The following is a 115,343-nucleotide window of genomic DNA, read 5'->3' as shown; positions in this document are numbered from 1 at the left end:
TGAGAATGTATCAGATGTAGAGCTTGTGGTAAATACAATAAAACAACTTGATGCTTACTTGGATTCAGGAGTAACATATATTAGAAGTTTAGGTTGTCCTAAATATGTGGATGTACAACTTAAAAAACTTGTAGATAAAGGGTCTATAGATGGTCCTGGTATAGTTGCTTCAGGTCCAGTTATATGTATGACAGGAGGACATGGATATTACTTTGGGATTGAGAGTGATGGTATAGATGAATGTAGAAAATCAGCTAGAACAGTATTAAAGAATGGAGTAGACTGTGTAAAGATAATGGCAACTGGAGGTGTAACGACTGATGGTGTTGAGCCAGGCTCACCACAATTGACTTTGGAAGAAATGAAGGTTGCTGTAGAGGAGGCTGTAAAAGCAGGAAAAATAACTGCTACGCATGCACAAGGTAGAACTGGTATAAAAAATGCAGTACTTGCAGGAATAACTTCTATAGAACATGGTGTTTATTTAGATGATGAGATAATTGATTTGATGCTAGAAAGAGAAACATACTTAGTTCCAACTGTGGCTGCTCCATATTTTATTCTAAATGCAGGAAAAGAAAGTGGAATAACTGAGGCGACTCTTAGAAAGTGTGAAATTGTCGCTATTCCACATAAAGAATCATTCTTAAAAGCGTATAAAAAAGGAATTAAAATTGCAGTTGGCTCTGATGCAGGAACTTCTTACAATGAACACGGGAAGACATATTATGAAATGAAACTAATGTCAGATTATGGTATGGATAATATGGATGTAATAGTGGCTGCTACAAAAACTGCATCTGAACTTTTAAGAATTGATAAAAATTATGGAACTTTAGAAAAAGGAAAGAAAGCAGATATTATAGTTGTAAATGGAAATCCTATAGATAATATAGATGTATTAGCTGATGTATTAGCAGTATTTAAGCTTGGTAAAAAAGTTAGATAGAAGTCAATATAAAAATAAAAAAGAGCGTCTAAAGTTATTTTTACATAGACACTCTTTTTTATTAACAATAATCAAATATTTTATATTTTAAAAACTATATGCCATTTTATATTTAAATATAGTACTTTAAAATTGTTTTATGCAATATAATCTATAGAATCTACACATACAAAGTATATTCTTGAGTCATTAGAGTTTCCAAGTACTAAAACATCATTTTTCTTACCTAAAACTTCAACACCAGTTAGAACTAAACTACCAGCTACTACAGTAACTTGATTATTTATTTTAGAAGTATAAAGGTTGTCAAGTATACCTTTATTACAACAACAATCATCACAATCACAGTTGCAATTACAATCTTTATATTGTTTTTTATCAAGATAATATCCTAAAGCTGCCACAAAATCATTATAATCTCCAGGTGCAACATTAAAAGCAACAGCTTTAAGAGAACATAATGATGCTAAATCTACAGTTGTTAGTGGATTGATTGTAGCAACTATATAATCAATTATATCATCAAGTATTGAATTTAATATACCTCCTAGGTCTATATTAGCAGGTACTGCTGCCTCTATAAGAGCAACTAATTCAGCTATACCTGGAATAGTGCCAATTGAACTAACTAATCCGCCAAGTGTCAATGGAATTGGTTTAGGATAATATATTTGACCAGATATATCTATTAAATCGCAGTTACAAGCTGAAAATCTTTTAAAAGTAGCATTAAGTCCAGATAGATTATCTTTTGGAGGTAGAGAGTAATCTATACCTACTAAATAAGCACCAACTATAAAGAAATCTGAAATAAAAGCAAACTGATTAAAATTAACAAAAGGTCTTATAGCATCATATCTTAAAAGTTCTAATGCATCTTTCATACTTTTTTTGCAGCAGCAATGTTCAGCTACTTTAGGTTCTTTACATTTGTTTGGATAATTATAGTATCTATCCTCTGTTTGATAATTGTCATAATATCTATCCTCTATTTGATAGTTGTCATAATATCTATCATTTGTATTTATATAACCTTCTTCATATTCTTGAGAAAATCTAAAATTTTCTCTACATTTATTATTTTCCATTAAATGAACTCCTTTTATATTTTAATTTGAATATATAGATGATTAAGTTTATCTATATAGTAATATTATATTTAATATGTAAAAAAATGTTACAAAATATATTATAAAAGAATAAAAGAAGGTAATTTGTCAAATGATAGTATGAATTTCTAGGGATACTCTATTTTAAAACAAAAAACTTTATATAAAAAAGGTTTATATGTTATATTTATATAAATATATCTATAAACAAGAAGGGAGCAATTTAATAAATGATTGAGGTTAATAAATTATGCAAGTCTTTTACAAGGGTCGTAAAAGATGATAAGAATAAAAATTCAATAAGAAAGTTAAAGAAAATAAAAACTAGAAAAGAAGAGTTTCTTGCTGTGAATAATGTTTCTTTTAAAGTTGCAGAAGGAGAGATTGTGGGAATATTAGGTCCAAATGGTGCAGGAAAAACGACTTTGCTTAGAATGTTAGGAGGAATATTAACACCAACATCAGGAGATATACGTGTTTCTGGATATGATTATTCAATAGATAGAAATTCAGCAAAAAAAGAAATAGGATATTTGTCTGGAAACACAAAGTTATATGGAAGACTTTCTCCTAGAGAGCTTCTAACAACTTTTGGAAGCTTATATGAAATGACAAAAGAAGATATAGAAGAATCGATTGAAAATGTTATAAAAATAATGGATATGAGTGAATTTATAGATAATAGAATTGAGAATCTATCAACTGGTCAGACTCAAAGAACGTCTATAGCTCGTTGTTTAATACATTCTCCAAAGGTGTACATTTTTGATGAACCAACATTAGGGCTTGATGTTTTAAGTAGTGCATCTATAATAGACTTTATGAAGAATGAAAAACTAAGAGGTAAAACAGTTCTTTATTCAACTCATTATATGGAAGAAGCAGAAACTTTATGTGATAAGATTTTTATGATTCACAATGGAAAAATAATTGCATCAGGAACACCAAATAGTTTGAAAGAGGAATCTGGAGTAAACAACTTGAGAGACGTATTTATAAAACTTGCTAGAAAGGAGGAAGTTTAGATGAGAAGTAAGATTGTAAAATACATATTTAAAAAAGAAATGTTGGATATATTGAGAGATAAAAAGACATTATTTATGATGATTGTTTTACCACTTCTTTTGTATCCTTTACTTATGCTATTAATGATGCAGGTAATGAATATGTCTGCAAATAGTATGAATAGCAAGGATATTAATATAGCCTTTGATAATAAACCAAATAAAGTATTAGTATCGATGATTGAAGATAATAATTTAGGTAAAGATACTGAAAGCAAAGATAATGTAAATGATAAAGGAAAAATAAGAATACTTGATGTTGATGATTATAAAAAGTCATTAGAAGAAAATAAAATTGATGCTTATATAAAGATAGAAGAAAAACAAGCATCTACAAGTTATAAAATATATATGAATTCTTCTCAAGAAAACTCTTCTAATGCAGTAAAGAGAATAGAAACTGTTTTAGATAAATACAAAAGACTTACTGTAGAAAAAAAATTATCTGATAAAGGTTTAGATGTACAATCTACATTAGAGCCTTTAACATATAGCACTGTAGATGTTGCAAAGACAGAAGAAGTAGCAGGCTATTTTTTAGGACAAATATTGCCATTCATACTGATAATAGGAGTCTTGCTTGGTTCAATATATCCAGCAATAGATGTTATGGCTGGGGAAAAGGAAAGAGGTACATTAGAAACTCTATTTACGCTTCCAATATCAAATTTAGAATTGGTTATGGGAAAATACATGGCTGTTTCTCTTAGTGCAATAGTAACAGCAATTTTAAATATTTTATCTATGGGATTGACTATGGCATTTATTTTAATTAGTGGAGGTCTTAGCAGTCAACTTGGCTTTGGAAATTTCAATTATGGAGATTTAATTTTACCAATTGTAACTACTTTAATCTGTATATGTCTGTTTTCAATGGTAGTAGCAGCAATAAGTATGTGTGTATGTTCACTTGCAAAAAGTTTTAAAGATGCTCAAAACTACATAACTCCTCTTATGTTAATTATTATGATACCATCATACGTCTCTATGATACCAAATATAGTGTTGGATAGGGTAACATCTGTAATACCTGTGGTAAACATATCACTACTTATAAAAAGTGTATTATCTTTTAAAAGTGATTTAAATTTAATAGCTTTAGTTTTGGTATCAAATATAGCTTTTGTTATATTGGCAATCATATTACTATCTAAGATGTTCAATTCAGAGGAAATACTTTTTGGTAATAGTAAGAGTTTTTCTTTTTTAGAGAAAAGATGCAATATAAAAAAAGGCTCTATACCAACTATAAGTGATGGTATTATTTTATACGCAGTGGGATTAGTTCTTTTAATTTATGTTGGTTCTTTAGTACAAATTAAATTTGGTATGGGTGGTATCATAATAACACAATTTATGATAATTTCATTACCATTAATATTTGCATACTATATTAAAGCTGATTTTAAAGAAGTGTTTAGCTTGAGAGTTCCTAAGTTAAAACATATACTTGGCAGTATTGTACTTTGGATTGGTGGATATATTCTTATTATGATTATAACACAACTAATTTTATTCTTGTTTCCTCAAAACATGGAAGTTGCTGAAAGTTTAAACGAAACCCTGTTTATGAAAGATAAGTTTTTATTAAATTTACTAACAATAGCTTTATTGCCAGCTATATGTGAAGAAATATTTTTTAGAGGATTTATATTTTCTTCATTTAGTAAATCAAAAGATAAGAATAAGTCTGTTAAGTTAGCTATAATATGTAGTGGAGTATTATTTGGTATTATGCATATGGATTTTATAAGAATAATTCCAACCTCTATACTGGGTATTATATTTGCATATAGTGTATATAAATCTGGTTCCATATTTGTATCAATGTTATTACATTTTTTAAATAATGGTATAGCAATTGTAGTAAGCCATTATACAACTGGAAATGTAGCCAATCTGTACAAATTTATTGAGGTCGATTTTGCCAATTTAAATATACTTAAATTTGTCTTAATTCTTTTAATAAGTTTTATATTAGTTGCATTGGGAGTAAGAATTTTATATAGAAAATCTTTAAAAAGTTAAATGTAGATTTACTATATATATTAAATATTGATTAGCACTAAAGTATATAAATATATCTTATATATAAAATACTTTAGTGCTATTTTATATATTCTCTTTATCTTTTAATTATATAAACTCTTTATTGTTTCATTTATATAATATTTTCATTATATAAATGAAACAATAAAGAGTTTTAATTTTATAGATTTATAGTTAAAAAATCAATTATGAGGAGATATATTAAAAAATTTAAATTAGATATTTTTTAATTTACTTAGGGATAAAATTTAAAAATTAGTTTGTCGAAATAAATATAGAAAGAAAAAACAGAAAAAATAAAGTATGAATATGTTGCAAATACTATATTTTGGGAAAAAGTAGTCATTTCTTGTAAAATGGATAGTTTATATTTATTTTAAATTTCATGAAATTTTCAGTTACTATAATTATAGAATGTAGTATATTAGTTGTCTTAACTATTGATTTATACATTTCATATCGGTATAATATAAAATAAATTGGATTATTTTGGTATATAATTATTGATAAAAGATACTTATTTTTCTTCAAATTATCTGAAAAATTTTTATTTTTATATTATAATTTTACTATTTTCTTTTCAAAACTATCCATTTTACAAGAAATGGAAACTTTTGGGATATACTTATTTGCTAATGGTTTATAATAAAATAGAGGTGTTTTAATGGGAGGAAATTTTTATGAGGAATTTACAAAAAAAATTAATGTTTTTTTTATTTATATGTATAATTTTACAGATTATACATACAATACCAGTTTATTCTTTAAATGAATTTTATCAAAATAACTCCCTAAGCAACTTTGAATCTATTATGTTTAATAATCAATTTATTAGCAAATATTCATTACAGATAATATGTATTATGACTATGATATGTATAATGCTTGTACTATATATAATATATGATAAATTAAGGTTTAGAATTAAATTGCAAAAGGTAGCTTATACAGATGGTCTTACAGGAGCAAGTACTATGGATAAGTTTGTGATTGATGCTAATAAGATATTATGCAAAAATACTCAAGAGAAATATGCTTTATTGTATATAGATATTGATAAATTTAAATATATAAATGACCTATTTGGATATGAAATTGGAAATGAAATTTTACGTAACTTAACTAAGATTATTAAAAATAATATATTTGAAGATGAGATATTTGCAAGAATATCTGCTGATAATTTTACTATAATTATGAAATACATAGAAGAAAAAGATATAACAAATAGATTGAACATTATATTTGAAGAACTAGATTTATTTAATAATAATCAAGAGGAAAAGTATAAACTGGTTTTGAGTTGTGGAATCTACTTTATACTTTCAGAAGATAGAGATATTAATTCAATTATAGATAGGGCTAATATACCTCATAAAATGGCAAAAGGAGGACATAAAAGTTCCTATGCATTTTATGATAATAAGATTCATGACCAAGAAATAAAAGAAAAAGAGATGGAAAATACGATGTTTTCAAGTTTGGAAAATAAAGAATTTATTGTACATTTGCAACCAAAAATAGAACTTGATACAGGAGAAATACAAGGTTCAGAAGCTCTTGTTCGATGGAAAAGTTCTAATAAAGGTTTAATACCTCCAAATGAATTTATTCCATTTTTCGAGAAAAACGGTTTTGTAATAAACTTAGATTTATATGTACTTGAAGAAATATGTATACAGCTTAGAAAATGGATTGATGCAGGTATAAATCCAGTTACTATTTCGGTTAATGTCTCAAGGATACATTTATATTGCAATAATTTTATAGAAACATATAAAAATATAATTGATAAATATGAAATACCTGCAAAGTATATAGAACTTGAACTTACAGAAAGTATTATATTTGATAATTTTGACATCTTAATTGATATAATGAATAATTTAAAAAAAATAGGATTTTTGATATCTATGGATGATTTTGGTTCAGGGTACTCATCATTAAATATGTTAAAAGAAATTCCTATGGATATTTTGAAGCTTGACCAAAAATTTATTATGGAAACTTATAATAGCAATAGAAGTAAGATAATTGTTACTAAAGTTGTAGAAATGGCAAAAGAATTAGGCATGAAAGTGGTATCAGAGGGTGTTGAGACAGAAGAACAGTTTCAGCTCTTAAAGGAAGTAAAATGTGACATGGCACAGGGATATCTGTTTGGAAAACCAATGCCAATTGAAGAATTTGAAAAATTGATTATGTATAGCTCAATAAAATAGGAATTAATCTATATTATAAAAAATCTAATAAATTATGTTAAAAATGAACTCTAATACAGTGTTCATTTTTTTGTGAGCTTTTTTATATACTTTTTTAGATAGTAAAATTATTTAAGATTAAAAGGAAATAATTATAGCTTTGATTATAGATATATAGTATCCATTTTTATAAAAGCATAGTATGAAAAAAATATACAAAAATATTTTCATAATTTTATTTAAAAGTGATTGACATATAAGTTGTATTATTATATTATTGTATTAAGTTATTAATACAATAATATAAACAAGGAGGTATAAACATGGAATGGGAACTTGATAATAATAAGCCTATATATATACAATTAGTAGAACATTTAAAATTGAAAATAATTTCAGGTGAGATTGAAATAGGATCTAAACTAGAAACAGTAAGAGCACTAGCAGAAGATGCTGAAGTAAATCCAAATACAATGCAAAAAGCTCTAACAGAACTTGAAAGACAAGGATTAGTTTATAGCCAAAGAACTAAAGGAAGATTTGTAACAGATGATAAGGAAAAAATAAAAGCTATGAAAGCGGAAATAGCTAATGTTGAGATAAATACATTAAAAGAGACTTTAGAAAAACTTGGGTATGATAAAGATGAAATGTTAAAACTTATTACAGAAAATTTGAAAGGAGAATTATAAAATGGATAAAAATATAAATAATATTTCTCAAGATAGAATAGTTGAATTTAAAGGTGTAAATAAAAGTTATGGAACTAAAAAGGTTTTGAAAAATGTTGAATTGAATATACCAAAGGGAAAGATAGTGGGATTGTTAGGTCCTAATGGAAGTGGCAAAAGTACAATGATTAAGCTAATAAATGGATTATTACAGCCTGATAATGGTGAAATTGTAATAAATGGAATGAAACCATCAATAGAGACTAAGAAAATAGTATCTTATTTACCAGAAAGAACTTATTTAAATGACTGGATGAAGGTATCAGATTTACTGAAATTTTTCTATGATTTTTATAGTGACTTCGATGTTAGAAGAGCAAATGAGATGATTAAAAGTTTAGATATTGATGTGAATGAAAAACTAAAAACAATGTCTAAAGGAACCAAAGAAAAGGTTCAACTTATCTTAGTTATGTCAAGAAAAGCAAGTATATATATCCTGGATGAACCTATTGGTGGTGTTGACCCAGCTGCAAGGTCATATATACTTAAAACTATATTAAAAAATTATTCTGAAGATAGTACTTTACTAATCGCTACTCACTTAATAAGTGAAATAGAGAATATATGTGATGAAGTAATATTTATATCTAAGGGACAAATAGTATTGCAAGGAGATGTTGAAACAATAAGAGAAGAAAAAGGAAAATCTATAGATGCATTATTTAGGGAGGAATTCAAATGTTAGGTAAATTATTAAAATATGAATTAAAGGCAAGTGGAAGAACATTTATACCATTATATATAGCTATATTGGTAGTAGCTGTATTCAATGGAATATTTATAAACACAGATATATTCCAAATACAGGGAATAGGAATACTGGTATTGATGAGTCTTTTCATGGCATTAGGTGTTTTAACTATTGTAGTTACAATTCAAAGATTCAGAAAAAATCTTTTGGGTGATGAAGGGTATTTAATGTTTACTCTTCCTGTTAGTACTAGTTCACTTATTTTATCTAAATGTATAACAGCACTTATATATGCTGTACTTAGTTTTATAGTTGCAATGTTCACATTTGGAATGCTTATGCTTTTTAGTGCTTCTGGAATACACTTACCTGAATTTTTAGATTTTTTTAATACTGTTTTTACAAAAGGTTCTGAATATTTTTTAGATGTTGTATTATTTTCAGTAACAATGCTTATTTCATATTCATCATTTATTTTGTTATTATATACATCAATTTCAATGGGTCAATTGCCAAGATTTAACAAGCATAGAAATATAGTAGCATTTGTTTCTTTTATAGCTATAAATATAGTAATATCAAGTGTTGGAAATGCTATAGAAAGAATTTTACCACATAAAGATACAAATATGATATACCATTTTTATCAAAGTCCTCATTTTGCACTCGCAATGCTTGGGAGTATTGCAGTTGTAGTAATATTATTTTTCGCTACAAAATATATATTAGATAAAAAATTAAATTTAGAATAGATATTTTTATAGAGAGCCATCTTTTGAGTAATGTTCAAAGATGGCTTTTTATATTTAAGGAGTTAATTTATATATATAACAGGAATGAAACTTTATTTCTAGTTAAATATGTATATATGTAGTATAATGAGACTATATGTTAAAATTTGTAATAAATAGATGTATACTTGATATAATTACTTAGAAAGCATGAATTTTATAGAGTATATCAAGAAAATTTAAAGCTATGTAGATTTGAGGGAGAAAATATGAAAAGTTATACAAAGGCTAAATGGAGTGTTTGGGGCATAATTACATTTTCATTCATTTTAGTCTTATTTTTAAGGATGTCAACTGCTGTTGTTTCAGATAATTTATCAAATGAGTTAGGTTTTAATTCTATACAAATTTCAAATATAGCATCTTTTTGCCTCTATGCATATGCATTTATGCAAATACCAGCAGGAATCTTAATTGATAAATATGGAGCAAGAAAAATTAGTAGTCTTGGAATAATAATGGCAAGTTTAGGTTCTATTTTATTTGGATTGATTCAAAGTATAGAGTTAGCATATATTTCTCGTATAGTTGTAGGTGCAGGGACATCAGTAATATTGCTTTGTATTTTAAAAATTCAGGGTAGATGGTTTAATAAATCAGAATTTGCTTCTGCAACAGCTAAATTTTCATTTGTAGGGAATTTAGGGGGAGTTCTTGCTACTTTTCCACTTGTATTTCTATCTGAATTTGTTGGCTGGAGAAATTCATTTTTATTGATAGGCATAATTGGTGTTGTAATCGGATGTTTTATGTATATTATTGTTAGAGATACTCCAAGAGAATACGGATTCAATATAGATATGGAACCTAATGAAGAGCCAGAGAAGATTGGTATTGTTGATGGAATTAAGTCTGTTATAAAAAATAAATCAACATGGTATAACTCAATGATAATGTTCTCTTTTGTAGGTCTGACAAGTGCATTTACAAGTCTATGGGGAGTGAAATACATAATGGATGTTTATGGGGTTAGTAAGAGTTTTTCTGCATTTATAGTATCATTTTTTACATATGGATTTATATTTGGTTCAATAATTATGGACTTTGTATTTGCTAAAATAAGCTCTAGTAAATTTAATATAATCAAATATGGAGCAATAATAGATTTATTTATATGGATTCTAATTGTAGTTGTATATAAAGTAAAACCACCAATAATGATTTTACCAATAGCATTTTTTATTATGGGATGTATAGTTATGTCTCATTTACAAGTTTTCAATGATGCTAAGTATAAAAATAAAGAAATTTATTCTGGATTGGCAACTAGTGTCATTAATACTTTCGAATTTATAGGTAGTGGTATTATTAATTTAATTATAGCAGTATCTTTGCAAGTAAATTCATATAATGTAGTTGATGGATATAAAAGAGGATTTGTGATATTTATAGTACTCAGTATTATAACTATAATAGCATCTCATATAGGTGTAAAAAATGATAATTCTAAGACTGAATAGAATATTATTATTGATTCAATTTAATGCAATATTTTGTAGATAAAAAAGAATTTATATTTATTACAAGGATATATACCAAGATATAATTGGAATATAAATCTTGTTTACTATGTCGAAATGATATTGTATTATATTAAATAGAAAATAAGAACTTTAAACTATAATATTGGTTCTAAAAATATAAAGTAAGGAGTTTTTTATGGATACGACAAAAATAGATGATATAAGCAAGTTGGATTTAAACAATCTAGATATTAATAAAATGGATATGGGAGGTATAATGGAAAGCTTTTTAGAATGGGCTACTACAAGTGGAGTAAAACTTATAATAGGTATACTTATACTTTCCATTGGATTTAAAATAATAAAGAAATTTGTAAACCATGTAATGTTATTACTTGGAAAAAGGGATATTGATTTAACCCTAAGAAGGTTTTTGAAATCTCTTCTTTTAAGTGTGCTTAAAGTTGCTGTTGTAATCATTGTTTTAGAATATTGGGGAATGAGCTTATCTAGCTTTGCTGCTGTGATAGCATCAGCAGGGGTAGCTATAGGTTTAGCATTACAAGGTAGTTTATCAAATTTTGCTGGAGGATTTATCATACTTTTGATTAGACCTTTTAAAGTAGGAGATTACATAGAAGCAGCAGGTCATGGAGGAACAGTTGAGCAAATAGGACTTTTTTATACACAATTGGTTACTCCAGATAATAAGCAGATACTTATACCTAATGGCTCTGTATCAAATGATAGCCTAACAAACTATTCAGCAAAGAATACTAGACGAGTTGACTTAACTTTTAGTGTAGGATATGAAGATGATATAGTACAGGTGAGAAGAGTATTGAAAGAGATTGTGAATAGCCATAAATTAATAATAAATGAACCAGAATCATTTATAGGAATAGTGGAACATGGAGATAATGCCATTAAATTTGCTGTTAGAGTTTGGTGTAATACAGAAGATTATTGGACAATTTATCTTGATTTATTGGAAGAGGTTAAAGTTAGATTTGATGAAGAAGGAATTACAATTCCTTATCCTAAGATGGATTTAACATTAAGAGAGCTAAAAAGAATTTAATATTATAAAGTCAAGGCACCTTTAGATTTAATCTTTGGGTGCTTATTTTTCATTTTTTTCTTATGAAGGCTGATTTAATATCTATAAGAATCTTATGTTTTGACTTAAAACAATTAACTACTTATATATTATATATAAGAGTTTTTTATATTTTATTAAAAAAATATTTTGTTTTTATACAATTTAATGTCGTTAAATGATTGGAAATAGTTTTTGTTTTCGACAACATATAATATGTGCTTGTTATACAATTTAATTATGAAGTATTAATAAGGGGGGAAATATTGTGAAATCAAAGAAATTATTATCGTTAGGGATAGCTATGTCAATGTTTGTTGCTGGTTGTCCTATATCTGCAAATGCACTTGATAAAATTGATAAAATTCAAGGTGCAGATAAATATGAAACTGCTGGACTTATTGCAGATAGAGAAAACTATACTACTGCAATACTTGTAAATGCAGATAGTACTATGGCTGATGGATTAAGTGCGAGTGGTCTTGCAGGAGCAACAAATGCACCAATTCTTTTAACTAAAAAGAATAATATACCAAGTGCAACTATGAAAAGAGTTGAAAAAGCTAATAAAGTGTACATAATTGGTGGTGAAAGTTCTATTGATAAAGCAACTGAAAACGTTTTGAAAGGTAAGAATATAGAAGTTAAAAGACTTCAAGGTAGTGATAGAATTAAGACAAGTTATAATGTAGCAAAAGAAATAGGAGCTATTAACAAGGTTAGTAAGGTTATATTAACTAATGCTTTTAAAGGTGAACCAGATGCTATGAGTATTGCATCTGTAGCTGTTAGAGATAAAGCACCTATAGTATTAACTGATGGAAAGAGTGTACCATTTAACACTACTGGAACAGAAAGTTATATAATAGGAGGTACTTCATCAATGAGTGATAACTTAGTAAATGATACTAATTCAACTAGATTGGGTGGAGTAGATAGATATGATACTAATAAGAAGATAATAAATAAGTTCTATAATGGAGCAAAAGAGTTTTATATATCTAGTGGAACAGATTTAGTGTATGCACTTGCTGGCTCTACAATAGCTAAAAATACTCCAACAGTTTTAGTTGATGATAATAGCAATAAGGCTGTATTAAAAAGTGCAACTAAAATAACAGCAATAGGAAATCTAAATGATAGTATATTACAGCAGTGTTTAAATGTAACAAAAAATATAGGAAATTCAGATACTGGAAAACAATATACAGTAGAGGATGCTGCTAATGCTGTGAAAAAATTGCTAGGTGTTGATAAACTTTATTATAATGAAAATTATCCAGAAGATGAAGACTTAATATTTTTATTAGATACTAGCTTTGAATATTCAGGAAAACAATTCTACGTATTTGGTTATGTCACAGAGAATTCTGAAGGTGATGTTAGATATTGTGTAGAGAAAAATGATATGAGCAAAGTATATACATACAATGTTAGTGGCATTATGGAAGTATGTAACCCAGCTGACTATGAAAATAGAAAAATGATAACAGAAGATAAAGCAAAAGAATTAGCATTAGCAGAATGTGCTAGAAAGCATAAGGTTAGTGTTAATTTATTAAGAGTAAATACTGCTTATATCGATGATATTAATAATATAAAAGTATATGTTGTAAGAATAGATTCAAAGCCACAACCAAAACAGACTTATGGATGGTATTTCATAGATGTTTATAGTGGATATGCTTATAAAGATATTTGGAATAACATTTAAAAAAGTATTTTTAAAAATAATTACAAATATATTCCTTCTGTAAAAGATAATAAAGCAATAATTAAAAGTATTAATCGAATAATTTTATAATTACAATAAAGCATTCTCATACTGGAGAATGCTTTATTTATACAAACAACATATTTTGTTTTAGTAAATTTATTTTAGTAGATATAAATTTTATAGTCTAAAAACTAGCAAAGTAGGAAGTAAATTTAATATAAAAGGGTAAATAAAGGGTTTAGAGGGCATAATATAGAATAAATTAAGTATTTAAGGAGGTTTTTTTATGTGTAAAAAAACATATTTATTAGTAGTAAGTATACTTGTTGCAGGTTTATTGACTGCATGTAGTGGAAATCCAACTACAGATTCAGGACAGGCACAAGATAATACGAAGAAAGAGACAAATGCGTCAAATAAGGATTTAAAAGATGAAAAAAATAATGAAAATTTGAATGAACAAGATTTTAAAGTACCATACACAGATGCAGTAAGCATATTTAAAGATAAGTATAAAGATGCTGATATAGTAGATTTAAGCCTTGAAAGAGACTTAAATAAATTTGTTTATACTGTTGAAGGTGTAGATGATAATAATGAGTATAAGATGAAAATAGACGCTAATACAAAAGATGTACTACAGGATAAAACAGAAAAATTGGATTCAGAAGATTTAAATGGAGCAGCTAGAAAAGAAAAATTAGACTTAAATGATATAATAACACCTCAAAAAGCTATGGAGATTGCATTAAAAGAACAAAATGGAAGAGTAAAAAAATGGAGTTTAGATAAAGATTTAGATGTTACTTTTTATAAAATAAGAATAGATGAAGATAAAAATGAATATGACATAAAGGTAGATTCTAAAAAGGGAACTATATTGGAGGTAGAAAAAGAAGATTAGAAGCTTTAAATTACTTTTGTAATAATTTCTTTTTTAAATAAAATTTGTTTAAAATATAACAAGCAGGGTATAAAAAGATTAAATAACTATTTTAGGAGGAGTACGGTATGTCATTGAAATCATTAAAAATAAAAGAAAATTTATATTGGGTAGGTTCACTTGACCCTGACTTAAGAGTATTTGACATAATTATGTATACACCTTATGGAACTACTTATAATTCATATGTATTAAAAGGAACAGAAAAAACGGTTTTATTTGAGACAGTTAAAGATAAGCATTTTGACAATTATATTGAACGATTAAATGATTTAAATATAGATTTTGAAAAAATAGACTATATTGTTGTAAGTCATACTGAACCAGACCATGCAGGAAGTGTTGAAAAACTTTTGGATTTAGCTAAGAATGCAAAAGTAGTAGCTTCAGAAACTGCAATTAAATATCTTAATGAAATAGTAAACAAAGATTTTGAGTATATTGCAGTTGCAGATGGAGATACATTATCAATTGGAGACAAGACTTTAGAATTCTTCTCTGTTCCTATGCTTCATTGGCCAGATACTATATACACATATATTAAAGAAGACAAGACTCTTGTAACATGTGATTCATTTGGTAGTCATTATAGTAATGATAAGATAGTAAACACACTTGATGAAGACGAAGAAAAGGATTACTTAGATGCTTTAAGATATTATTATGATTGTATAATGGGACCATTCAAGCCATCTATGGTAACTGCTATAGAAAAGATAAGAGACTTAGATATAGATACTGTATGTCCAGGTCATGGACCAGTATTAACTGAAAATCCTAGAAAAATTATAGACCTTTATTATAACTGGAGTGTAAATGAACAAATAAAATTAGAAAAAGAAGTTACAATTTGTTATGTTTCTGCACATGGATATACAAAGATTATGGCAGAAGCTATAAAAGCATATATTGAACAAAACAGCAATTATAAAGTAAATTTATTTGATGTAATAGAGAATAAACAAGAAGATATTTTAGCAAAGATAGCAGTATCACAAGGTGTATTGTTTGGTACACCAACAATATTAGGAGACGCATTAAAGCCTATATGGGATATTTTAGTATCCTTAAATCCAGTTATTCATGGTGGAAAGGTTGCTTCAGTATTTGGTTCATATGGATGGAGTGGAGAAGGTATAGAAAATGCTATGGAGAGAATAAATCAGCTTAGAATGACAGCTGTAAAACCATTTGCTGTTAACTTTAAACCATCAAATGAAGAGTTAGAAAAATTACATTCTTATACAGGTAAATTCTTGGATAAATTAAATTCTACTTTTGGAAGTAAAAAGAAAACTAAGAAATTTAAATGTGTAATTTGTAATGAAGTATTTGAAGGGGATAGTGCTCCTAGTGTATGTCCTGTATGTGGAGCGAAAGAAGACCAATTTATAGAAGTTGAAGAAGATGAAGTTACTTTTAGAAAAGATACTGATGAATATTTTGTAATAGTAGGAAATGGAGCAGCTGGTTTTTATGCAGCAGATGCTATAAGAAAAAGAAATAAAACTTGTAAGATAACTATGATTTCTAATGAAGATGAATTAACTTACTATAGACCTGCACTTTCTGATGGCATAAATGAAGAGCTTGGTTCAGATTTTTATATGGAAGATAAAGCTTGGTATGACGAAAATAATATAGTAGTAATATTAGGAACAAATGTAGATAAGTTAGATGAAGTAAATAAAACTATTATAGTAAATGATGGTGCCATTAAATTTGATAAACTTGTAATAGCTACAGGAAGTAGAAACTTTATACCACCAATTAAAGGGCATGATTTGGAAAATGTGTTTACTCTTAGAAATATAAAAGATTTATACAGTGTAAAGGAAGCCTTAGAAAAATCTAAGAAAGTTGTGGTAATTGGTGGAGGTCTATTAGGACTTGAAGCTGCATGGGAATTTAGATTAAAAGGATTAGAAGTAGTAGTAGTTGAAGCGATGGATGGTATACTATCAAAACAACTTGATAAAGAAGGTAGTAAAATATTAGAGCAATGTGTAAGAGATACAGGAATAGATGTAAGATTAGGTGTAGCAGTTGATGGTATCGATGGAAATGGAAAAGCACAAAAAGTTATATTCAAAGATGGAGATAGTGTTGAATGTGATATGGTAGTATTTTCTATTGGTGTAAGAGCAAATACACAAATAGTTCAAGATACATCTGTAAAAACTGACAGGGGTATTGTTGTAGATAAGACATTACAGACAACTGTTAAAGATATATATGCTTGTGGAGATGTTGCACAAGTAGAAAATACTAGTTTAGCAATATGGCCATCCTCAGTGGAAATGGGAAAAATAGCAGGTGCAAATGCAAGTGGAGATAATTTGACATTTGAAAGTGATGTGTATCCAGTTTCATTAGATGCAATGAATGTAAAAGTATTTAGTATTGGTAATATACAAAATTTTGATAAAGAAATTTCATCAAAAGATGAAGGAAAGAGAATATACAAAAAATTATTTATTAAAGATGGTTCATTAGTTGGAGCTATACTTATAAATGATTTAAGTTGTACTGTTAAATTGATAAGATTAATATCTGAAAAGGGTGATTTTGAAGATATTATGAAAGCAGATATACTATAGTTTAAATATAAGACCGAAAAAGTCTTAAAATATGACAATTCATATTTTAAGACTTTTTTGTTATAATATATAATAAAATAATCATACCTTAACTGTAAATTTATATAGATTGTTTACTTTTTAATGTTAGATTCCTTTTTTGAGATTGGTATATAATAACAATATAGAGTATATAATAATAGTTAAAGTTAAAAAAGGGGAAAAGCAATATGCAGTATATACAAGAATTACTTGATTTGACTCAAAACTATTGGGTACTAGCTACAATAATTGGTTTGTTAAGTGCATTTATAGAAAGCTTTATACCAGCCCTACCACTTGTTGCCATAGTTACAGCAAATGCTGCAATACAAGGGTTATTTCTTGGATGTTTGTTATCATGGATTGGCTCAGGACTTGGGACAACCTCATTATTTTTATTAATAAGCAGATTTAATGACAGTAAGCTTTTTAATAAGTTGAGAAATAGTAAAACTGAAAGGGCAATAAGTTGGATGGATAAACAGGGATTTAAGTTATTGTTTATAGCATATGCCTGTCCATTTATGCCTGGTTGTTTAGTTACTATTGCATCAGCTTTTGGTAAAAAAGATATAAAAGATTTTGTGCCAGCAATGTTGGCAGGCAAATTTGTAATGTTTATAGTAATAAGTTATGTGGCAAGTGACATAGAAGGATTTATAACAAGTCCTTTAAAGATAGCATCATTTATATTGCTGGTGTTTTTATCATGGAAGATTGGAAATAGAGTCAATAAAAACCTTGAAAATCATAATTATGAATTTCATCATAAAAAACACAATGATGATAGAGATAATAGAAAAATTTAGTTTTCTAAAAAATAAAAAGTATCAAAAAATAATTAACTTACAAAGCATTATTTTAAGATACTTTTTATTTTTTTGTTTATTAGGTACAATATCTTTTAAGAACTATTAAACAAAATATGAGTTGACAAACGTAACTATAGTAAAATATAAAATTGATATCCAATCAAAAAAATAACTATGAAATTTAAGAGCTTAGATATGAATTTTTCTGTTTTTGAGTTAGTTTTTATAGGGAGTAAAGAAATGTTTATGGTAATGGGGTAAAACAGTTCAATACCTTCTTTAGTAATAAGGTCAAGGCACAGGTGAGATAGATATCCTATTATAAATCCACTAGACAAACATGAGAAAACTATATTATTGTGAGTAAAGATTGTTAGAGATTTAAAAAAACTATAAAGAAGCAATAAAGCAATTAGGCTATGGGTAAATCCTCTATGTCTAAACCTGCTTCCAAATAATTTGTATATCAATATAAATTTTTTACTTATATGAGAACCTCGCATATCTATATCTGGAAACAAAGACCCTAAATATGCAAAATAAATATAAACCATAATTAATACTATTTTATATGTAATATCGTATTTGACTAGATATATATTGTTTATAAAGGGGAGTATCAAAAGTGCAAATATATATCCTCCCCTTTCATGTGTTTCTTTTATCATATAAAAATCCTCCTGAATCGTCACTATAAACATAATATTGGTAAATTTAGACTATCTTTTATTCTATTATATAGCAAACATAAGTTTTTTTCAAAAGGATTTTAATATTTAATTAATCTTGAGATTTTAAATTTTTATAGTTTTCTAAAGCTCCATTCCAATTTATTACATTAAACCAGTTGTCAATGTATTCATTTCTTCTATTTTGATATTTTAAATAGTAAGCATGTTCCCAAACATCAAGTCCTATTATAGGAGTTAAGTTTTTACTTATAGGACTATCTTGGTTTGAAGTAGTTATAATGGATAATTTGCCATCCTTAGTAGCTACAAGCCAAGCCCAACCAGAACCGAAAACATCTAAAGAAGCTTTTTTGAATTCTTCTTTAAATTTTTCAAAAGAACCAAAGTCTCTATCGATTGCTTCTTTTAAAGATTCAGAAGGGATAGTTTTTTCAGGAGTCATTATATCAAAAAAGAATTTATGATTGTAAGCACCTCCTGCATTGTTTCTTACTGCTGTAACAATATCTTTAGGCAAAGAGTCTAAATTTTGCAATAATTCACATAAAGAATAATTGTAAAGCTCAGGATATTTTTCAAGAGCAGCATTTAATTTATCAACATAAGCTTGATAGTGTTTATCATGATGCAATTTCATAGTTTCTTTATCTATATAAGGTTCAAGTGCATCATATGCATAAGGTAATGGTTTAACCTTAAATTTATTGTTTTCAGGTGTAAAAGCAAATGAAGTTATACACTGTGAAATTATAAATAAAGACATAATAACTGGTATTAACATTTTTTTCTTCATAAAAATCACCTCCTAATATAGTATTTCTAGAAATAAAAAAAATATGAAAGATTAGCAAATAATTTATAAAAATTTGATAGTAATTTTCTTTTAAATTGAATAAGTTTTAAATCTAAAGACAAAACTATGAGATATAGAACAAGACTAAAAGATAGGAAGGAAATTTGATAGTATGGATGGCAATATTTCAATTTATTATAAAGGAGATATATCTAAAAAAGAAGATATTAAACTTAAAAAAAAAGAGTCTATAAATAATATTAATAATGTAAATCTCGATGGTAGAGAAAAATTTAAAAATGATGAAAAAACTTTTGATTTTGAGAGATTTGATGTAATAGATGTTATTTGTGGGAATAAACCATTTGAAAAGGATGGAAAAGTTATTGTTTTTAATGGAAGTATATATAATTGTCATGAAATAAAAGCAGAATTGATTGAAAAAGGGCATACTTTTACTACTGATGATGATATTGAAATCTTATTGGCATCTTATATAGAGTTTGGTAAGAATTGTGTACATAAGATAAAAGGTATGTTTAGCTTTATAATATATGATAAAGCAAATGAAAGTATATTTGGAGCGAGAGATTTATTTGGAATAAAACCACTTTATTATATAAATAATGAAAAATCAATCATTTTTGCCTCAGAGTATAAATTTATGCTTGAATATATAAAAAATCTAAATATAAATGAAAGAAGTTTGCAAAGCTATTTTTCATTTCAATATGTACTTCCTGAAGATACTATGATACAAGGAATAAGGTTGATACCAGCAGGTCATTTTTTTAGAGTGGAAAATGGAATATTATCTTTAAAAAGATATAACAAACTTGAATTTAGAAGTAGTACAAAATTTTTTTATACTAAGAATCATTTAGGAAATAGAGATATAAGCGAGGAAGATGTAAGAAATGTGATAATGGATTCAGTAAAAAGTCATATGATAGGAAATAGAGCAATTGGAACATTTCTATCTAGTGGTATAGATTCATCTATTATAACTACTTTAGCTTCACAAATTAATCCAAATATAAAATCCTTTTCTGTAGGATTTAATGTTAAAGGATATAGTGAGTTAGAAATAGCAAAGAAAACAGCTGATAAGTTAGGTATAGAAAATATCCAAATTAATATAACACAAGATGAATATATAAAAGCATTACCAAAAATAATTTATTCTTTGGATGACCCTGTAGCAGACCCTTCAGAAGTAGGACTTTATTTTCTAATCAAGGAAGCAGGTAAACATGTTGAAGTAGCATTGTCAGGAGAAGGTGCAGATGAATTATTTGGAGGATATAATATATATAAGGAATATAATAATATGAAATCCATTGTAAATTCACCTACGTATGTTAAAAGTATCTTAGGAAGAGTTTCAGAACTTATGCCTAACATGAAGGGAAAAAATTACTTTTATAGAGCTACAACACCACTAGAAAAAAGATATATAGGAAATGCAAAGATTTTTGAAAATAGTGAAGTAAAAAATTTCTTTTATAAATATAAAGAGAAAAATATATATGAGTACTTGTTATCTAACTTGTATAGAGATGCACAGAAGCATAATTATGATTATATAAGCAAGATGCAACATATAGATATGAATACATGGCTTCAGGGTGATATACTTCAAAAAATGAGTAAAATTTCTATATGTGAGCAACTTGAACTTAGAGCTCCATTTTTATATAAAGATGTATTTGATGTAGCAAAGAACTTGAGGATGGATCAAAAGACAACAAAGAGTAATACAAAAGTTTTACTTAGAGAAGCATTTAAAGATATAGTTCCAGAACATGTTATCCAAAGAAAAAAATTAGGCTTTCCAACACCAATAAGAATTTGGTTAAAAGATTCTTTAGGAGAAGTTGTAAAAGAAACTATTTCTAATTCAAATGTAGATGATTTTATAGATAAAAAATATGCAATAAATCTTTTAGAGGAACATTTTAAAGGACATAAGGATAATTCAAGAAAAATATGGACTATATTCATCTTTTGTATGTGGTATCAAATATTTATGGAAGATAAAAATATTAAATACTAATCTTGTGTTAGATTTTTCTTGTATTGTATTTTAGAAATAGCCAGAACTAAATTTCTGATATATATTATTATCAAAAACTTAGTTCTGGCTATTTTATTAAAAGTTTATCCAGATACATTTATTTTATTATTTCAATAAAATTGTTGGCAAACATTTTAACAAGGTTACTTTCTACTGCTAAATTTAGATTTTGTCCATCATCATAACCAGCAGAAATCAACCCTAGTAAATTTCCAAACATATCTAAAAGTGCTCCACCTGAACTACCACTAGAGATTGGAGCTGTAAATTGTATCATTTGAACTGTTTCAAAATCACGAAAAGCTGAGATAATTCCATCTGAAACTGTATTGAAAAGACCTAAAGGGCTTCCGATTGCAACTATTTTTTGACCTCTTACAGGCTTTTTACTAACATTGATAGGTATTGGTTTACATTTTCTATCAACCTTTATTACAGCTAAATCATAATCTGTATGATACTTTATAATTTGGTAAGATGTATAAACATTATCATCATTTTCAAATCTAACTAAAAATGAGTACCCATCATTAACTACATGAAGATTTGTAAGTATATAACCTTCGCTATTTATTACTACTCCAGAACCACTCTTGAATGGTTTTTCCTCACTATTACACACAACAATCATAACGATAGAAGATGATAACATTGCAAGTTCTTCATAAGAAAGTTCTATTTCTTTATTTTGTATAGGTTTTTTAGATGTATGTTTTGTGTTAATAAAAGTACTTTCAGAGTGAGGTCTATCTGTAGACGTGTAGATTTTATTGGTATCTTCTTTATAGTTTATATTCGAAACAGATTTTTCAAAAGGTATTTCTAATATCTCTGTACTCTTTTTAGAAAGCTCAAATAGAGTAGAAAAATTTGAACATTCAGGATATAAATCAATAATATCTTTACATGGGTTTATATATAAAATATCACATCCAAGTTGTGATAAAAAATATAAGAAAAAAAGTTCTTGTCTCTTAATATTTCCAAAGTACACTATTTTTGGTGAGATATTAGTTTTTGTTTTATTATAAAATAACTTAGGTAGAAAGTATTCTATCCAACACAAAAGTTTAACAGCAAAGTTTTTAACAATAGAAGGTGTTGAATTTGGCATACTTGTATCAAATAAATCTAAGGTATTTTTAAATGCAATTTTTTTAGTCCAATCTAAAGTATCATTTTCTAGCTTGCATGGAAAGTCAATACTATATAAGTTCCAGCTGTTAAATTTGACTTTATCATAAGTATTAAAAACCTTAAGCATATTATCTGTTTGTGATTTGTCAAAACTCATATTTAAATTACTTAATCTAATATAAGGAATTTTTGGATTATTAAAAAAATAATCGTCTATCTTTTTGATTTTTTCTATGTACTTATCAATTGAATCTTCAACACCTATATATCGTGTAAAGTAGACTTCCTTAATGTATGAAGAACTTTTACTTGTATATGGCATACTAGACATAAATTCAATTAGAGGTTCATGTGATTTTTTTATTAAAATCTTTAATGGTTTAATAGTACAAAGCATATTTTTTCTCCTATAAAATAAGATGATATAATCTATTATAAAACAACTTAAAACAATATAGTACAAGAATTTTGTAGTTTCAAAATAAAATATGTACTTGTTCATACAAATGATATATAATTACATATTAAACATAGATTTTACATATTTAATAAAGTATGTAAAATCTATGTAAAAAGTAAGAAATATAAACATTTTTTTAATTATATTTTAAAAATATCAAGTAAGTTTTCTTCACAAATGAATAAAAAATGATATAATATGATTAAAGAAAAAGATAAATAATTAGCAAGATTTGTTTAGCTAAAATTAACAAGGGAGCGATAAATTATGGGTATAACATTATCAAAAGGCCAAAAGGTTGATTTAACTAAAGGAAATCCAGGCCTTAAAAATATTTTAGTTGGTTTAGGATGGGACACTAACAAGTATGATGGTGGATTTGACTTTGATTTAGATACAGCAGCATTTTTAACAGGAGCAAGTGGAAGTGTTACTAATGATGGAGATTTTGTATTTTACAATAATTTAAAACATACATCTGGAGCAGTTGAACATTTAGGTGATAACAGAACTGGTGAAGGTGATGGAGATGATGAACAAATAGTTGTTGATTTATCTAAGATTCCTGGAGAAATAAGCAAGATTTCTTTTACAGTTACAATTCATGATGCAACTGAGAGAAGACAGAATTTTGGACAAGTAAGTAATTCTTATATAAGAATAGTAGATAAAGATACGAATGAAGAGTTAATAAAGTATGAATTAGGAGAAGATTTTAGTATAGAAACTGCTATAGTAGTATCTGAAATATATAAGCATAATGGAGAATGGAAGTTTAATGCACTAGGTTCTGGTTTTGAAGGTGGTCTCGCTGCACTATGTGGAAACTTTGGAATAAACTTATAATTTCAAATATAATAATAAACTAGAGGGGGTATTTTCCATGGCTATAGTATTAAAAAAAGGACAAAAAATTGATTTAACTAAAGGAAATCCAGGTCTTAAAAATATAAAACTTGGACTAGGATGGGATACAAATTCATTTGATAGTGGATATGATTATGATTTGGATGTAAGTGTTTTCATGGTAGGAGAATCACAAAGAGTTGAAAAAGATGAAGATTTTATATTCTATAATAACTTAAAACATACATCAGGAGCAGTTGAACACTTGGGTGACAATAGAACTGGTGAAGGTGATGGAGATGACGAGGAAATACTAGTAAATTTAGATGTAATGCCAAAGCATATTCAAAAGATAGCTGTAACAGTTACAATATATGAAGCTGCCGAAAGAAGACAAAACTTTGGACAAGTAAGTAACTCATATATAAGAGTTTTAAATTCTGAAAATGACGAAGAAATATTAAGATATGACTTGGGTGAAGAATTTAGTATAGAAACTGCAATTACAGTATGTGAGATATATAAGTATAATGGAGAATGGAAGTTTAATGCAGTTGGAGCAGGTTTTGAAGGTGGCTTAGAAGCACTTTGTAGAAATTATGGATTAAATGTTTAATTTGAGTAATATAATATATTAAATATAAATAACCTATACAAAAATGTATAGGTTATATTATATAAAATTTTGTGGAGGTTTAGTATGTCGATTAATTTATCAAAAGGTGATAAAATAGATTTAAAAAAATCGAACCCTGGACTGAGTAATATACTTGTAGGTTTGGGATGGGACCCTGTGCAACAAGCAGGTGGAGGATTTTTTAAATCTCTGTTTGGTGGAGGACAAGCTGATATAGATTGTGATGCATCTGTATTTATGCTTAATCAAGAAGGAAAATTGAGTGGAATAAAAGATTTAATTTATTTTGGAAATCTAAAAAGTGCCTGTAAGTCAGTATTGCATACAGGAGACAATTTAACTGGTGAAGGTACAGGTGATGATGAACAAATTCTAGTTAATTTGGATAAGGTTCCATCAAATATTCACAAATTGTTATTTGTAGTAAACATATACAACTGTGTGGATAGAAAACAACATTTTGGTATGATAGAAAATGCCTATATAAGGGTTGAAGACCAAAATAATAAGAAAGAGATAGCCAAATATAATCTATCTGATAATTATTCTGAAAAAACTACTCTTATAGTAGGAGCTATATATAGAAAAGATGGAAGTTGGCAATTTAAAGCAATAGGTGAAGGAACAAAGGATGCGGGTCTTAAGGAAGTAATGCAAAATTTAGACAGGATTGAGTGTGCATATGGAATTTAATAATGATATCAAATATTATAATGTAGATAAAGAAGAGGTAACAGAAGACTTATCTGTTAACCCTGAAAAAGGTTTATCAGAATCAGAAGTCAAGAAAAGAAGAGAAAAGTATGGTTTAAATGAGTTTACACCAAAAGAAGAAGGAAGCTTTTGGGATGATTTAAAAGACAGTTTAAGTGAACCAATGATAGTTATTTTGATTATTGCAGCAGTAGTAAGTGCAGTAATTGGAGAAACTCATGATGCAATAGGTATAGTAGGAGCTATAGCAATAGGTATAGCAATAGGTATGATTACAGAAGGTCGTTCTAAGAAAGCAGCAGATGCTCTTTCTAAATTGACTGAAAACATAGAAGTTAAAGTATTGAGAGACGGAGAAGTACATCAAATCTCTAAAAGTGAATTGGTACCAGGAGATATAGTATATATCGAAACTGGTGACATGGTACCTGCTGATGGTAGACTTATAGAGACTATAAATCTTAAAGTTAGAGAAGATATGTTAACTGGGGAATCTGATGATGTATCTAAAAAGTGTGATGTAGTAGTTTCTATGGAAGAAATAGAATCTAAAGGAGCATTAGTAGTACAAGAGCCAATACCTGCAAAACAAATAAATATGGTATTTGGTGGTACACTTGTAGCTTATGGTAGAGGAACTCTAGTTGTAACTTCAATTGGAGATAGTAGTGAGATGGGTAAAATAGCTCAAAACTTATCAGATACAGATGAGCAAACTCCACTTCAGATAAAACTTGGAAATTTAGGTGGATTGATAGCTAAAGTTTCTAGTGCAGTAGCAGGATTATTATTTATATTTATGGTTTTCCAAATGGTAAGTAAGAATGTATTAAATGTAGACATGTCTGGAATATTACCATTTTTAGAATCAATAGACCCTGTTAAAACGGCATTTACAGTATGTGTTGCGTTAATAGTTGCAGCAGTACCAGAAGGTCTTCCAACTATGATAAATATGACACTTGCAATAACAATGCAAAAAATGGCCAAAATAAATGCATTAGTTACTAAAAAAGAAGCTTGTGAAACTATAGGTTCTGTTTCTGTAATATGTTCAGATAAAACTGGTACATTAACTGAAAATAGAATGACTGTAGAAGTTGCATATATTGATGGAAGATATATTGAAAGTTCAGAAGAAGAAATAAATAGTTATTTTGAAGAAAACTGTATGATAAACTCTACAGCTGATATAGAACATAACGATGGTGATGTTAAGTATTTGGGAAGTGCTACTGAATGTGCATTACTTTTATACTATAAAAACGTAGACTATAGAAAATTTAGAAAAGATTATAATATAGTAGCTCAAAATCCTTTTACTTCTGACTCAAAAAGGATGACTTCTGTTATGGGTAGAGATAATCATCATGTACTATTATCAAAAGGAGCACCAGAAGTTTTACTTGAGTTATGTTCACATATCCAAAGGGGAAAAGACATAGTTCCAATAACTGAAAATGTGAAACATGAAATTTTAGAAGAAATAAAAAAATTACAAATAAAATCAATGAGAACTTTAGGTTTTGCATATAAAGAAATCTCACAAGCTGAAGAAGAAGCAGCAGTAACTGCTGAAAGTGATGCTATGAATGTTAGTGCAATGGAAAGTAATTTAGTATTCAGTGGTTTTGTTGGTATAAGAGACCCACTTAGAAAAGATGTTATAGAGTCTGTAAATACAGCAAACAAAGCTGGTGTTTCTGTAAAAATGCTTACAGGAGATAATATAAATACAGCAAAAGCTATAGGTGAAGAATTAGGTTTATTAAAAGGAAATATGAGAGCAGTTGAAGCTTCATATATAGATACTTTAGATGATGAAGAATTAAAAGAAGAGATAGAAACTATCTCAATCGTTGCAAGAAGTAAGCCAGATAGTAAAATGAGAATAGTTTCAGCTTTACAAAAGAGTGGAGATGTTGTTGCAGTAACAGGTGACGGTATAAATGATGCTCCAGCACTTTCAAAAGCAGATGTTGGTATAGCAATGGGTATCTCTGGGACAGAGGTGTCTAAAAATGCAGCAGATATAATTTTAACTGATGATAGTTTTAGTACTATTGTAAAAGGTATTAAATGGGGTAGAGGAATTTATGATAACTTCCAAAGATTCGTTCAATTCCAATTAACAGTAAATGTAATTGCCTTTTTAGTGGCTATAATATCTCAGGTAATGGGGCAAGAGATGCCATTTACTACAATACAATTATTATGGGTAAACATAATTATGGATGGTCCACCAGCACTAGCATTAGGTCTAGAGCCTGTTAGAAACCATGTATTAAATAGAAAGCCTGTTGATAGAAAAGCTAATATAATTTCTAAATCAATGGTATATACGATAGTATTAAATGCAATCTATATAACGACAATACTAATGCTACAATCTACATTTAACTTCTTAGGAGTTGATGAAGCTCACAAAGGAACTGTAATGTTTGCATTGTTTGCTTTTAGTGCATTGTTTAATGCATTTAACTGTAGAGAATTTAATGCAGATAGTATTTTTCCAAACTTTACACATAACAAATTAGCATTACAAATAATAGTTTTAACAGGAATTGCGCAAGTAATATTTACTCAGCTATTCCAAGATTTCTTTAACTCTGTAGCTATGGATGTTATGACATGGGGAAAAGTTCTATGTGTAGCAGCAAGTGTAGTTGTAGTTAATGAAGTTGTAAAATGTATAATAAGACTAGTAAAACCAAAAAAGGCCGCTTAAAATAAATTTTTTAAAAAATAACAAACTGACTCAAAATATATATTTTGAGTCAGTTCTAAATAAACATTTAAATTGGGAGGATAATTATGGGCGACTCAAAGGTATTTGAAAAAATATTCTCCAGCCAATCAGACAGAGGAAATTACACTCCTTCAAAAGGATATCTAAGTTATTTTATTTCATACATTGGTTTAGAAGATGAGGTTTTGTACAATCTTGAGATATTTAAGACAAAACAAAATATTGATAGTAAAAAAGATATTGTTTTATTTACTGATGCTATAGCAAATCCTAGTGATTTTGATATTATAAATTATTTTAAAAATGGACTTAAAAAATATAGAAACAGTATGGAAGACATAGATATAAATATTTTAGGGTTCGATGAGATTGATTATAAACTAAAAAAAGCTATAGATAAAGTTTTAAAAGAGGAAGAAAAAGAATTTACTAATGATAGAGTTAAACAAAATTTTATAGTGAAAATAATGGCATGGATAAAAATCTATATCGGTGCTTTAGATATAAATAAAAATGAGGCTCCAAAAGTAATATTTTATGGGGATATAAAAAAGCATGAAGTTTATCTACTCTTAATATTGTATTTGGCAGGCTTTGATGTTTTATATCTTAATCCAAATTCAAAGAGTAATATAGATATTTTAAACATAGAAAAATACAAGGTAGAGTTTGAAGAAGCCAATATAATAGAAGAAAAAGTTACTTTTGAAGAAAGGGTTATCTTAGGAGAAAAAATAGATAAAGGTTCTGTAAAAAAAGCTTTTACTGTGGGAGCAGAAGCATCAAAACGTATAAGCGAAGAGTTATTAAATGATGCAGGATTTATAAAACCTTGGCAGCTTCAAGATAGAAAAATAAAAAATTTACTTTTAAGTTCAACTGTTGATGAAATATCAATATACTGGAATCAGCCATTAAAATTAAGACCAGGATTTAAGTTTAATGATGTTACTGTAGAAGTTCCAAATTTTCTCTCTAAGATTAATGGAATATATAATGACAAAAATGAGTATATTAAGTTTTTAGATTTATTGAGAGATTCGGAAAGTTCAACATTTATTGAATTTAATGGGGATATAGACAAATTTTCGAAAGAGTTTACAAGAGATGCTTTTAGTTTGTCTTTTTTACTGAATTCAAAAGGTGTTATAGATAAAAATTCTGTTTTAAATAATAAAGATTATTCTATTTCAACATTGGCATTAAATCAACAAATTATGATTTTAGAAAAGGTTGAAGAGTTATTAGAAGGAAATATGTTCTTAAATGGTTTAAGTGGAGAGGACAAGATAAAAGGTCTGTTTACAATACTTCATATGGATAAGAAGTTTGTTCATATGATGAATAATTTTGATTATTCTCTTATAAATCCAAAATTGATTATATATATGTACAAGAGTATAGTATTTGATAAAGAAATAGTTTTCCTTATGCTTTTACTAAGTAAAATTGGATTTGATATTATTATATTGTGTCCAGGAGGAGAAAATAATATAGAGAATGTTATAAATAACCAATTGATTGATGTACACAGATTGGATAAAATGGTATATGACCTTAGATTAAATTCACTTGAAGATGATATACCTTTACTTAAAAAAATTTTTGGAAAGAGGAGAAGATTTTAGATGGGGATAAATATAAATAGTTTTTCAAAAGATAAAAATTCTGTAGAGGTTACTGAAAATTTACCTACAGTTGTTGAAGAAGAAAATTTTGATATAATGGAATATACAAATAATAAAAAAAATGAACTGAGAAAGTCTAAGGAAGTTGAGGCATTGACGTCTCTTATAGAAGTAGAAAACCCAGATACAATTTTACAATTTGGTAGAAAAGCATCTGAAGGAGTAGCAAGGGTTTCTGATAGTCTTTTAAATACAATAAAACTAAATAGAAATGAAGAAAACTCTAAAATGTTGGTTCATTTGACTAAAATAATGGACAAGTTTGATTTAGATGATTTTCAAGAAACTAAGGAACCAAATTTTGTTCAAAAACTTTTCAAAAAAGCTAATAATGCTATTGAAATGATGTTTCAAAAATATGAAACATTGGGAGGAGAAGTTGAAAAAATCCAAATTGAACTTGAACAATATGAAAGAGATATAGCACTTTCTAATAAGCAAATAGGTTCTATGTTAAATGAGAACTTTGAGTTTTATAATGAACTTCAAAAATATATTGTTGCTGGAGAAATGGCAATAGAAGAAATGGATAACGAGATATTACCTTTCTTTAAGCAAAAATCGGAAACTAGTGGAGACCAAATGGATGTTGTTAATTATCAAGAGCTATTGAAAGTTTATGATATGTTAAATCAAAGAATATATGATTTAAGAATAGCAGAAAATATAGCCATACAGACAATACCTATGCTTAGAGGTATGCAACATAATAACTATGGTTTAATTAGAAAAATAAACAGTGCATTTGTTGTAACTTTACCAGTATTTAAACAATGTTTATCTCAAGCCATATTGCTTAAAAAGCAAGAATTGCAAGCAAAATCTCTAAAAGCACTTGATGATAAGACTAATGAATTATTGCTTAGAAATGCTCAAAATGTAAGTACTCAAAGTGCACAAATAGCTAGAATGGCTGGAACAAGCTCTGTTCAAATAGAGACATTAGAAAAAATGTATACTACTATTAAGTCTGGTATAGATGAAACTATGAGAATAGAAGAAAACAATAGAGTTTTAATTAAGGATAATACAAAGAGGTTGGAAGAATTAAATACAGCTATAATTTATAATAAGTAGTATATTAGGGGCTAATTTGTATAAAGTTGGCCCTTTCTATGTATATGAGGAGGCCATACATTGAAATATTTCGATTATATCTGCAAAGATGATTTGAAAAAAATTTTTTTGAAAGAGCCAGAAGACTTTAATGCTAAGACTGAAAAAGATGTATTGAAATATGCACTAGGTGCTTTTTTATACGTTCCAGCTACTCAATATAATATGATTTATAAGAGTATTATAGGAGATGTTAAAGGAGTTAGACCATTGGCTATTTGCTTAGAAGATGCTGTTGGGGTAAATGGAGAGTTAGAGGCTATAGAAAATCTTAGGTTAATTTTGAAAGATATTAGTGATGAAAGTATAACAAACAAAGATGGAATACCATTAATTTTTGTAAGGATAAAAGATGTGGAGCAATTGTTGAGGATTAAAGATATTATAGTTAAAAATAGTCATACTATAACAGGCATATTAATTCCTAAAGCAAATTCAGAGTTAATAGAAAATTGCATAGAAGCTTTGAGCTCTATGAATCTTCAAGATATGTATGTTATTCCAATAATAGAGACAAGGGAATTTATATATAAGGAAAGTAAAGAATTGAGTTTTAATAATTTATACAATTCTATTTTAAAACACAAGTCAAGAATACTCAGTATTAGAGTAGGTATAACTGACATATTAGGTATGTATGGCATAAGAAGAGACAAAAACTTTTCTATATATGACAATTTGATTTGCTCTTCATTTATACTAGATATAATTACGTATCTTCAAAGACCAGAGTTAGATATACCTATAAGTGGAGGAGTATCAGAGTTCTTTGATATGACAAATAAGGATATAAGAAGTAAGTATATAGAAGAAATATTGTTGGATAAATTTCATGGGTTAATTGGAAAGACAGTAATTCATCCAATGCAAATTCAGATTGTACAAGCACTATCTGCAGTGCCATATGAAGATTTTACTGATGCTTTGGATATATTGAATAGCACAAATAGCAAATATGGTGTGAGCAAAGGTGTACTAGGAGAGAGAATGAATGAGACAAATCCACATTTTTTATGGGCTAAAAAAACATTGATTCTATCTAAAATATATGGTGTATTAAATAAAGGAGTAGACTATGAAGAATTGCTTAAATTTTAATTGTGAAATTGACATTATTGATAATCCATTAAATTTAGAATTAAATGATTTTTTAGATATAGGAATAAGAAACAATAGTAAGAGACGTTTTTTATTCATATCAAAGACACTTGGTAAGCATCTAGCATGCAAACCAAGTGAGATGGATAATTTGGGAAAATTAATAGCCACAATTTATAATGAAAAAAATAAAGTAACATCAAATGGTACTGTTATAGCTTTTGCTGAAACTGGCACAGCTATTGGGCATAGTTTTTTTGATTACTTATGTGGAGAATACGAATTTATTCACACTACTAGAGAACAGTTTGATGAGTTAGAGAATCTAGAATTTTTAGAGGAACATTCTCATGCAACAGACCAAAATCTATACTTTGGAATGCTTAACAACTTCAAAACTGGAGATGAGGTGATATTAGTTGATGATGAGATTACCACAGCTAATACATGTATGAATATAATTAGGAAGATTCAAAGTATTTATCCTAAAAAGAAGTACACAATATGTTCCATACTTAATTGGGTGAGTGATGAAAACTTAAGAAAAGTTACTCATTTAGAAAAAGAACTAGATTGTAAGATAGAATTTGTATACTTATTTAAAGGAAACTTTGATTTTGATATAAATGAAGATATTATTTCAAATTACAATGATAATTATAATACTGCTGAGTCACAATCTATTTCAAATGATAAAGTAAACTTAGTAGTAAATCACATTAATGTTGACCTAGAAGATTATATTGGGAATAAGAAATACGTAAAATATACAGGTAGATTTGGAATCAATAGAAGAGAACAGTTTAGATTAAAAGAAATTGTAAAGAGAGAAAGCAAAAAAATAACTATGGATAATAAAGAATCTTTAAAAAATGAAAATGAAAAGATTCTATTTTTAGGTACTGAAGAATTTATGTATATACCAATGTTGTTTGCTAAAGAAAAAGAAAATCAATATGATGTGTACTATCATTCAACAACAAGAAGTCCAATTATTGATATTGAAAAAAATAATTATCCTATTAGAAGTAAGTTTAAATTAAAGAGTTTTTATAATATAGATGTTCAAAATTATATTTATAATATAGATAAACATAATTTTTCTAAATGTTATTTATTTGTAGAGTTAAATAAGAGTAAAAATTCTTATCTGGAATTTATTGATATAATTAAAAATACAAGTATAAAAGAACTTACTATAGTATGTTGTAGCTAAATGCTTTAAGGAGAGTAAGATATATCACAGTTTTAAGATAGGAGTTGAATCATATGGCAGATTTTAGCACGTATTCTAAGGATGATGTTATCTTTTTATTAAAAGATATATCAAATTTAATTAAAGAAGAAGGAAATAAAGAGAGAGAATTAAAAATACAAAGTGGTAGTCATTATTCAGAAATGATACCAATAGAGTATGAAGTTAGTAAAGATTATCTGAATTTATATCATGATAAACTAGAGCAAAATAAAGATAAGCTTGCATTTTCAATAGGGGTTATGTGTGAAAAAATAATTAAAAAAAATGGGAATGATGTGGTTTTAGTTTCACTTGCTAGAGCAGGTACACCTATTGGAATTCTGGCAAAGAGATATCTGAAAAACAAGTATAATCTAAATTTACCTCATTATACAATCTCTATAATAAGAGATAAAGGAATAGATATGAATGCAGTTGAATATATAGTAAAGAATCATCCAAATTCAGAGATTCAATTTTTAGATGGTTGGACTGGAAAAGGAACTATATCAAAAGAACTTGAAAAGGCATGTGATGAGCTTAATAGTAAATTTAAAAAAACTTTTGACTCAACCCTTGCTGTATTGGCTGACCCTGCTGGATATTCAGGTCTTTATGGAATTAGAGAAGATTTCTTAATACCAAGTGCATGTTTAAATTCAACTGTTTCTGGATTAATAAGTAGAACTGTATTAAGAGATGATTTAATTGGTAAAGATGATTTTCATGGAGCTAAGTTCTATAAACATTTAAAAGATAAAGACGAATCTATAAATTATATAGAAACTATAGAAGCATGTTTTAAAAATCAATTTAAGAACATATCTGATGAAGTTAATAAATGGGAAAGTGATATTATAACAAAAGATGGGTATTTTGATGTTTTAAATATAAAGGAAAAGTACAACATAACAGACATTAATTTTATCAAACCAGGTGTTGGAGAAACAACAAGAGTTTTACTTAGAAGAGTTCCATATAAGATTCTAGTTAAAGACTTAAATGATAAATCTTTAGAGCACATATTTATATTAGCTAAAGAGAAAAATGTTGAAGTTGAACAAATGGACTTAAAAGCATATAAATGTTGTGGAATAATAAAAAATATGAAAGATATTTAGAAAATATATTAGACAGGAGAATACTGAATGATTGTTTTTTCAGACTTAGACAGGAGTATTATTTACTCTGATAAATTTTTAGACACTGATAAGAAATATACTAATATAGAAATTTATAGAGAAAAAGAAATATCTTATATATCTTTAGATACTATAAATTTAATAAAGCAAATACAATATTATGGTATGTTTATACCTACAACTACTAGAACAGTAGAGCAATTTAAGCGTATAGAATTTAATCAATATGGGATTCACTTTCCATTTAGTATAACTTCAAATGGAGCAATTATACTTAAAAATAATGAAATATTAAAATCGTGGAGTAAAGAAATAGATAAATTAAAGTCTAACTATGAACCCATTGAAAGTATGATTGTAAAATTTAAAGATTATCTGAATGTAGAAGGAATAACCAACTTTAAAGTTGCAGAAGATACATTTTTTTATATAGTTGTTGATTTTGCAAAATTTAATTTGGATTCAATCAGGGAGTATCTAGATATATTGGAATCAAAAAATTGGAAATTCTATGTTAGTGGCAGAAAAATCTATTTTATACCAAAAGAAATCTCAAAAGAAAATGCTATAAAGTATTTGACTAAGGAATTAAAAATAGAGTCTTTTTATGCAATAGGAGATTCTGTTATGGATTATGGTATGCTCAATATTTCAAATAAAGCATATGTATTAAAGCATGGTGATATAAATAAAAATGAAACAGAAAGTTCATTTATATCGAGTACTTTTAATGGAATGAGTGGAACAGAAGAGATACTATCTAATATTTTAGATGAAAGTTGTCTGCTTAATATATAATAATAAATATATATAATTAATAAACTAAAAAAATCTGAAATAAATTAGAATAAAATTTGTCATACTAATTTATTTCAGATTTTTATTAATTTATATTCAAGTAAGAGTTCAATATATTAAAATGAAGGTGGAGTCATTGCCCAAACTGAGATACATACATCATCATCATAATTTTCATATACATGTGGAATAGTACTATTAAAATAAAAACTATCTCCTTCTTCTAGTACATATTCCTTATTTCCAAGTATTATCTTCATTTTTCCTTTTATTATATAACCACATTCTTCCCCTTCATGTGTTACAAATTCACTACTTTTTTTTGTATGACCATCTAGCGTAACAAGTAAAAATTCTATTTTCTTACCAGATAAATTAGGAACAAGAAGTTCATAAAATTTTGTAGAATCATTAGTTACTATTTTTTTTCTATTGTTTTTCTTTACTACTATATCAGAGTCTTCTTTTCCAATCTCATCAAAAAAATAACCTATATTTATATCAAGAGCTTTTGATATTTTCCACATTGCTACAATTGATGGAACAACCATATTTCGCTCAATTTGACTTATTAAACCCGTACTTAAATCCGAGTTCTTTGCTAAAGTAGAGATACTGATATTTTTAGATTTTCTAAGAGCTCTAATTTTACTTCCGACATCTATATTCATTAGATACAAACCCCCTTAGACATGATTATAACATATAATTTCTAAAGAGTAATAAAATAAAAAAGTTTTATTATTCATGTATTTTCCATGTTATATTGAATTTTCTGAAAAGATGGATTATAATAAAACTAATATTCAATATATTGAATATTGATTTGAATATTTTAATTTAATGAAATAGGAGGTAGGTAAGATGAAGAGTTTTGTAAGTCCTGATAATATTTGGGTACTATGGGCAGTCATAACTGGATGGGCAGCATTTAGTATTTATCTGGAACAAAAGTACAACTGGGCATCGAAAATATCAGGGGCAATAATAGCTCTTGTAGGAGCCATGTTACTATCAAATCTAAATATCATACCAGTAGAGTCTGTTGTGTATGACCAGGTATGGGGATATGTTGTTCCTTTAGCTATAGCTTTACTGTTATATCAATGTAACATTAAAAAGATATGGAAAGAAAGTGGAAGATTACTTGTAATATTTCTTGTAGGCTCTGTAGGAACTGTTCTTGGAGCTATGGTTGGATTTTTACTATTAAAAAATGCAGTACCAGATTTAAATATTGTTGCAGCTATGATGACGGGTTCTTATATAGGTGGAAATGTAAACTTCGCAGCCATGTCAGGAGCATTTAATGCACCTGGAGAATTAGTATCAGCAACAGTTGTAGCAGATAATCTTTTAATGGCTTTATATTTCTTTGTTTTAATAGCTATCCCATCCATTGGATTTTTTAGAAAACATTTTAAACATCCACATGTAGATGAGATGGAACGTACTGATGTAACTGAAGGAGAAACAATAGCAGCAAACTATTGGGGAAGAAAAGAAATATCTTTAAAAGATATAGCAATAGCTATTGGTAGTGCCTTTATAATTGTTGCAGTATCTGTAGAGTTATCAACTTGGTTCAAAGCTATAATACCAACATCAAATCCTTTTTTAGCAATGTTAAATACTCTATTCGGTAATCAATATTTAATAATAACTACTTTGACTATGTTATTTGCTACCTTTATGCCTAAATTCTTTAGTGATATAAAAGGAGCACAAGAGATAGGTACATTTTTGATTTATATTTTCTTTGTAGTAGTAGGTGTTCCTGCTTCTATAACATTAATAATTCAAAAATCACCACTACTACTTTTATACTGTGGAATAATGGTACTAATAAATATGTTAGTTACATTTATAGTTGCCAAAATATTTAAATTTAGTTTAGAAGAAGCCATTCTTGCATCTAATGCAAATATTGGTGGACCTACAACAGCAGCAGCTATGGCAATATCAAAAGGCTGGTCTAAACTAGTAGGACCAATACTTATAGTTGGAACATTTGGATACATAGTTGGTAATTATTTTGGCCTTTTAGTGGGAAATATTTTAATATAATTTTAATTTAATATAGTTTTTCGTGAACTAAAAAGTTTATTTTGATAAAGATTTTTATTTAACTGGAGGTTGTTATGATTTTCGATGGACATTCAGATACTTGGGCAGATGTAACAATAAGAAGACTTAACGGGGAGAAAGATGTATTTAGAAGAATTCATCTTGATAATTTTAAAAGGGCAAATATAGAAGGAGCTATTTTTGTAATATGGATAGACCCTCCATATGATAAGGAACCTGAAAAAAGAGTTAAACAAATTGTAAATTCCATAAAAGATGAAATTGAAGATATGAAAGATATTGTAAATATAGTAAAAAAATATTCTGATATAAGTAAAGGTATAAGTGAAAATAAAATAAATATTTTAATTGGAATAGAAGGATTAAGTCATATTGGAAAAAATATAGATTTAATAGATTATTTTTACAAGGAAGTTGGAGCAAGACATGCATCGTTAACTTGGAATGAGCAAAATGAACTTGCTACAGGATGTTTAGGAGATAAGAACAGAGGTCTAACTGATATAGGGAAAAAAGCAGTAAATAAGATGGAAGAATTGGGCATGATTGTGGATGTATCACATCTGAATGACAAGTCATTTTGGGATTTGATGTCTATTGTAAGTAAGCCAGTAATAGCTTCTCATTCCAACGCAAGAAATCTATGTGATGCTAAAAGAAATCTTACAGATGCTCAATTAAAAGAAATTTCAAAGACAGGTGGATTAGTAGGAATAAATAGTTTTAGAGGATTTACTAATAGTAATCCCAAAAAACAAGATTTGATGCACTTAGTTGACCATATAGACTATATGGTAAATCTTATAGGTATAGAACATGTATCTTTTGGGTTTGACTTTAGTGACTACTTGGGGACAGAAACTATAGGTTCTTTTACTGAAAATGCCAGTATTCCAAGTGTAGATGGTCTTGAGAGTACACATACAGCACATAATATAATAGTAGAACTTGAAAATAGAGGTTATAAAAAAAGAGATATAGATTTAATTTCTAGTGGTAATTTTTATAGACTCTTTAAAGATATATTAAAATAATATAATGAATAGCTTAAACGTATAAGATATTTATTATATTTAATGTAACATATACATATTTAAATTAGCATTTATAATTTATTTTATTAAATTGAATTTTAATGTTACTAGAAGTTTCAATTCTAGTAACATTTTTTATATGTAAAACAAAAAAAAATATATATCTATTGACAATGATAATTATTATTGATAAACTGTAAAAGTAAAAAATGATAATAATTATCATTTTAAAAAAAGAAAAGTTTTTAAGGAGGGAGAATGAAAAAAAGGTATTTAGTCATAGGAATAATAATTTTGTCTTATTTTTCTTTATTTATAGGAGCTGAAGATATAAATATAATGCATCTATTTGCAAAAAATCAACATAAACTTATGGTATTTGTTATGAGTAGGATACCAAGATTGATAAGTATATTGATTGCAGGTGTAGGGATGAGTATAGCAGGTCTTATAATGCAACAGATAAGTAAAAATAAATTTGTATCACCTACAACAGGGGCTACAATAGATGCAGCTCAATTTGGTATAGTAATTTGTATGCTTTTAATACCAACTGCGTCCATTCTTACAAAGACCATAATAGCATTTGTATTTTCTCTTATAGGGACTTTTATGTTTATGAAAATAATAAGCAGATTACAATTTAAAAATATAATTTTCGTACCATTAGTAGGTATAATGTTTGGAAATATAATAGGTTCTATGACAGATTTTATTGCATATAAATACGATTTGAGTCAAAATATAAGTTCTTGGATGCAAGGTGACTTTTCTATGATACTTAAAGGAAATTATGAGATATTATACATCACAATACCTCTTATAATATTAGCATATGTCTATGCAAATAAATTTACTGTTGTTGGCATGGGCATAGATTTTGCAACAAACTTAGGGTTGAGCTACAAAAAGGTTGTTAATATAGGTTTGGTAATAGTGGCCCTTGTCACAGTATGTGTAGTCGTTACAGCTGGTAATATACCTTTTATAGGTCTAATAGTTCCAAACATTGTGTCCTTATATATGGGTGATAATATAAGAGCAAACATATGGTATACTGGTTTATTTGGAGCTATATTTGTGCTTATATGCGATATTTTTGGAAGGATAATTATTTATCCATATGAAATATCTATAGGACTTACAGTTGGAGTCATAGGAAGTATACTATTCCTTTATTTGATACTAAGGAGGAATGTAAATGAAGCTTAGTCTTAATAAGAAAATTTATTTCATTAGTATATTACTATTAATATCAATAGTGATTTTTACAATTTATGGAATAGATATGAATAATATAGATTATGCACTATCACAAAGAATACCAAAAATACTTGCTATGATATTAGGTGGAGGGTGTATAGCATTTACTACTGTAGTGTTTCAAACAATTACAAACAATCAAATACTAACACCAAGCGTATTAGGATTGGATTCATTATATGTAATGATTCAAACTATAATAGTATTTATATTTGGTTCAACTAGCAGTTTGATTATTAATGAAAATTATAATTTTATTGTAAATGTTGCTGTTATGATTGGAGCATCAATGTTATTATATAAGACATTATTTGAAAAAAATAAAAATAATATTTTCTTTTTAATCCTAGTAGGTATGATATTTGGAACATTATTTAAAAGTGCAACAACCTTTATTCAAGTAATGATAGACCCAAATGAATTTCTAGCTTTACAAACTAGTATAATGGCCAGTTTAAATAATATAAATACTAATGTACTTTTAATAGCATTTATAATAATTATTGGCATGATACCTTTTATATATGACGAAATAAAGTATTTAGATGTATTATCATTGGGTAGAGAGCAATCAATTAATTTAGGTGTAGATTTTGATAAAGTAGTTAAAAAAATGATAATAGTAATAGCAATTTTAGTTTCAATATCAACAGCACTTATTGGTCCAATGACATTTTTAGGGCTTTTACTTGCTAATATATCTAGAGAAGTTTTTAAAACGTATAAGCATACATATTTAATTTTTGGTTCTATGCTAATAGGCATGATTACATTAATAATTGGTCAATTTTTTATACAACATGTATTTAAATTTGATACTACTTTGAGTGTAGTAATAAATTTCATAGGAGGAATTTACTTTATTCAGTTATTGTTAAAGGGGGCAAATAAGTGATAGAAATAAGAAATATATTTAAAAAATATAAGAACAAAAATGTTGTAGAAGATGTTTCTTTTAATATAGAGAAAGGAAAGATAACTTCTTTTATAGGACCAAATGGAGCTGGGAAAAGTACTGTATTATCAATAGTAACAAGGCTTATAGGTGGTGATAGTGGCGAAGTAATAATAGAAGGAAAAAACTTAGCTAGCTACACTAACAAGGAATTAGCTAAAAAAATAGCTATTCTTAAACAATCTAATAATATAACCTTAAGGCTCACAATAAGGGAATTGGTTGGGTTTGGAAGATTTCCGTATAGTGAAGGAAATCTAACTAAAGAGGATGAGAAGTATATTGACGAAGCGATAGAATATATGAAATTGACTGATATACAACATAAATATCTAGATGAGTTGAGTGGAGGTCAGAGACAAAGAGCCTATATAGCAATGGTAATAGCCCAAGATACAGAGTATATATTGCTTGATGAACCACTTAATAATTTAGATATGAATCATTCAGTTCAGATGATGAAAGTGCTTAGAGACCTTTGTGATGACCTAGATAAGACTATAGTGTTAGTAATGCATGATATAAACTTCGCATCATGCTATTCAGATAATATAGTTGCATTAAAAAATGGAAAAATAGAGAAGGTAGGTCGTACAGATGAGATAGTCAATGAAAAAGTTTTAGAAGATATTTATGAGATGAATTTCAATATTAAAAATATAAATGGAAATCGAATTTGTATTTATTTTTAACGAATCATCTATAAAATTCAAAGTATTATATAAAAACAAACGAATTTTATAAAAATTTAAATTAAAATAGACATCAATAAGAAAGAGGGAGATATCAGCATGAATAAAAAAGTAGCAATAGTAGCCACAGTGGTAATAGTAGTATTGGTGACAGTATTTGCATTAGGTGGAGGCAAAAAAAATGAATCTAAGACATCAGATAATTCAAATGATACTGTAAAGATAACTCATAGTTTGGGAGAAACAGATGTAAAGCTAAATCCTAAGAAGGTAGTAGTATTTGATTATTCAGCTCTAGATACAATGGATACGTTAGGAGTAGGAGAGAGCTTAGTAGGACTTCCAAAATCAAGTTTGCCAACATCTTTAGAAAAATATAAAGATGAAAAATATGCAGATTTAGGAGGATTGAAAGAACCAGACTTAGAAGGTATAAAATCAGCAAATCCAGATTTAATTATAATAAATGGAAGACAAGAAGATTTTTATGAGCAATTATCGAAAATAGCACCAACAATAAGTACAAGTAAAGATGATAAGAAGTATTTGGATTCTGTTAAAAATAATATAGATAAAATAGGAAAAATATTTGGAGTGGAAGAAAAAGCTAATCAAGAATTTAGTAAAATTGAAAAGAAGATAGAGACTTTAAATAAAAAAGTAAAAGAAAAAAACTTAAATGCTTTAACCCTAATGGTAAATGAAGGTAATTTAAGTGTATTTGGTGAAGAATCAAGATTTAGTATATTATACAATAGTTTTGGATTTGAAAATAAAGATAAAAATATAAAAGAATCAAGTCATGGTCAAAATATTACTTTTGAGTATATAGCTAAACAAAATCCAGAAGTTATGTTTGTTATAGATAGAGGAATAGCTACAGGTAGTGATGTAAAAGAGGGTTCAACAGCAAAGTCTGTTTTAAATAATGATATAATAAAATCTATGGATGCATATAAAAATGATAATATAATCTATCTGGATTCACCAACATGGTATGTGAATGATGGATGTCTAACTTCTTTAAATAAAATGATAGATGATGCATCACAAGCAGTTAATAAGTAAATCTATTATTTACAATAAACATGTTTTATTTATTACTTATTTAATCAGCCACTTTAAGTGGCTGATTTTTTATGATTTAAATAATAATCTTAATTACAATATAAATCTATTCAAAATATAATAAAATACAAAGTTATACTGGACAAAAAGAATAATTTTTAAATATAATTGAACTATATAGATGTATGTTGTCGCAATTATATAGTTTTAAGCTATGTTTTACAACTAAAAGTAAGATAACTATATTTGAAAATAAGAATTTCTATATAAAAAACGTTTTTGTAAATAGATATAATGCTAAAAATAAACTATGTAAAATAAAAATTTCTATATCTTAATTGCATATAAGTTTTTATTGGAATTTCATGCATCTTATTTGAAAAATGATTATACACATGAAAAACAACATAGAGGATAGGGGTATTTTATGAAGAGAGTTTTGAAGGTAACTATCTTAGTATTATTTATTTTATTAATTTCTATAAGTTCCATTTCGATTAAATTGATTCATAATATTGGGGACTATGGAAAACTTATTAATTATGTTGGCATTGTTCGGGGAGCTAGTCAGCGTTTAAGCAAATTAGAAATGAACAATAAACCCAATGATGAGTTGATAGATTATATTGATGGGATTTTACATGAATTGATTACAGGGGATGGAAAGTACGGTTTGGTAGATGCTGATTGCAAAAAATATAATGAGTACTTATTTTTACTAGAAAAAAAGTGGAAAGATTTAAACACTGAAATAGAAAAAGTAAGGATGAATGAAGAGAATAATCATTTATTAGATATAAGTGAAGAATTTTTTAATCTTGCAAATAGTACCGTGTTTGAGATAGAAAATTTCTCTAAAGAAAAAAGTGATTATCTAATGACTTTAATAATCATTATATCTATTATAGGTATGTTAGCATGGATTATATTGATTATACAATATAATAGAAAATTAATTAGTTTGGAAAAACTAAATGTAGATTTAAAAAACATTGCATATAAAGATGAGCTAACAGGAGCAAATACTATAGAAAAGTTTAAGATAGATGCAAATCAAAATATTCACAAATATAAAGATAAGAAATTTGCTATATTCTATATTGATTTTGAAAATTTTAAATACGTTAATGATATATTTGGATATGATTATGGAGATATGATACTGAAAAGATATGCTAATCTTATGATGAATGATATTGGAAAATATGAGATATTCGCAAGAGAAATTGCAGATAGATTTATTGCTTTAAGATGTTATGTAGATAAGTCAGATTTAGTAATAAGGCAAAGAGTTGTAGATGATAAACTAATTAATATTACAAATGAAATTAAAAACAAATATAGTATTACTATTGTCAGTGGAATTTGTTGTATTGAAGATGTGATTGAAAAACTAAACATAGATGATTTAATAAATCGGGCAAACTTTGCACAAAAAACTGTTAAAAATAAACCAGGGACTAATTATGCTTTTTATAATGAAAATATTCGTAAAAAAATGATTGAAGAAAATACAATCAGAAGTAGAATACATGAAGCTATTGAAAATAAAGAATTTATAGTTTATTTTCAACCTAAAGTTAATTTACATAATCAAAAAATAGATTGTGCAGAAGCTTTAGTACGTTGGATGACTCCAGATAAAGGGATTATATCTCCTGCAGTATTTATTCCAATATTGGAAAAGGATTTTTTTATTGGTTTAGTGGATAAGTATGTTTTTGAAGAAGTCTGTATATGGATTAGAAAGAGATTAGATGAAAATAAACCATTTGTTCAGATATCAGTTAATGTTTCTAGAATACAGTTCTATAATACTAAATTTGTGGAAACTTACTCAAATATACAAAAGAAATATAATATACCCCAAAATACTATAGAAATTGAATTTACTGAGAGTGTTGCTTTTGAGAATCAAGAACACTTTTTGGAAATTATACATGATTTACATGAAAATGGATTTACTTGTTCTCTAGATGACTTTGGAAAAGGTTACTCATCTTTAGGTGTCTTAAAAGATTTACCATTTGATGTTTTGAAGCTTGATTCTATGTTTTTTAATGCTAGTTTAGACAAAGAAAAAGAAAGAACAGTAATAAAAAATATTATACATATGCTAAAAGAATTGAATATTACAACTGTTGCTGAAGGTATTGAATATAAGGAGCAAGTTGAGTTTCTAAAGGAGATTGGATGTGATTTAGTTCAAGGATATGTATTTTATAAACCAATGCCCATGTTAGAATTTGAGGAACTACTGGATAAAGAATGTGTTTATAATAGTTATCAAGTAAATACTTAATGAAAAAAGGGACTGTAAGTAAATTTACTTGTAGTCCCTTATAAATACACTTATTTTCTTCCTGCAACCCATTTTAAGCCCCAATGGAACTCATTGTCCATTTCTCTATGACCTTTAAAGTATTTAATTACTTTTTCAACACTGAATGTCTCATCATTTACATTTTCTATCAAGGCTATTGAACACATATTATAGCCATTTTTATATTCATCAAGTTTAACAACTAAATCTGAGTCCTGTTTCTGTTTGATTGTTACAATTCCATCAGCCTCAGACCAATTAGCTACACCTTCATAGATAAAAGCATAAATAAGTATTCTTTTTATTTCTTTTATTTTATTACCATTTATTCTTATGTTTTCTCCTTGTGTATTGCTACCTGTTCGGTCATCTCCATCTAATTGAGCAAAAGGCGGATGTTCTAAACTACCAAAAGAATTACCTAACGCCTGTACAGCACCTTTTACACCATTTTTCATTTCAAACAAGCAACCTAAATCTAAATCTATATTACTGCTTTTTAGAGAGCCAAAAAAACCTTTTTTTTGTATTTTTTGATTCCAATTTAAATTAACTAAGATTTCACCTAAATCACTATTTTCTTTTTTTGTAAGGTTTATTTTTTGCCCCTTTTTTAATTCTATAGCCATAGTAATTTTCCTCCATAAACATAGATTTACTTAAATGGTAGCACTTAACAAGTCAATATTCAACAAGATTAGAATAATAATATTAAAATTATACTAAATATACTAGAAAACAGGAATTACAATGCCTTTATATTTCTCTTCAATTATACTTCTTGCTTTATCTGATGTAAGAACATCTTGTAGAACTTTAATTTTTTCACTATCTTTATCTTCAGTTCTAAATGCCAAAAGATTTGCATACTCATCATTTATAGGTGCTGTATAAAGTCCATTTTTCTTAGCATCAAGGCCAGCAGGTACTGCGTATGTAGTATCTATAAATGCAGCAGTTACATCTGGAAGAGAAGATGGAATCTGAGCAATATCCAATTCTTTAAATTGTATGCCTTTTGGATTTTCTATTATATCTTTAGGACTAACTAATCCATCACCTTTAGGTAAAGTTAAAAGTCCGATACTTTCAAGGTATCTAAGGTCTTTAGAACAAGAAGATGGGTTGTTACTTATTGCGATTGTATCTCCTTTTTTAAATTCATCAATAGATTTTATCTTGTAAGAGTAAAGGATTGCTGGGCATACATATAGTTTTTTTCCAGCCATTATTTTATATCCTTTAGCTTTAACAGCTTCTTTTAGATAAGGTTCATGTTGGAATAGATTTGCATCAATTTCTCCGTTATTTAAAGCTTCGTTTGGAAGTATATAGTCATCAAAATTTTTAACCTCCAAAGTATAACCTTTTTCTTCGATAAGTGGTTTTAATTCTTCTAATAATTCTCCACCTGGTACTAAAGTAGCGCCAACAACAATTTTTTTATCATCGTTACCTTTAGAACATCCAACTATAGATAAAGTAAAAACTAGACATAATAATAAACTTAATAATTTTTTGAATTTCATATAAATTCCCTCCTGAATATGATTGATTAGTTAAAAATAAAATACCCTCTTTTATCACACTGCAAAATAAAATAAGCCTGAGTTTAAACTCAGGCTTTAAAAGCTAATTTAGACTCATCTTTCAGTATAATACTGCAGGATTTAGCACCAATGTATATAAAAATATACTGGTTGCTGGGTTTCATAGGGCCAGTCCCTTCACCACTCTGGATAAGAAGTATCAATTTTTAATTATGTTATAAATATTATCATGATTTTTTACATATGTAAACATAATTTTATAAATATTTTAAAATTTTTAATATTTCTATTTAACACCTAAGATTCCAGAAATTAGAATATCAGTGTCAGCTCCTAAGAAATAATCATTTATTTCAATGGAATCTAAAACATTCCTTAAAGCATTCTCTTCATGTTTCGTTCCAGCAAGTTTATCTTCCACAAATGAAACATCATGTTTTCCAAAAAAGTCTCCAAAAAATTTTATAGTAGTTATTATTCCCTTATCAACATTTAGATTAAACTCAACGTTTCCACCAGAATATTTTAACTCATTTGAAAGGGTATATTTTGGTGAATTACCAAAGTTCCAATCCCAAGTTTCATATTTTGACTTAATAAGTTTTTCTATTTGTTCTATGTCATAATCACTTAAATAATAATTAGTATTATCAGTGTTAGTTTTAGAGAGATAATTCATTATTGCGTCCTTAAATTCTAGTATATCCATTTTAGATTGTAGATGTTCACTTATATTAGTTACACGAGATTTTACAGACTTTATGCCCTTTCCTTCAAATTTTATAGGTTTTACCTTTAGAGCTTTTGAAAGGTCATTTATCTCAGATGAAAATAACAGTGTACCATGATGCATCACCTTATTTTTGTAGTTGTATTGAGCATTTCCAGAAAACTTCTTACCATCTATAAGAAGGTCATTTCTTCCAGAAAATTCAGCGTTTACATCTAATGTTTTAAGTAAGTCTATTATTGGTTGAGTGAATCTTCTGAAATCACTAAAGCTATTATTATTGCAGGCTATGAATGTAAAATTTATATTTCCTAAATCATGAAATACAGCTCCACCACCAGATTGTCTCCTAACAACAGGTATAGAATTTTCTTTTATATATTCTAAATTTATTTCTGAAAGTGTATTTTGATTTTTTCCAACAATTATAGAAGGTTCATTCCTCCATAAAATAAATAAGTCTTCGTCAAAATTTTTTAGAAGATATTCTTCCATCGCTAAATTGAAGTAAGGGTTTGTCTTTTCATTGTAAATTAGTAACATTAAAGTAATTCCTCCATATAATTGATAAAATTTTTTTGTTATTCTTAGTACAATTAATTTTATAATTCGACAATAATGTAAAAAGTCCTTTAAATTAGAAGATTTAAAAAAGAAGACAATCTTATATTAATAGAAGTGTATATTAAACATAATTAGAAAAGTTTGGGATTTTATGTAAAAAATAAAAAGGAATTTTAAAAACTAACTTGCAAAGTTTAAATAAATAATATATACTCAAAATATACTTAAAAAAGTGAATAGAAGGGTAGAGGCGCAATAATCTATCAGTACTAATAATGAGTTAAGCACAAAGATTTATTAGGAAAGGAGATATTGCCGAAGTTTTATAATCGATGCTTTAAGATTATATTGCTGGGGGTACATAGAAAATATGTACAACTGTCACAGGTTTATTTGTGGTGAGCTATCATTTAAGGAATTATATTATATTTATTTTAATATTGTTGATGTATTGTAATTTTCAAGCCTTGAGTGTTTAGCACTTAAGGCTTTTTTAGTTTTATCAAATACCCTGTATAATTCACAAAACTAAAAAAAGAGAGGGAGATTTATATGAGAAACAAAAAAATTAATATTATTTTTCTGACGACAATTATGTTTATAATGTCAACAGTAATGGTTTTTGCAGAGGAAGATATAGACACTATCGCACTAGCTAATGCAGAAAAATTTGGAATCTTAACTTTAATACCACCATTAGTTGCTATAATACTTGCATTTATAACTAAAAACGTAATAATTTCTTTACTTATAGGGATTCTTTCTGGGAGTTTTATAATTAAAGCTAGTGGTATAAATGTGTTTGCTACATTCATACAAGCATTTTTAGACTTAGTGGATAGAGCTTTGGTATCGTTATCAGACCCGTGGAATGCAGGGATAATACTACAAGTTCTAGCAATTGGAGGGGTTATAAATCTTGTTGCAAAGATGGGAGGAGCTAAGGCTATAGCTGAGGCACTTGCCAAAAGAGCGAAATCAGCGAAAGGTACACAAATTATAACATGGTTTTTAGGTCTTTTGGTATTCTTTGATGATTATGCAAATTCATTAATAGTAGGTCCTATGATGAGACCTGTTGCAGATAAAATGAAAATATCAAGAGAAAAATTAGCCTTTATAATAGATGCTACAGCAGCACCAGTTGCTGGATTAGCTATAATATCTACATGGATAGGTCTTGAAGTTGGTTTGATACATGATGCTTTTGAAAGTATAAGTGTAGATGTTGATGCATTTGGTATATTTTTAAATACAATACCATTTAGATTTTATAATATATTAATATTAGCATTTATTGTAATATCAGCATTATTATTAAAAGAATTTGGGCCAATGAAAAAAGCAGAAATAAAATCTAGAAGTAGAAAAGTTAGTACAGACCTTGATGAAGGTGTAGAAGAATTAGATGATTTAGCACCAAAAAATGGAGTAAAATTGAGTGTGTGGAATGCTATAATCCCAATAGGAACATTAATAATAGTTGCTTTGGCATCATTCTATTATAGTGGATATACGTCTATAATGGGTGGTGAAGATAAAGCTCTAATACAACTATTTACAAATTCACCATATTCTTTTGGAGCAATAAAAGAAGCATTTAGTGCATCTGATGCATCTAGAGCATTATTCCAATCTGCACTTGTTGCAAGTTTAGTTGCTATTATAATGGCTGTAGTTAAGAAGATTTTTACAGTGTCAGAAGCAATTGATGTTTGGATAGATGGGATGAAAAGTTTAGTAATAACTGGTGTAATATTAATACTTGCATGGTCATTAAGTTCAGTAATAAAAGAATTAGGTACAGCTAAATTTTTGATACACTTATTATCAGGTTCACTACCTCCATTCTTATTGCCAAGTTTAATATTTGGTTTAGGAGCAATAATATCTTTTGCTACTGGAACAGCTTATGGAACAATGGGTATACTTATGCCATTAGCAATACCACTAGCTTACTCATTAAATCCTGATATGTCTTATGTAATAGTGAGTACAAGTGCAGTCTTAACAGGTGCAATATTTGGAGACCACTGTTCTCCGATTTCAGATACAACAATACTTTCTTCGATGGGAGCTGGTTGTAATCATATAGACCATGTTAATACTCAAATGCCATATGCTATATTTACAGCAGTAATCACTATTGTATTTGGATATATACCAGCTGGATTAGGATTGCCAATATATATAGTATTACCAGTAGCTATAGCTGCTGTATTTGTTGGTATTCAAATAATTGGTAAGAGAGTTGATGAAGCAGAGATAGAACTTGCAGAATAAAGATATAAATAAATTTAACCTTTTATTATCATTCTTTTGTTAGTTTTTAGATAATTTTAAAAAGTTATTGAAAATAATAGCGAAATATAGTAAAATAAAAGAGTGATAAGCGGATGTGGCGGAATTGGCAGACGCACTAGACTTAGGATCTAGCGCCATTGGCGTGGGGGTTCGACTCCCTTCATCCGCACTCTACAGTACTTAGTTGTGCTGAAAAAAACTGGGATTGCTGGCTTTCGGAGTGGGCTATCCCGTTTTTATTTTTTGATAAATCAAATATAATATGAATATATTTCTAAGGATATTTTATTAATAAATATAAAAGCACATTGAGTGCTTTTTTTTGTTGTTTAAAATTACAATTACATATAAGTTCTTAGATATTTGTCAATAAGATAAAATCTTATTTTTCACAAAGATAAATTTGCAAACGATTCTATTGCATGTATAAATATATCTTTAACATAATATAGTAAATTACAATATAACTTTACTTTTAGTGTTTTATATGACATGCTAGTAATAAATTAAATAAATATATTATTTTACATTAATATATAACATATATGTATAAAAGTTAATATTATAAAAGTAGTATAATTGATAATAAAAACTTAACAAAAAAATTAATACATAAAAAAAAATAAATATAATGTGTTGACATTTAATTGAAATATTCATACAATAAAAATGAAAATAAATATTTCCAAATGAGATTAGCGAGAGAGATCTTTATATAAAAAGGCGCCGAAGAAGCAATTTAAGAAATGCCAATTCTTAGAGAAACTTTCAGGCAAATATATCGCTAATTGATGGGACTCTGGAGAGACTTAGGTTAATAGACTATAAGTCACCGAAGAAGCAAAATAATATTAAATTATTAAATCTTTCAGGTATACAAACAGGGATATATAGGCTAGGATTATTTTCTATGCTGATATATCTTTTTTTTATGAAAAAGTACAGGACATAATATCGAAATTACTTAAATATAGTGGGTCTAAATTTATAGGGAGGGTTATATATGAATGAATTGAAAAGAGTGCCTTTGTATAATATACACAAAGAGCTTGGAGCAAAACTTGTTGAATTTGCTGGCTGGGAAATGCCTTTAGAATATGAAGGAATAAATAAAGAGCATGAAATGGTTAGAAAAAGTGCAGGTATATTTGATGTATCTCATATGGGAGAGGTACAAATAAAAGGTGTAGATTCAGAAAAATTTATACAAAATTTAGTTACAAATGATATAAGCACATTAAAGATAAATGACATTATATATACACCTATGTGTTATGAAAATGGAGGAGTAGTTGACGATTTATTAATATATAAATTTGGTGAAGAAGATTATTTATTAGTAATAAATGCAGGGAATATAGATAAAGATGTAGCATGGATAATAAAACAAAGTGAAGGATACCATGTAGATATAAAAAATGTTTCTAATGAAGTTAGTCAACTAGCAGTTCAAGGGCCTAAAGCAGAAGAAATTCTTCAAAAAATCATAGATATAGATTTAAAATCAATAAAATTTTATAAGTCAATTCCATCAATAAAAATATGTGGTTTAACTTGTTTAGTTTCAAGAACAGGATATACTGGAGAAGATGGATTTGAGATATATTGTAAAAGCGAACATACAGAAATAATTTGGAATGAAGTTTTAAAGGCTGGAGGAGAAGACATATGTCCTGCTGGTTTAGGCTGTAGAGATACTTTGAGATTTGAAGCAGCTCTACCTCTGTATGGCCATGAAATAAATGAACATATATCTCCAATTGAAGGAGGCTTATCAATTTTTGTAAAAACAAACAAGGAAGGCTTTGTTGGGAAAACAATCTTATCAGAAGAAAAAGAAAGTGGAGCTAAAAGAAAATTAATAGGCTTTGAGATGCAAGGTAAAGGGATGCCTAGAAATGGATACGATATAAAGATTGGCGACAAAACAGTAGGTTTTGTAACAACAGGATGTGCATCCCCAACAACAGGAAAAATTTTAGGTATGGGAATTATAGATTCTGAATATGCAAAATTAGGAAATGAAATAGGGATAGCAATAAGAAAAAAAGTTGTTCCTGCGATGATAGTTAAGAAACCTTTTTACAAAAAGCAATATAAAAAAGATAATACTATATCAAATGAAGAGAATAAATTTTCATATATACCTGCCACAAGTGAAGATAAATCAAAAATGCTAAAGGTAGTAGGATTAAATTCAGTTGATGAATTATTTTCAGATATACCAGATGAAATAAAGTTAAAAAGAGATTTGAATTTAGAAAGTGGGAAATCTGAATTAGAAGTAAGTAAAATAGTAAAAAGATTGTCAGAAGAAAATTTAAGTTTAGAAGATTTAACTTGTTTTCTTGGAGCTGGTGCATATGACCATTATATACCATCAATTATAAAACAGATAACTTCAAGATCTGAGTTTTATACAGCATATACTCCATATCAAGCTGAAATAAGTCAAGGGACTTTACAAGTAGTGTTTGAGTTCCAATCTATGATTGCAGAAATTACTGGCATGGAAATTGCAAATGCATCAATGTATGATGGGGCAACTGCTGCAATAGAAGCATGTATAATGGCTATGAACCAGACGAGAAAAAGTAAAATAGTAGTATCAAAAACTACACATCCTGAAACTTTATCAGTACTAAAGACTTATCTGCAATATAAAGATTGTGAAATAGTAGAAATTGATTTTTGTAATGAATATGGAATTACAGATATAGAAAAATTAAGAGCTTCAGTAGATAAAGATACAGCATGTGTTCTTATACAGACTCCTAACTTCTTTGGAATTATTGAAGAAATGGAAGAAATAGAAAAAATAACTCATGAAAATAAGGCTATGTTAATTATGAGTGTTGACCCAATATCATTAGGTGTTTTAAAGACACCGGGTGAAATAGGAGCAGATATTGTTGTTGGAGAAGCTCAATCATTAGGAAATCCTATCAATTTTGGAGGTCCTTATGTAGGATTTTTGGCTAGCAAATCTAAGTATACAAGAAAAATGCCAGGAAGAATAGTTGGGCAAAGTTTAGATACAGAAGGTAAAACTGCATATGTACTAACTTTACAAACTAGAGAACAACATGTAAGGAGAGAAAAAGCAACTTCTAATATATGTTCAAATCAAGCCTTAAATGCTCTTGTAGCCTCAATATATATGGCTACTATGGGTAGAGAAGGTTTTAAAGAAGTTGGCATGCAATCTATGAAAAAAGCACATTATGCTTATAATAAACTTATACAAACTGGGAAATATAAGCCAATGTTCAAAGGTAAATTTTTCAAAGAATTTACTGTACAAGGAAATCTTAGTGTAGAAACTATAAATAATAAACTTTTAGAAGAAAATATATTAGGTGGTTATAATTTAGAATACAATTATCCAGAATTAAAAAATTCAACTTTACTTTGTGTGACTGAGAAAAGAAGCAAAGAAGAAATAGATAAGTTAGTTGGAATAATGGAGGGATTATAATGAAAGAATATAATAGTTTGTTGATAGATATATCTAAAAAAGGTAGAAAAGCATATTCACTTCCAAAGTTAGATATAGATGATATAAAAGTAGAAGATATGATTGACCAAAGTATGGTTAGACAAAGTGAATTGAATTTGCCAGAAGTTGGTGAATTAGAATTGGTTAGACATTATACCCTATTATCGAATAAAAATTTTGGAGTTGATACAGGTTTTTATCCTTTAGGTTCTTGTACTATGAAATATAACCCTAAAATAAATGAAGATATGGCAGCACTTCCAAACTTTACAGGAATGCATCCATACCAATCTTCAGATACAGCACAAGGTTCTCTTTCTTTAATGTATGATTTGTCAAGTAGACTTGCAGAAATTACAGGTATGGATGAAGTCACACTACAACCTTCAGCAGGTTCACATGGAGAATTTACAGGGTTAATGATTATAAAAGCATACCATGAAAACAGAGGAGACCATAAGAGAACTAAAGTAATAATTCCTGATTCTGCACATGGAACAAATCCAGCAAGTGCAGCTATGGCAAACTTTGATGTGATTCAGATAGCATCTGATAAAAATGGAGCTGTAGACATAGATGCATTAAAAGAAGTCTTAAGTGATGAAGTAGCAGCTCTTATGCTTACTAACCCAAGTACTCTTGGATTGTTTGAAAAAAATATAAAAGAAATAGCAAGCCTTGTACATGAAGCAGGAGGGCTTTTGTACTATGATGGTGCAAATATGAATGCTATTATGGGAATAACAAGACCTGGAGATATGGGATTTGATGTAGTGCATCTTAATCTTCATAAGACTTTTTCTACTCCTCATGGTGGAGGAGGGCCAGGAGCTGGTCCTGTTGGAGTTAAAAAAGAATTGGTACCTTTTTTACCAATACCAGTGATTGAGAAACAAGAAGATAAGTATGTATTAAATTATGATAGAGAAAAATCTATTGGAAAAATTAAAAACTTCTATGGTAATTTTGGAGTGCTTGTAAGAGCTTACACATATATATTAACTATGGGAAGAGATGGCCTTAAAGAAGCAAGTGAGATGGCAGTTTTAAATGCTAATTATATCAAAGAGAGTATAAAAGATAATTATATCTTACCAATAGATACTTTATGTAAACATGAGTTTGTATTAGGTGGATTACCAAGAGGAGAGGCAAATATAAAAACTATCGATATAGCAAAGAGACTTTTAGATTATGGATACCATCCTCCAACAATGTATTTTCCTCTTATTATAAATGAAGCACTTATGATAGAGCCTACAGAAAGTGAAAGCATTGAAACATTAGATAGTTTTATAGAAGCTATGAAAAATGTTGCTAAAGAGGCAAAAGAAGAACCAGAGCTATTGAAAACTGCTCCACATAATACTTTAGTTAAGAGAGTGGATGACGCAAGAGCGGTAAAGAAACCTATACTTACATGGTCACAAAGATAAAAAATTAAAAGTAGAAATTATAAATATAAAGAAAGTTGTATTTATAAGAAAAAGCTATCTGACTTGATATAGTCTAGATAGCTTTTTTATGTATTGATATGTATGGTATTTAGCACTGAAGTTTTAAATTAAGTTAGCATCCATATAGAATGTTAGGATAATGATTATAATACCAATATTTATAGGTTCTATAGAAATTTATTTTGGGACAATTTATCTACTTTTTAGATTAAGAGAAACTTAACTAAAATATATCGAAATTTATAAAAATTTAGGAAATCTTAAGAATTATAATATTTAAATCTTTAGATTTATATTTTATTATATAAACTATAGAATAATAAAATAAAAAAATTGATACTTTTATAATATATTTGTAGCTTTAAGTATAAAAAAATCGTTAAGTTGAAAGGAGTAGAATATGGATAATATTAATTTAAAAAGGTATAATTGTGATATAAATATGGGGTTAAGCAGTAGACAACTTCAAAGTAGAATAGATGATAACTTAATTAATGAATTAGATAATGCAAAAACTAAAACATATAAACAAATTCTTAAAGATAATGTGTTTACACTTTTTAACTTGATAAATATTGTTTTAGTATGTCTATTAGTATCGGTTGGTTCTTTTAAGAATACTCTATTTATATTTATTGCTGTAATTAATACTATTATAGGGGTGATTCAAGAAATAAGAGCTAAAAGATTGCTAGACAATCTATCTGTCATAGTCTCAAATAAGGTATCCGTTATAAGAGAAAGAGAGAAAAAAGAAATTGATGTACAAGAATTGGTACTAGATGATATTATGATTTTAAAAACAGGTAATCAAATTTGTGCAGATTCAAAAGTTTTAGATGGAAAATTAGAGGTAAATGAGTCTTTAATTACAGGAGAATCTGATATTATTGTAAAAAACAAAGGTGATTTCTTATATTCTGGTAGTTTTATAGTTTCTGGAGAAGCTTTTGTGAGAGTTGAAAATATAGGTAAAGACAACTATGCAAATAAGATAGCTAATGATGCTAAGGTTTCTAGAAAACATAACTCTCAACTTAGAAATTCATTAAATACAATATTAAAAGTTGTAGGTATAATAATTATTCCTCTAGGAATTATATTATTTGCAAAGCAACATTTTGGAAATGGAGATTCTATAACAACATCTGTAGTAGGAACTGTGGCAGCTGTAAATGGAATGATACCAGAGGGATTGACACTACTTACAAGTATTGCATTAGCTGTAGGAACTATAAAGCTTGCAAGTCATAAAACTTTAGTGCAGGAGTTATACTGTGTAGAAACTCTTGCCAGAGTCGATACATTATGCCTTGATAAAACAGGTACAATTACAGAGGGTAAAATGCAAGTTGATGATGTAGTAATGCTAGAGAAAGTAGATATTGATGATATAATGGGCAATATATGTAATGCCCTTAAAGATGATAATGCAACATTAAATGCAATAAGAGATAAATACAATATTTTAGATACATATAAAGTTAAAAATTTAATTCCATTTTCATCAGAAAGAAAATACAGTGGAGTATCCTTTGAAAATAAAGGGACATATTTATTAGGAGCATTTGAGTTTATTTTTAAGGAGAAATATAAAGAGTTTAAAACAGAGGTTGAAAGATATTCTAAAAAAGGTAATAGAGTAATAGTTTTAGCTCATAGTAATTCTTGTATGGAAGGAGACAATATACCTAAAGATATAAAACCACTAGCTTTTATATTGATACTGGACAAAATTAGAGATGAAGCTAAAGAGACATTAGAATTTTTTTACAATGAGGGCGTAGATATAAAAATTATATCTGGAGACAATCCAATAACAGTAAGTGAAGTGGCTAGAAAAGCAGGTCTTAAAACGGCTAGTAATTTTATTGATGCTACAACACTTAAAAATGATGAAGATATATATGAAGCTGTTGATAAATATAGTGTTTTTGGAAGGGTAAGTCCACAACAGAAAAAACAAATGATTTTAGCGCTAAAAAAACAAAATCATACAGTGGCTATGACTGGAGATGGTGTAAATGACGTGTTGGCACTTAAAGAAGCTGATTGTAGTATAGCAATGGCTTCTGGAAGTGATATTACTAAAAATGTTTCTAATTTAGTATTACTGGACTCAAATTTTGCATCAATGCCAAAAGTTGTTATGGAAGGAAGAAAGATAATTAATAATATTCAAAGAGCATCTTCTTTATTTTTAGTAAAGACAATTTTCTCATTCTTCTTGTCTATATTAACATTATTCTTCTTTAGTAGACAGTATCCATTTGTGCCTATACAATTATCACTAATTGGAGCTGTGACAGTTGGGATACCATCATTCTTCTTAGCTCTTGAAGCAAATAAAAGTAGAATTTCAGGAAATTTTTTACTCAATATATTAAAAAATGCCTTACCAGGAGCATTGTGTGTAACAGTAAATGTAATTATTGTGTACAACATAGTTGAATACTTAGGTTATAGTTCAAGCGTATTTTCTACAATGTGTGCGATATTAACTGGTGTATGTGGTCTTTTAATATTAAGACAACAATGTTTACCATTTAATAAAGAAAGATTATTTTTAATTGTAAGTATGACTATTGCATTTGTTATTGGAATTTTGTTTTTAGGTGGATTATTCTCATTTGTAGCATTGAGTAAAGATTTAATTCTTATAACTATAACATTAGCAGTATTAATGCCAATTATGATAAAAGTAATGCTATTCGTATTAGATGAGATATTAGATACAATAGTTCCAGATTTAAATTAAATTTAAGAATATATAAAAAAGAGCAGTTTTTCATTGAACTGCTCTTTTTAGATGTGTTTTATTTTATGTAAGAATATGTATGTTTATTAATCAGCTATATATGAGCAACAGTAGTCAACAACTTCATTAACTTTTAAATCGAAACTTGAATCACTAGGAACATTAAACTTCTGCCCTTCTTTATAAGTTATAAACTCATTACTTCCAGGTAATTTTACATCCATACTTCCAGCAAGCATTTCCATTATTTCTTCTTCTCTAGTAGAAAAAGTATATTCTCCAGGTAACATTAATCCTAAAGTTTTTCTTTCTCCATTAGGAAATATTATTACTCTACTACTTACTTTACCATCAAAATAAACGTTTGCCTTTTTTACTGCAGTAACATTTTTAAATTCACTCATTAGATAAAACCTCCAAAATTATTTATACATATATATTATATAAAAATAACACAAAAATTACTAGATATTTACAAATAAAATTTAGTATTTATTAAAAATTTTAATATAAATAAAAAATAAAGAAAAATAATATATAATATTAGGACTTTTTGAAAGTTTATAATCTTACAAGAGAGTAATTAAATCTTGAATAATTTGAAAATAATAAGATATGAAATGAACTGATTATTCAATAGAGGTTGTGTATCTTCTAACAGCTACAGTTATAATTGTAATAAGTTTTATTTTTTACAATAGATTATTTCAATTTAATAATTTTGATATTCTTATAAATCCAATACTACTTATTTTAATATCATCAGTATTATTTATGAAAATAAAGTTGCAGATAGGATGGGTAATCTTAAGATTTAGTGTATGTAAAGCGTACAACAAAAGTAAAAGTAAAGTTTAAGGTTACCTACCAAAATGAGTTATTAATTTTATAAAACTATAGGTATTCTGCTTAATATCTGGATACATGTAGATAATCTTAAATGCTAAGAGGGGATTATATTAAGGAAAATAGTATTAGTAAAAATATGTTACATTCACTAATACTATAAATAAGCTAAAAAGAGTGTATTTTAACCTATAGTTTTGAGTTTTAAAATACACTCTTTTATTAATTGTAGTCATATAAATGAAACGGATTATATGGACAAATTTTATATAATTAAAATTTTTATTATAATTCTATACTAGGTTCTTCAATTAATTTTCCACATACATATCTATGAATGATATTTCTATCATCACCAATATAGATAAACCTTTCAAGTCTTTCAAGTATAGAATAATTGGCATGATTCAAATCTGAATCATCAATAATTAATGCATCAAAATCATAATCTTCTTCAAAACTACCAACTTTTCCAAAGAAACTTCCTCCACTTTTTGTTGCAATATAAAAAGCTTCAGATAAAGATAAGAAATTACACTTCTTACCAGAATTTACCCAATATAATTTAGATAATTGTATTGCAGATACTATGGCTTTAAATATTGACAAAGTATGCCCACCACTTATATCTGAACCAAGAGCTAATTTAATATTATTATCAATTAATTTTCTAATAGGCATAGCTCCACTACCAACATTAAAGTTAGAAGCTGGGCAGTGAACTGCCATAACATTATTTTCTCTCATTAAATCTATTTCTTCCTGAGAACAATGAATACAGTGAGCCATTAGTGTAGGAGTCTGACCAAATAAATTATATCTATTATAAGCATCTCCATAAAATTTAGATTCAGGTTCTAAACTTTTAACCCATTCGATTTCATCATGATTTTCAGATAAGTGTGATTGCATAGGAATATTATACTTTAAACATAAATCACCCAAACCTTTTAAAAGTTCACTTGTACAGCTTGGTATAAATCTAGGGGTTATTATTGGTTTTACAATAGAATCTGTATCATTGTATTTGTTTATAATTTCTTCTGTGTCAGTAATAGAATCATGAGTATTTTCTAGTAAAGTGTCAGGGCAATTCATATTCATATTTACTTTACCAACGTATGCTCCAAGTCCAACCTCTTTGAATATATCCATAAGTTTCATAGACGCTTCTTTATGTACTGTAGCAAATACAGTTATTCTTGTAGTTCCAAATTTCCAAACCTCTTTCACAAATTTTCTATACATTTTTGTTGCATATTCTATATCTGCATAATTTGATTCTTCTGGAAATGTATAAGTTTCAAGCCATGGTAGAAGTTCTTTATCCATAGCCATTCCTAGATTTTTAAATTGAGATGCATGACAGTGAAGGTCATTCATGCCAGGTATTATAAGTTTGTCAGTGTAATCTATTATTTCTGTGTTTTTATATTCTTTAGGTATTTCTTTAAAGATTCCTTTTACTTTACCTTTGTCTAGTATAATGTAACTATTTTCAAATACTGTGAAAGCATCTGAAGTTTTTGTGAAAATTATATTTCCTTTTATTGCTTTTAACATATAAGTCTCCTTAGTTTTAAATTTGTTAATTTTAATATATGTAGGTCATATTTTGGTTTTATAAATTAAAATTTTACCATATGTATTATATCAAATCTAAGATATAAATTCTATTATATAATAGTAAATAGTAGTGAAATACAGTTGTTTGCTACAATATCCTAAGATACCTATTACTGACCTTTAGTTGATATTTAAGAAAAATATGATATTAACTGATACAAAACTGGACATTATTTATATTATCAGATGCTTCTTTATTCATTTTATTTAAAATGTGAGAATATCTATTCATAGTTAGATAACAAGTATATTACAGTAATAGCATTATTAGTACTTGGGATAGGCTTTTAGTGTGGATGTTAGGATTAAATTCTAGTAGGGTCTTACAAGGTGTAATTTATCTGCAGCTGAGAGAATTAATTCAAAATTTTCAAAGTTAATAATCTTGAACAAGTTGTATATTTTATCAGCCAAGGTTTATTTTAAAAGCTTAAAAAGGGTAATGAAATATTTAATAAGTAATAATAGAAGATATTAAAAAAGAGTGCAAAAGCACTCCAATTGTGAGAAATATATACATGAAATCATTATTACAACAATGAAAAATGTACATATAAGAGACGTTTTGTATTTATCTTACATGATAACCTATTAATGTTAACTAAATGTTCATCATAGTAACATAAAAGAAAAAAGGAGTAATTCATACTCCATTTGTCAAAAATATAAAACTTTCATATAAGGTTATTATAACATAATTAATAAAAGTGTAAAGATATATAATAAATTTGTAAAGCTAAAGATAAAAACATAAATCCTAGTTTAAAGGATTTATCTCAGATTGTTGACTAATAGCTTCTTGGTTTGATAAAACTTAATAAGCTATCTCGATTTTACCATAAGCTTTTTTAAGACTTCAAAGATTGGTATTAACAAGCTAAATTTACAATAGGGTTACTTACTAATATACAATCAGCTATACCCAAAATGCCCACCTTACACCAAATCTATCTTCAAATCTTACAGTGCATGGACTGTAATCTGTGGATTGTATTGGGTTAATTGTAATACTTTCAAACTCCATATTTGAATAAGCTCTTTTTAACTCATCTTCATTATCAAACTGGAGACATAACTGATATCCTCCAGACTTTGAAACTCCATCACTATTACCAAAATCATTTAGTATGAGCAATCCATCATGAATTGTTAGTTCTGCATGAACGACAAGACTTAAATTGGAATCTTCAATGAGCGTTTTAACATCAGCATATAGTGCATTCTTATATAGCTCTATCGCCTCTTTACAATTTCCGTTAAAATATATATGAGTTATGAGCATTAAAATCCCTCCTGTGTTTTATATTATAATATCATTTACATTATACGAATAAATGTTGTCTGCATTATATCATAATCAATTTAAAAAGGCTATCGACAGTTTTATGTTGATAGCCTGATATAAATCTTAGTTTAAAGAATTTATATTTTTGTATAAGAAATAATTATTCTATTTTTAAACAATATTTTTAAACTGGATAGTAATTTATTATTACTGTTTTTAATGTTTTTTCCCCTTGATTATGGTATGTATGTACTGATTCAGCTGAAAAACAAATAGAGTCATTCTCTTTAAGTTGATAAACGCAATCATTTGCTTCTAATTTTAATTGTCCTTCTAGAATCATAATGTATTCTTGTGATTTTTCAGAATGACCAACAGATGTATAACTATGACCCTTTTCTAATTCCATTTGAAATAACTCAAAGTTTCTAGTTGGTGTATTAGGATAATAACAATAAAGACGATAATCTTCATTTTCTGAAACTTGTACATCTATATCAGCTTTTGACACAATAAAAGTTTCGTTTTGAGGTTGATCAAGTATCGCAGTATATGGAACATTTAATCCACTTGCAATTTTCCAAATTGTATTTACTGTTGGATTAGAGTCGCCTTTTTCAATTTGTGATAACATGACCTTACTTACACCAGATAATTCTGCAAGTTGACCTAGACTTAGGTTACGTTCATTACGTAATCTATTTAAATTTTTAGCAATAATAGTATTAATACTCATATTAACTCCTTAAAATGTAAATTATTGACAAATATAGTTTACGAATGTATAATTTATTTAACGTTATTTATAATTTACAAAGGTATAATATAATGAACGTTAAGTATACTGTACATCCGTAATATAAATTATAATGCATAAAGGATTGTTTTTCAATGGATGTTAGTTGAGAGATTAAGGGGGAATTGTAATGCATGTACTTAATAATGTTACAGAAGCTATAGGCAATACTCATATGTTATGTTTATCTAAAATAGCAAAGGAATTTGGAGTTGAAGGTAATATCTATGCAAAGATGGAATATTTAAATCCAGGATTCAGTAAAAAGGATCGTGTAGCATTACAAATGATTACAGAAGCAGAAAATGCAGGGTTATTAGTTCCAGGTCAAGCAGTTGTGGAATTAACAAGTGGCAATACAGGAACAGGATTAGCAATAGCTTGTGCATGTAAAGGTTATAAATTTATTGCATGTATGTCAAAAGGAAATTCTATGGAAAGAGCAAGAATGATGAAAGCTTTAGGAGCAGAAGTAGTTCTTGTAGACCAAATGCCAAATTCAGTTCATGGACAAGTATCAGGTGAAGATTTAGCACTTGTAGAAGTCGAGGCTCAAAAAATAGCAAAAGAAAGAAATGCATTTAGAGCAGACCAATTCAATCTAGAAGCTTGTAACCACGCACATGAAAGTTATACAGCAGAAGAAATGTGGGAGCAATTAGATGGAAATATTGATGTATTTGTAGATTTTCTTGGAAGTGGTAGTACTTTTGCTGGTTGTTCAAAAACACTTAAAAAACATAATACTTCTATTAAATGCTATGTGGTTGAACCTGCAACAGCAGCAATTTATTCAGGTAAAGAAATAACTGACCAAGGGCATAAAATACAAGGTGGAGGCTACTCTATGGATTTGCCACTAGTAGACAAAAAACTTATTGATGGATACATTCAAGTAACAGATGATGAAGCAACTGATGTAGCAAGAAAATTAGCTAAATTAGAGGGTGTCTTTGCAGGTTTTTCTTCTGGCGCAAATGTATGTGCAGCAATTAAGTTATTACAAAGTACAGAAAAAGGGAAAAATATAGTCTTGACTCTTAATGATAGTGGTCTAAAATATTTAAGTACTGATTTATACGAAGAATTATAATAATGTTAGAACAGTGATATATTATTTCTTAAATTAAATATATAGATTTAAATTATAAAAAGTATCTCAATGTAGTTTTTGAAAATTATAAAGGAGATGCTTTTTATTTTATAGATATAGAATGTTATAGGAGTAATAATAAAAATAGTGGGAAATGAATCAATATGTAAGAGGGCATATACTGTAACTATTTTCTCAGATTGTATAAAATTAGATATAAGTATAAATAGATAAAGCTATTCTTATTTAGTAAGCTTTACCTATTATAACTAATTAAAAAAAGTAATCTTGTAGATGCAAATTAGTTTTTGAAAGAAATTAAATTCTGAAATTAGATTTATACTTTAGAAATATAAAGGTATATAAATTTGACTAGATAATAGAATCAATTATTAGTATGAGTGTATTTTATACTACATTTTAGATTCTTCATCTGTTCTCTCAATTTTAAAAATAACAGGACGAATACCATCATTGCAAGAACATATAGCAATTCCTTCTTTATCTATCCAATCTCCATAGTAAAACAATTCACTACCATGAGATAAAGCAAATACATACTGATACATTGCCTTCCATGCTTCATCACATAATTTCTCAGGTTTAGCAAAATCTCCAAAAAATACTTCTCCTACTTTATGCATAGGGCATTTTCCAATACCTTCACATCCATATTTATCTGCTAAATCTTGATGGAATGTAGTTTTTATAACTTCTATTTTACATTTTTTCATAAAAATCATCTCCTTATATATTTGTTTATATAAGTATATGTTCTATTTTATGTTTAAACAAGTACTTACTTTTAAGTAAAGTACTAACGTTTGGGAGAGTACTCTTAATATAGAACTTAGTTATACACAAATCTACAATCGTGTAGATAACATGAAAATTAGTAAATTATTGACATTAAGATAACTTGTATTAAATGAACTTTAAATAAACTAATTCATAAAAATAATAAATAAAAATATAAATAAACATAAAGAAAAGATAAGAATTTTGTCTAGTTATACATTTTTATTGACCAGTTATGCAGTTGATATTGAATATTCTAAATATTGGTGTTATTTTATAGGTGGTTTAAACATACTAGGGGGATTTTATAGATGTTATTTGTATGATTTATAGAGAATGTACAAAATAGTAAAAATTTAGGCTATATTTGATGAGATTACAGAATATATGTATAGAAAAATGCTCATACATTAAGTTAGGTATAAGGAATGTATAATTTGTATTGGATGATTTATTTTTATATGTATGCTTTTAACTGTTTTAATGAAAAAGTAAAGATGTACTCCCAATACATCTTTACTTTAGCAGAAGTTATAGTTACTTATAAAGTACAAAAAAATTATATATTTATTAAGGTAGGTAAATCCAAAAAGGCTTTCCTAGGAAAAACTTAATTTTAATTATATCGACTCACTAATAATAAAACTTGATGTAAGCATGTTTCAACTACAGTTTCTCCATATTCTGATATAAAATCATCTAATTGTGTATCTAAAAAATTACAATAATCGTATGAACTACTTATATAAGCAGTTAATATATGTGTACATTTGTCTATTTCTCCAATAAACATATTATTCATCCCCCTAAAAAATTTAGTAAAATCAAAAATTGTATTTTAGTAACAAAATAACAAAACTTATAAAATTTTTTAGTACTAGTTCCTATAACTCTATAAAACCAAATCTTCCTAGTTTTACCAATTTAGTTTTATTCTACAAATATATAATACTAGAAGATGCTTTATTATTCAACATGCTTGTTTGAAAATGAAAAATATTATGAAATTATACTTATTGCTTTTAAAAGAAAAACTAATGATAAATAAGTTTATATTCAATTATTTATATTAAAAATTGTGATTTGAAATTAACTAGTTTAATTTCAAATGGGTAAATATAAAAAGTAGCTGGATAAAATTTTTAAAACAAAAGAGCAAAATATAAAATTTATTTTACTATTGGTAAAAATTTTTAAGGCATATATAATAAAAAAATATATAAAGTCTTTATAAACAACAAAAGATATAGAGAATTGTGCATAACAATTCTTTATATCTTTTTAACATATTTAAAAATTTTATAACTTAATAAGAAATTTAGAAATACACATAGAGTAAATTTTATTAATTAATATTAAATAAACTAGATAAAAGAATAACTATTTAATAATCTTTCCACAATAAGGACAGTAAGAGCCACTCTTTAAAAGTTCCATCCTTGAATCTAGACAATGATTACAGTTTGGACAACGGTAAAATTGCCACTCAATAAAAATACCAAAAAGAATAAAAATAATTGAAAACATATAATTTCCAATAAAAATAATAAAGGCAGCTGCAATGATAAACATGCTGATGGATGCTAAAAAGCTTATTTTCAACTTTGTATAAATATTTATATTTCTCATATAATCACCAACTTATTTTAAATTTAATCTTACTAATAAAAGTATAGCAAGTCTCTTATAAAAAAGAGAATCTAAAAGATTACAATAAAAAATAAACATATTACAAGTTATTTTATAAAATAGTAAATTTAAAAGCCTACTTTTGATGAGTTTCAATAAATCAAATAATTTAAGCTTTATTTAAGGTTAAGACTATATTGATATAAGATTCAAGTTTTAATATATATGTGTAATCAAAATAATTTAGGAGGATTAGTACATTGGTAAATTGGGAAATGAAAAAACTGATTAAATCTAAAAATATGTTTATATCTTTAGGGATATTAATGTTAATACTATCAATCAATATCTTTGTTAAACCTGTTTTAGAGACGGAAAATTATTATATAGATAAAGAAAGAGGGCGTATAGAAGATACAAGAAGTAGTGATGATATAGGTAATTATAAATTTCAAAATAAGATTAATATTTTAAATCAACTTTCAAATCAAAAAGATACAGATGTATTTTCTAAAAAAATTAAGTCAATGTCAAATATCAAACTTTATAATTTAAGTGTGAATCAGTATAAAGATGTTAGTTTTTGGAAGGTGTTTAATTATAGAGCTACAAATACACTTATAAATGTAGGGATGTTAATTACTATCGCTATAATTATCTCAAATATTTATATAGACGAAGTGGTTTCTTCAGTAAGAGATATCATACTATCATCAAAAGAGAAGAAAAAAGCATTAAAGTCAAAAATAGTTGTTGCTTTATTAGTTCCACTAATAATTTATTCTGTTTATTTGATTGGAATATTCATCATAACTTGTATGCAACAAGGTATGCCAACTAATGGAGATTTAGAAGCTTTCAGAATAGTAGATAACATAGCTACTTTGAAATCAAATTTAAGAATAATAAATTATGTGATATCAAATATAGGTATCGAGCTTTTAATGTTTGAAGGATGGGCTATGATAGCCATATTAGGTTCATTTATAAGTAAATCTTCAATAACATCAATAAGTTTTTTTATATTTATTATAGCTATAACTAAGATAATGTCAGTAATTCATGTATTACCTAAAAAATTACTTTTAGTTATTTCTACTGTAAATTATTATGATTTGATATTTGGATTTAATAAAATAATAGGAAATTATCTAGGAGAGATTATGATATTTAAAATGCATATAGATATTGTTAATCTATCAATAGGGTTTTTGATAGCAATATTCGTAGGTGCTATGTCATTATGTTTCTTAGTAATAAAGTCAGATTATATAAGTAAATAAAGGAGAGTTAAGATGAATAAGTTAGAAATAAAAAATCTTTCAAAGATATATGGTAAAAAAGCAGTAAATGATAATATTACAATAACGCTAGAAAATGGAGTTTATGGTCTTTTAGGACCCAATGGAGCAGGAAAATCTACTTTAATGAAACAAATAACAACATTGATAAAACCTAACAATGGCCAAATTCTCTATAATGGTAAGGATATATTTAAGATGGATGATGATTATAGAAACATTTTAGGATACTTGCCACAAGAATTTGGAATTTATAAAAACTTTACAGCAAAACAATTTTTACAGTATATAGGGGCATTAAAAGGTTTAAAGGGAAAAGATTTAGATAGTAATATAGATGAATTATTGGAATTAGTAGGACTTTATGATGTAAGAAATAAGGCTATAGGAAAATTTTCTGGTGGTATGAAGAGAAGAGTTGGCATAGCACAAGTTTTATTAAATAATCCGAAAATAATAGTCCTTGATGAGCCAACAGCTGGTCTTGACCCACAAGAAAGAGCTAGATTTAGAAACTTAATAGCTAAAATATCTAGAGATAAGATAATAATTCTTTCTACTCATATAATTTCAGACATAGAATCAGTTGCAAAAGAAACAATAATGATTAAAAATGGTAAACTTCTAGTGAAAGGAACACACAAAGAAATATTAAGTCACATGGAAAATAAAGTATATCATATTCAAGTTGAAAATGAGTGTGAAATTGATAAAATTCAATCTAAGTATAAGGTTATAAGTATTCAAAGTGATGTTAATTCAATAGTACTTAGAATAGTTTCAGATGATATTCCAACTGAAACTAATACACAAGCAGTTCAAGCAAAATTTGAAGATGTATATATGTTTTACTTTGATTTAGAAGATGCAAAGGAGGTATAGTATAAATGATGTATTTAGTTAAATCTGAAATGATAAAAATATTAAAATCAAAAAGTATTTGGACGGTTTGGTTGTTTCTGCTATTTTTTGGTTTTGTTCTGATTAGAAAATTTGATGTTTTAGATACGTACTCAGATATATTTTACAAGATAGAAGGTTCTATACCTTTAATAGGTTTAGTAATGTTTATAATAACTTCTGGAAATTATACAAAAGAATATGATTCTAATATGACTGGTTTAATAAATACAACTAAAAATGGTAAAAAATCAGTAGTATTATCAAAACTAGTAGCTAATGGTTTAATTTTGTCTATGATTAATATTTCTTTTATACTATTAGTAGGAATTAGAGGATTTAGTTTTTTTGAATTTAAATATTTGGATGAACCAATTAAAAACTTATGGTATTTTGGAAATAGTAATTTAAATCTTACAGTAATCCAAATGTATCTTATTGTTATAGTAACAACTATTTTGGCTTCTTTTATATTTGCACAAATAGGTTTAACACTTTCATCTATATTTAAATCCTCTATAATACCATTTATACTAGGTGGATTGATAATGGCAATACCATATTTTAGCGTAGGTTTTATTCCAGATAAAGCCATAAAATTTATGTCAATAACTCCAAACTGGATTATGATGAGTCAACAAATTGTTAGATACAATGTACCAAATACATTGATAGGTTTATCAATAGTAATCTCAATTACATTAATGATAATATTAACCCAAATAACATATAAAAATTTTACATCAAGTGAAAGATTTTAACCAAAAATAATAGTAACTTTATTTATGTATTAACCTATTTTAAAACAATATAAATAAATTTTTAAGAAAATGTATGCTAATATATAGGTAAATTATAATAGGAGGTTATTTATGGAAAATAGTATTTTAATAATAGATGACGAGGTAGAAATATTAAAACTTTTAGAAACTGTATTAAAGAAAGAAGGTTTTAATAACGTATATACTGCAAAAACTAGAAGAGAAGGATTAGAAATATTTAAAAATATTAACCCTGATTTAATTATACTAGATATTATGTTACCTGATGGAGAAGGTTATGATATTTGTAAAGAAATAAGAAAAAACTCTAATTCTCCAATAATATTTTTGTCAGCTAAAACAGAAGAATTAGACAAATTACTTGGACTTGCAATTGGAGGAGATGATTATGTTACAAAACCATTTAGTCCTAAGGAAGTAGCTTTTAGGGTCAAAGCTCACTTAAGAAGATTAAGTTATTTTAATGAGAGCCAAAATGGAAGTGTGGATTTAGACAATGATAAAGAAAAAATTATATCATTTGGACCATATAAATTAAATGAAAGTAGAGCAGAACTTATAAAAGATGGGCAGTCCATAGGATTATCCGCAAAAGAATTAAAAATATTATCTTTATTTGCACACAATCAAAATCAGATTATAAGTAAAGAGAGATTATGGGATAAGGTGTGGGGAGAAGATTATGTGGGTTTTGATAATACTATAATGGTTCATATAAGAAAGATTAGAGAAAAATTGGAGGATAATCCCTCAAAACCAGAATATATTTTGACAATAAAAGGCCTTGGATATAAATTAGCAGTAAAGGAAGATTAGAGTATGAGATGGAAGATTACTAGAAACTTTATGCTCACAATCGTATTTGTAGTTATATCAGTAGTTATTATAAATATCATTTCTATACTGTATGTTGTTTCAACTAATAGTTTTTTTAAAGCTGTGGACTCTAAAAATAATCCTGAAGAATTTGCACGTTCTTTTGAAAAAGATTTATATGAAAAAAATGGAGTGCTTAGGCTATCAAAGATTGGAATTGATAAACTAGAAAAATCAAATTCTTGGTTACAAGTTTTAAATGATTCAGGTGAAGAAGTCTATGGAATGAACGTACCAAAGGATACTCCTAAAAAATATACGCCATTTCAGATGGTTAATAATTACAAGTATAGAGAAACAAATTACATTAATTTTATTTTAGAAAAAACTCTAAACAAAAAACATTTAAATGTAATAGTTGGTATGCCTAGTAGAGATACATCAAGAATAATTTTAACTTATTCTAATGATAGTATTAAAAATACTTTAAATAAAATCATTATTATAACACTTGTGATTGATGGAATGGTAGCATTGGGTGTTGGCTACTTATTTAGTAGAAAGCTTACAAAACCAATATCAAGTGTGTTATGGAGTGTTGAGACTATGGCCAATGGAAATTATAGTTTATACCTTAAAGATAGAGGTATATATGAAGAAGTGTTTGCAAATATCAATATGTTGGCTTATACTTTAAGAATAAATGAAGCAGAGAGAAAAGAAAATGAAAAATTGAGAGAAGAATGGCTAGCAAATATAACACATGATATAAAAACTCCTTTATCATCTATACAAGGATATGCAGAAATAATCAATGACAAAGATTATGAGTTTGTAGAAGATGAATTACGAGAGTATACGGAAATTATATACAATAAATCTAAGTATATAAAAGATTTGGTTGATGACCTAAATTTATCTACTCGACTAAAAAATAATAATATAGTTTTGAATAAGAAAAAAATAAATTTAGTTGGTTTGGTTAGAAATATAATAGTGGATATTTTAAATGATAATAGATATAAAAATAGGTATATTGAGTTTGAATGTTATGAAGAGTCAATAGAAGTACACGCAGACCCAATATTGTTAAGAAGAGCCATAACTAATCTTATATTTAATTCAATAGTTCATAATAGTGAGGATACTTTGATAGAGATAAAAATTATAAAAAAAGATAATATAGAAATTATAATAAAAGATAGTGGAGTTGGGATAAGTGAAAATGATTTAAAACATATTTTTGAGAAATATTACAGAGGTACCAATACAGGCGAATTGCATAAAGGTTCAGGGCTTGGGATGGCTATTTCTAAAGAGATAATAGAGATTCATAAAGGAAATATCTATGTAAATAGTAAAATTGGAGTAGGGACAGAAATTATTATAGAAATAAATCAAAATTGGGGGAGAATAATATGAATTTTTTTAAAAAAGGAATAAATGGGTTTACTATTAAGATGTTGGCATTAATATTTATGACATTTGACCATATAGCAGCATTTATGCCAGAAACAATGCAAATACCTATTTGGTTTCATTGGATAGGTAGAATATCAGCACCTTTATTTACGTTTATGGCAGTGGAAGGATTTTATCACACTAGTAACAGGAAAAAGTACATAACTAGGTTGTATATTTGGTCTGTTATTATGGCAATAGGAAATCAAATAATTAATAGTGTATTTCCACATCCAGAAGGGGTAATAATTATAAACAATATTTTTTCAACAATATTTTTGATAGCAATTTATTTACAAGCAATAGAATTTATAAAGAAATTTAGAAAAGAAAGAGAAGTAAAATATCTTATTATAGGGTTAGCAATGATAATAGCCCCTATAATATTAGGAATATTTATAATAACTATACTTTTCAAATCATTTAATGAGCTTCTAGCTTTATTTATGACTTTAGTACCAGTACCATTTTTAGTAGAAGGTGGACCAATTCTTATTACACTTGGAATTATTTTTTATTTGTGTAGAGAGAAGAAGCTTAATCTAAGTATCTGCTATATTTTAATGTGTATCTTTGTATTTATAACAATGGCAAATGGAGATTTTAGTTTAAAAAATTCTACTTTACAAAATTACCAATGGATGATGGTTGCTTCTCTACCTTTCATGTTGCTTTACAATAGAGAAAAAGGTAAGAGTATGAAATATTTATTTTATTTATATTATCCAGCCCATATATATGTGTTGTATATTTTAGGGATATACTTAATATAATTTTAAAATATAAAATGTGTGCATTAAAACACTTCTGCTTAAAAATAACATTGGATATAAGTATAATATTACTGGAACTTGAAACTTTTTAATAAAAAATAATAAAACAGAGATTTGATGTATACACTTAATAACTCTGTTTTATTATTTTTTGTAATATATATTTTTATTTATAGATTAGCATTTTCATTATTAATAAATTCCACTATATTTTCATTATCTATTTTATAAAATTAGTCATAACTTTCTCTTCATACTGTGGTTCTTTAATTCCAGATTTCTTACCAACTGAAATACATTTAAGAAGCCATGCCATATTTTCGCCTAAAGTTCGCATGGTTTGTAAGCCTTCTTCATCCTTCATAACATCTTCTGGTGTAAAACCATGTACCTGATTCCAATACTGTGATGATACAATAGGCATATTGCTAATTGAAAAATATTTGTTGAGTTGGTCAAATGTTGCAGTTGCACCACCACGTCTACAGGATACAATTGAAGCACCTAATTTTGTAGCCATGCGACTCCCAGCTATGAAAAATAAACGGTCAAGAAATGAAGTTAATTGACCACTTGCACTAGAAAAATAAACAGGAGAACCAATAATGATACCATCAATATTATCAAGTTCCTCAACTAATTCATTAACCTTATCATCACAAATACATTTTCCAGTTTCGAAACAAGATGAGCAAGCAATACATCCTGGGATTGCTTTTTTACCTAAATACAGTATTTCTGTTTCAATATCATGTTTATTTAATACTTTAGTAACCTCAGTTAATGCTGTATAAGTACATCCACATTGGTTTGGGCTACCATTAATCAATAAAACTTTCATTATAAATTTCCTCCAATAAACTTTATTTAATAGATTTTCACATATATATTACACTTCCTATTATCAAATTGACTTTCAATTATTCTTACACTATAATTTTATTATAAATTATCTTAAAAACAAGTACGCACATTTTTGTTCAATACTAACCAAAAGGAGAGTGTAACATATGGGTATAGATTATATCTCAAATACAGATTTAAGTGAAACAGGATTTAGCTATACACTTTCATTGATTAATGGCAAATATAAAATGATAATTCTTTATTGTCTTGTAGAATTTAAGGTTGTCAGATATAACGCATTAAAGCGTTATATAAATACAATTTCCTATAAAACCTTGAGTTTATCATTGAAGGAATTGGAGGCAGATAACTTGATTATTCGTACTGAATATCCTCAAATACCTCCTAAGGTAGAATATAGTCTATCTGAAAGAGGAAAATCTTTGATTCCAATTCTAGATGCAATGTGTGAGTGGGGAGAGAAGAATAAACTTTAATTTTATATTTGTATGTATTATAAAAAGACTGTAAGTAAATATCTAAACAAATTTACTTACAGTCTTTACTTGAATAACTCTTATTTAAAATTTATAAAAATATTCAAAGAGTCATTATGAAATTTCACCACCAATTTCCTCTATATCATTTTTATAGATAGTACAAGCTTCCACAGCTAATTCTAAACCTTTCACTATTTCTTCTAGAGACATAAAAGGTGTATTCTTTTTATCTATTATCTGTGAAGTCATATATGGTATGTGTATAAAGCCACCTCTTATATTAGGATATTTTTTATCTATCATGTAAAGAATTCCATACATTACATGATTACAAACAAATGTACCTGCAGTGTTTGAAACACTTGCTGGAATTTTATTTTCATTCATATGCTTTACCATAGCTTTTACAGGTAATTTTGAAAAATATGCAGGTTGACCATCTTCTTTTATAACAGTATCTATGACTTGGTTACCTTCATTATCTTTTATTCTAAAGTCATCTACATTTATAGCTACCCTCTCAGGAGTAATATCAAATCTACCTCCAGCTTGTCCAACTGATATTACTATATCTGGATTGTGCTGTTGGATAGCTTTATCTATAGCTTCAACAGATTTTGTCATAACTGTTGGTATAGTTATTTTTATAATTTCTGCGCCATTTATATTATCATTAACCCTTTCAACTGCTTCTTGAGCTGGATTTATTGGTTCTCCACCAAATGGGTCGAATCCTGTTAATAAAATTTTCATTATTCTACCTCCTAATTGTATTAAAATCCTAAAAAATACATTACTAATATGTGAGCTATAATTAATACTAAAGCAACTGGTGCTTGGTATTTTATAACAATGTAGTCGTTTTTGCATTCAAGTAAAGCTGCTGGAACTATATTAAAATTAGCAGCCATTGGAGTAAGTAAAGTTCCACAATATCCTGCTGTTAATGCTAGTGCTCCAATTATAGCAGGATTTCCACCTTGAGACAATACGAAAGGAATTCCAATTCCTGCTGTTATGACTGAAAACGCAGCAAATGCATTCCCCATTATCATAGTAAATATAACCATACCTAATACATACGCTATAACACCAAATAATCTGTTATCAGCAGGAACTACACCAGATATCATATTTGAAATGACTTCACCAACTCCAGCTTGAGTAAATAGAGCGCCTAATGCAACCAAAAGTTGTGGTAACATACTAGCAGGTCCCATTTGCTGAAGTAATCTTGAGCCATCTTGAACTGATGTAGTAGGCTTTGCTTTAGTTATTATAAGAGCTGATATTAATGCAATTATTGAACCCACACCTATTGCGAACTGTGAAGAATTGTCAAAATTAGTAAGGCTCATAGCCACAACTACTGCAGCAAATGCTAATATTAATGAGGGTATAAATATTTTATTTTTAAGTTTATCTGCTTGTTCTTTCCCAAAATTCTCATTTGGTTCTTCATATTTTGCAAATACAACTTGTTTGGAAAGTGTCAAAAAACTAGATAATATTAGAATTATTCCGATTATATTAGCTGGAATCAGTCTACCAAATATGAAGGGTAATGATATCAGTATCCAAAATAATGATGTACCATATTTCTTATTGTTATCTATTGTAGTAAAAGACCTATATGCTATTACAACCATCAGAAAACCCATCAGTGCATAAAAAACTTCTAATGATATATTTATAAAATTTTGCATTTTTATTCCTCCTAAATAAATCTATCTCTTGTGACTCTTATTTAATTTCTTATCATATAAAGTAAATTGAATTGTAGCAACTACAAGTGCTATTACTGCCATGATAATATTGGCCTTTACAATGTTAAGTCCAGTTACATTGTATCCGAACTGAGTCAGTGTAGAAGCTATAAGCAATACTCCACTACTACCTGCAAATAAATTTTGACCATAAAAGTTTCCATAGTTTTCTGATGCAGCAGACAATGCTTTTATAGCTTCTTCATCAGATTCTTTTAGTTCATCACTATTACTTAAACCAGCAGCTTGTGCCATCGGATTAACGAGTGGTCTCACAAACTGAGGGTGTCCACTCATTCTTATTGATAGAGCACCAGCTACTTGTCTAGCTATCATATATATAGTAAGTACTTTTCCTGTTGTAAGTTTCTTTAATTTTTCTATTAAGGAAACAGCTCTTTGTTTCAATCCATATCTTTCTAACACACCAATTACTGGTAATGTTAGTATGAATAATGATACACCTCTGTTTGAAACAAAAGAGTCACCCAGGATTGTAAAGATTTGATTAAAGTCTAATCCTGCAACAATCCCTGTTGCTATGCCTGCTAATAATACAGTAAATAGTGTATCCATTTTAAGTATAAAACCAATTACGACTATCAAGATACCAATTAATTTTATCATGAATTATTCTCCTTCCATTTTTCTATATTTTAAATTTAAATTCGGTTAGTAAGTAAAGATAAACTCTTTTTATAGTATTTGCTTTAATAAGACTATTATTATGAAATTTGAGAAAAAAATAGAGAAGATGTTTAAAATATTAAAATAAATATTTTAAATATCTTCCCTATTTTTTCTTTTGTTCATATTTTATAGATTAAATTATATTAAATCTAAAGTGCTATTAAATTAATATTCTCATTTAAAATAGCAGCTATTTCTTTGGAATTAACTTGTTTGATTGTTTTTATAGAATTAGGATTTTTAGAGTGATTACCTATATGTTTTTCAAACAACATAACATCATGCCAACAATCAAATTTATATCCTGTATTGTGATAAATCCCACATAGTTTGAAACCAAATCTTTGATGAAGTTTTTCGCTTTTTATATTTGGTGACGTAATACTAGCATACAAATTTTGAATATTTTGTAACTTCAATATATCTATGATTGAATTATAAAGAGCAATTCCTATTTTATTACTAATAAATTTCTTATCAACATAAATTGATAATTCAACATTCCATTGATAAGCAGTTCGTTCATTGTGTTCATGAGCATAGGCATATCCAACAATTTTTTTATTAATTAAACAGACTAGGTAAGGATATTTTGAACAGATTTCTTTTATTCTGTTTTTAAAATCATCAATGCTTGGAATGCTATACTCAAAAGTAATTGCAGTATCAGTAATATATGGAGTATATATTTCCAATATTTCTTCTGCATCCATTTCATTAGCAATCCTAATTTCAATATATTTCATAAATATCATCTCCAATATAATAAATGTAGTAGAATTTTCTTATATAATACATAGGTCTAAATAAATATAAGAAAATATTGTATAATATATAATATTGTATAGATATATAACTACTTTATCAATATTTACAAACTTCAGAGTATATTTATAATACTACATTTTAGATAATTTTTTTATCTTGTAAGGAGATTTGAAATAAATAATTTTATTTATTAAGATTTCTTAAAAAATCGTCTATACTATCTTGTGATATTTTAAAACTGTCATAATTACCTTTTGAAACCGACTTCATAATAAGCTTATCTAAAAATTTCATCTTTTCTAATCGAGCTTCACTACCAAAAATTCCAATTGCATTTGCATTTTCTAATAAAGATGCTGGAAAGTTTGATTTTAGATATTTATCTGCCTGTTCAGAAAATCCACAACAAAGGAATACACCAACTCGTTTTTTGTTTAATAATTCTATATTATCATTACACAATATACGAATCTTTTTTGAAACTGAACCAACATATATAGAACTTCCAATAATAATTGTATCAAATTTTGATAATTCAATTTTAGGATTACTATCATTGATATCAAAAATAGTGATATTGTCTGATAGTTTATTTTTTAGTATGTTTGCACAGTCTTTCGTACAACCATATTTACTTGAGTATATAATAATAGTATTCATATTTAGTCTCCCTTTCTCAAAGCATTTTCTACAGCCTTTCGTATAGTATCACTGCTATAAGTCGCAGATGTTATAGCATCTACTTCTAAAGATTGTTGTTCAACTATATTTTTTATGATTTTTTCACCAGGTTTACCTAAAAGAGTGTCATGTTCTAGTATCTTAATATTTTTAATTCTGCCATTATTAACTTCAACAGATACAGTAGCCTTCACAAGTTTATTATCAGCACTTCCTGTATAAATACCATTTTTCACATTAGCAGGGTTTATATTTTTTACCACTAATTTTTCTGGCTTTAAGTTAGTTATAATCAAAATAATAATGCATATAAACACAAGAAATAGGATTATAGATATTTTAAAAACTTTTTTCTTCTTATTAGTTTCATTGTGGTTTTTCATTGTAAAGCCCTCCTACTAAAATATCTAAGAAATTCTCTATAATTTGAGTGAAATTATGTAAGGAATACAATTGATTTTCAACAATACATAAAATAAATCCTAATAGTGCACTTATAAGCATCCATGAAGTTTTATCTACGTTTTGTTTAAATATACCCTGCTCAATTCCAAGGAAAAGAAGCTCATCTAGTATTTCTATACCATTATTAGTAGGTTCACTATTTGTACTTTCAGATGCAAATATAATGTTCATCCTACTATGCATAATAGCTTTTGACATTTCAGGTTCACTTGAAAGAGTCTTTATAAAACTAGTCATAATTTCTATGATTTGCTTATCTATTGGGAGAGATGAGCAATTATGTATAATATCAATAGCATTACTTTCTACAGTGTTATAAAGTTTTTTTGTCATATCGCTGATAATCTCTGCCTTGTCTTTGTAGTAAAGGTAAATTGTAGTTGGAGAATAATCTATTTTTGAAGCAATTTTTCTTATTGATAAATTTTCATATCCATATTGATTGATAATTTCTATGCTAGCATCCATAATTTTTTTCTTCATTTCTGCTTTTTCATTTTCACGTCTTGCTTTAATACTCATATAATCACCTCATAACTTAACAGTGTTAATTTAATTTACAATGTAATTATATGCTTTATATTTAATATTGTCAATAAACTATGAATAATATAATTTAATAAATTTTTATAGCTGAAATCTTTAAGTTATTAATTGTAATAGTTCAACTATTGTTGTATAATAATAATCGGTTTAAAAGTGCCACATTTTGTTAAAGTTAGCTTATAATTTTAAATAAACTTTAACAAGACACATCAAAATATAATAAATTCTTTTATACTACAAAATTCATTTTGTAGTTATTAAATCAGATGGAACTTTTTTGTAGGTCTACAATAAATAGACTAAAACAATACTAACATCTGTACTTGTTCGAGAACTCCAAGTATAAAAAACTAAGGAATTATATAGTGGCAGTATATAATTAATACCCTTAGACACACCTTTTTGAAAGTGGAAAAAAGATGTGTAGTTCTCCTCGACCACAAATCAAGGAGGATAAAAGTATGGAAAAAAGAAAAGTAATAATTGATTGTGACCCAGGAATTGATGATTCTTTGGCCATTCTTCTAGCTTTAAACTCACCAGAGCTAGAAGTACTTGGAATTACCACATGTTGTGGAAATGTTCCAGCAAATGTAGGTGCAGAAAATGCACTAAAAACACTTCAAATGTGCTCTTCACTAAATATACCAGTATATAAAGGAGAGGAAGCACCACTAAAAAGAAAACTTGTAACAGCTCAAGATACACATGGAGAAGATGGTATTGGAGAAAACTTTTATCAAAAAGTGACAGGAGCTAAAGTAAAAGATGGGGCAGTAGATTTTATAATAAATACTTTACGTAATCATGAAAAAGTATCAATAATAGCACTTGCACCACTTACAAATATAGCTAAGGCACTTATGAAAGATAAAGAAGTCTTTGAAAATCTTGATGAGTTTGTGTCTATGGGAGGAGCATTTAGAATTCATGGAAATTGCTCTCCAGTAGCAGAGTTTAACTATTGGGTAGACCCACATGGAGCGGATTATGTTTACAAGAATTTATCTAAAAAAATTCACATGGTAGGTTTGGATGTAACTAGAAAAATTGTACTTACTCCTAATATTATTGAGTTTATAAATAGACTTGATGAGAAAATGGCAAAGTATATAACTGAAATAACTAGGTTTTATATTGATTTCCATTGGGAGCAGGAAGGAATAATTGGCTGTGTGATAAATGACCCTCTAGCAGTAGCATACTTTGTAGATAGAAGTATTTGTAAAGGATTTGAATCATATGTAGAAGTCGTAGAAGATGGTATAGCTATGGGTCAATCTATAGTGGATTCTTTTAATTTCTATAAAAAATATCCTAATGCAATTGTTCTAAATGAAGTTGATGAAAAGAAGTTTATGTATATGTTTTTGAAGAGGCTTTTCAAAGGTTATGAAGACATTATAGACTCTGTGGAAGGAGTGATATAGTGTGAAAAGAAAAATATGTGTAAAAACTATTACACTTATAGCTTTTGGTATCTCTATAAATATAATAGGGGCGTTTATAGCTATGGGGTTAAGATTACCTATATACTTAGATTCAATAGGAACTATAATGATAGCATCGCTTTTAGGTCCTAAATACGCTGTAGTTACAGGTGTGTTTGGAAGTTTAATAAGTGGAATTACATTTGATGTGTATTCTCTTTACTTTGCACCAGTTCAGATATCAACAGGTTTACTTGCTGGAATAGCATTTAAAAAGAATTTTTTAAATGGATTAAAAACTCCATTAGGGGTATTGTTATTTGCTATTCCAACCTCTATAATAAGTTCAATAATTTCAGCTTTTCTCTTTGGAGGTATGACATCATCAGGTTCTTCCTACATAGTACAAATTTTGAAAGTATTAGGATTAGGAGATGTATTTAGTGTATTTGTAACTCAAGTATTAACAGACTATGCAGACAAATTGGTAGCAGTTGTTTTAGTGAATTTAGGATTAAATGCGGTTCCAAAAACTTTAAAACTATCATTGACTGGAGGAAGATAGAAAAAATGGATAGATATAGTGAAATAACAAATAAAAATCAAAGAGAAATTGTTTTACTTAAAGGATTTCCTTGTATATGGGGAAAGTGTTCTTTTTGTGATTATATAGATGATAATTCTAATTTAGAAGAAGAAATGAACAGGTTAAATATAGAGATTTTGAAAAATATAACTGGAAAATATGGAGTTCTTGAAGTCATAAACTCTGGTAGTTGTTTTGAATTACCAAAAGATACTTTAGCAGAAATAAAATGTATTATAAAAGAGAAGAAAATAAAAAAATTATTTTTAGAAAGTCATTGGTCTTACAAAAATAGGATTAAAGAGATGAGAGACTATTTTGGAATTCCTATAGTATTTAAAATTGGAGTTGAGACTTTTGACAATGATTTTAGAAATAACGTTTTAAATAAAAATGCAAAATTTAAAACACCACAAGATGTAAAAGACTATTTCGATTCACCTTGTATTATGGTAGGAATTGAAGGTCAAACAAAAGAGATGATAGATAGGGATATAGAGATTATATCAAATGATTTTGAAAAAGCAACTGTGAATGTTTTTATAAATAATTCTTCAAGTATCAAAAGGGATGAAGAGTTAGTTAAGTGGTTCACTAATAAATATAAATATTTAGATGAAAATCCAAATATAGAGGTTTTATATAATAATACAGATTTTGGTGTTGGAGATTAGTAAAGTTTTTAAGTCTGTATTATATTGTAGTAAATATTAATTTAGTTTAAACTTTAACTTAAAAAATTTAGTATATTTTTAAAAAGGCTTCTGATACTTGGAAGCTTTTTTTTATGTACTTTTATGTTACAATAAGGAAAAGGAATTAAGGAGTAAATAAATGATGTTTAATAGGGAAAAATGGAATAAATTAGAGTATAAGAAGCTCCTAGAATATATGAAATCTATACAAGATATCAAGTACAGAGATTTTAATAAAAAGCTCATACCAAATACAGAAAATATAATAGGTATTAGGGTTCCTAATTTGAGAGAGTTATCTAAAGAAATAAGTAAAGGAAATTGGAAGGAATTCTTAAATGTATCAGAGGATACATATTATGAAGAAACTGTATTACAAGGTATGGTAATTGGTAATATAAATAGCACATTTGAAGAGACTCTATATTATATAGAAAGGTTTATACCTAAAATTAATAATTGGTCAGTTTGTGATGGATTCTGTTGTGGCTTGAAATGTACAAAAAAATATAAAGAAAACATGTATGATATACTTAAAAAATATGTTTATTCAGAAAATCCATGGGAAATTAGATTTGCATTAGTTATGTTTTTAATATATTATGTTGATGATAAACATATTGAAGAAATCTTTGAATGTTGTAACAATATACAAAGTGAAGAATATTATGTTAAAATGGGAATGGCGTGGTTGCTATCAATTTGTTTTATTAAATATGAAGAAGAAACATTTCTCTATATAAAAAATAATAACTTAGATGATTTTACGTATAATAAAATGTTGCAAAAAATAATTGAATCTAATAGGGTAGATTCAGAAAAGAAAAATATAATAAGGGGCATGAAGAGAAAGACAAGAAGATATTGACGGAGGAGTATTAATGAATAACAACGAGGAAAGAATTGACAAATTTTTAGAACTTCAAAGTAAGGGGATTAAGTTTACAGAGATAGCTCAAAATCTAAAAATTAGTCAAAGTACTTTAAGAAATTTTTTAAATAAAAAAGGATATAAATCAGAAAAAGGTAAATACATATTAAAAGACGAATTAAATTATAATGAAAATCTGGATAAGAAAAACTTGGAAGAAGAAAATTTAAAAAAAAATATAAGTAATAGAAAAAAAGTAAGCACCAAAAAAAAGAATTCTAATGAAAAGGTTTTGAGTAAAGGCATTGAACAAATCAAGTTTAATGATACTGATTTAAAAAATACAAAGTCAAAAAAAAATGTTAAGCCTAAAAAAGATAGAAAAATAAATATAACTCAGGAAGACTTAGATAAGCTTTGTGAAGTATATGATTGGTATTTAGAAGTAAAGGATTATAATATAAAGCCAAAAAAAATATCTAATAAAAAAGATGTACATATAGATGATGAATCCATAGATGAATTAAAAACAACAAGAATACGTATAGATAAAGAAACATGGAATGATTTTGAAAGGCTTTGTAGTAATTCAAACTTTGAAAAGCATCAAATACTCACACAAGCATTGAAAGAATTTATGAAAAAGTATAAAAATCTACTATAAAATATTACTATATGAGGTGCTTAATATGAATAAGATAATAAAAAAATCAATTTTTTTAATGATTATATTAACAATATTTGTTTTTACACTTACAGCATGCGAAAAAGATGAACAACCTGATTCAGCTGATATTCAATCTGAAGATAAGGAAGATTCAGCTGGTATTCAAGTTGAAGATAAGAATGAGGTAAAAATAGATGAGGAAAATGCAAAAGTATTAAATATAGGTAAATCAGAGATTATAAATGTAGATGAAGGTGATAAAGTAGACACATCCACAAAGATAGAAAATAATTCGACATTTAATATATCAAATATTGAATTAGTATATAATGAATATGATGAGAATAAAAAAATTATTTCCTCAGATAGTAAGGCTTTGTTGGATATGACTCTAATGCCTGGTAAAGTTGCTTATGTAGAGTGTGCGCACAAAACTTTTACAAAGAGTGTGGAAGTTTATGCATATGAGTATGAAGCAGAAGGTAAGATTGTGTATATTAATTTAAAAGAAAATGATATTAATATAAGAAATAACAATATTAAGCTAGAAAATAGTAGTCAGTATGAGGTATTATCTACATCAGAACTTAAAAAAGTAAATGAATCAAAAGAGGGAATCACATATCAAATAAAAGTAAAAAATTCATCATCAAAAGATTTAGGAAATATTATCCTTAAGACAGCAGAAGTTAATGAAAATGGAGAATATTTAGTGGTAAATCGTATACCATCATATAAAATTTTAAAGGCTTCAGAAGAGACAGATATAGATATACTATGTTCAACAAAAGCAAAAAGTGTTGAAATAGTGGGATACACATACGATGATATAAAAGAAAAAGCCAATGTAGATATTGACTTAAAATCTCATAAAGTTAAGATAGACAAATAAAGGCAGGGGATATTTATGAAGGTTTTGATAGTTGAAGATAATAAAATACTTTTAGAAAGTGTAGTAGAAGAACTTAGTAAGCATTTTGAAACTGAAAAATGTGAAGATGGAGAAGAAGCTTTATACTTAGTTAATCAAAATATATATGATTTAGTTATTTTAGATTTAATGCTTCCTAGCATAAATGGAATTGATATTTTAAAAAGAATGAGAGTTAATAATATAGACACACCTGTGCTTATATTGACAGCCAAAGAAGCATTAGATGATAAAGTAGAAGCATTTACCATAGGAGCTAATGATTATTTAACAAAACCTTTTTATATGGAAGAATTAGTAGCAAGAGTGTATGCTATATTAAGAACTAATGGAAAAATAAAAGAAAGAAATGGAATAGAATTTAAATCTTTATATTTGGATACATTAGAAAAAAGAGTATATATTGAAAAAGAAGAAATAAAGTTACAAAATAAGCAGTTTAACTTGCTTGAATATTTTGTCTTAAATAAAGGTTCAATTTTATTAAAAGAGCAGATTTATGATAGAATATGGGGAATTGATTCAGATGCAACCATTGAAATAGTTGAGGTATATGTAAGTAATCTAAGGAAAAAACTCAGTAAATATGGATATGATAAGTATATTAAAACTAAACGTAAGGTAGGATATATATTCGATGATAAATAAGAATGTATTCACTAGTACTAAAAATCATCTAATAAAAATGTATATTGTTGTAGTGGGTAGCTTTTTAATAATATTTTCTATATTTATATATTCATATTTTAGAGGATTAACATATAGTGGAATTGATAGTGAGATAAATGAGGAGCTTGAATATATAGTTTCTCAATTTAAAAGAACCTCGTTTTTAAATCCAATAAGACTTAAAGACCCAAAAGATATGGTCTACGTGTATGAGGATGGTAGAATAAGTTACTATACTCAAAATGAGTATTTTGATGAGTTACTTCCAGATAGAAGATTGGATAAGAAAAATTCATTTTTTAAATATACAGAAAATGGATATACCTTTAGAGAATTAAATGTAGATGTAGGAAGATATCAAATACAGATAATTAGAAATATCGACTCTGAGATGAACTCTTTAAAGCAACTTACATCCGTTCTTATAATTGGTATACTGATTTCTGTAATAATTACTTACTTTGTTGCTGTGTATCTTACTAGAAAAGCTTTAATTCCAATAGAAACTGCATGGAGAAATCAAGCTAAGTTTATACAAGATGCTTCTCATGAATTAAGAACGCCAATAACAATAGTTTCATCAAAATTAGAAAGTATGTTAAAATCCCCAGAGAGTACAGTAAATGATGAAGTTGAAACAATAGCTACTGCAATGAAAGAGACAAGAAGGCTTAAAAAAATGATAACTGATTTATTGTCTCTTACTAAAGAAGATTCCATTGTTAAAGTCAACTTGGAGGAAGTAGATTTAGAAAGATTGCTTGAGGAAATATCAGAAGATTATATTGATATTGCAGAATTTCAGGAAAAAAAATTTGTATTTAATTCTGAGCTTAAGAATAAAGTTATAATAACGGATAAAAATAAATTAAGACAGCTTATATTAATTTTTATTGATAATGCTTTTAAATACACAAAACAAGGTGATGAGATAGTATTAGAATTAAAAGAAGATATAGAAGATGAAGTAACTTTATTTATAAGAGATACTGGTATAGGTATAAAAAAAGAAGAAATACCTCTTATATTTGATAGATTTTTTAGAAGTGAAAATGTAAGAAATAAAGATTTAGAAGGGTCTGGAATAGGTCTTTCAATAGCTCGTATGATTAGTTTGAATTTGGATATTGATATAAATGTAACTTCAGAGATAGGTATTGGAACTACATTTGAATTATCGATACCACAAAAGTTAAAATAATAAAAATATAAAAAGCTGTTTTTAGAAATAAAGAATGGGTATACTAATTAGTATAAAATAAAATATAAAAAGACCCTATAAAAGTAAAATTATATTTATGAATTTCATAGTATAATTGTATAGGGATAATTAAAGTTTATAGGAGGATTAAAAAAATGGCAAAAGTTATAAATACATCTGAATTTAGAAGTAGTGTTGAAGGTAGTAAAGGAGTAGTTGTAGTGGATTTCTTTGCAACTTGGTGTGGACCTTGTAACATGTTAGGGCCTGTATTTGCAGAGTTAGGTGAAGAAATGAAAAATGAAGCTAGATTTGTAAAAGTTGACATAGATGAGAGTTTAGAAATAGCTCAACAATTTAGTGTATCTACAGTGCCAACTATGATTATATTTAAAGATGGAGAACCAGTAGAAACACTAATTGGATTTATGCCAAAGAACAAAATTGAAATGAAAGTAAAATCATATTTATAAAAAATGGGTGAGTGTTATGAGATATGATATAGCTATAATAGGTAGTGGTCCTGCTGGATTATCTGCTGCTATAAATGCAAAAATAAGAAATAAAACAATTATCATGTTTGGTAGTGATAATTTAAGTAATAAGCTTGTTAAAGCTCCTTCAATAGATAATTATTTAGGTTTTTATGATATAAGTGGAGATGAATTAAAAGACAAGTTTAAATCGCATATAGATAGTATGGATATTTCAATTGAAAATAAGAGAATAAATAATATTTATGCTATGGGAGAATACTTTGCAATAATGTCTGGAAATGATATGTATGAAGCTACTACTGTAATTCTTGCCACTGGTGTAGAATACACTAGACCAATTAAAGGCGAAGAAGAATTTCTAGGCAGAGGAGTAGGGTATTGTGCTACATGTGATGCACCACTTTATAGAAATAAAAAGGTGGCAGTTATAGGATATAATGAAGAATCTAAAGAAGAAGCAAATTTTTTAAGTGAATTAACTTCAAAAACTTATTTTATACCTATGTACAAAAAAGAGAATCTTATGAGAGGTTCAGATAACTTAGATGAATCTATTGAAGTTATACATGATAGACCCGTACAAATAGATGGAGATAAACTTGTAAACAAAATATCTTTTAAAGAAAACCACATTGAAGTTGATGGAGTATTTGTTATAAAGGATAGTACAGCTCCAAGTTCATTGATTCCTGGAATAGAAATTGAGGGTATCCATATTAAAGTTGATAATGATATGAAAACTAGTATAGATGGATGCTTTGCTGCTGGAGATTGTGTTGGAAAACCATATTCTTATATAAAAGCAGCAGGTCAAGGACAAATAGCAGCTTTAAATGCTGTTTACTATTTAGATAAATTAAAGAGAATTTAATATTTATACTGAGTAACTTTTTAAACATATTTATAAAAAACTGCTTTAAAATAATAAAATTATTTTAAAGCAGTTTTTTATTTATTAATTCTTATTATTTAAATTATCTTAAATGTATTTTTAAGTATATTTATTTGAGAAATTTCTAAAATTATAATAATAAATATCTAAATTATTTATAATATATCCCAAAATTTAAAAATAATGGTTGAAAAATCTAATTAAGAGTACTATAATTTAATTAAGTAATTACTTAATCAAAAAGAGGTATTTATGGAAAATTTGGTTAAAATATTTAAAGCATTGAGTGATGAAACTAGAATTAACATACTTATATTAGTATCTAAGAGAAATATATGCCAAAAAGGAATTTCTAAATATCTAGGAATTTCAGATTCTGCTGTTTCACAACATATAAAAATATTAAAAGATGTTGGAATAATAACAGGGCATAAAGAAGGATACTACGTTTTATATCATATTAATAAAGAATCATTTAATATATGTGTAGATTTTATAAACTCTATGTTAAGTAATTCTAGTGAAAGCTTTATAGATGTATTTGATATAAATACAATACATCTAGGATGTAGTAAAGAGTGTAAATCTATTAAAAAATGTTGTAAGAGAAGGGAGAAATAGTAATGAAAGTATGTATACCAGTAGAAGAGAATAAAGGATTGGATAGTAAACCATATGGTCATTTTGGTTCTGCTCCAATTTTTGTTGTGTGTGATTTAGAGAGTGGAGAAGTTAAATCTCTAGATAATGGAGATTTAGGGCATGAGCATGGAAAGTGTCAACCACTAAAAGCATTATCAGGCACAGTTGTGGATGCAGTAGTAGTTGGAGGAATAGGACAAGGTGCTATAGTTAAATTAAATGGTATGGGAATCAAAGTTTATAGAGCAGAAGCAGATACTATAAGTGCTAATCTAGACTTACTTAAAAATGGAAAATTAGTAGAATTTCCATCAAATCATACTTGTTCACATGATGGATGTGGACATCATTAAAAATAAGATAGCTGATGAAGCATATGCTTCATCAGCTATTTTCTTTTTTGATAAATAAAGTTTTGCATTTCAAATTTTCAAATTTAGGTTTTCATGATTTTCTGGTGGATTTTAAAGTTTATAAGTATACTAAACTAGATTTTTTTTGTATGTTGCTCTATATAGTTAATATCATTTAGTATGTCATTAAGTTCTTTATTAAGTGTTTTCAAATCATCACCATCCACATTGTAGTTTAAAAATAGCTCCTCTACATTATCAATGATAGAATTAACTTTCCTAGTAACTTCAACAAATGTTTTGAAGTTACTACTATTCTTAGCATTTAAAAATTTGTTTAAATCCTTTGATATAAATGACACTATTTCATATTCATCGTTAAACAGACCTCTACCAATAGGATATGGTTCAATTCTTTGTAAAAAATATTGATCTTTAGCATTAATATTATAAGTATAAGATATTTCCCAATTGTCTCCTAAATCAAACTTGATAAAATATAATGTACTACTTACTTTTGATATTTTTGTTGCTCCAAGTTGCCTTAAAAGAACTTCAATTGAATCTCCTTGAACAGTATTAATATTCATATATACACATCCCCTTTAGTATTATTATACTATATTTTTAAAAATTTTATAATTAAATAAAAAGTTGATATAATAATAGATATAATCATAAGCGGGAAACCTATCTTAAAATACTCTTTAAAAGATATAGGATGCCCATGTTTATTACCTATACCTGCTAGTACAACATTGGCAGATGCTCCTATCAATGTACCATTTCCTCCAAGACAAGCTCCAAGAGATGTCGCCCACCATAATGGCATAACATCAATTCCTTCAGCTTGCATAGTCAAAATAAGAGGAATTAATGTTGCAACAAATGGAATATTATCTAAGAAAGAAGAAACTATTGCTGATAACCATAATATTAATAACATTGTAAAGACAAGATGGCCTTCTGTAAGTCCAATCAATGCTTGAGCTAATTTGTTTATTATGCCAACTTCTACTAATCCACCAACTACTACAAACAAGCCCATAAAAAATAAAATTGTAGACCATTCAATACCAGCCATAATTTCATCTACATCTTGTTTTCCTATAAGAAGCATTATAGATGCTCCTGTTAGTGCAACAACAGAAGAGTCTATGTGTATTGTACTGTGAAACATGAAACCAAAAAGTATAAATGCTATTACTATAAGACTTTTTATAAGTAATGGTTTATCTTTGACAGATTTTTTTTCATCGAGTTTTAATATTGTATTTTTAGCTTTGTCATCTACAATAAGTTGTTTGCCATAAATAAATTTGAAGCATATTATAGTTACAATAAGTATTACTATAACAGCAGGGCCTAAATTTATTACAAAATCCATAAAACTAAGATTAGCAGCACTACCAATCATAATATTTGGAGGGTCACCTATAAGAGTAGATGTTCCTCCTATATTGGAAGCTAAAATTTGTGTTATTAAAAAGGGAACTGGATTAAGTCCCAATATTTGTGTGATAACTATAGTCATTGGACCAATAAGTAAGACAGTGGTAACATTATCTAATATAGCAGATAAAATAGCCGTTATAATAGCAAAACAAATCATTATTTTCCACGGGTCTCCTTTGGCTTTCTTTGCAGTCCAGATAGCTATGTATTCAAATAGCCCTGAGTTTTTGACAACAGCGACAAATAGCATCATACCAACTAATACACCAATAGTGTTGAAATCTATATGGCTCAATCCTTCATCAAGTGTAAGTATATTGAAAATTATCATTAATAGTGCACCACCAACAGCTGCTACAGATCGGTTTACCTTCTCTGTAATAATAGCTGCCATAACTATTAAAAATATACATATAGCTATTATTTGTTGAAATTCCATAATATAAGTACCTCCATTTGTATTATTTTGTGCCTAATGCTAGTACTATATATAGTATTACTTTTTTATTGTTTTTTCAATGGATGCATAAAAGTATATTATTTAACAAAGTTTCTGAGAAATTGACAGAATTTAAAGAAAATTTTTGTTATTTAAATAAATTTTAAAATAATTTCATTAGTAATAATATTAAACGACAAACAAAAAAATATACTATTAGAAATAGAATTTATTGTATTTAGAAGTAATTATAAAATATTAAATATATCTATATTATAAAAACAATAAAAAAAAATTGATTTTGAATATAAAACTGCAATATATTAAAAAAATTATTCATTTTAAACCTTGTAATTTGATTTTATAAATATTATAATTAAATTAATGAATTTTTAACAAGGAATTATTCATTTTTTTGATTTTAAGATTTATTAAGAAAACAAAACTAAATAGGGGGTAATTAATATAATGGATTTTTTAAATGGTATTTTAACAGGCATTAATAATGCAGTAGTATTTGTAAACAATTACTTATGGTCGTATATCTTAATTATAATGTTGGTTGTAATTGGTATTTACTTTACTATTAAAACAAATTTTGTACAATTCAGATATTTTATAGAAATGTTTAGACTTCTGGGTGATGGTACAGCAAATAAAAGTGCAAAAAAGGAAGGGAAGATATCTTCATTCCAAGCATTTTGTATAAGTACATCTTCAAGAGTTGGGACTGGAAATATAGCTGGAATAGCAATTGCAGTAGTGGCAGGTGGTCCTGGTGCTGTATTTTGGATGTGGCTTATAGCATTAATTGGTTCTGCTTCTAGCTTTGTTGAGAGTACATTAGCTCAGATTTACAAAGTTAAAAATGGTCAAGCTTTTAGAGGTGGTCCAGCATATTATATGGAGCAAGGTCTAAATAAGAAATGGATGGGAGTTTTATTTTCAATACTTATAACTATATGTTATGGTTTTGTATTCAATGCAGTTCAAGCAAATACTGTTTCGCTTGCATTTAATAATGCATTTGGAATAAGTAAAATGGCTATGGGAATAGGTCTTGGAATTTTAACTGCAATAGTTATTTTTGGTGGAGTACATAGAGTTGCAAAAGTTTCTGAGATAATAGTTCCTGTATTTGCAGGATTATATATATTGGTTGCTTTAGCTATAGTTGGAATGAATATAACAGAGATACCAAAAATTATAGCGTTAATAGTTGAAAGTGCATTTGATTTTAAAGGAATGGCAATTGGTACTTTTATGGGAGTTGTAATGACTGGAGTGAAGAGAGGTCTATTCTCTAATGAAGCAGGTATGGGTAGTGCTCCTAATGCTGCTGCAACAGCACATGTAACTCATCCAGTAAAACAAGGTTTAATTCAATCTTTAGGTGTTTTTACTGATACTATAATCATATGTAGCTGTACAGCATTTATGGTATTATTATATTCAGATTATGCTAGTAGTGGGGCAACTGGAATTGAATTGGCTCAAGAAGCTTTAACTCATCATATAGGACCAATGGGGAACATATTTATAGCAGTTTGTATATTCTTATTTGCATTTAGTTCTATAGTAGGTAATTACTATTATGGAGAATCAAATATGGAATTTATGAGTGGAAGCAAGACTAAACTTAATATATTTAGAGTTTTCGTTGTAGGTATGGTTTTATTTGGTTCTCTTACTCAAGTAGAAGTAGTTTGGAATCTAGCAGACTTATTTATGGCATTGATGGCTATAATAAACTTAATCGCAATATCGCTTTTAGGAAAGTATGCATTTATCGCTTTAAAAGATTATACAAGTCAAAAAAAATCTGGAATAAAAGACCCTGTATTTATTGCAGATGAAATAGAAGGTTTAGAAAATGTATCAGAGTGGCACAAGGAATTACCAGAGGAAAATTTAGGATAAGAAATCACAAAACTATTTTGATAGATTGAAGTACACGTAAGTTATATAAATAAAATATTTAATTAATTTATATTACTGGAATTTTTAATTCCAGTAATATTTTTTATTATATAGTTTATTTTTTAAAATAGTTTACTTACTATAAATTTTTTCCTAAGATTTATTTTCTCTAAAATGTTATATAATTAAATCTTGTAAATTGTATTCAAAACTTTCTAGGTGATTACAAAATAATCTAAACTCTTCTATAGTTTTGATTTCTTGTAAATTTCTCAAATCTATCATTATATTACTGTATTTATGCAACATAAAACTCATATCATATATTTCACATTTAACAAATCCATCTTGATAACTGTACTTATAAGGTTCATATTTTGAAAAATTTGACTCAAAGTATTTTATTTTAGCATAGCACAATTTGTGTATGTTGAACAAAAGAGCCAGAACAGATTCTTTAACTGCAAACTTGTGTGTGAAGTATTTTATAGTGTGGTATTTACCATGTTTAAACTCCCAAATTAAATTCTCATTTAAAGTAAGAGAATATTTTTCTATAAGGTTACGTTTATCTGGTGTTAAATCTTGTATTGAATATGTTTTCATAATTTATTCTCCTTATAAATATTTAATAAGTACATATTAAATCATAGTATTTTATTGCCACTTACTCTTAATTATATTGTATTGTATATTAAAAAAATAATAAAATAGATAATTAGTATAGTATTAATCTATGTTATAAATAAAAACAATAGCCTTAATAGTAATATATATATCTTTGTGGTATTTTATATTTAGAGTCGTATTTATAATTATTTTAAGATTTTTAAAGTAACTTTGATGATTAATTTATATCTTAGAGGGGGTATGCAAATTGTTCAATAAGAAGGAATATATTGTTGTAGTATGCCATGATTGTTTTATTTTTTATAATAAAGATAATGACCTAAAAGAGAGTGTATCATTTTCAATACACCCCATTCCAAATGTGCCTTTTTATTATTATCTATTTGAAGGAGAAACTGAAAAATTTATTAGAGATATACAAGCAAAAGTTTCTATTAAGAAATCAGCTTTGTATATATTAATTCCAGATGATGCATTAAGTATAGACATAAAAATATTGCAAGAATTTTTTATGCAGTTAGGATGTCGCAAAATAATTTTTTCTAAACAAAATATTGTTTTGAGTAATTGTGAAGAAAATTATATTTCCATATCCTTTACAAGTAGAGCAATTGCCATTTCATATGTAAAAAACGGAGGAGCTGAAGCAGTAGATTTTTTTGATTACAATGAGATTGATTTTAAGAATCTGTCTTATATCATTAAAAACTTACATAATGATTGTGTATATTCTGGTTTAAAAATATATGTGAATAATATAGGAAGCTCTAATAATTATGAAGATATTGGAGAGATAGTTCAGGTAGATGATATTATAAATAATTTCAAAAAACTATATATTGAAAAAAATACATCAAGATAGAATTGTTAGTATATAAAAGTATACAGGTTTTATATATTCTAATGGGTAGGAGGTTAGATATATTATATTTGAAATTATTAAGTACCAAAAGAACAAATATGTTTTGTCCTTTTGGTATTTAGTATTTTATGTTATTTAGACAGATTTTAATATTTAATCAATACTACTATTTAATAATGATATTGTTTAATCTAGAGATTTAAATAAATTTACCATTTCTAATGCACTCATAGCGCAATCATAACCTTTATTCCCAGCCTTTGTACCTGCTCTTTCAATGGCTTGTTCAATATTTTCTGTAGTTACGATTCCAAAAATAACAGGCAATTCATTGTCTAAAGATACTTTTGCTATACCCTTAGATACTTCGCTACATACATAATCATAATGAGATGTAGCTCCTCTTATAACACATCCTAAACAGATTATAGCATCATACTTACCACTTTTAGACATTTTTTGAGCAACAAGAGGGATTTCAAAAGCTCCAGGTACCCAAGCTATTTCTATATTTTCTGGAGAAACATCATGTCTTAAAAGGCAATCTTCAGCACCTGATAAAAGTTTTGATGTTATAAATTCATTAAAACGAGAATTTATTATACCTATCTTTAAATCTTTTCCAATAAGTTTTCCTTCATATATCATTTTTTATTTCCTCCAATTTTATTTATGTTATAGATTTATATTTATAAATATATTTAATATTAATTGCAAATAATTACTTAGTAGAAAAAAGCGTATTAATAACTTATATAATATCCAATAGATGTCCCATTTTATCTTTTTTAGTTTTTAGATATAGCTTATTAAAGTCATTAATCTCTTCGTTAATAGGAACTCTATTGTTGATTTTTATTCCATATTTCTCTAACTGATTTATTTTATCAGGATTATTACTTAAAAGGCTTATACTTTTTATGTTTAAATTTTTTAATATTTGAGCAGCCATATAAAAATCTCTCATATCTTCTTCAAATCCAAGCATTAGATTTGCTTCTACAGTATCATAACCTTCTTCTTGAAGTTTATAAGCTTTAATTTTATTTAAAAGACCAATACCCCTACCTTCTTGTTTCATATAAATTAAAACACCATTTCCATTTTCTACGATTTTCTTCATAGAAGATTCTAATTGTAATCCACAATCACATTTTAAAGAGTGGAACACATCGCCTGTTAAACATTCAGAATGAAGTCTAACTAGAGTATTTTCTTTATTTATATTTCCATAAGTAAGGGCAATATGTTCTTCATTTGAATATGTATCTTTATATCCTATGATTTCAAAGTTACCATATTTTGTTGGAAGGAAAGCGCTAGATACCTTTTCTATAGTAGTTTCATTTGTTTTACGATATTCTATAAGGTCTTTTATAGTGATAATTTTCAGATTATGTTTTTCTTTAAAAATCATTAAATCATCAACTCTTGCCATTGTACCATCATCTTTCATTATTTCACATATAAGACCAATTTCTTTAAACCCTGCAAGTCTAGCTAGGTCTACAGAAGCTTCTGTATGTCCATCTCTAACAAGGATTCCACCAGTTTTTGCTATTAGAGGAAAAATATGACCAGGAGTTTTGAAATCCTTACTTGTAGAATTCTCATCACAGAATAATTTTACAGTTTCAGCTCTTTCATATGCAGATATACCAGTTAGAGTATCTGTACCATCTATAGTAACAGTAAATGCTGTTTGAAATGTATCTGTATTTTCTCTGACCATAAGAGGTATATTTAAACTTTTAAATTTTTTTTCAGTAGCAGGTAGACAAATTAGACCTCTACCATATGTAGCCATAAAATTTATTGATTCAGGGGTAGCCATCTCAGCTGCCATCAGTAAATCTCCTTCATTTTCTCTACTTTCATCATCAACAACAATTACCATCTTTCCATTTTTTATATCTTTTATAGCTTCTTCAATAGTATTAAACATATAATTCACTCCTTTATCATTTTTAAAAACCATTTTTAAATAAAAAATCTTTATCTATATTTGATTTACAATTACTACTATTAGAATTTAATTCCTTGTAGTTATTAATCATAAAATTATTAACATACTTTCCAATTACATCACTTTCTAAATTAACAAAGTCTCCAACATTTTTTGTTAAGAGAGTAGTATTCAATTTAGTATGAGGTATGACAGAAACTTTGAATATTTCATCATCCAAATATGATATAGTTAAACTTACACCATCAATGGCAACTGAACCTTTAAGTATCATTGATGATAAGAGTTTTTTTACTGGTCGTATGCTCACTAAAACTGCATTTTCGTTTTTTTCAAACTCACAAATAGTACCTTTACCATCAACATGCCCTGTTACTATGTGACCTCCGAATCTTGAAGAAAGGCTCATGGCTCTTTCAAGGTTTACTTTGTCATTTGTATTTAATGAGCCTAAATTTGTAGAACGAATTGTCTCCATCATAACATCTGCTGTAAACTCATTTTTTCCTAGTTTTGAAACAGTTAGACAAACTCCATTTACAGCGATACTATCTCCAAGATTTGTACCATCTAATATTTTGTTTGATAGTATGGTTACTTGTCCGCTTTTGCCATTAGCAGTAATTTTTCTAAGTATTCCAACTTCTTCTACTATGCCAGTAAACATTATGACCTCCTTTGTACATATATTCATAAAATTTATTTTAAAACATCAGATTCTATCAAAACATCTCCATCTATTAAAGTTACATCATTAATTACTAGTTGTGTTGAATCTGCTAGACGAGTTACTCCTTCTCCAGAAACAAATGTAGGTGCGTCTTTACCACCTATAATTTTAGGGGATAAAAATAGTTTGACCTTATCAACTAATTTATTTCTAAATAGACTGTCATTAAGTGTAGAACCACCTTCAACTAGTACAGAATCAATGTTTAGTTCTCCTAATTTGTACATTACAAATTTTAAATCAACTAAGCCATTTTTCTTAGGAGAAATTATGACTTCAACATTCTTTTCTTTTAATACTGATAATTTTTTACTGTCTTCACAACATGTGAAAACTATAGTTTTACTAGTTTTATCTTTAACTAAATTACTGTTAACTGGTAATTTCAGATTTGTATCTATTACTATTCTTGTAGGATGAGAAACTTCATCTTGATTAAGTCTACAAGTTAGCAAGGGATTATCATTTAAAACTGTGTTTATACCAACCATTATACTATGATACTTATTTCTATATTTATGAGTTAGGTATCTTGAAGACTCATTAGATATCCATTTTGATTCTAGTGATTTTGTAGCAATTTTACCATCTAGACTTACTGCCGATTTTACAATACAAAGAGGTTTTTTATTTTTTATGTAATAAAAGAATATTTCATTTAATTGTTTTGCTTCTTCTTCTAATATTCCTACAGTAACATCAATGTTGTTATCTTTTAATTTTTTTACTCCATTACCACAAACAAGTGGGTTTGGGTCTAGTGTAGATATGACAACCCTTTTAACTTTATTTTGAATAATTTTATCAACACAAGGTGGTTTTTTACCATGATGAGAACATGGTTCTAAATTCACATAAAGAGTAGAGTCTTTTAAACTTTGTTTAGCACTGTTTATAGCATTTACTTCAGCATGATTAGAGCCGAATTTCTCATGATATCCTTTGCCTATTATCTCACTATCTTTAACAATTACACACCCAACCAGTGGATTTGGACTTGTAAAACCTTCCCCTTTTTTAGCTAATTCAAGAGCTTTTTTCATATAATAAATGTCTTTTTCTTTTTGATTCACAAAATTCAAGATGTGTACACCTCCTGTTTAATTAGATAATTTTTAAACAAAAAACCCTGAGAATTAACTCAGGGTTTAGAATAATCTACAATAAATGTTTAATAAGAGCACAATAAAACAGCTCTACAAAAAACTCATTAAACATATCTTCTTCCATCCAGACTTTACTGTCGGCTTTGGAATTTAACCAAATCAACCAAGTTTTAGCTTGGCTCGCGGGCTATACCGCCGATTGGGAATTTCACCCTACCCCGAAGATTAAGTATTAAATTTATATTTAGAATGTATCATAAATTATTTTACTTTGCAAACAATTTTTTTCAAAATATATGTTAATATATAATATAGAACGTCTATAAACTTTGAAATACTGGGATTGTGAATATAAAAATAAAAATTTGAACATAATCAGGAAAGAAGTCTAATTAATTTAAATTAGGAGAGAAATATATGAATGAAAAACTTTTAGAAATACTATCAAAATACTATGGATATACAAGCTTTAGAAAAGGTCAAGAATCTATAATAAATTCTATTTTGAGTGAAAAAGATGTACTAGCTATAATGCCAACTGGAGGTGGTAAATCTATTTGTTATCAACTTCCAGCATTGATATTAGATGGGATGACAATAGTAATTTCTCCACTTATATCTCTTATGAAAGACCAAGTAGATGCTTTAAAGACTATGGGGATTAATGCTGCCTTCATAAATAGTTCACTGAGCAATAAAGAATTTAATGAGATATTAAATAATATTAGAAAAAATAATTATAAAATACTCTATATTGCTCCAGAGAGATTAGATGCACATGAGTTTATTGAACTAATAAATAATAACAACATAAGTCAAATTGCAATAGATGAAGCACATTGTGTGTCTCAATGGGGGCATGATTTTAGATTGAGTTATAGAAGGATTTCTGATTTTATAAAGAATTTACCTAAAAGACCTATAATTACAGCCTTTACAGCAACCGCTTCAGAAGAGGTACGAGCTGATATAATAAATTTATTATGTCTAGAAAATCCAGACTGTTATATAACTGGTTTTGATAGAGAAAACTTATCAATAAACATAGTAAAATCGTCTAGTAAAAATAAATATATTTTAGATTATATTAAAAATCATAAAAATGAGTCTGGAATTATATATGCTGCAACTAGAAAGGAAGTTGAAAACATACATAATGGATTATCTAAGAGAAATATATCTGTATCAAAATATCATGCAGGTTTATCTAAAAATGAAAGAAGTAAAAATCAAGAAGATTTTATAAATGATGATGTGGATATAATGGTAGCAACAAATGCATTTGGAATGGGTATTGATAAACCTAATATAAGATGGGTTATACACTACAACATGCCTCAAAGTATAGAAAATTACTATCAAGAAATAGGTAGAGCTGGTAGAGATGGAGAGAAAAGTGAATGTGTGCTTTTGTTTTCTCCAGGAGATGTACATATACAAAAATATTTAATCGATATTGGAGTTGAGAATCCTGAAAGAAAGTTATTTCAACACAAAAAGCTTCAATATATGATTGACTTGGTTTACAGTAATTCATGTTATAGAAGGACAATATTGAATTACTTTGGAGAAAACTATATAGAAGATTGTAATAATTGTAGTAACTGTTTAGTAGAAGGTGAAATAGTAGATAAAACTATAGATGCTCAAAAAGTTATTTCATGTGTAGCTAGAATGAAAAGAAGTTATGGTGTTACTACCATTGTAGATGTACTTAGAGGTTCTAAGAATAAAAAGATTTTACAACTTGAATTGAATACTTTATCTACATATAATATTATGAAAGACTATTCAAATGAAGATTTAAAGAACTTTATAAATACATTGGTTTCCCATGGATTCTTGGATTTAGTTGAGACTTTAGGTAATGGAAATAGAGGAAGTTTTCCAACCATAAGATTGAATGATATGTCTATGAAAGTTTTAAAAGGTCAAGTGAAAGTTGAATTTAAAGAAATCGTGATGACAAAATCATTAGAAGTAGAAGATGAGTTATATAGTGCTTTAAGAGAGCTTAGACATTCAATAGCAAGTGAAGAAAGAATAGCTCCATATATGGTATTTGGTGATGGGACACTTAGGGCTATGTCTAGCAGTTATCCAGTTAATAAAGAAGAGATGTTAGATATATCTGGAGTAGGGGAAATTAAGTATCAAAAATATGGTAGAGATTTTGAAACAATAATTAAAGAACATGTCGAAAAAAACAACATAAACAAAAAAAGTGAAGAAAAAAATGTCGATTTAGATAATGTTAATAGTGAGTTCTTTGAAGTTAATTCAGATAAAGCTCTATATGAAAAACTATTAAGTATTAGAGGTGAATATGCAATAAAAGAAAAAGTACTCCCATATATGATTTTATCCAATAAGACACTGAAAGAAATAAGTGGAAGATATCCAATTGATGAAGAGCAACTGAAGGACATTTCAGGTATAGGTGGAGTAAAAATTAAAAAGTATGGAGCTAGTATTTTGGATGAAGTCAAACAATATGTAAGAGAAAATGATATTAATGTTACTTGGGAAAAAAAGGGTAAAAGGAAGTTAATACTAGATGGAGAAAGTAGAAAAAATAATGAAATAGCATTAGATTTATTAAATCAAGGCAAGGATATACAGAGTATTAGCCAAGAACTAGAGATTTCATTATCGACTATTATTGGATATGCCCATGACTATGTAAAGGATGGACATAGTATATCGTTTGATTTAGAATTAGAAAATTTCTACAATGAAGATGAAAAGCAAATGATTTTAGAAGTTTGTGAAAAAGTAGGATATGATAATTTAAATAACATAAAAAGAAAACTTCCAGATTCAATAAAGTATGAAAACATAAGAGCTGTGATGCTTGATTCTTATCTTAAAAATTTAAAAAATGATATTATGTCAGAGTAATTTTTAATATCTCCAAAAATAAAATTTGTATTATTGTGTTGAACTAATAATTTTGCTGTGTTATACTGAATTTGTAAAAATAATGAAAAATTAGAGCTAGGGGCGCTAGAATTGGCTAGCTGAGAGATAAAGCCGTAACTTACAAACCCTAATAACCTGATCAAGATAATGCTTGCGAAGGGAAGCTTTTAATATAATTTTGTTACATAAATAGACAAATTATTTAATGTTAGGGAAAATTTGTCTAAGTGTATATATGATTATAAGAGTGCTTTCCAAACAAGGAAAAGCACTTTTTTTATTTTCAAAAACTATAACTTTAATCTTGGAGGATTGTAATATGAATTATACAACACAAATGGATGCTGCTAGAAAAGGCATAATAACTAAAGAAATGGAAATCGTTTCTCAAAAAGAGCAAGTAGATGTGAATGAACTAAGAGAATTAATAGCAAATGGACAAGTTGTTATACCTGCTAATAAAAATCACAAATCTTTAAGTGCAGAAGGTGTAGGTAAAAATTTAAGAACAAAGATAAATGTAAATCTAGGAATTTCAAGAGATTGTAAGGATATAGAAAAAGAACTTGAAAAAGTTAGAGTAGCAATAGACATGAAAGCTGAAGCTATAATGGATTTGAGTAACTATGGTAAAACTAGAGAATTTAGAGAAAAAGTGGTTGAAATGTCACCTGCAATGATAGGTTCAGTACCTATGTACGATGCAGTGGGATATTTAGAAAAAGAATTAAAAGATATAACAGAAGAAGAGTTTTTGAATGTAATAAGACAGCATGCTATTGATGGAGTTGACTTTATCACTATACATGCAGGTCTTACAAGGAATGTTTGCCAAAAGATAAAAAATCATGAAAGATTAACTCATATAGTATCTCGTGGAGGTTCTCTGTTATTTGCATGGATGGAATTGAATAATAAGGAAAATCCTATTTATACTAATTTTGATAAAATATTGGATATATGTGAGGAATACGATGTTACATTGAGTTTAGGAGATGCTTGTAGACCTGGCTGTATAAAAGATTCTACTGATGGAGTTCAAATTCAGGAACTAGTAGTATTAGGTGAGCTTACTAAAAGAGCGTGGGAGAGAAATGTACAAGTAATGATAGAAGGACCTGGACATATGGCTATTGATGAGATAGAAGCAAATGTAGTATTAGAAAAAAGATTGTGTCATGGAGCACCTTTTTATGTTCTTGGGCCATTAGTTACAGATATAGCACCAGGTTATGATCATATAACAAGTGCAATAGGAGGAGCTTTGGCATGTGCTAAAGGAGTAGACTTTTTATGTTATGTAACTCCAGCAGAACACTTAAGATTACCTAATTTAGATGACATGAAAGAAGGTATAATAGCTGCAAAAATAGCTGCTCATGCAGGAGATATAGCTAAAAACGTTAAAGGTGCTCGTGAATGGGATAATAAGATGAGTAAAGCCAGAGCTGATTTAGATTGGTGTGAAATGTTTAGACTTGCAATAGACCCTGAAAAAGCTAAGAGATATAGAGATGAATCAACTCCTACTCATGAAGATAGCTGTACTATGTGTGGAAAAATGTGTTCAATGAGAACAGTTAAGAAAATACTAAATAATGAGGAACTTAATTTAATATAATTTGTGATTAGAATAAAATAGATTTAAAAAGAGGAGGTGATTTGGTGAAGGTTAATGGGAAGGATGTTGAATTTAAAAAAGATTTGACTATAATAGATTTATTAAATAAATATAACTTAAAGAGTGATAGAGTTGTAGTTGAAGTAAATCTAGAAATAATTGAAGAATCCAACTACAGTACATATATATTGAAAGACGAAGATATTATAGAGCTTATTAGTTTTGTTGGAGGTGGTTAAAATAAAGATATTTGTAAATGAATTATTAACAGATGTTGAAGAAAATACGACTGCCTACAAAGTTAGAGATGATTATAATTGTAAATGTGATGTATTAGTGTTAAATGGATATCCAATTAAAACAGATATTCCTCTTTGTGAGAACGATAAATTAACACTTATACAAAAGGGAGTCAAGCCATCATTTGATGAATTAGAAAACTTATTGATTGCGAGACATACTCCAAATATACATAATAAGTTAAAAAAAGGGAAGGTTGCTATATTGGGGTTAGGGGGACTTGGGTCCAATATAGCTATCTCTTTAGCCAGAATTGGAGTAGGAGAACTTTTACTTATAGACTATGATGTTGTAGAACCTTCTAATCTAAATAGACAGCAGTATTTTATAGATGATATTGGAAAATTAAAAACTGATGCTATGATAGAAAATATAAAAAAAATAAATCCGTTTATAAAGTTAAAGAAACAAGATATTTTTTTAAATAAACATAATATGGATGCTATTAAAGATTCAGATTTGATAATTGAAGCTTTTGATGATGCATCATGTAAGGCACAGGTTTGTAACTATGTGTTAATAAATTTAAAAGATAAATATCTAATAGCATCATCAGGTATGGCAGGTTATTATGATTCAAATATAATAACTACTAAGAAGATAAAAGACAAGTTTTATATATGTGGTGATTTTGTAAATGAAGCTAAATTTGGTGAAGGTCTTATGGCTCCAAGGGTCGCTATCTGTGCAAATCACATGGCAAACTTGGCAACACAAATACTTATAGATATGTAAATACTAAAATTAAATTCTAAAAAGATTGAATATTAAAAAAGTTATACGTGGAGGAAAATAATATGGATAAATTGGTACTTGGTGGACATGAATTCAATAGTAGATTGTTGGTTGGAACAGGTAAATATGGTTCAAATAATATATTGCCTGAGGTAATAAAAGAAAGTGGCAGTGAGATAATAACAATGGCACTTAGAAGAGTGGATTTAGATAATAAACAAGAGAATATATTAACATATATTCCGAAAGAAATGACAATACTTCCAAATACATCAGGAGCTACTAATGCAGAAGAAGCAGTAAGAATAGCTAGAATATCCAGAAAAATGGGATGTGGAGATTTTATAAAAATAGAAGTGATATCAGATACTAGATATTTACTTCCTGATAATGAAGAAACTATAAAAGCTACAAGAATACTTGCTGATGAAGGATTTATAGTTCTTCCATATATGACACCAGACCTTTATGCTGGAAGAAGACTTATAGAAGCTAATGCAGCAGCAGTTATGCCTCTTGGGGCTCCAATTGGTTCAAATAGAGGGCTTCAAATGAAAGAAATGATAAGAATAATGATAGATGAATTAGACATACCAATAATAGTGGATGCGGGTATTGGCAAACCATCTCAAGCTATGGAAGCTATGGAAATGGGAGCTGATGCTGTACTTGTTAACACTGCGATAGCTTCAGCAGGAAATCCTGTGCAAATGGCAAGAGCATTTAGACTAGCTGTAGAGGGTGGAAGAGAAGCATATCTCGCAAAAACAGGAAGTGTATCAGAATTTGCAAACGCATCTTCTCCTTTAACAGGTTTTTTAGGCAATTTATAGAAAGTGGTGATTGGTGATGAGTTTTTATGATGTAATAGAAAAATATAGAGATTTTGATTTTGATGGATATTTAAATAATGTTACTGATAATGATGTTTTAAGAAGTTTATCAAAGGACAAGCTTGAAGATTTTGATATATTAAATTTGCTTTCTAAAACTGCTGTAAAACATTTAGAAACCATGGCTCAGAAAGCACATAAATTAAGTGTTCAATATTTTGGAAAAACAGTATGTTTATATACACCAATGTATATAGCAAATTATTGTGTAAATCAATGTGTTTACTGTGGTTATAATATAAAAAGTGGAATAAAAAGAAAAAAATTAACTATGGATGAAATTAGAGAAGAGGGAAATGTAATTTCAAAAGAAGGTTTTAAACATTTACTTGTTTTGACTGGAGAGAGTAGTTTTCATTCAAGTGTGGAATATATAGGTGAGGCTATAGAAATATTAAGAGAAAAATTTCCATCTATAGGTATAGAAGTCTATCCAATGGAAGTAGAAGAGTATAAGTATATTGTAGATAAAGGCGTTGAAGGTCTAACAGTATACCAGGAAACTTATGACGAGGAAATATACAAAAAAGTGCATATAAAAGGCCCAAAAGCAAATTATAAATTTAGGTTAGATGCTCCTGAAAGAGGGGCAAAATCAGGCATGAGGACTTTATCGATAGGAGCACTTTTAGGGTTGAATGATTTTAGAAAAGAAACCTTTTTTACAATATTGCATGGGAAATATTTAAAAACAAAATATCCTCATATTGAGCTTTCATATTCAACACCAAGAATGAGACCTTTTAAAGGTTGTTTTGAAGAATTAGTAGATATAAGTGATACTGATTTGGTTCAAGCTATGATATGTATGAGATTGTTTGACCCACATGCAGCAATAAATATATCAACTAGAGAAAACTTGGAAATGAGAAGTCATATAATACCTTTAGGAGTAACTAAATTGAGTGCAGGTGTTTCTACTGATGTAGGGGGGCATTCTCAAGATGAGCATGATACTGCTCAATTTAAGATAAATGATGAAAGCACTGTTGCAGATGTAGAGAAGATGTTAAACTCAATTGGATATCAACATGTATTTAAAGACTGGGAAAGATTTTAGATGTATTTGATAACAAACAGAAAATTATTATGTAATGAAGAAAGATATTTAGAAGTTATTAAAGAGTCTATATTGAGTGGTATAAAAAACATTATAATAAGAGAAAAAGATTTAGAATATGAAGAATTAAACAAATTATATATGAAAATAAAAACCAAAATCAATTGTATAGATTTTCAAGAGAAAATACTGAATAAAAATTTGAAGATTAATATAAATCAGAAAGAAAGTATTAATAAACTTAAGGTTAACTTTATAGTAAATAGTAATATTGAATTTTTTGAAAAAACAGATTGCCAAGGGATTCATCTTCCTTTTAAAGTATTCTTGGATTTACTTGAAAATAATTACAGTTTTAATAAAGATAAAATACTGGGATTATCTTTACATCAAATAGAGGAAGTAGAACATTTAGAAAATCTGATGAGAAATAAAAATATAAGAGTAGATTACATAACCTTGTCACATATATATGAAACTAAATGTAAAGAAGGTTTACATCCAAAAGGAATTGAGCTTCTAAAAGAAGCTAAGAAGATTACTGATATTAAGATAGTTGCACTAGGAGGAATTTTACCATCCAATGTCAAAGAAACATTGAAATACTGTGATGATTTTGCCATAATGTCAACTATAATGAAATCTAAAGATATTAAAAAAACAATCTCAGATTATAATGAAAAAATTGAATTATTAAAATAGTATATGGAATCCTTAATTTAAAGAAAAATAAAAAAGTTATCTTTTAAATTTTAAAAGATAACTTTTTTATTTTGTATCTTTGCTAATAAAAAATTGTAAAAAGGGAAAACTTTAGTCAGAGAGATTAAACAATATCCTAAAAGATTTAAAATTTAGCAAAGTATGGAGGACATTATAATGACTGACAGTAAAAAGAAACGATTTATTATACCACACACTTTTACAATAATATTTTTACTAATAGTCTTAATGGCAATATTGACTTGGATAGTACCAAGTGGTGAATTTAGTAGAGAAGATGTAGAAGGTAGAATGGTAGTTGTACCAGGAACTTATCAAAGTGTTGAAAGCAATCCTCAAGGGTTTGCAGATGTTTTTAAGGCACCAATAGAAGGTTTTATCGATTCAGCAGAGGTTGTAGGCTTTGTATTAATAGTTGGAGGTGCCTTTGGTATTGTAAATAGAACTGGAGCTATAGAAGCAGGAATAGCATCAGTTATATCTAAATTTAAAGGAAAAGAACTTCTTATAATTCCAATATCAATGATTTTATTTGGTCTTGGAGGTACTACATTTGGGATGGCAGAGGAGACATTACCATTTTATATGATATTTGTTCCACTTATGACATCCTTAGGATATGATTCTCTAACCGCCATAGCAATTGTATTTATAGGAGCAGCAGCAGGAGCTGCAGCTTCGACAATAAACCCATTCTCGGTTGGTATTGCACAGGCACTAGCTCAACTTGCTCCAGGTTCAGGAGTAGCATATAGAGTAGTTATTTTTATAGCTTATATATTAATAAGTATAGCGTTTGTTATGTATTATGCTAAGAAAGTTAAAGAAAATCCTGAAAGTTCAATAGTATATGAAATAGATAAAAATAATAAATCAATACTTAATCAAACTTCAACAGAAATAAAAGAATTTACTTTTAAAGAAGTATCTGTTCTTGCTATCTTTGGAATAGGTATGGCAATAATGATTTGGGGTGTCTTAAGTCAAGGATGGTATATTCCAGAGATATCAATGTGTTTTGCTGCCATAGGAGTACTTTCTGGTTTAGTTGGTAGATTATCTCAAATTGAAATTTCAGAAAGTTTTATAGATGGAGCCAAAGATTTAGCATCAGCCGCTCTTGCCATAGCATTAGCTCGTGGAATCGTAATAATTGCTCAAAATGGATTTATAATAGATACTATATTAAATTCCGCAGCAGCTTTTTTAGGTGGCCTTCCAAAAGTTATATTTGTATATTTATCTTTCTTCTTGGAAGCTGCATTGGCATTTTTAATTCCATCATCTTCAGGTCTTGCTTCACTTACAGTACCTGTACTTGCTCCTCTAGGTGATTTGGTTAATATATCAGCTCAAGTAATAGTAACTGCTTATCAATTTGGGGTTGGTCTTACAAACTTCATAACTCCGACTTCAGGGGTATTGATGGGAGCACTTGCAGTAGCTCATATTCCTTTTTCAAAATGGGTAAGATTTATAATGCCTATATTGTTGATTTTGACAGCTGTATCTCTAGTCTTTTTGACAATAGGTATATATATAGGATTTTAATTAAAGATAGTTTATTCAATATAGCTAGAGATTATATAAGATACTAAGAAATAGAATACCCAAAATATGATTTTCAATAAATTGCCACTAAAAATAATTTAGTGGCAATTTATTTTTTATATCAAATTAGCTAAATAAAATTAAATTAAAAGTCAAAAAACTAAAGAAATTAATTCTAATTTGAAATATATATGAAGGTTTTTGGAGAATACTTACTTATAGTAGGAAAAAATGTTAGAATAAGAGTGTAATCAAATATAAAGAACTGAAATAGCTAACAGTTATTAAATATGGGAGTGTAAAAATTTATGGGATTAAAAGAATTTGATTTTATTGAAGAGTCTATTGAAATGTTGAGGACAATGTCTCCAACATTAGAAACTATATCAGATGAAATAGAAGAGTATTTTGAAAATATTTTGGATGAAAAAAATCAAGAATATATAAATGTAACCTCTAGAATAAAATCAGAATCAAGTTTAAGAGAGAAGATAATTAGAAATAGATATTTAAAAAAATATGGAGAAGCAAGTAATCTTATTCACAATGTCTCTGACTTAATAGGTTTGAGAATTGAATGCAGATTTATTGAGGATGAAAACAAGATATATAGACTTCTAAGAAGATACTTTAATAAAACAGACGACAAGGTAAACTATTATAATAAAGAAAATAAGAATATTAAATTAAAATTGTCTGAAAGACAACCTAATAAACAAAAAAATGGATTTGAAATATATAAAATAGATGGAGTTTTTGCATATTTAGATAGAGAAGTAAAATTTGAGCTTCAAATTAAGTCTCTTGTAAATGTGTTTTGGAGTGAAATTGAACATAAAATAATTTATAAAAATAACACATATTTACTTGCTGATAAATTTATAAAGGATATGATGGACTCTATAAAGAATAATCTTACTATGATTGATAATCAGCTTTTAAGCATTTATAAAAACTTTCATTCAGGAAAGTCTTTTAATATGAAAGTAAGTAAAAAAGAAATTGAAAAACTATTTGCGAAATTAGTATATGATGCTTTTTCTGAAAAGATGAATAAAAGTATAGGTTTTGTTGTGGATTTTAAAAAACCCTGTGAGACTATATTAAGCTATTCTTTTAATAAACAGGATATAAGTGATGAAGTTTTGGGCAATTTCATGCTTGATGAGTTTGCAAGACTAAATGAGATTGTAAATAAAGACATAGATTTTAATGAGCAAATAGAATTTGAAAGAGAACCAACATTTGATGATAAATTTTGTAAAGACCTAGGAAATCATTTTAGAAGCAGATTAAATACAGAATTCCCATGGAATCTATTTTTTAGAATACTATTTGAAATAGAACCATGTAACAACACAGAAGACTTTGAAAACTTTGTAGAGTTTATAAAAGAAAATGTATTACTAGAAGAAAATAGAGAACAACTTTTATGTCAATTTGAAGAAAATAGTCAACTTATAATTGAAGATATGTATGAATGTATATTCAATAGCATAAGTGAAATTGATAGTGTTGAAATTTTGTATAACTATAATCTTGAAAAGATAAACTTTACATCAAGTGAAATTATAAATTGTATATGCAGAGAATATGAATGCTATGGTGAATACTTAGAAGAAAAAGAAAAGCTTATGAATGCATTTAAAGAAAAGATTATTCAAATATTTGAGTAATCAATTAATTTTAAAATGGCGCTAATGCGCCATTTTTCAAATACGTATAAATTTAGAAAAATATTCTAAAGGGGGAGATTTATATAGAGAAAACAGGTGTAATTTTAGCAGGGGGAAAAAATTCTAGAATGGGAAGAAATAAAGCTTTTCTAGAATTACATGAAAAGCCTTTTATTGAAATTGCAATAGAAGTATTTAAAAATTTTGATGAAGTAATAATAATATCTAATAATGAAGAATTATATTCTAAATATAATATTAAAGTTTATAATGATATAATAAAAAATGTTGGTCCAATTGGAGGAATATATACTGCTCTTGAATATGCAAAGTATGATATAGTTATAGTTGCATGTGATATGCCATATCTAAATAGTGAAATAGTAGAAAGAATAGCTAATGAAATGGATGATAAAAGCGTGATTTCAGTGACAAATGGTAAGTTACAACCATTGTGTTCTGGGTATAAAAAGAGTATAATAAATAAGGTATCCTTATGTATAGAAGGAAATGATTTAAAGCTCAGAAGCCTTATAGACAAAATAGATAAAAGCTATATATACTTTGATGATGAAGATTTATTTTTAAATGTAAATACTGTTAATGAATATAAAAAATTAACTGGAGTTTAATTAGATATGGTTATAAAATAGAGTAGGATTTATATGGAGGAGAGTTTATGAATTTACTTAAATGCGATTCTTGGGCAGTAATATTAAATAATAGCGATGAAGAAAGTAAAGCATATAAAATATTAGATGAACTTAAAAAGAATATGTACAAAGTTGTTGCTATAGATGAAGAAAAGAAACCTATTGAAGGTATAGATGTGTATGAGTGTTTAAAAGATGTACCACACAATATTGACGTTGTGGCCATTATTGACAAACAATCTAAGATGGATGTGATTTTAGAAGAAGTAGAACTTTTAGATATACAAAACATATGGTTTGAAAAAGGAAGCTTTAGTGAAATGATGATTAAAAAGATTAAAGATTTAAAATTGAATGTAGAATATAATTTAAATTTACATGATGAGTTAACTAAATAATAAAAGGTACAACTAGTTAACCAAACACATTATTTTATAGTATAGATTAACTAATGAAACATTAAGTTACAATATTTATTAAAAAAGTTATAAGTTGCATGATATAATATATTAAATACGATATAAAGGAGTTGATATATTATGTTAATAGTTACCACAGAAAAGGTCGAAGGCAAAAAAATATCAGAAGTTCTAGGACTAGTTAGAGGAAGTACAATAAGAGCAAAACATGTTGGAAAAGATATAGGAGCAAGCTTTAAAAACCTTGTTGGAGGAGAGCTTACAGGATATAATGAAATGCTTACTGAAGCAAGACAAATTGCTATAGGTAGGATGGTTGAAGATGCAGAAGCTAAAGGTGCAAATGCAATAATAGCATTTAGATTATCTTCAGCTTCAGTTATGCAAGGTGCAGCAGAAATGCTTGCTTATGGAACAGCAGTTATTTTAGAAGATGATAAGAATTAATTTGAAAAATAAAATATAAATAGTTAAAAAGAGGCATCTTTTAAAAATTTTATGGATGCCTTTTTTTATTTGAAAAAACTGATATAAGAAAGAATTTTAATCGTTATGATAATAAAATGGGATGATATTATATAAATAAATAAAATTATATTATATAATATATGGTATAGACTTAAAAAAATTTATTAGTAGAGAAAATATAGACAATGTTATAATAGTTATAGAAATTGGAAGTAATTGTACATTTGTTAAATAGATTACATATATACTAGTTTTATATTTGGAATAGTTATAAGTTAATATTTTTTATTTTGTGAACGTTGGAATAATAAAAATGTATGTACTATTAAGTTATATGATAAGAAATGTAGATATAATATGTTATATTACTGAGAAAAATGGAAATAAAATAGAGTAGGTTTTATTAAATTGGTTTTTATTTTTAAAGGTCTAGTTAATGTATAAAGGGGTGAAATTATATGTTTAATGTTGCAATTATAACACTTAGCGATAAAGGCTATGAAGGAAAAAGAGAAGATATAACAGGAAAAAAACTAATTGAATTTGTTGAAAATACAGGAGATTATAAAGTTATTGAATATGTATTGATAAAAGATGACAAGGAAATGTTAAAGGAAAATATTGTAAAACTTTGTGATAGTAATAAAATAGATTTAATTCTTACTAATGGAGGGACTGGTTTTTCAAAAAGAGATGTAACTCCAGAAGCGACTAAGGAAGTATTAGAAAAAGAAATACCAGGTTTAAGTGAATATATGAGAATGAAATCTACAGAAATTACCAAAAAAGCTATACTAAGTAGAGGTGTAAGTGGAATAAGAAATAATTCTATAATAATAAACTTACCTGGAAGTCCAAAAGGTGCAGTTGAAAATTTAAGTTTTATAATTGATGTTTTAGACCATGGCATAGAAATTTTAAGAGGAGAAGCTACAGAATGTGCAACTAAAAAAAGTAAATAGTATATAATCTAGATAGATAAAAAATAGACAAAGAGGTAGATAGAGTATGATTGATAAGTATGGAAGAAAAATAGACTACCTTCGTATTTCACTTACAGATAAGTGTAATTTAAGGTGTGTCTATTGTATGCCACCAGATGTAAAATTTGATAAAAATTATATAAATGAAAATCTAAGTTTTGAAGATTATAAATTCATTATAAAGGCTATGTCAGAACAAGGAATAACCAAGGTTAGATTTACTGGGGGAGAGCCTCTTTTATATCCTAAGTTAAATGAACTTATAAAATTTACAAAAGAAAAATGTGGAATAAATAATATTGGAATGACAACTAATGCTATTGGGCTTTCTGATAGAATCTCTGAGCTTGAAAAATGTGGTTTAAATAAAGTTAATATAAGTTTAGATTCTTTGAAGGAATATAAGTATAAATCTGTAACAAGAGGTGGAAATTTAAAAGATGTCTTAAAATCGATTGAATCTTGTTTAAATTTAGGCATAAAAGTAAAATTAAACTGTGTTGCTATAAGTGGATTTAATGATGATGAACTTAAAGATTTTATGTTTTTAACTGTTAAATCACCAATTGATGTAAGATTTATAGAGCTTATGCCATTAGGTGAAGCTAATAGAGTTTATAAAAAAGGTTATTTTAATGTAAAAGAAATGGTTGAAAAAATATATGGACTATATAAAGTTAAAAATGAAGAAAAAAGTACAGCAGAATATTATATGTTTAAGGGAGCCAAAGGAAGAATAGGAATTATAACTCCATTAAGTTGTTCATTTTGCAATACATGTAATCGTATTAGACTTACTTCTAGTGGTGCAATAAAATTGTGTCTACATTCAAAAGAAGAAATAGACATAAAACCATTTTTACATAAACCATTGTTATTTAGGGAATCAATGAAAGATATAATAAAACAGAAGCCAGAAAAACATCATCTAATAGAAAATAAATGTAGTGATACAAATAGACGTATGTATGAAATTGGAGGATAAGTAATGTTAACACATATAAATGAAAAAGGGTATGCCAAGATGGTAGATATAAGTGAAAAAGATGACACTAAAAGAACTGCTATAGCAACAGCTACAATTACTCTTAGTAGAGAAGCTTTAGACAAAGTAAAAAATGGTCAGATAAAAAAAGGAGATGTACTATCTGTAGCTCAGGTTGCAGGTATAATGGGAGCTAAAAATACATCTTCAAATATACCAATGTGCCATCAGATAAAATTGGTAGGATGTGATTTGGAATTTGATATAGATGATTCTGAGTCTGCTATTAGGATATATGCAACTTGCAAATCTCTTGGAAAGACTGGAGTGGAGATGGAAGCTTTAAATGCATGTTCTTTGGCAGCACTTACAATTTATGATATGTGTAAAGCAGTTGATAAAAAAATGGTTATAAGTAATATACATCTTGTAGAGAAGACTGGTGGAAAATCAGGAGATTTTAAGTTTGAGTAATTAATAATATATGGGTGAAAATTTGGAGGAAATATGGCTAAGGTAGTGTCAATAAATATAAGTGAGAAAAAAGGTGTAATTAAAGTTCCCGTACAATGTGCAGAACTAAAAATAAATCATGGGATAGTTGGAGATGCGCATGCAGGAGATTGGCATCGTCAAATAAGCTTGCTTGGAAAAGAAAGCATAGATAAAATGAAGATGAAAGGTTTTGACCAATTAAAATATGGAGATTTTGCTGAGAATATAACTACAGAAGGGATAGAAGTATTTTCTTTACCTGTTGGGACAAAACTAAGAATTGGTAAATGTGAAGTTGAGGTGACTCAAATTGGTAAAAAGTGTCACAATGGATGTGAAATTAAGAAATTAACTGGAGACTGTGTAATGCCACGAGAAGGAATTTTTGTGAAGGTTCTAAAAGAAGGAATTATACATGTGGATGATTCAGTAGATATAATTTAGTAAAATTACTATTAAAATGTAATTATATATGACGTATAATTCAATGAAAATATTATTAATATATAAGTATCTGTTTTAAAATACAATGATTAATCATTATAAAAATGTTGATGAAATATTGTATTAGTAAATTAAAACAGTAGTTGTATTAAGCTATGAATGTAAAATCATAGCTTTTTATTTTTTAATTTTTAAGAAGAAATATTTTCTTTATATATTTAAAATTATATTTTATACAAAAATTAATTGTTTTATACAAACTGTTTATACTGTAAATTTGTAGATAATAAAGTATAAATTTTGATGAAATTTTAAAAATTACATTATATAAATATAGTAATAATATAAAAATTTACATATAAAACTAAAAAATACAAGTAATTTACTTTTTGAGTTGACAAAATATTGCATATATATTATTATATAAATCATAAATTAACTATAAATAAATATTATAGATTCGTAGAAGAAGAAAGTAGCATAAAGGAATTTTACAGAGAATTAGATTTGGCTGAGAACTAATATTGGAATTTGTGTGAAAAGGACTTTGGAGAATACTATTATAATCTTGTTATAATAGTGGTTTAATTCGCCTTAAGAAAATGAGTGAGTAAAATTAATTTTTACTAATAAGAGTGGTAACACGGATTTATATTCGTCTCTTGGATTTTTCCAAGAGGCGTTTTTTATTATAGAATTATTTCAGAAAATTTAAAACTATATATTAAATGAAAAATATAAATATATGATAGTTAATAAATTTATAAATTAGAAAATTGTAAAATATACTGGACTCAGTGACTTTACGATTTAAATGGAGGGATGAAAATGGAAGAAGAAAAAATTAACTATGCGCTGGAGCAGGTTCCAGAGCACCAAAAACGTGGCTGGGTAGCTATGTTTTCAGTTTTAGTAGCAATAGGTGTGGATTTATCATCTGTTATTTTAGGGGCTGAATTGGCACAGAGTATGCCAATGAAACAAGCAATATTATCAGTAATTGTTGGTTCATTTTTTTCTGCAATTTTGTATACTACATGCTCTTTAGTTGGTTCGTCTACAAGTCTATCTACATCTATGATAACAAAGTATGTGTTTGGAGAGACTGGAGCAAAAATATTTTCTCTAGTTATAGGGGTTTCTCTATTAGGGTGGTTTGGAGTTCAAGTAGGTTTCTTTGCTCAAAATGCACAAATAATAATAAAAGATATATTTAATCTGGATGTAAGTATGCAAATTCTAAGCCTAATAGGTGGTCTCTTGATGATGAGCACTGCTATTTATGGATATAAGGCAATGGAAAAATTAAGTGTATATTCAGTACCATTCTTATTAATTCTTATGATGTTAACTATATTTTTAGCTTTTAGAGCAAATGGAATTCCAGTTGATGATAATATGAAGTCTACTATGACATTTGCAGGTGGAGTTTCTTTATCAATGAGTATAATAATAGTTGGTGCAATAGTATCTCCTGATATAAGTCGTTGGGCTAAAAGTAGAAGAGATTGTGCACTTTCAAGTTTCTTGGGAATACAATTTGGAAATGCCTTTATGATAGTAGTTTCTATAATATTGGCAAAATGTATGGGAACTTCAGATATTATGAGAATTTTTATTACGTTGGGAATTGCTATACCAGGTATAATTGTGCTTACATTAGCTCAATGGACTACAAATACAAGTAATGTTTATTCAGCATCACTAAGTATAGCACTTGTACTTAAAAAAGCACCTGAGAAAGTATTAACTATAGTTCTTGGTATTGTAGCAACATTATTAGCTGTATTTGGAATATATGAAGGTTTTATAGGATTCTTAAATCTACTTGGAATCGTAATTGCACCTGTTGGTGGTGTATATACAGCAGAATATTACATAGTAAAGCAAGAGCTTAAAGGTTTTGATAAGGGTGTATTATATAAACCAATAGTTAAACGTTCAATAGTATCTTGGGTAATTGGGATATTGATAACTTATCTTTCAACATATGGATTTATAACTCTTACTACTATAGCTCCTTTAGATGGGTTTATAGCAGGATTTGTAGTACAATCTATTATTGGAAAAGTGCTTTGTTCAGCAAAAAATAAGGAAAATGTAGATAAAGCAGTGTAATGAAATTTGTTTATAAAGTGTAAAATAAATTTGAAATATGAGGAGAAAGTAACATGAGATTTTTAACAGAAGAAAGTATAGATAAAATAGCAGTTGGTGCAGCAGTACTTGGAACTGGAGGAGGAGGAGACCCATATGTAGGTAAACTTGTTGCAAAACAAGCAATTAAAAAGTATGGTCCTGTAAAAGTAATAAGTTTGGATGAACTTGATGATGATGCTCTAGTAGTTCCAGTATCTGGTATGGGTTCTCCTGTAATTACAATAGAAAAATTACTTTCTGAGGTAGAATTAACTACACCCTTAGAAATAATGGAGAAGTTAATAAATAGAAAAGTAGATGTTATAATTCCTATAGAAATAGGAGGAATAAACTCACTTATGCCAATAGCAGTTGCTGCAAAAAAAGGACTACCTATTTTGGATGCTGATTCTATGGGGAGAGCTTTTCCTGAAGCTCAAATGGTAACTTTTTATCTTGAAGGATATGAGGCATCACCTGCTGTAATGTCTGATGAAAAAGGAAATTCTGCTATCCTTTATCCTGTAGATGGAATTTGGTCAGAAAGATTAGCCAGAACTCTAACTGTGGAAATGGGAGGAAGTTCTTCTATCAGTGATTACAATTTAAGTGGAGCTCAAGTTAAAAAAGCTGCTATAGGTAATACACTTACAA

104 protein-coding genes, 1 tRNA gene, 6 riboswitches and 1 other annotated feature (2 of these 112 cut by a window edge) are annotated in these 115,343 nt (G+C 27.4%); of the genes, 76 read left to right on the top strand and 29 right to left on the bottom strand.

Annotated features, from left to right (window positions below; all coding sequences use genetic code 11):
- Window positions 1-949: the 3' portion of an amidohydrolase family protein gene (locus Q3304_RS06270; protein ID WP_407814628.1), read on the top strand. The gene continues 176 nt to the left of window position 1, outside the view; 949 of the gene's 1,125 nt are visible here — the last part of the coding sequence; its start codon lies off the left edge, out of view; the stop codon is at window positions 947-949.
- Window positions 950-1,086: 137 nt separating this feature from the next.
- Here the strand turns inward: Q3304_RS06270 and Q3304_RS06265 are convergent, their stop codons facing one another.
- Window positions 1,087-2,037 (bottom strand): CotA family spore coat protein, encoded by a 951-nt coding sequence (locus Q3304_RS06265; protein ID WP_054270101.1) that lies wholly within the window; start codon window positions 2,035-2,037, stop codon window positions 1,087-1,089.
- A 251-nt stretch (window positions 2,038-2,288) separates the two neighbouring features.
- On the opposite strand from Q3304_RS06265, the gene Q3304_RS06260 reads away from it, so the two are divergent.
- The 12 genes from Q3304_RS06260 (at window position 2,289) to Q3304_RS06205 (ending at window position 18,240) form a co-directional block, all read left to right on the top strand.
- On the top strand, window positions 2,289-3,083 hold the full coding sequence (locus Q3304_RS06260) for an ABC transporter ATP-binding protein (protein ID WP_054270102.1): 795 nt from the start codon (window positions 2,289-2,291) through the stop codon (window positions 3,081-3,083).
- On the top strand, window positions 3,084-5,150 hold the full coding sequence (locus tag Q3304_RS06255) for an ABC transporter permease subunit/CPBP intramembrane protease (protein WP_054276572.1): 2,067 nt from the start codon (window positions 3,084-3,086) through the stop codon (window positions 5,148-5,150). It begins immediately after the preceding gene.
- A 701-nt stretch (window positions 5,151-5,851) separates the two neighbouring features.
- The gene (locus Q3304_RS06250; protein ID WP_407814629.1) at window positions 5,852-7,393 is read left to right on the top strand and encodes a putative bifunctional diguanylate cyclase/phosphodiesterase; all 1,542 of its coding nucleotides are present in this window, start codon (window positions 5,852-5,854) and stop codon (window positions 7,391-7,393) included.
- A gap of 302 nt (window positions 7,394-7,695) precedes the next feature.
- A complete protein-coding gene (locus Q3304_RS06245; RefSeq protein ID WP_054270105.1) occupies window positions 7,696-8,064 on the top strand; it encodes a GntR family transcriptional regulator in 369 nt (122 codons plus the stop codon).
- A gap of 1 nt (window position 8,065) precedes the next feature.
- Window positions 8,066-8,791 carry an ABC transporter ATP-binding protein gene (locus Q3304_RS06240; protein WP_407814630.1) on the top strand — a complete coding sequence of 242 codons (726 nt, stop codon included), beginning with the start codon at window positions 8,066-8,068 and terminating at the stop codon, window positions 8,789-8,791.
- The gene (locus tag Q3304_RS06235) at window positions 8,785-9,549 is read left to right on the top strand and encodes an ABC transporter permease (protein WP_407814631.1); all 765 of its coding nucleotides are present in this window, start codon (window positions 8,785-8,787) and stop codon (window positions 9,547-9,549) included. The genes Q3304_RS06240 and Q3304_RS06235 overlap by 7 nt, the downstream gene beginning before the upstream one ends.
- Window positions 9,550-9,797: 248 nt before the next feature.
- A complete protein-coding gene (locus tag Q3304_RS06230) occupies window positions 9,798-11,048 on the top strand; it encodes an MFS transporter (protein WP_407814632.1) in 1,251 nt (416 codons plus the stop codon).
- Between the two features lie 199 nt (window positions 11,049-11,247).
- A complete protein-coding gene (locus tag Q3304_RS06225; RefSeq protein ID WP_407814633.1) occupies window positions 11,248-12,132 on the top strand; it encodes a mechanosensitive ion channel family protein in 885 nt (294 codons plus the stop codon).
- Between the two features lie 286 nt (window positions 12,133-12,418).
- A complete protein-coding gene (locus Q3304_RS06220; protein ID WP_407814634.1) occupies window positions 12,419-13,864 on the top strand; it encodes a cell wall-binding repeat-containing protein in 1,446 nt (481 codons plus the stop codon).
- Between the two features lie 289 nt (window positions 13,865-14,153).
- On the top strand, window positions 14,154-14,771 hold the full coding sequence (locus Q3304_RS06215) for a PepSY domain-containing protein (protein ID WP_407814635.1): 618 nt from the start codon (window positions 14,154-14,156) through the stop codon (window positions 14,769-14,771).
- A 107-nt stretch (window positions 14,772-14,878) separates the two neighbouring features.
- On the top strand, window positions 14,879-17,410 hold the full coding sequence (locus Q3304_RS06210; protein WP_407814636.1) for an FAD-dependent oxidoreductase: 2,532 nt from the start codon (window positions 14,879-14,881) through the stop codon (window positions 17,408-17,410).
- 209 nt (window positions 17,411-17,619) lie between these two features.
- Window positions 17,620-18,240, top strand: a complete 621-nt coding sequence (locus Q3304_RS06205; protein WP_054276579.1) for a TVP38/TMEM64 family protein — start codon at window positions 17,620-17,622, stop codon at window positions 18,238-18,240.
- 134 nt (window positions 18,241-18,374) lie between these two features.
- Here the strand turns inward: Q3304_RS06205 and Q3304_RS06200 are convergent, their stop codons facing one another.
- Together Q3304_RS06200 and Q3304_RS06195 are read right to left on the bottom strand one after the other, a co-directional pair.
- Complete coding sequence (locus tag Q3304_RS06200; RefSeq protein WP_054270113.1) at window positions 18,375-18,911, bottom strand: metal-dependent hydrolase; 537 nt, start codon at window positions 18,909-18,911, stop codon at window positions 18,375-18,377.
- 112 nt (window positions 18,912-19,023) lie between these two features.
- Window positions 19,024-19,728 carry a superoxide dismutase gene (locus Q3304_RS06195; protein ID WP_054276580.1) on the bottom strand — a complete coding sequence of 235 codons (705 nt, stop codon included), beginning with the start codon at window positions 19,726-19,728 and terminating at the stop codon, window positions 19,024-19,026.
- A gap of 172 nt (window positions 19,729-19,900) precedes the next feature.
- On the opposite strand from Q3304_RS06195, the gene asnB reads away from it, so the two are divergent.
- Window positions 19,901-21,784 (top strand): asparagine synthase (glutamine-hydrolyzing), encoded by a 1,884-nt coding sequence (gene asnB / locus Q3304_RS06190; RefSeq protein WP_407814637.1) that lies wholly within the window; start codon window positions 19,901-19,903, stop codon window positions 21,782-21,784.
- Between the two features lie 118 nt (window positions 21,785-21,902).
- Here asnB and Q3304_RS06185 read toward each other — a convergent pair whose 3' ends face one another.
- Window positions 21,903-23,339 carry a trypsin-like peptidase domain-containing protein gene (locus Q3304_RS06185; protein WP_407814638.1) on the bottom strand — a complete coding sequence of 479 codons (1,437 nt, stop codon included), beginning with the start codon at window positions 23,337-23,339 and terminating at the stop codon, window positions 21,903-21,905.
- 330 nt (window positions 23,340-23,669) lie between these two features.
- Here Q3304_RS06185 and Q3304_RS06180 point away from each other — a divergent pair, with 330 nt between their 5' ends.
- From Q3304_RS06180 to Q3304_RS06135, 10 genes are all read left to right on the top strand, one after another.
- The gene (locus Q3304_RS06180; protein ID WP_407814639.1) at window positions 23,670-24,248 is read left to right on the top strand and encodes a TerD family protein; all 579 of its coding nucleotides are present in this window, start codon (window positions 23,670-23,672) and stop codon (window positions 24,246-24,248) included.
- Window positions 24,249-24,285: 37 nt separating this feature from the next.
- Window positions 24,286-24,864 (top strand): TerD family protein, encoded by a 579-nt coding sequence (locus Q3304_RS06175; RefSeq protein ID WP_054270117.1) that lies wholly within the window; start codon window positions 24,286-24,288, stop codon window positions 24,862-24,864.
- 84 nt (window positions 24,865-24,948) lie between these two features.
- The gene (locus Q3304_RS06170) at window positions 24,949-25,578 is read left to right on the top strand and encodes a TerD family protein (RefSeq protein ID WP_054270118.1); all 630 of its coding nucleotides are present in this window, start codon (window positions 24,949-24,951) and stop codon (window positions 25,576-25,578) included.
- Window positions 25,568-28,327, top strand: a complete 2,760-nt coding sequence (locus Q3304_RS06165; RefSeq protein WP_407814640.1) for a calcium-translocating P-type ATPase, PMCA-type — start codon at window positions 25,568-25,570, stop codon at window positions 28,325-28,327. Before Q3304_RS06170 ends, Q3304_RS06165 begins: the two co-directional genes overlap by 11 nt.
- Before the next feature lie 86 nt (window positions 28,328-28,413).
- Window positions 28,414-29,976, top strand: a complete 1,563-nt coding sequence (locus Q3304_RS06160) for a YceG family protein (protein WP_407814641.1) — start codon at window positions 28,414-28,416, stop codon at window positions 29,974-29,976.
- The gene (locus Q3304_RS06155; protein ID WP_054270120.1) at window positions 29,977-31,113 is read left to right on the top strand and encodes a toxic anion resistance protein; all 1,137 of its coding nucleotides are present in this window, start codon (window positions 29,977-29,979) and stop codon (window positions 31,111-31,113) included.
- A gap of 60 nt (window positions 31,114-31,173) precedes the next feature.
- Window positions 31,174-32,250 carry an HpcH/HpaI aldolase/citrate lyase family protein gene (locus tag Q3304_RS06150; RefSeq protein WP_407814642.1) on the top strand — a complete coding sequence of 359 codons (1,077 nt, stop codon included), beginning with the start codon at window positions 31,174-31,176 and terminating at the stop codon, window positions 32,248-32,250.
- Window positions 32,228-33,466: a phosphoribosyltransferase family protein gene (locus Q3304_RS06145; protein WP_054270122.1), complete on the top strand. Its 1,239-nt coding sequence runs from the start codon at window positions 32,228-32,230 to the stop codon at window positions 33,464-33,466. The genes Q3304_RS06150 and Q3304_RS06145 overlap by 23 nt, the downstream gene beginning before the upstream one ends.
- A gap of 53 nt (window positions 33,467-33,519) precedes the next feature.
- Complete coding sequence (locus Q3304_RS06140; protein WP_407814643.1) at window positions 33,520-34,608, top strand: cysteine protease StiP family protein; 1,089 nt, start codon at window positions 33,520-33,522, stop codon at window positions 34,606-34,608.
- Between the two features lie 27 nt (window positions 34,609-34,635).
- The gene (locus tag Q3304_RS06135; RefSeq protein WP_407814644.1) at window positions 34,636-35,427 is read left to right on the top strand and encodes an HAD family hydrolase; all 792 of its coding nucleotides are present in this window, start codon (window positions 34,636-34,638) and stop codon (window positions 35,425-35,427) included.
- A 116-nt stretch (window positions 35,428-35,543) separates the two neighbouring features.
- Here the strand turns inward: Q3304_RS06135 and Q3304_RS06130 are convergent, their stop codons facing one another.
- Window positions 35,544-36,098, bottom strand: coding sequence for a cupin domain-containing protein (locus Q3304_RS06130; RefSeq protein WP_161803435.1), 555 nt, complete (start codon window positions 36,096-36,098; stop codon window positions 35,544-35,546).
- A gap of 193 nt (window positions 36,099-36,291) precedes the next feature.
- Here Q3304_RS06130 and Q3304_RS06125 point away from each other — a divergent pair, with 193 nt between their 5' ends.
- The 7 genes from Q3304_RS06125 to Q3304_RS06095 all read left to right on the top strand — a co-directional run bounded on the left by Q3304_RS06125 (window position 36,292) and on the right by Q3304_RS06095 (window position 44,829).
- Entirely contained in the window at window positions 36,292-37,494 is a 1,203-nt protein-coding gene (locus Q3304_RS06125) for a DUF819 domain-containing protein (RefSeq protein ID WP_054270125.1), read from the top strand.
- 74 nt (window positions 37,495-37,568) lie between these two features.
- Window positions 37,569-38,549 (top strand): dipeptidase, encoded by a 981-nt coding sequence (locus tag Q3304_RS06120; protein ID WP_407814645.1) that lies wholly within the window; start codon window positions 37,569-37,571, stop codon window positions 38,547-38,549.
- A 258-nt stretch (window positions 38,550-38,807) separates the two neighbouring features.
- The gene (locus Q3304_RS06115) at window positions 38,808-39,761 is read left to right on the top strand and encodes an ABC transporter permease (RefSeq protein WP_407814646.1); all 954 of its coding nucleotides are present in this window, start codon (window positions 38,808-38,810) and stop codon (window positions 39,759-39,761) included.
- Window positions 39,751-40,707 (top strand): iron chelate uptake ABC transporter family permease subunit, encoded by a 957-nt coding sequence (locus Q3304_RS06110; protein WP_407814647.1) that lies wholly within the window; start codon window positions 39,751-39,753, stop codon window positions 40,705-40,707. The genes Q3304_RS06115 and Q3304_RS06110 overlap by 11 nt, the downstream gene beginning before the upstream one ends.
- Window positions 40,704-41,459, top strand: coding sequence for an ABC transporter ATP-binding protein (locus tag Q3304_RS06105; RefSeq protein WP_054270129.1), 756 nt, complete (start codon window positions 40,704-40,706; stop codon window positions 41,457-41,459). The genes Q3304_RS06110 and Q3304_RS06105 overlap by 4 nt, the downstream gene beginning before the upstream one ends.
- A 99-nt stretch (window positions 41,460-41,558) precedes the next feature.
- The gene (locus tag Q3304_RS06100) at window positions 41,559-42,527 is read left to right on the top strand and encodes a siderophore ABC transporter substrate-binding protein (RefSeq protein ID WP_407814648.1); all 969 of its coding nucleotides are present in this window, start codon (window positions 41,559-41,561) and stop codon (window positions 42,525-42,527) included.
- Window positions 42,528-42,954: 427 nt separating this feature from the next.
- A complete protein-coding gene (locus Q3304_RS06095) occupies window positions 42,955-44,829 on the top strand; it encodes a putative bifunctional diguanylate cyclase/phosphodiesterase (RefSeq protein ID WP_407814649.1) in 1,875 nt (624 codons plus the stop codon).
- A 50-nt stretch (window positions 44,830-44,879) separates the two neighbouring features.
- Here the strand turns inward: Q3304_RS06095 and Q3304_RS06090 are convergent, their stop codons facing one another.
- From Q3304_RS06090 to Q3304_RS06080, 3 genes are all read right to left on the bottom strand, one after another.
- A complete protein-coding gene (locus Q3304_RS06090) occupies window positions 44,880-45,479 on the bottom strand; it encodes a TerD family protein (RefSeq protein WP_407814650.1) in 600 nt (199 codons plus the stop codon).
- Between the two features lie 102 nt (window positions 45,480-45,581).
- Window positions 45,582-46,379 (bottom strand): MetQ/NlpA family ABC transporter substrate-binding protein, encoded by a 798-nt coding sequence (locus Q3304_RS06085; RefSeq protein WP_054270133.1) that lies wholly within the window; start codon window positions 46,377-46,379, stop codon window positions 45,582-45,584.
- A gap of 111 nt (window positions 46,380-46,490) precedes the next feature.
- Window positions 46,491-46,596, bottom strand: a riboswitch (SAM riboswitch).
- A gap of 90 nt (window positions 46,597-46,686) precedes the next feature.
- Window positions 46,687-47,673: a lipoate--protein ligase gene (locus tag Q3304_RS06080; protein WP_407814651.1), complete on the bottom strand. Its 987-nt coding sequence runs from the start codon at window positions 47,671-47,673 to the stop codon at window positions 46,687-46,689.
- 258 nt (window positions 47,674-47,931) lie between these two features.
- Window positions 47,932-48,108: riboswitch (Lysine riboswitch) on the top strand.
- Between the two features lie 138 nt (window positions 48,109-48,246).
- Between Q3304_RS06080 and Q3304_RS06075 the strand changes: the two genes are divergently transcribed.
- From Q3304_RS06075 to Q3304_RS06055, 5 genes are all read left to right on the top strand, one after another.
- On the top strand, window positions 48,247-49,977 hold the full coding sequence (locus Q3304_RS06075) for a Na+/H+ antiporter NhaC family protein (RefSeq protein ID WP_407814652.1): 1,731 nt from the start codon (window positions 48,247-48,249) through the stop codon (window positions 49,975-49,977).
- A 109-nt stretch (window positions 49,978-50,086) separates the two neighbouring features.
- Window positions 50,087-50,167, top strand: a tRNA-Leu gene (locus Q3304_RS06070).
- A 520-nt stretch (window positions 50,168-50,687) separates the two neighbouring features.
- Window positions 50,688-50,792, top strand: a riboswitch (glycine riboswitch).
- Window positions 50,793-51,001: 209 nt separating this feature from the next.
- Window positions 51,002-53,476: an aminomethyl-transferring glycine dehydrogenase subunit GcvPA gene (gcvPA, locus tag Q3304_RS06065; RefSeq protein WP_407814866.1), complete on the top strand. Its 2,475-nt coding sequence runs from the start codon at window positions 51,002-51,004 to the stop codon at window positions 53,474-53,476.
- Window positions 53,476-54,933: an aminomethyl-transferring glycine dehydrogenase subunit GcvPB gene (gene gcvPB / locus Q3304_RS06060; protein WP_054270136.1), complete on the top strand. Its 1,458-nt coding sequence runs from the start codon at window positions 53,476-53,478 to the stop codon at window positions 54,931-54,933. Before gcvPA ends, gcvPB begins: the two co-directional genes overlap by 1 nt.
- A 421-nt stretch (window positions 54,934-55,354) precedes the next feature.
- Window positions 55,355-57,712 carry an HAD-IC family P-type ATPase gene (locus Q3304_RS06055; protein WP_407814867.1) on the top strand — a complete coding sequence of 786 codons (2,358 nt, stop codon included), beginning with the start codon at window positions 55,355-55,357 and terminating at the stop codon, window positions 57,710-57,712.
- Window positions 57,713-57,798: 86 nt separating this feature from the next.
- Here the strand turns inward: Q3304_RS06055 and Q3304_RS06050 are convergent, their stop codons facing one another.
- From Q3304_RS06050 to Q3304_RS06035, 4 genes are all read right to left on the bottom strand, one after another.
- Window positions 57,799-58,116, bottom strand: a complete 318-nt coding sequence (locus tag Q3304_RS06050; RefSeq protein ID WP_054270138.1) for a pyrimidine/purine nucleoside phosphorylase — start codon at window positions 58,114-58,116, stop codon at window positions 57,799-57,801.
- 727 nt (window positions 58,117-58,843) lie between these two features.
- Entirely contained in the window at window positions 58,844-60,121 is a 1,278-nt protein-coding gene (locus Q3304_RS06045; RefSeq protein WP_407814868.1) for an amidohydrolase family protein, read from the bottom strand.
- Window positions 60,122-61,100: 979 nt separating this feature from the next.
- Window positions 61,101-61,466 carry a VOC family protein gene (locus Q3304_RS06040; RefSeq protein ID WP_407814869.1) on the bottom strand — a complete coding sequence of 122 codons (366 nt, stop codon included), beginning with the start codon at window positions 61,464-61,466 and terminating at the stop codon, window positions 61,101-61,103.
- A gap of 187 nt (window positions 61,467-61,653) precedes the next feature.
- Window positions 61,654-62,205 (bottom strand): helix-turn-helix domain-containing protein, encoded by a 552-nt coding sequence (locus Q3304_RS06035; RefSeq protein WP_407814870.1) that lies wholly within the window; start codon window positions 62,203-62,205, stop codon window positions 61,654-61,656.
- A 190-nt stretch (window positions 62,206-62,395) separates the two neighbouring features.
- Here Q3304_RS06035 and Q3304_RS06030 point away from each other — a divergent pair, with 190 nt between their 5' ends.
- Window positions 62,396-63,358 (top strand): PLP-dependent cysteine synthase family protein, encoded by a 963-nt coding sequence (locus Q3304_RS06030; RefSeq protein ID WP_407814871.1) that lies wholly within the window; start codon window positions 62,396-62,398, stop codon window positions 63,356-63,358.
- A 413-nt stretch (window positions 63,359-63,771) separates the two neighbouring features.
- Here Q3304_RS06030 and Q3304_RS06025 read toward each other — a convergent pair whose 3' ends face one another.
- Together Q3304_RS06025 and Q3304_RS06020 are read right to left on the bottom strand one after the other, a co-directional pair.
- Entirely contained in the window at window positions 63,772-64,092 is a 321-nt protein-coding gene (locus tag Q3304_RS06025; RefSeq protein WP_054270150.1) for a TIGR04076 family protein, read from the bottom strand.
- A gap of 680 nt (window positions 64,093-64,772) precedes the next feature.
- Window positions 64,773-64,949 carry a hypothetical protein gene (locus tag Q3304_RS06020; RefSeq protein ID WP_009889562.1) on the bottom strand — a complete coding sequence of 59 codons (177 nt, stop codon included), beginning with the start codon at window positions 64,947-64,949 and terminating at the stop codon, window positions 64,773-64,775.
- Window positions 64,950-66,045: 1,096 nt separating this feature from the next.
- On the opposite strand from Q3304_RS06020, the gene Q3304_RS06015 reads away from it, so the two are divergent.
- The 6 genes from Q3304_RS06015 (at window position 66,046) to Q3304_RS05990 (ending at window position 71,818) form a co-directional block, all read left to right on the top strand.
- A complete protein-coding gene (locus tag Q3304_RS06015) occupies window positions 66,046-67,068 on the top strand; it encodes a hypothetical protein (protein ID WP_407814872.1) in 1,023 nt (340 codons plus the stop codon).
- Between the two features lie 12 nt (window positions 67,069-67,080).
- Window positions 67,081-67,968 (top strand): ABC transporter ATP-binding protein, encoded by an 888-nt coding sequence (locus tag Q3304_RS06010; RefSeq protein WP_407814873.1) that lies wholly within the window; start codon window positions 67,081-67,083, stop codon window positions 67,966-67,968.
- 5 nt (window positions 67,969-67,973) lie between these two features.
- Window positions 67,974-68,747 carry an ABC transporter permease gene (locus tag Q3304_RS06005; protein WP_407814874.1) on the top strand — a complete coding sequence of 258 codons (774 nt, stop codon included), beginning with the start codon at window positions 67,974-67,976 and terminating at the stop codon, window positions 68,745-68,747.
- Between the two features lie 111 nt (window positions 68,748-68,858).
- Entirely contained in the window at window positions 68,859-69,584 is a 726-nt protein-coding gene (locus tag Q3304_RS06000; protein ID WP_054270154.1) for a response regulator transcription factor, read from the top strand.
- A gap of 3 nt (window positions 69,585-69,587) precedes the next feature.
- Window positions 69,588-71,006: a sensor histidine kinase gene (locus Q3304_RS05995; RefSeq protein WP_407814875.1), complete on the top strand. Its 1,419-nt coding sequence runs from the start codon at window positions 69,588-69,590 to the stop codon at window positions 71,004-71,006.
- Complete coding sequence (locus Q3304_RS05990; RefSeq protein WP_407814876.1) at window positions 71,003-71,818, top strand: TraX family protein; 816 nt, start codon at window positions 71,003-71,005, stop codon at window positions 71,816-71,818. The genes Q3304_RS05995 and Q3304_RS05990 overlap by 4 nt, the downstream gene beginning before the upstream one ends.
- 220 nt (window positions 71,819-72,038) lie before the next feature.
- Here the strand turns inward: Q3304_RS05990 and Q3304_RS05985 are convergent, their stop codons facing one another.
- Window positions 72,039-72,659 carry a flavodoxin family protein gene (locus Q3304_RS05985; protein WP_407814877.1) on the bottom strand — a complete coding sequence of 207 codons (621 nt, stop codon included), beginning with the start codon at window positions 72,657-72,659 and terminating at the stop codon, window positions 72,039-72,041.
- Window positions 72,660-72,828: 169 nt separating this feature from the next.
- On the opposite strand from Q3304_RS05985, the gene Q3304_RS05980 reads away from it, so the two are divergent.
- Window positions 72,829-73,161, top strand: a complete 333-nt coding sequence (locus tag Q3304_RS05980; protein WP_054270158.1) for a helix-turn-helix domain-containing protein — start codon at window positions 72,829-72,831, stop codon at window positions 73,159-73,161.
- A 114-nt stretch (window positions 73,162-73,275) separates the two neighbouring features.
- Here Q3304_RS05980 and pcp read toward each other — a convergent pair whose 3' ends face one another.
- From pcp to Q3304_RS05945, 7 genes are all read right to left on the bottom strand, one after another.
- Complete coding sequence (gene pcp, locus Q3304_RS05975) at window positions 73,276-73,917, bottom strand: pyroglutamyl-peptidase I (protein WP_054270159.1); 642 nt, start codon at window positions 73,915-73,917, stop codon at window positions 73,276-73,278.
- A 20-nt stretch (window positions 73,918-73,937) separates the two neighbouring features.
- A complete protein-coding gene (locus Q3304_RS05970) occupies window positions 73,938-74,870 on the bottom strand; it encodes a DUF979 domain-containing protein (RefSeq protein ID WP_054270160.1) in 933 nt (310 codons plus the stop codon).
- A 21-nt stretch (window positions 74,871-74,891) separates the two neighbouring features.
- Window positions 74,892-75,557 carry a DUF969 domain-containing protein gene (locus Q3304_RS05965; RefSeq protein ID WP_054270161.1) on the bottom strand — a complete coding sequence of 222 codons (666 nt, stop codon included), beginning with the start codon at window positions 75,555-75,557 and terminating at the stop codon, window positions 74,892-74,894.
- Window positions 75,558-75,769: 212 nt separating this feature from the next.
- Window positions 75,770-76,366 carry a GNAT family N-acetyltransferase gene (locus Q3304_RS05960; RefSeq protein WP_054270162.1) on the bottom strand — a complete coding sequence of 199 codons (597 nt, stop codon included), beginning with the start codon at window positions 76,364-76,366 and terminating at the stop codon, window positions 75,770-75,772.
- 205 nt (window positions 76,367-76,571) lie between these two features.
- Window positions 76,572-77,048, bottom strand: a complete 477-nt coding sequence (locus Q3304_RS05955; RefSeq protein WP_407814878.1) for a flavodoxin domain-containing protein — start codon at window positions 77,046-77,048, stop codon at window positions 76,572-76,574.
- A 2-nt stretch (window positions 77,049-77,050) separates the two neighbouring features.
- Window positions 77,051-77,452 carry an FMN-binding protein gene (locus tag Q3304_RS05950; RefSeq protein WP_407814879.1) on the bottom strand — a complete coding sequence of 134 codons (402 nt, stop codon included), beginning with the start codon at window positions 77,450-77,452 and terminating at the stop codon, window positions 77,051-77,053.
- Window positions 77,436-78,056 (bottom strand): TetR/AcrR family transcriptional regulator, encoded by a 621-nt coding sequence (locus tag Q3304_RS05945; protein WP_167640781.1) that lies wholly within the window; start codon window positions 78,054-78,056, stop codon window positions 77,436-77,438. The genes Q3304_RS05950 and Q3304_RS05945 overlap by 17 nt, the downstream gene beginning before the upstream one ends.
- Before the next feature lie 340 nt (window positions 78,057-78,396).
- Window positions 78,397-78,440, top strand: a riboswitch (PreQ1 riboswitch).
- A gap of 101 nt (window positions 78,441-78,541) precedes the next feature.
- Between Q3304_RS05945 and Q3304_RS05940 the strand changes: the two genes are divergently transcribed.
- The 12 genes from Q3304_RS05940 (at window position 78,542) to Q3304_RS05885 (ending at window position 87,514) form a co-directional block, all read left to right on the top strand.
- Window positions 78,542-79,510 (top strand): nucleoside hydrolase, encoded by a 969-nt coding sequence (locus tag Q3304_RS05940; RefSeq protein WP_054270166.1) that lies wholly within the window; start codon window positions 78,542-78,544, stop codon window positions 79,508-79,510.
- Between the two features lies 1 nt (window position 79,511).
- Window positions 79,512-80,075: an ECF transporter S component gene (locus tag Q3304_RS05935; RefSeq protein ID WP_074178319.1), complete on the top strand. Its 564-nt coding sequence runs from the start codon at window positions 79,512-79,514 to the stop codon at window positions 80,073-80,075.
- A gap of 5 nt (window positions 80,076-80,080) precedes the next feature.
- On the top strand, window positions 80,081-80,770 hold the full coding sequence (locus Q3304_RS05930) for a radical SAM protein (protein ID WP_407814880.1): 690 nt from the start codon (window positions 80,081-80,083) through the stop codon (window positions 80,768-80,770).
- A gap of 160 nt (window positions 80,771-80,930) precedes the next feature.
- A complete protein-coding gene (locus Q3304_RS05925) occupies window positions 80,931-81,659 on the top strand; it encodes a DNA alkylation repair protein (protein WP_054276617.1) in 729 nt (242 codons plus the stop codon).
- 13 nt (window positions 81,660-81,672) lie between these two features.
- Window positions 81,673-82,326, top strand: coding sequence for a DNA-binding protein (locus Q3304_RS05920; RefSeq protein ID WP_407814881.1), 654 nt, complete (start codon window positions 81,673-81,675; stop codon window positions 82,324-82,326).
- A 25-nt stretch (window positions 82,327-82,351) separates the two neighbouring features.
- Entirely contained in the window at window positions 82,352-83,221 is an 870-nt protein-coding gene (locus Q3304_RS05915; RefSeq protein WP_054276619.1) for a hypothetical protein, read from the top strand.
- 15 nt (window positions 83,222-83,236) lie between these two features.
- On the top strand, window positions 83,237-83,908 hold the full coding sequence (locus Q3304_RS05910; protein ID WP_054270172.1) for a response regulator transcription factor: 672 nt from the start codon (window positions 83,237-83,239) through the stop codon (window positions 83,906-83,908).
- Complete coding sequence (locus Q3304_RS05905; RefSeq protein WP_054270173.1) at window positions 83,898-85,130, top strand: cell wall metabolism sensor histidine kinase WalK; 1,233 nt, start codon at window positions 83,898-83,900, stop codon at window positions 85,128-85,130. The genes Q3304_RS05910 and Q3304_RS05905 overlap by 11 nt, the downstream gene beginning before the upstream one ends.
- Window positions 85,131-85,285: 155 nt before the next feature.
- Window positions 85,286-85,603, top strand: coding sequence for a thioredoxin (trxA, locus tag Q3304_RS05900; protein WP_021384467.1), 318 nt, complete (start codon window positions 85,286-85,288; stop codon window positions 85,601-85,603).
- A gap of 16 nt (window positions 85,604-85,619) precedes the next feature.
- Window positions 85,620-86,498: an NAD(P)/FAD-dependent oxidoreductase gene (locus Q3304_RS05895; RefSeq protein ID WP_054270174.1), complete on the top strand. Its 879-nt coding sequence runs from the start codon at window positions 85,620-85,622 to the stop codon at window positions 86,496-86,498.
- A 273-nt stretch (window positions 86,499-86,771) separates the two neighbouring features.
- Window positions 86,772-87,140 (top strand): helix-turn-helix transcriptional regulator, encoded by a 369-nt coding sequence (locus Q3304_RS05890; protein WP_054270175.1) that lies wholly within the window; start codon window positions 86,772-86,774, stop codon window positions 87,138-87,140.
- A 2-nt stretch (window positions 87,141-87,142) separates the two neighbouring features.
- On the top strand, window positions 87,143-87,514 hold the full coding sequence (locus tag Q3304_RS05885; protein WP_054270176.1) for a NifB/NifX family molybdenum-iron cluster-binding protein: 372 nt from the start codon (window positions 87,143-87,145) through the stop codon (window positions 87,512-87,514).
- A 134-nt stretch (window positions 87,515-87,648) separates the two neighbouring features.
- On the opposite strand, the gene Q3304_RS05880 is transcribed toward Q3304_RS05885, so the two are convergent.
- Window positions 87,649-88,104: a hypothetical protein gene (locus tag Q3304_RS05880; protein ID WP_021384474.1), complete on the bottom strand. Its 456-nt coding sequence runs from the start codon at window positions 88,102-88,104 to the stop codon at window positions 87,649-87,651.
- A 29-nt stretch (window positions 88,105-88,133) separates the two neighbouring features.
- Window positions 88,134-89,408 (bottom strand): ArsB/NhaD family transporter, encoded by a 1,275-nt coding sequence (locus Q3304_RS05875; protein ID WP_407814892.1) that lies wholly within the window; start codon window positions 89,406-89,408, stop codon window positions 88,134-88,136.
- 468 nt (window positions 89,409-89,876) lie between these two features.
- Here Q3304_RS05875 and Q3304_RS05870 point away from each other — a divergent pair, with 468 nt between their 5' ends.
- Window positions 89,877-91,328 (top strand): sodium:alanine symporter family protein, encoded by a 1,452-nt coding sequence (locus tag Q3304_RS05870; protein WP_054276621.1) that lies wholly within the window; start codon window positions 89,877-89,879, stop codon window positions 91,326-91,328.
- 177 nt (window positions 91,329-91,505) lie between these two features.
- On the opposite strand, the gene Q3304_RS05865 is transcribed toward Q3304_RS05870, so the two are convergent.
- Window positions 91,506-91,934, bottom strand: a complete 429-nt coding sequence (locus Q3304_RS05865) for a hypothetical protein (RefSeq protein WP_074178310.1) — start codon at window positions 91,932-91,934, stop codon at window positions 91,506-91,508.
- Between the two features lie 271 nt (window positions 91,935-92,205).
- Here Q3304_RS05865 and Q3304_RS05860 point away from each other — a divergent pair, with 271 nt between their 5' ends.
- The gene (locus Q3304_RS05860; RefSeq protein WP_219673089.1) at window positions 92,206-92,820 is read left to right on the top strand and encodes a hypothetical protein; all 615 of its coding nucleotides are present in this window, start codon (window positions 92,206-92,208) and stop codon (window positions 92,818-92,820) included.
- A 186-nt stretch (window positions 92,821-93,006) separates the two neighbouring features.
- On the opposite strand, the gene ribE is transcribed toward Q3304_RS05860, so the two are convergent.
- The 4 genes from ribE to ribD all read right to left on the bottom strand — a co-directional run bounded on the left by ribE (window position 93,007) and on the right by ribD (window position 96,598).
- Window positions 93,007-93,468 carry a 6,7-dimethyl-8-ribityllumazine synthase gene (gene ribE / locus Q3304_RS05855; RefSeq protein ID WP_021384489.1) on the bottom strand — a complete coding sequence of 154 codons (462 nt, stop codon included), beginning with the start codon at window positions 93,466-93,468 and terminating at the stop codon, window positions 93,007-93,009.
- 103 nt (window positions 93,469-93,571) lie between these two features.
- Window positions 93,572-94,765: a bifunctional 3,4-dihydroxy-2-butanone-4-phosphate synthase/GTP cyclohydrolase II gene (locus Q3304_RS05850; protein WP_407814893.1), complete on the bottom strand. Its 1,194-nt coding sequence runs from the start codon at window positions 94,763-94,765 to the stop codon at window positions 93,572-93,574.
- A gap of 22 nt (window positions 94,766-94,787) precedes the next feature.
- Entirely contained in the window at window positions 94,788-95,453 is a 666-nt protein-coding gene (locus tag Q3304_RS05845) for a riboflavin synthase (RefSeq protein ID WP_407814894.1), read from the bottom strand.
- Between the two features lie 32 nt (window positions 95,454-95,485).
- Window positions 95,486-96,598 carry a bifunctional diaminohydroxyphosphoribosylaminopyrimidine deaminase/5-amino-6-(5-phosphoribosylamino)uracil reductase RibD gene (gene ribD / locus Q3304_RS05840; RefSeq protein ID WP_407814895.1) on the bottom strand — a complete coding sequence of 371 codons (1,113 nt, stop codon included), beginning with the start codon at window positions 96,596-96,598 and terminating at the stop codon, window positions 95,486-95,488.
- Between the two features lie 132 nt (window positions 96,599-96,730).
- Window positions 96,731-96,852, bottom strand: a riboswitch (FMN riboswitch).
- Between the two features lie 187 nt (window positions 96,853-97,039).
- Here ribD and recQ point away from each other — a divergent pair.
- The 18 genes from recQ to Q3304_RS05750 form a co-directional block, all read left to right on the top strand.
- On the top strand, window positions 97,040-99,523 hold the full coding sequence (gene recQ, locus Q3304_RS05835) for a DNA helicase RecQ (protein ID WP_407814896.1): 2,484 nt from the start codon (window positions 97,040-97,042) through the stop codon (window positions 99,521-99,523).
- 88 nt (window positions 99,524-99,611) lie between these two features.
- Window positions 99,612-99,723: riboswitch (TPP riboswitch) on the top strand.
- Window positions 99,724-99,863: 140 nt separating this feature from the next.
- Window positions 99,864-101,165: a phosphomethylpyrimidine synthase ThiC gene (gene thiC, locus Q3304_RS05830; protein WP_054270184.1), complete on the top strand. Its 1,302-nt coding sequence runs from the start codon at window positions 99,864-99,866 to the stop codon at window positions 101,163-101,165.
- A gap of 44 nt (window positions 101,166-101,209) precedes the next feature.
- A complete protein-coding gene (gene thiS / locus Q3304_RS05825) occupies window positions 101,210-101,404 on the top strand; it encodes a sulfur carrier protein ThiS (RefSeq protein WP_054270185.1) in 195 nt (64 codons plus the stop codon).
- The gene (gene thiF, locus Q3304_RS05820; RefSeq protein WP_079739718.1) at window positions 101,397-102,200 is read left to right on the top strand and encodes a thiamine biosynthesis protein ThiF; all 804 of its coding nucleotides are present in this window, start codon (window positions 101,397-101,399) and stop codon (window positions 102,198-102,200) included. Before thiS ends, thiF begins: the two co-directional genes overlap by 8 nt.
- 62 nt (window positions 102,201-102,262) lie before the next feature.
- Window positions 102,263-103,033, top strand: coding sequence for a thiazole synthase (locus tag Q3304_RS05815; RefSeq protein WP_054270186.1), 771 nt, complete (start codon window positions 102,263-102,265; stop codon window positions 103,031-103,033).
- A 16-nt stretch (window positions 103,034-103,049) separates the two neighbouring features.
- A complete protein-coding gene (thiH, locus tag Q3304_RS05810; protein ID WP_407814897.1) occupies window positions 103,050-104,153 on the top strand; it encodes a 2-iminoacetate synthase ThiH in 1,104 nt (367 codons plus the stop codon).
- On the top strand, window positions 104,154-104,855 hold the full coding sequence (locus Q3304_RS05805; RefSeq protein ID WP_231301352.1) for a thiamine phosphate synthase: 702 nt from the start codon (window positions 104,154-104,156) through the stop codon (window positions 104,853-104,855).
- Between the two features lie 177 nt (window positions 104,856-105,032).
- A complete protein-coding gene (locus tag Q3304_RS05800; RefSeq protein WP_021384495.1) occupies window positions 105,033-106,427 on the top strand; it encodes a YfcC family protein in 1,395 nt (464 codons plus the stop codon).
- A 308-nt stretch (window positions 106,428-106,735) separates the two neighbouring features.
- A complete protein-coding gene (locus tag Q3304_RS05795; protein ID WP_054270190.1) occupies window positions 106,736-108,103 on the top strand; it encodes a GTP pyrophosphokinase family protein in 1,368 nt (455 codons plus the stop codon).
- Between the two features lie 128 nt (window positions 108,104-108,231).
- A complete protein-coding gene (locus tag Q3304_RS05790) occupies window positions 108,232-108,735 on the top strand; it encodes a molybdenum cofactor guanylyltransferase (protein ID WP_065388474.1) in 504 nt (167 codons plus the stop codon).
- Window positions 108,736-108,782: 47 nt separating this feature from the next.
- Window positions 108,783-109,154: a CoA-binding protein gene (locus Q3304_RS05785; RefSeq protein WP_054270191.1), complete on the top strand. Its 372-nt coding sequence runs from the start codon at window positions 108,783-108,785 to the stop codon at window positions 109,152-109,154.
- Window positions 109,155-109,295: 141 nt separating this feature from the next.
- A complete protein-coding gene (locus Q3304_RS05780; RefSeq protein ID WP_054270192.1) occupies window positions 109,296-109,622 on the top strand; it encodes a heavy metal-binding domain-containing protein in 327 nt (108 codons plus the stop codon).
- Between the two features lie 479 nt (window positions 109,623-110,101).
- Complete coding sequence (locus Q3304_RS05775; RefSeq protein ID WP_054270193.1) at window positions 110,102-110,605, top strand: molybdenum cofactor biosynthesis protein B; 504 nt, start codon at window positions 110,102-110,104, stop codon at window positions 110,603-110,605.
- Between the two features lie 46 nt (window positions 110,606-110,651).
- The gene (gene moaA / locus Q3304_RS05770) at window positions 110,652-111,611 is read left to right on the top strand and encodes a GTP 3',8-cyclase MoaA (RefSeq protein ID WP_223195849.1); all 960 of its coding nucleotides are present in this window, start codon (window positions 110,652-110,654) and stop codon (window positions 111,609-111,611) included.
- A 3-nt stretch (window positions 111,612-111,614) separates the two neighbouring features.
- Complete coding sequence (moaC, locus tag Q3304_RS05765; RefSeq protein WP_054276629.1) at window positions 111,615-112,085, top strand: cyclic pyranopterin monophosphate synthase MoaC; 471 nt, start codon at window positions 111,615-111,617, stop codon at window positions 112,083-112,085.
- A gap of 33 nt (window positions 112,086-112,118) precedes the next feature.
- Window positions 112,119-112,550 (top strand): MOSC domain-containing protein, encoded by a 432-nt coding sequence (locus Q3304_RS05760; RefSeq protein ID WP_054270196.1) that lies wholly within the window; start codon window positions 112,119-112,121, stop codon window positions 112,548-112,550.
- A 454-nt stretch (window positions 112,551-113,004) separates the two neighbouring features.
- Window positions 113,005-113,216: a binding site (T-box leader), on the top strand.
- 162 nt (window positions 113,217-113,378) lie between these two features.
- Window positions 113,379-114,668 carry a cytosine permease gene (locus Q3304_RS05755; RefSeq protein ID WP_407814898.1) on the top strand — a complete coding sequence of 430 codons (1,290 nt, stop codon included), beginning with the start codon at window positions 113,379-113,381 and terminating at the stop codon, window positions 114,666-114,668.
- A 53-nt stretch (window positions 114,669-114,721) separates the two neighbouring features.
- Window positions 114,722-115,343, top strand: partial view of a DUF917 domain-containing protein gene (locus tag Q3304_RS05750; protein WP_219673078.1) — the 5' portion only. The gene runs 458 nt beyond the window's last position; the window shows 622 of its 1,080 coding nt (coding positions 1-622); it begins with the start codon at window positions 114,722-114,724; its stop codon lies off the right edge, out of view.

This window comes from Clostridioides sp. GD02377 (assembly GCF_045899875.1).
Taxonomy (GTDB): Bacteria; Bacillota; Clostridia; order Peptostreptococcales; family Peptostreptococcaceae; genus Clostridioides; species Clostridioides difficile_A.
This window is presented reverse-complemented; position numbering and strand designations above follow the sequence as displayed.

Coding starts and splice junctions, on each gene's coding strand:
- Q3304_RS06245 (WP_054270105.1), top strand. CDS start 7,696: ATGGAATGGGAACTTGATAATAATAAGCCTATATATATACAATTAGTA.
- Q3304_RS05955 (WP_407814878.1), bottom strand. CDS start 77,048: ATGAATACTATTATTATATACTCAAGTAAATATGGTTGTACGAAAGAC.
- asnB (WP_407814637.1), top strand. CDS start 19,901: ATGGATGGCAATATTTCAATTTATTATAAAGGAGATATATCTAAAAAA.
- Q3304_RS06120 (WP_407814645.1), top strand. CDS start 37,569: ATGATTTTCGATGGACATTCAGATACTTGGGCAGATGTAACAATAAGA.
- Q3304_RS06255 (WP_054276572.1), top strand. CDS start 3,084: ATGAGAAGTAAGATTGTAAAATACATATTTAAAAAAGAAATGTTGGAT.
- Q3304_RS06230 (WP_407814632.1), top strand. CDS start 9,798: ATGAAAAGTTATACAAAGGCTAAATGGAGTGTTTGGGGCATAATTACA.
- Q3304_RS06250 (WP_407814629.1), top strand. CDS start 5,852: ATGAGGAATTTACAAAAAAAATTAATGTTTTTTTTATTTATATGTATA.
- Q3304_RS05815 (WP_054270186.1), top strand. CDS start 102,263: ATGGATAAATTGGTACTTGGTGGACATGAATTCAATAGTAGATTGTTG.
- ribE (WP_021384489.1), bottom strand. CDS start 93,468: ATGATATATGAAGGAAAACTTATTGGAAAAGATTTAAAGATAGGTATA.
- Q3304_RS05790 (WP_065388474.1), top strand. CDS start 108,232: ATGGGAAGAAATAAAGCTTTTCTAGAATTACATGAAAAGCCTTTTATT.
- Q3304_RS06110 (WP_407814647.1), top strand. CDS start 39,751: ATGAAGCTTAGTCTTAATAAGAAAATTTATTTCATTAGTATATTACTA.
- Q3304_RS06185 (WP_407814638.1), bottom strand. CDS start 23,339: ATGCTTTGTACTATTAAACCATTAAAGATTTTAATAAAAAAATCACAT.
- Q3304_RS05950 (WP_407814879.1), bottom strand. CDS start 77,452: ATGAAAAACCACAATGAAACTAATAAGAAGAAAAAAGTTTTTAAAATA.
- Q3304_RS05985 (WP_407814877.1), bottom strand. CDS start 72,659: ATGAAAGTTTTATTGATTAATGGTAGCCCAAACCAATGTGGATGTACT.
- gcvPA (WP_407814866.1), top strand. CDS start 51,002: ATGAATGAATTGAAAAGAGTGCCTTTGTATAATATACACAAAGAGCTT.
- Q3304_RS05805 (WP_231301352.1), top strand. CDS start 104,154: ATGTATTTGATAACAAACAGAAAATTATTATGTAATGAAGAAAGATAT.
- Q3304_RS05875 (WP_407814892.1), bottom strand. CDS start 89,408: ATGGAATTTCAACAAATAATAGCTATATGTATATTTTTAATAGTTATG.
- Q3304_RS06215 (WP_407814635.1), top strand. CDS start 14,154: ATGTGTAAAAAAACATATTTATTAGTAGTAAGTATACTTGTTGCAGGT.
- Q3304_RS06235 (WP_407814631.1), top strand. CDS start 8,785: ATGTTAGGTAAATTATTAAAATATGAATTAAAGGCAAGTGGAAGAACA.
- pcp (WP_054270159.1), bottom strand. CDS start 73,917: ATGAAAATTTTATTAACAGGATTCGACCCATTTGGTGGAGAACCAATA.
- Q3304_RS06165 (WP_407814640.1), top strand. CDS start 25,568: ATGGAATTTAATAATGATATCAAATATTATAATGTAGATAAAGAAGAG.
- Q3304_RS06040 (WP_407814869.1), bottom strand. CDS start 61,466: ATGCTCATAACTCATATATATTTTAACGGAAATTGTAAAGAGGCGATA.
- Q3304_RS05990 (WP_407814876.1), top strand. CDS start 71,003: ATGAATTTTTTTAAAAAAGGAATAAATGGGTTTACTATTAAGATGTTG.
- Q3304_RS05780 (WP_054270192.1), top strand. CDS start 109,296: ATGTTAATAGTTACCACAGAAAAGGTCGAAGGCAAAAAAATATCAGAA.
- moaC (WP_054276629.1), top strand. CDS start 111,615: ATGTTAACACATATAAATGAAAAAGGGTATGCCAAGATGGTAGATATA.
- Q3304_RS06200 (WP_054270113.1), bottom strand. CDS start 18,911: ATGATAAAAGAAACACATGAAAGGGGAGGATATATATTTGCACTTTTG.
- Q3304_RS05895 (WP_054270174.1), top strand. CDS start 85,620: ATGAGATATGATATAGCTATAATAGGTAGTGGTCCTGCTGGATTATCT.
- Q3304_RS05960 (WP_054270162.1), bottom strand. CDS start 76,366: ATGAAATATATTGAAATTAGGATTGCTAATGAAATGGATGCAGAAGAA.
- gcvPB (WP_054270136.1), top strand. CDS start 53,476: ATGAAAGAATATAATAGTTTGTTGATAGATATATCTAAAAAAGGTAGA.
- Q3304_RS06115 (WP_407814646.1), top strand. CDS start 38,808: ATGAAAAAAAGGTATTTAGTCATAGGAATAATAATTTTGTCTTATTTT.
- Q3304_RS05845 (WP_407814894.1), bottom strand. CDS start 95,453: ATGTTTACTGGCATAGTAGAAGAAGTTGGAATACTTAGAAAAATTACT.
- Q3304_RS06100 (WP_407814648.1), top strand. CDS start 41,559: ATGAATAAAAAAGTAGCAATAGTAGCCACAGTGGTAATAGTAGTATTG.
- Q3304_RS05930 (WP_407814880.1), top strand. CDS start 80,081: ATGGATAGATATAGTGAAATAACAAATAAAAATCAAAGAGAAATTGTT.
- Q3304_RS05760 (WP_054270196.1), top strand. CDS start 112,119: ATGGCTAAGGTAGTGTCAATAAATATAAGTGAGAAAAAAGGTGTAATT.
- Q3304_RS06145 (WP_054270122.1), top strand. CDS start 32,228: ATGAAGAATTGCTTAAATTTTAATTGTGAAATTGACATTATTGATAAT.
- Q3304_RS06160 (WP_407814641.1), top strand. CDS start 28,414: ATGGGCGACTCAAAGGTATTTGAAAAAATATTCTCCAGCCAATCAGAC.
- Q3304_RS05980 (WP_054270158.1), top strand. CDS start 72,829: ATGGGTATAGATTATATCTCAAATACAGATTTAAGTGAAACAGGATTT.
- Q3304_RS06135 (WP_407814644.1), top strand. CDS start 34,636: ATGATTGTTTTTTCAGACTTAGACAGGAGTATTATTTACTCTGATAAA.
- Q3304_RS06050 (WP_054270138.1), bottom strand. CDS start 58,116: ATGAGTGAATTTAAAAATGTTACTGCAGTAAAAAAGGCAAACGTTTAT.
- Q3304_RS06260 (WP_054270102.1), top strand. CDS start 2,289: ATGATTGAGGTTAATAAATTATGCAAGTCTTTTACAAGGGTCGTAAAA.
- Q3304_RS06155 (WP_054270120.1), top strand. CDS start 29,977: ATGGGGATAAATATAAATAGTTTTTCAAAAGATAAAAATTCTGTAGAG.
- Q3304_RS05915 (WP_054276619.1), top strand. CDS start 82,352: ATGAATAAGATAATAAAAAAATCAATTTTTTTAATGATTATATTAACA.
- Q3304_RS06095 (WP_407814649.1), top strand. CDS start 42,955: ATGAAGAGAGTTTTGAAGGTAACTATCTTAGTATTATTTATTTTATTA.
- trxA (WP_021384467.1), top strand. CDS start 85,286: ATGGCAAAAGTTATAAATACATCTGAATTTAGAAGTAGTGTTGAAGGT.
- Q3304_RS06045 (WP_407814868.1), bottom strand. CDS start 60,121: ATGTTAAAAGCAATAAAAGGAAATATAATTTTCACAAAAACTTCAGAT.
- Q3304_RS05905 (WP_054270173.1), top strand. CDS start 83,898: ATGATAAATAAGAATGTATTCACTAGTACTAAAAATCATCTAATAAAA.
- Q3304_RS05850 (WP_407814893.1), bottom strand. CDS start 94,765: ATGTTTAATACTATTGAAGAAGCTATAAAAGATATAAAAAATGGAAAG.
- Q3304_RS06075 (WP_407814652.1), top strand. CDS start 48,247: ATGAGAAACAAAAAAATTAATATTATTTTTCTGACGACAATTATGTTT.
- Q3304_RS05795 (WP_054270190.1), top strand. CDS start 106,736: ATGGGATTAAAAGAATTTGATTTTATTGAAGAGTCTATTGAAATGTTG.
- Q3304_RS06175 (WP_054270117.1), top strand. CDS start 24,286: ATGGCTATAGTATTAAAAAAAGGACAAAAAATTGATTTAACTAAAGGA.
- Q3304_RS06265 (WP_054270101.1), bottom strand. CDS start 2,037: ATGGAAAATAATAAATGTAGAGAAAATTTTAGATTTTCTCAAGAATAT.
- Q3304_RS06030 (WP_407814871.1), top strand. CDS start 62,396: ATGCATGTACTTAATAATGTTACAGAAGCTATAGGCAATACTCATATG.
- thiH (WP_407814897.1), top strand. CDS start 103,050: ATGAGTTTTTATGATGTAATAGAAAAATATAGAGATTTTGATTTTGAT.
- Q3304_RS05880 (WP_021384474.1), bottom strand. CDS start 88,104: ATGAATATTAATACTGTTCAAGGAGATTCAATTGAAGTTCTTTTAAGG.
- recQ (WP_407814896.1), top strand. CDS start 97,040: ATGAATGAAAAACTTTTAGAAATACTATCAAAATACTATGGATATACA.
- Q3304_RS06090 (WP_407814650.1), bottom strand. CDS start 45,479: ATGGCTATAGAATTAAAAAAGGGGCAAAAAATAAACCTTACAAAAAAA.
- thiC (WP_054270184.1), top strand. CDS start 99,864: ATGAATTATACAACACAAATGGATGCTGCTAGAAAAGGCATAATAACT.
- Q3304_RS05970 (WP_054270160.1), bottom strand. CDS start 74,870: ATGCAAAATTTTATAAATATATCATTAGAAGTTTTTTATGCACTGATG.
- Q3304_RS05925 (WP_054276617.1), top strand. CDS start 80,931: ATGATGTTTAATAGGGAAAAATGGAATAAATTAGAGTATAAGAAGCTC.
- Q3304_RS06005 (WP_407814874.1), top strand. CDS start 67,974: ATGATGTATTTAGTTAAATCTGAAATGATAAAAATATTAAAATCAAAA.
- Q3304_RS06035 (WP_407814870.1), bottom strand. CDS start 62,205: ATGAGTATTAATACTATTATTGCTAAAAATTTAAATAGATTACGTAAT.
- Q3304_RS06170 (WP_054270118.1), top strand. CDS start 24,949: ATGTCGATTAATTTATCAAAAGGTGATAAAATAGATTTAAAAAAATCG.
- Q3304_RS06225 (WP_407814633.1), top strand. CDS start 11,248: ATGGATACGACAAAAATAGATGATATAAGCAAGTTGGATTTAAACAAT.
- Q3304_RS05755 (WP_407814898.1), top strand. CDS start 113,379: ATGGAAGAAGAAAAAATTAACTATGCGCTGGAGCAGGTTCCAGAGCAC.
- Q3304_RS06025 (WP_054270150.1), bottom strand. CDS start 64,092: ATGAAAAAATGTAAAATAGAAGTTATAAAAACTACATTCCATCAAGAT.
- Q3304_RS05995 (WP_407814875.1), top strand. CDS start 69,588: ATGAGATGGAAGATTACTAGAAACTTTATGCTCACAATCGTATTTGTA.
- Q3304_RS05940 (WP_054270166.1), top strand. CDS start 78,542: ATGGAAAAAAGAAAAGTAATAATTGATTGTGACCCAGGAATTGATGAT.
- Q3304_RS05885 (WP_054270176.1), top strand. CDS start 87,143: ATGAAAGTATGTATACCAGTAGAAGAGAATAAAGGATTGGATAGTAAA.
- Q3304_RS05910 (WP_054270172.1), top strand. CDS start 83,237: ATGAAGGTTTTGATAGTTGAAGATAATAAAATACTTTTAGAAAGTGTA.
- Q3304_RS05785 (WP_054270191.1), top strand. CDS start 108,783: ATGAATTTACTTAAATGCGATTCTTGGGCAGTAATATTAAATAATAGC.
- Q3304_RS06240 (WP_407814630.1), top strand. CDS start 8,066: ATGGATAAAAATATAAATAATATTTCTCAAGATAGAATAGTTGAATTT.
- Q3304_RS06010 (WP_407814873.1), top strand. CDS start 67,081: ATGAATAAGTTAGAAATAAAAAATCTTTCAAAGATATATGGTAAAAAA.
- Q3304_RS06180 (WP_407814639.1), top strand. CDS start 23,670: ATGGGTATAACATTATCAAAAGGCCAAAAGGTTGATTTAACTAAAGGA.
- Q3304_RS05945 (WP_167640781.1), bottom strand. CDS start 78,056: ATGAGTATTAAAGCAAGACGTGAAAATGAAAAAGCAGAAATGAAGAAA.
- Q3304_RS06130 (WP_161803435.1), bottom strand. CDS start 36,098: ATGAATATAGATGTCGGAAGTAAAATTAGAGCTCTTAGAAAATCTAAA.
- Q3304_RS06205 (WP_054276579.1), top strand. CDS start 17,620: ATGCAGTATATACAAGAATTACTTGATTTGACTCAAAACTATTGGGTA.
- Q3304_RS06020 (WP_009889562.1), bottom strand. CDS start 64,949: ATGTTTATTGGAGAAATAGACAAATGTACACATATATTAACTGCTTAT.
- moaA (WP_223195849.1), top strand. CDS start 110,652: ATGATTGATAAGTATGGAAGAAAAATAGACTACCTTCGTATTTCACTT.
- Q3304_RS06080 (WP_407814651.1), bottom strand. CDS start 47,673: ATGTTACTAATTTACAATGAAAAGACAAACCCTTACTTCAATTTAGCG.
- Q3304_RS06195 (WP_054276580.1), bottom strand. CDS start 19,728: ATGAAGAAAAAAATGTTAATACCAGTTATTATGTCTTTATTTATAATT.
- Q3304_RS06125 (WP_054270125.1), top strand. CDS start 36,292: ATGAAGAGTTTTGTAAGTCCTGATAATATTTGGGTACTATGGGCAGTC.
- Q3304_RS06055 (WP_407814867.1), top strand. CDS start 55,355: ATGGATAATATTAATTTAAAAAGGTATAATTGTGATATAAATATGGGG.
- Q3304_RS06000 (WP_054270154.1), top strand. CDS start 68,859: ATGGAAAATAGTATTTTAATAATAGATGACGAGGTAGAAATATTAAAA.
- Q3304_RS05890 (WP_054270175.1), top strand. CDS start 86,772: ATGGAAAATTTGGTTAAAATATTTAAAGCATTGAGTGATGAAACTAGA.
- Q3304_RS06210 (WP_407814636.1), top strand. CDS start 14,879: ATGTCATTGAAATCATTAAAAATAAAAGAAAATTTATATTGGGTAGGT.
- Q3304_RS06140 (WP_407814643.1), top strand. CDS start 33,520: ATGGCAGATTTTAGCACGTATTCTAAGGATGATGTTATCTTTTTATTA.
- Q3304_RS06085 (WP_054270133.1), bottom strand. CDS start 46,379: ATGAAATTCAAAAAATTATTAAGTTTATTATTATGTCTAGTTTTTACT.
- Q3304_RS05870 (WP_054276621.1), top strand. CDS start 89,877: ATGGATTTTTTAAATGGTATTTTAACAGGCATTAATAATGCAGTAGTA.
- Q3304_RS05965 (WP_054270161.1), bottom strand. CDS start 75,557: ATGATAAAATTAATTGGTATCTTGATAGTCGTAATTGGTTTTATACTT.
- Q3304_RS05920 (WP_407814881.1), top strand. CDS start 81,673: ATGAATAACAACGAGGAAAGAATTGACAAATTTTTAGAACTTCAAAGT.
- Q3304_RS05800 (WP_021384495.1), top strand. CDS start 105,033: ATGACTGACAGTAAAAAGAAACGATTTATTATACCACACACTTTTACA.
- Q3304_RS05865 (WP_074178310.1), bottom strand. CDS start 91,934: ATGAAAACATATTCAATACAAGATTTAACACCAGATAAACGTAACCTT.
- Q3304_RS05775 (WP_054270193.1), top strand. CDS start 110,102: ATGTTTAATGTTGCAATTATAACACTTAGCGATAAAGGCTATGAAGGA.